Raw genomic sequence first — 104,255 nt, forward strand, 5'->3', positions numbered from 1 at the left:
ATATATAAGTATTTATTTTATAAGGAAGTGTATATTTTATGACAGGGAGCTCAAATTCTTTTAAACGAAATTTTATAATTTTTATTTCTCTTGCCATTATATTTTTATTTAAGTTGATTCCTGCTCCGACGGGTTTACCCCAGGCAGGAATGGAAGTTTTGGGAATATTTATTGGTTGCCTTATCCTGTGGCTAACTATTTCTATTGATTGGCCAAGTTTTCTTTGTATAGGATTATTGGGGCTTATGCCAATGCTTGGATTCAACAATGTATTAGCAAGTTCTTTTGGAAATTCGACCTTTGCTTTTTTAATGTTTACGTTTATATGTACTTATGCTCTTTCAGAAACGCCATTTTTACGTCGATGCGCTTTATTTTTTATTACCAGTCCTATAGCTAAAAAAGGATCTTGGCATTTTGTAATTTTATTCTTTTTTTCTGTCATATTTGTAGGTTCATTTATTTCTCCAACAGTATTATTTGTTATTTTTTTACCAATTCTTGAAGAAATCTATAATGTTTTGAAACTTAAAAAGGGAGATAAGATAGCAGAGATGTTGATGATGGGATTGGCTTTTTGTACATCTATATCTTCGGGGATGACCCCAATTGCCCATGTGTTTTCTTTAATGGCTATGGGTTATTACAAAGCAGCAACAGGAAGGTCAATTGATTATGCCTCTTATATGGCATTTGCAGTGCCTGTAGGATTAATTAGCTTAATTTTTATGATTTTAATTTTTAAGCTTATTTATCGCCCTGACATGTCATACATTCAAAATATAGATATTTCTTCATTGAAAGCAGATAATAAACCTATGGATCATAAAGAAAAAAGTATACTAACAATCTTTGCAATTGTAGTAGGTCTATGGATAATACCAGGACTTATTAAACCTATTTTCCCAAGTATTGCAGCAAAAATTGATTTTTATGGTACAGCAATGCCTCCTTTATTTGGAGCGATTGCTTTATCTGTACTTACTTTTGAAGGCAAACCATTGCTTAATTTTAAAAATGCTATGTCAAAAGGAGTACCTTGGGGAAGTTTAATTATGGCAGCAGCGACATTAACTTTCGGTACAGCAATGACTAATGAAAAAATTGGATTAACAAAATATTTGTCGAACAGCTTAGGACCGGCGGTTTCAAATATGGCGCCTTGGCTACTTGTTTTATTGTTTACATTATGGGCAGCTGTTCAAACTAATTTATCTTCCAATATGGTTACGGTTACAACGGTTTGTACTATTGGAATTCCTATTGTTTTATCAACAAATGGAGCAGTAAATACTGCAGCCGTTGCATCAATTATTGGAATGATGTCTTCCTATGCTTTTGCTACTCCACCTGCTATGCCTCATATTGCAATTGCGGGAAGTTCAGGATGGGCCCATGCTTCTCAGTTACTTAAGTATGGAACTTTATTAATGATCATTACGGTAATTATCACCGTTATTATAGGGTATCCTATTGCATCGGCATTAATGTAGATTATATATAACTTTAAGTTCTGTTTTATAAAAGTATTTTATAGTTCATAGGGAAATTCTAATTTTCCTTAATTAAAAAAAGGCTCCAACTCTATAGAAGCCTTTTTTATTTTATGCATTTTAGTGAATTAATTATGTTGTTAAGCTTATTCGGCTTAACAGCATAATTAATTCGTAAATAAAGATTAAAGCCAGCTATTAAATTTTTTAATATAAATATTTTTTGCTATTTGAATCGACATGCAATAGGATAAAAGTATTATTCCAAGCCATAGAAAATATTTTAATGGTAATGGAACAAATTCTATATAATTTCCAAAAGTAGTAAAGGGAATTGATATTCCTATAATCATTATAATAATTGTAAGAGTAAGAACCGGCTTTGTAGCTCTGCTTTGTATAAAAGGTATTTTTTTTGTTCTTATCATATGAACTATCAATGTTTGTGATAAAAGGCCTTCTATAAACCATCCGGATTGAAATAATGATTGAGATTCAACAGAATTTGTTTTAAACACATACCACATGATAATAAATGTAACTATATCAAATATAGAGCTAATAGGACCTATTCGTATCATAAATTTTCCGATGTCATTTGCGTTCCATTCACGGGGTACTTTTAGATATTCTTCGTCCATAGAGTCCCAAGGAATTGATAATTGAGATATACTGTAAAGAAGATTTTGTACTAAAAGTTGTATCGGAAGCATTGGTAAAAACGGCAAGAAAGCACTTGCTATTAATACACTAAATACATTTCCAAAGTTAGAACTGGTAGCCATTTTTATATATTTAATAATATTTCCGAATACCCTTCTTCCTTCTAATACACCTTGTTCAAGAACCATCAGATCTTTCTGAAGCAGTATTATATCTGCCGATTCTTTTGCAATATCTACTCCCGTATCAACAGATATCCCTACATCCGATTCCTTTAATGCCGCTGCATCGTTGATTCCATCGCCCATATAACCGACAACATGACCGTTTTTTTGGAGAATGTTAATTATCTTTGATTTTTGAATAGGAGACAGTTTTGCAAATACGTCGGTAGATTCTGCTTCTTTAGATAATTCCTCATCACTCATTTTATCTATATCAATGCCTAATTTAATATTCTCAGCAGGAATACCTACATCTTTACATATTTTTCTGGTGACAATTTCATTATCGCCGGTTAATATTTTTATTCTTACCCCATTGTATTGAAGGGCCTTTATAGCAGCAGATGCAGAATCTTTTGGAGGATCTAAAAATCCTATATATCCCATTAAAACCATATCTTTTTCATCTTGAACGCTGAAATTATTCTCGTCGGGAATATCGTTTTTCTGTGCTATAGCCAATACTCTCATTCCATCTTTATTAAGGTCGGAAACCATTTTTGATACTTTTATTTTTATTTCATCAGTCAAGGGAACTACTTTTTTATCCAACTCAACGAGTGTACATACGGATAGCATTTCTTCAATAGCTCCCTTAGTTACAAGCTGCCTTTTATTGTTTTCGCTGATTACTACAACAGACATTCTTCTTCTTACGAAATCAAAAGGTATTTCATCTATTTTTTTATATTTATTAATTAAATTGTTAAATCCTAATTTATCTCCATATTCAATAACAGCCAGATCCATTAAATTTTTGAGTCCTGTCTGATAATAGCTGTTCAGATAAGCATGCCTTAGAACCCTGTCGTTTTCATTTCCGGACACATCCAAATGTTTTTCTAAAACTATTTTATCTAAAGTAAGAGTACCTGTTTTATCTGTGCATAGTACATCCATGGCGCCGAAATTTTGAATGGAATTTAGCCTCTTAACTATAATTTTGTGTTTAGAAAGAGAAATAGCGCCTTTCGACAGATTAGTAGTGACAATTGTAGGAAGCATTTCAGGAGTCAGACCTACCGCTATGGATACTGAAAAAAGAAAAGCTTGTAGCCAATCTCCTTTCGTAATACCATTTATTAAAAAGACAATAGGAACCATAATAAGCATAAATTTTATAAGAAGGAGACTAACACTGTTTACTCCTCTTTCAAAACTTGTTTTTCCTCTCTGTCCTACAAGGGATTTTGACATTGAACCAAAATAAGTGTCGTTGCCTGTAGATAATACCACAGCTACAGCAGTACCACTTATTACATTTGTTCCCATTAAGCAAATATTATCAAGATCAGCAATTCCTTTATTTATATTTTTTATAGGTGATACATACTTTTCAACGGGTTCGGATTCACCGGTCAAGGCTGACTGACTGATGAACAAATCCTTACATGATATAATTCTCATATCTGCAGGAACCATATCTCCCGCAGCCAGATGGATTATATCTCCAGGAACTACTTCTGTTATATAGGTTTCTCTTTTACCCTTATCTTTTCTTACAATAGCTGTAGTTGTATTAACAGCCTGTTTCAATTTATCCGATTCGATTGCAGATTTATATTCTTGAATGAAACGAAGGGTCGCACTGATTATAATCATTGTTAATATTATAAATAATGTTATCCAGTTTTTTTGCCCTGGTTTTGCGAATAATATATCTGTAATAAAGGAGACAAAAGCAATAATGGCCAATACCAGAATAAATGGGTCTACAAAGGATTTTGCAAGGTATACAAACCATGGAGTATCTTTTTCATATGTTATTACATTTTCTCCGTATTTTTCTAATCTTTCAGCAGCTTCTTCATCAGTGATTCCATCTAAGCTGGTACCAAATTCATTTAATATGTCCTTTATTTCTTTTTGGCTGTATTTATAGAGATTTTCAGTTATAGCCGATATCTTTTTGAAATTTATATTCTTCATTTTTTTCACCCCCAAAATGACAATAATAAAACTAAGGTTAACATAAGAGATTTTTTAACCCAAAAATTTTTTCATCTTTCATATATAGTATTGATTTTTAAGAAAAAAATATTTTGAATTGGAAATACAACTAAATTCGTGGAAGGATATTGTCATTGGGATATATTAAAAGACAAGATTAAACAGCCTTATTACTTCTTTCGTGGAAGAATGGATAAGTAATTAAGTTGTTTAGTCTTTTAACTTTATATATATCTTTTATGCCCTTCCGCAGACTACTTCCGTCACCATCCAATTCTTCTCACCTCCAAATAAATAAAAAATCTTCGCAAACTTGAATAGCGAAGGTTAAAATAATCTTCTCGTTCAAGTTTTGGCTCTAAAAGGCACTGAAGTTGCATTAAGTTAAGCCTTACGACAAAACTTGCTTACCAGCTCAGAGTGTTTCCATTCTTTTACGGTAGCAACCCATATCCTTTCGGTAACCTCACCTACCGAGGTTTGTTTAATTATATTATTAGTATAATCTTATTTAAAAGGAAAGTCAACCATTAGAAATTTTTTTATTTTGAAGACATGTTGAAGACATGGGTGAACGAGTCTTTGACAGTTGAAGAATAAAAAAATCGTTAAAGTTCGGAGTTTGTCAAGTAAATTGTCATATTTATTTTTAAGTCTCAAAACACTTCAAATTCAACAGTAAATTAGATTCTTTTTTTATCATTTTAAATTCAATTTAAATCTTTTATTCCTGCCGATTTTTTATTCTTATTGATATAAATATTATATTTGAGTTCCATTGATTTCAGCATAATCCGGAGGTAGAAACGACACAAAAGAACCGTCCCCTTGTGTTGTTAACTGCATTAATAAAAATTCATTAACAGTATAAAAATAAAAAAATAAATGATATAATTATAATATAGTTATATTTATTTTGACCGGTGGGAGGATAACGTTGGATTATGGAAAATATGGCTGAAAAAATTGAAAAACTGACATTGGAATTGACTAGTATTTTAGGGGTTGCCGGTACGGCGGATGAAACAAAGGTGGCTCGATTTATTTATGAGAAGTTTAAGTCCATGAATTATTTTAAAGAGCATCCAAACTTGATTAGATTGATTGACATAAAAGGCGATAATTTGAATAGGAAAAATGTAATAGCTATAGTAAAGGGAGAGAAGAGAAGAAACAAGAATACTTTAATAATAATGGGCCATTTAGATACTGTGGGGATTTCTGATTATGGGGATTTAAGCCGATATGCAACAAACCCGAGGGAATTAAAAGAAAAACTTAAAAATGTCGTTTTGCCTGAAGATGTTTCAAAAGATTTATATTCGGGAGAATATTTATTTGGAAGAGGAATATTTGATATGAAATGTGGCATTGCCGGGGCAATGATGGTAATAGAGGATATTTCTCAAAATTTTGAGGACCTTGAAGGCAATATTGTATTTTTATCGGAAGCAGACGAGGAGGGAAATTCCACGGGGATGATTGCCGCAGTTCCCGAACTGATAAAGTTAAAAGAGGAGCAGGGTTTTGAGTATTTAGGACTTATAAATACGGACATTACCACATCTTTATATCCAAAGGATGAAAAAAAATACATATTTACAGGAACAGCAGGGAAATTGATGCCTACGTTTTATATAGTTGGAAAGGAAGCCCATGTGGGAGAGCCTTTTTCAGGCTTGGATCCCAATTTAATTGCCTCTCAGATAACCTGTGATATTGACTTGAATTGTGAATATTGCGATGAAATGGAAGGAGAGTTTACATTACCTCCTGTTACGTTAAAGCAGAAAGACCTTAAAAATGAATATTCTGTTCAAACAGCCAGAACGGCTTATCTGTATTTTAATTATTTAACAAATAACAGTACTCCTGACGGAGTAATGAAAAGAATGAAGAAAGCCGCTAAAGAATCTTTTAAAAAGGTTATAGAAAGAGTTGAAAGAAACGCAGAAAGATACTATGGGATGACGGGTTTTCCTTATAAAAGAATTTCATGGGAAGCAAGAGTAATGACTTATGAAGAGCTATATAAAACTGTTAAAGCCGAAAGAGGAGAAGAGGCAGATAATTTGATCAATAATTTAACGGAAAGATACCTTCAAAAGCCTGAAACTGATAAGCTGACTGTTACATTAGAAATAGTTAAAGAATTACATGAACTATGGTCGGATAAAAATCCGGTTATAATAATATATTTTTCTCCCATTTATTATCCTCATACCTATGTAAAGGGCAATAATATCAATGAGAAAAGATTTATAAATTCTATAGAAAAAGCTGCAATTCAAAATGGTGGGAAATATGATATTCAAATTAAAAAGTTTTTCCCTTGGATTTCGGATCTGAGCTATGTCTCTGCTCCAAAAGAAGAAAGGATAATTAGTGTCTTTAGGAACAATACTCCCGGATATGGTATATTATACAGTCTTCCGTTAAAGGAAATGCAGCAATTAAATTTACCTACAGCTAATATAGGACCTTTCGGAAAAGATGCCCACAAATTTACCGAAAGACTTCATAGGGATTATTCCTTTAATGTGTTTCCTCAAATTTTATATGATACGATTAAAAATTTACTTAATTAATAGAGGAGAATAGGTGTTAAACTAAAGGGATGTATTGGTTTTTTTCTTTTATTTGTTGGATTAAAAAATTTTCTATTGTTCTCATTCCCTTAATTATATATTCGTCGTCTACATCTCCGAAGCTTAACCTTATATAGTTCGTGTCTATATTCTTATCTATAAAGAATATATCACCCGGAACTATTATTACGTTATTTTTGGCACATTCGTTGTACATATCGATGGAATTTACTCCTGCAGGGAGTTTAAGCCAAAAACTTAATCCGCCTTTAGGATCAAAGAAGGATACTCCGTATTTTTTGAGATTGGTGATTTCTTTTAACATAAGCTTGTACTTTTTCTTATAGATCTTCATTATATTTTCCATGTGATTTTTCCATAAGCCTTTTCGTAAATAAAGGTCAAAGGATTTTTGAATAAACCCTGAAGAAGATATATCCGTAATATGCTTTGCTCTTATTATGCCCTTGGATAGTCTTTTAGGAATGGTTAAAAATCCCATTCTTATTCCGGGCATAAAAATTTTCGAGAATGTTTTTATATAAATTATCTGATCATGCTTATCTATTGCTTTTAAAGGAATTCTCTTTTCACCTTGGTAGGTAAGGTCCGAGAGAAAATCATCTTCCAGTATATAAAAGTTATATTCATAAGCACATTTTACGAGTTCTTCCTTAATCTTTTCACTATAGGAATAGGTAGTGGGGCTTTGGTAATTTGGCATTACATATAAAAGCTTTGGTCTGTATTCTTTAGCACGTTTTTTGAGAGTATCAATATCGATTCCATTTTCGTTTATTGGAATATCGAGTATGTTTGCTCCTCGCCACTTAAAATTGTCAATGGCACTTTGATAAGTCGGATTTTCTACAAAGACATAATCTCCCGGATAAATCAAAGTTTTAGTTACAATATCTATTCCCTGTTGTCCTCCGGAAGTTATCTGAATTTGATTTTTTTCCACATCTATTTTATAATTTTCTTTAAGAAATGACGATATTGATTCCCTTAAAGGTTCATATCCGTTTATTTCGGGATAGACAAAGGCATTTCCCTTTTCCCTGTCAAGTACTTCTATTATAGCCTCTTTAAATTCCTTTACTGGAAAGAGCTCAGGATTAGGAGATATATTGGCAAAATTAATGCTGTTCTTTGAGAGAGTCAGTATTCCGGAAGACATAAGATCGATTTCTTTTTCCGAATAATATTTATATTCCAAGTTTTTTCCTATACTCCTCACATAAGTACCGCTTCCCCCTTTTGAATATACATACCCTTCTTTTTCCAACAATTTATATGCATTTATTACGGTTATATTGTTTATATTTAATTCCCTTGCCAGGCTTCTTATGGAAGGAAGCTTCTCTTCTTCTTTCAGATTTTCTTTGATTATGTTTTCTTTTATTTCTTCACAAAGTTGTACGTATAATGGAGTGTTTACGCTTTTATCCAAAGATATTTTCATTGTTTACCTCCTTAAACAATTAAAATGTATCGATACATTAATTATAACATACCTATAAGCTGAAATCCACTATAGAAATATATAAATTGACCAAATAACAAAAAAGTAATTATACCAGTTGTGTTGTTTATATTAAGATTTTTTGTTAAACTTTTATATAGGGAGAATTTTGACATGCTGTTTAATAAATAGCATATCACAGGGGAAAAAGGGGATGAAAGATATTGGAAAAAGATATTGCTAAAAGGCCCAAGGGATTTAAAATTTTTATTTTGATATTATTATTATTAATTGTTTTTTTCTCAAATGAAGACATCAGATTAAAATTTGAAGATCTTATACGCAAAATAGGGGGAAATTCTAAAACTTTAGTTTTAAAAGATAGTTTTCCAATTAAAATAAATACGGAAAATATGAAGCTGTACGAAAATATGCTAATAAGATGGGAAGAAGGAAGCATTATAGCAGTGAGGACTGATGGAAATAAAGGGTGGGAGAAGAAATCGGATTTTCAAGAGCCTCTTGTTAGTTTTGGCAAAAATAATATATATTTTTCAGAGGGCAGTACAGGAGATATATATTATTTAAGCAAAGAAGGAAAAAGCATAAAAAGGGTAGAAATGAAATCTCAGATATCAAGAATGTTTGAAAAAAATAATACTCTTATAATTGTCCAGAATAATGATGTGGGAGGGAAATTAAGTATTTTAGACGGAAATGGAAAGCTTATAGCGAGTTCCATTTTTGAGGGCGGATATTTTCTTGATTTAAATGTAGATGATAAAAAAACAAAATATGATGTTTCCACTCTTAATTTAGATGAAGATAATATGAGCAGTACTCTTGTTTTATATGAAATGAACGGAAAGGAAATAAATAGATACAAATTTAATGATGAGATTTTGATCTTTACTCAGTTTGTAAATAATGATAGTCTAATTTTACTTACTGATAGTAAGATATATTTTTTAAAGAGTAATAGTATTATTTGGGAAAAGGGCATGAACAAAATTAAAAATATATATGTTCAAGACAAAAATATTTATTTGTTATATGATGATACTTTAGAGATAATTAATTTTGAGGGAAAAACAGAGGAAAAAATATCTTTGAAGGAAGAATACAATAAAATTATTTTCTTTAATGATAAATACTTCCTTTTATTTGGGGATACATATATATCGGGTTTTAGCAAAGAAGGAAAAGAAGTGCTGAAATATAAAACTGACGGAGAAATAAAAAATGTTTTTGCTAATGGCAAGGAAGTAGTAGTGATATTTCCGGAGAAGATAGAAATAATGGAGATTTCAAATAAATAAAACGGTAAGGTGAATTTTATGAATTGGTTGGATTTACTTATTTTATTTATAATAATATATAATATATTTAAAGGATTAAGTTTAGGATTTATAAAATCAGTATTTTATTTAATACAATTTATATTGGCTATTCTGCTAACAAAAAGGTATTACCCAGTTTTATATGGGTATATAATAAATAATCCACATGTATATGACATATTTAAAAATATATTGGGAATAATTATAAAAATACTATTTTTTAGTAAAATTGAAAAAGATCCGACGTTTTTAACCGATATTATTTCCAAGGGAGTAATTAACATAGTAATAAATGTAGTATCCATTTTAATTGTATATATGATAGTAAGATTTCTTTTGGGATTGGTACTTAATATAGTTTCAGGCATTTTTAAAGTTCCTGTACTTAGGCAGCTTGATAAAATAGGTGGATTTTTATTTGGAATAATTAAAGGGATGGTAATAGTGTATATTATATTTGCCCTTCTTTCTCCTATCACTTATATTTTTCCCGATGGAAAAATAAGCAAAGGAATAGATGAATCTATATTGTCTGAGTATTTTATCCATCAAAATTTTATTCGTGATTTTTTTGATTCAAATGATTTTATATAATATAGTATTTAAGGAGGAATTTTTATGGGAAAAAAAGATTATTCTTTTGGGATTATACTAATAGCCATAGGAATTATGTTTTTGCTTTTAAATTTAAACGTACTTTCCTTTAGTTGGATAATTTTTATTACATCACTGTTTTTTATAATACTATATTTTTACAGAAAACAGATGGGATATATGACTATAGGGTTAATACTTCTTGCTGTTTCTTTAGTATCCTTAATTAATGAATATATTTTTGACACCGTAAATATAAAAGGGTTTGTATATTTATGGATACTTGGGATTATATCATTAATTATGTATAAAAAATATAGTACAAAGGGTTATTTGATATTCGGCTGTATACTTCCCGTAATAGGTACCTACAGTTTAATCGAAGAGCTTGTTTATGGGGATATAAGCTGGATATTTTTCCTCCTTTTAGCTGTATCTTTTTATGTAATATATATAGTCGGATATAAAAGAATTGGAGAAAGTTGGGCCAGAAATCTTTCAGCAATATTTGTAATTCTTTCTCTACTGTTCCTTTTATCTTCAAAGAATGTAATTAAATATGGATTTTGGAAGGTAATATCTTATTTATGGCCTATACTTCTTGTAATAATCGGAGTGAGAATAATATATAATATGAAAAAAATCAATAGGTATTAATAGAAATTCCTCCTCTTTTTTAAAAAGAGGAGGAATTTCTATTAAGGGGAAATTTACATTTTTGTAATCATTCAACTGTTATTTCTACCTTTTCACCATCTTCATTTTCCAAATCTACTATTTTTCCTTCGGCGCCATTTTTAATGGCATCGAATATATCTTTGAAGTCATTGTCGTCTAAACCTGTATCCTTTAACTCGGGAGAAAATTTCTTAGCAATTTTTAATCCCAAACCTACAAAGGAAATAGGAAGATTTACATTTACTTTGGTATCGTCGTCCGGATCGTAAACCCTTATTTTAATCCATTTAGGGCTGGGGTTTTGAACAAAGTTTTCCGATGTCTTTTCTTCGAGGGCTTCAAGAAGGTTAACCCCTTCTTCTATACTTATTTTCTCGCTTTGTACCATTTTAAGTATCTGCATTCTTTCTTCCTTTAAATTTTCAGCCATTTTTTACCTCCTATTTAATTATTATTGAACCGTTTGAGGTTCTGCATAATATATCTAGATGATCTTTGCTTTCGTCAAAGTCTATGCTGTGAGCAATTATTTTTTTGGGACCTAATTTACTATTCTTATTAATTCTGTAAACCATATTTTCTAACTCTAAAGCTATAGTTCCTAGTGAAGTTTCCAAATCAAGAGAAGTTGGTTTTGAAATATGATTTAAGCTTCCTTCTATGGAATCATTAGATGTACTCAGTTCTATACTTTTCATATCGCCCGTTTTAATTTTATCAAAAGTTATCTTTCCATTAGAAGTATTTACTTTTATCGTTTTTGATTTGATATCATTTAAATTTATGCTTCCATTAGAAGTAGTACCGATTATTTTATCAGACGAAATATTATCAAAAGTTATTTTTCCATTCTTTGTACTTGAAGATGTAAGGGAAGAACTTATATTAGTAAGAGTGACACTTCCGTTTGATGTAGCTGAATCTATGGAAAAAGAATTAATATCGGTCATTTGTATTTTACTGTTATCAGTTTTACATTTTATCTTATTTGCGTCTATTTTTTCAAATATTATTGATGAATTGCTGGTTCTGCATATAAATTTATCAGCGTGTATTTTTTCTCCTTCAATTTTTCCGTTGGAAGTTGTAAGTGTTATTTTATTAAATTTCCTATTGGGAATATATGCTTCAATTTTAACGCCTACAATTGGGACGTTCTGTTTAGAAGAGGGGCTAAATATTATAGAGTTGTCTTTTTCAGTAAAGGAGTATAACTCGTCATCTCTGTTCTTACCGGAGAAATACTTTTTTAATTTAAATGTAGTTTTTAAAAGAACAGATTCTTTATCCCAAGAAGAAATTTTTATTTCTCCGTTCATACCCCACAATTCCAAAGAAGGATTTTCTAAATGAGATATATTTTTTTCCAACGTTTTATTTACAGTTTCGAAAATGGAATTATTTATATTAAAATGAGTTTTATCTACTATGTTGTTTATTATATTAAATACTTTGTTTCCTATATCAGAATTTGAATTTTCTTCTTTTTTGGTGTCCTTATCCGAGGATAAATCTTTATCGACATTTATTTTCCCTTTATCATTGTCCTTTTCTATATCGATTTTAGTATTATCTGCATTTTCAGATTCACTATCTTCTTCCCATTCTTCCCATTTTTCCAATTCTTCGTTTTCCTCTAAAGCTTCAATAAGTTTAATAGCTTCTGTACTTGTTATTTTTCCTTCTTCTAACATGGACAAAATCATCATTTTTTCTTCCTTCATTTTTTAAGCCCCCTTATTCTTCTCCCTTTAATAATTTGACAGCTTCTTCAGGAGAAATTTCTCCATTTTTTAATTTTTCCAATATAGCTTTTTTATCTATATTTACGGTAGTAACTTTAGGACTATATCCTAATGCTTGTATTACGTCTTCCAATTTATTTCTCACCGTTGGATAGGAGATTCCCAATTCCTTTTCTATTTCTTTTATATTTCCGCGGTTTTTTATAAATATTTCCGCAAATTTTTTTTGCTCATCTCCGAGTCTGCAGAATTTACAAAGAGTAAAACTTCCCTCAATAGTTGTATTGCAATAGTTACACGATAATCTGGTTACTTCCATTTCCTTTCCGCATACAGGGCATTTTCCTATAACTTCTCTATTCATATTTTCACCTTCCTTATATCACAGAAATTTTTATTTCATCTTCTCTATCTTCTACATAAACTAAATCAAATTGTCCATAATTTTTTAACTCATTTAACATTTGATGTAAGTTAATTTCTTTGAATACTTCTATTAAATATTTTTCATCTCCTTTGAAACTTTTTTTATATTTAAAAGCAATTTCAACAAATTTTATTGCTGTATTTCCAAGGATATCTAAAAGCCAAAAAGGTATAGAAGGAATTTTTATAGTCTTATTTTCGGATTTATCTTTAATTATTATTTTTAATTTTGAACATTTTTTAATTTTTTCTTTCAAGTCTAATTCCTCCTTAAACAAAACAAGAAAAAATTTCTCTTTAATGATATAATAATAGATAATAAATAGAAAGTCAATATAAATATTAAAAATATTAATGCTTATATTAATATTTTTAATTATAAACTTAAATATATAAAATTCTCTAAGATTATAACATATAAAAAAATCAGTTTTATATGTTTACATAATTGATTATATATGTAGAAAGAATGTATAATATAATTAGTTTATATAATTAAGGAGGCAGACTTATGAATAAGAAAGAAGTTAATGCAAGAGGGCTGGAATGTCCGAAACCTGTTATTATGACTAAAAAAGCATTGGATGATAAGAATAATGATGTTGTAGTTACAATTATTGATAATGAAGTAGCAAAAGAAAATGTTTCTAAATTGGCAAAGAGCTTGGGATATAAATATTCGGTGGACAAGGGAAAGGAAAATGAGTATTATATTACTATAACCAAAGGAGAAGGAGAGGAGAAAGGGAATACCTGTGCTTCTGGCAATTTCAAAGATTTAACCATTGCTTTTGGGACAAATACTATGGGAAGGGGTTCGGAAGAATTGGGGAAAATTCTTATTAAGAGTTTCATATACACTTTAACTCAATCAACTCCCTATCCATCTTGCCTTTTATTTTATAATGGAGGTATAAAACTTACATGTAAAGGTTCGGAAGTATTGGATGATTTGAAAAAATTGGAAGAAGAAGGTGTGGAAATATTATCCTGTGGAACATGCCTTGATTTTTATAAAATGAAGGATAACTTAGGTGTAGGAGAAGTTACTAATATGTATGTTATACTTGAAAAGCTGAAAAATTCTTCAAACAACATAACAATTAGTTAGGAGAGTTATAATGATTGACGAAAGTTTTGGAGTAATTGCTTTTAATTCTACCAGTCATGCTATAAAAGGTGAAAAAATATTTAAAAATCAAAATTTAAAAATAAAAACCATACCCACTCCTCAAGAAATAACCGCTAATTGTGGCCTTTCTATCCTTTTTGATTTAGGAGATAAGGAAACAATATATAGTATTATTAAGGATAATAACTTAGAGATAAAAGGCATGTACAAATTGATCAGAAAAGATAAGAAAAAATATATAGAAGAAATTTCCATGTAGGTGAGAATAAAATGCTGCATTCATTAAATAGAGTAAAAAAATTCTTGAATATATTTTTTACATCAGATGGCAGTGACTTGAATCTAATAGAAAAATTAGTAAAAATAGCAGTAATACTTGCAGTAATTAAATTAGTTATAAAAATACTCAACGGTGTAGTGGATAAAGCCTTTGAAAAAAGAGAAAAATTAAAATTCGGGATAGATGATAAAAAATCTAAAACTCTTGCGGGAGTTTTAAAAAACCTTTTTAAATATGTAATATATTTTATAGGAATAGTGTCTATATTGGATTTGTTTGGGATAGAAACCAATTCCATACTTGCTACTGCCGGTATTGGGGGACTTGCCGTAGGTTTCGGCGCTCAGAGCCTTGTTAAAGATGTAATATCCGGTTTTTTGATTCTCTTTGAAGACCAGTATTCTGTAGGTGATTATGTTAAAATAGGGGAATGGGAAGGCACAGTGGAAGAAATGGGACTTAGAATGACTAAGATTAGAGGTTCTTCTGGAGATTTATATATAATACCTAACGGAAGTATTCAATTTGTGACCAATAAAAGTAAAGGCCCAATGAGTGCTCTTGTTAAAATCAATATTGCTTATGAAGAAAATATTGAGAGGGTTACTGAAATACTCGAAAATGTATGTATAAAATTGAAATCGGAAGATAAGAGTATATTAGAAGGTCCTACAGTTCTCGGCATTACCGATATGGGAAAGGATAACATAGAAATAACCGTTACTGCCAAAACAAATCCTATGGAGCAGTGGAAGGTGGAAAGAGAATTAAGAAAAAATATAAAGGAAGCCTTTGAAAAAGAAAAAATTGCGGTCTCATACCCGAAGAAAATAATAGTGGAAGATAGCCATCAGGGGGGAGAAAATTGATTACAAAATTTAATGTAGGAGATATAGTATCTTTAAAAAAAGTTCATCCTTGCGGAGAAAATAAATGGGAAATTACAAGAACAGGAGTGGATTTTAAACTTAAATGTACTAAATGCGGCAGAGAATTATGGATTCCCAGGATTGATTTTGAAAAAAAAGTCAGAAAAATTTTGGTGGGAGAAAAATGGGAAAGTGTTAATAAAAATTAATAATTCGTATAAGTATGTAAAAATGCTAAGTTAAAGTAGAATTCCTGCTAAAAGTACTGAGAACCATTAGACAATATAAGAAAAAAGAGATAAGATTATATAGGAAAGTGTTTTCATAAAGGAAATTATTTTTAAGAATAGGGGGCGTTATTGTGAGTTTAAAATATGCAGAAAGAATGGATAATATTAAGGCTTCGGAAATCCGTGAGTTGTTAAAGCTTACACAAGACCCTAAAGTTATATCCTTTGCAGGAGGATTACCGGCAGCGGAATTGTTTCCAATTGAAGAAATGAAGAAAATATCTGTTGATGTTTTAGAGAAATACGGTAAGGTAGCTTTACAGTATGGGCCTACAGAAGGATATGAGCCTTTAAGAAAAGTTATAGCATCAAGAATGAAAAAATTGGGCGTGGAAGCATCCAAGGATAATATATTAGTAATCAGTGGTTCTCAGCAGGGTCTGGATTTTTCGGGGAAAATATTTATAAATCCGGGAGACGTAATACTTTGTGAAAGTCCCAGTTATCTGGGAGCAATAAATGCGTTCAAAGCTTATGAACCCAAATTTATAGAGGTTCCGACAGATGGAGACGGAATGATCCTTGAAGACTTAGAAGATATTTTAAAGAATAATGATAATGTAAAATTTATATATGTAATTCCGGATTTTCAAAATCCATCGGGAAGAACATGGACAGAAGAAAGAAGGAAAGGCCTAATTAAATTAGCAAATAAGTATGATATTGTAATAGTTGAGGATAATCCTTATGGCGAATTAAGATTTGAAGGGGAGTATCTTCCTGCGCTGGCTCATTATGATACTGAAGGAAGGGTAATATTCTTAGGGACATTTTCAAAGATATTCTGCCCCGGATTAAGATTAGGCTGGGTATATGCACGTTCGGATATTTTAAATAAATTTATTTTAACAAAACAAGGGGCTGATTTACAGTCAAGTACTATTTCTCAAATTCAGGTTGCCGAATTTTTTGAGGAATATGATATAGACGGACATATTGAAAAACTGCGAACTGTTTATAAAAAGAGAAGGGATGTAATGATTAAGGCTATGGAAGATGAGTTCCCTGATTGTGTTAGCTTTACCCGTCCTAATGGTGGACTTTTTACTTGGGCTGTTCTTCCGGAAAATATTAATGCGAGAGAACTGGCAGTAAAGGCGCTAAAAAAGAATGTAGCCTTTGTGCCGGGAGGGTCGTTCTTCCCCAATGGAGGGAATGAAAATACCATGAGACTTAATTATTCATGTATGAATGAAGAAAAAATAATTGAAGGAATCAAAAGACTGGCGGCTGCAATTAATGATATGCTGCTGGAGACCGAGAAAGCATAGAAATCACAATGAAAAGCAGAAATCTTTAAATTTATAAGGGTTTCTGCTTTTATTTTAATATTAATTTTACCAAAACTATTGTTAAATTTTCCTTGAAATATGTCAATAATAATGATATATTTATAAAGTGTATCCTTGCTCTATAAAAAATAGAGCCGTTAGTCCAGAAGGAGGTGAAATATATGAGAAAATATGAAGCAGTCCTTATCTTTGTTCCAGATATGGAAGAAGAAAAGAGAAATCAACTACTTGAAAGATTTAAAGGGATAATTGAAGGAGAAGGAAGCATCCTAAAAGTTGACGAATGGGGAATAAGAAAGCTTGCTTATGAAATAAATGATTATATTGAAGGATATTATATAATTATCAACTTTGAATCGACACCGGAAGTTGTGAAGGAAATGGACAGGATAGCTAAAATTTCTGATGATATAATGAGACATATGATTATTAAAGAAGATGAATAAAGCCAAGGGTGGTGTTTTATTTGAATAGTGTTATTTTGATTGGAAGATTGACCAGAGACCCAGAATTAAGGTTTCTCCCTGCAAGCGGAACTCCTGTATCTACATTTAGTTTGGCTGTAGACAAACAGCTATCGAAAGAAAAAAAACAAGAAATGGAATCGAAGGGAGCTGCCACGGCTGATTTTATAAATATAGTTGTATGGGGAAAACAAGCAGAAAATTGTGCTAACTACTTATCCAAGGGAAAACTTGTTGCTATTCAAGGAAGAATTCAGAGCAGAAGCTATGAGGGAAAAGATGGTCAAAGAAGATATGTGACAGAAGTAGTGGCAGATAGAGTTCAATTTTTAGAATGGGGCGATAATAAAGGTTCAAATTTCAGCAGTAACAGTTCAGATTTCCCAGACATTGAAGGCTTTCATCCTGTAGATGACGATAATATTCCATTCTAAAAGGAGGGGAGAGTTATGCAGAAAAGATATAAAACGAGAAAGAGAGTTTGCAGTTTTTGTGCGGACAAAGTTGATCATATTGACTATAAGGATATAAATAAACTTAAAAAATATATAACTGAAAGAGGAAAGATACTTCCGAGGAGAATTACCGGTAATTGTGCCAAACATCAAAGACAGTTGACAAAGGCTATAAAGATGGCAAGGCAAGTAGCTTTGTTACCATATAATGCAGATTAATGAGAGGAATATGTCCTCTCTTTTTTTGTTTGACATTGAACTCATTACTTTGTATTATTTTAGTAAGACTTATTTTATTAAAGGAATTTTTATTTACATATAGAATTTTAAATAAGGATGGCGGGGATATGATTAATGATAAGGATATAAATATCACTAAAAATTTAAAAACAATAGAATGGCTTAAAAGCGAGCTTTTAATGAGTATAGCATCTCTTTATGAATTGATGTCTAAAGGAGGAGAAAATGTTAAAGAAGATGCTTCAGATTTGATTTCAAATATTATATTAATTTCTTATTTATTAGGGAAAAGGCTTGGAATAAGTTATGAAAACATTGATTTAAAAGTTGAAAATAAACTAAAATTGGGTTTAGTGGAGAATCATAAGATTGAAAAATGGTATGGAGATTTCAGCGAGCTTATAGAAAACTTTAGGCTGAGAAAAGAATAGGAGTGAATAATTTGATATTTAAAAAGAACTTGGTACTTTTTATGGAAGTCATAGTTGTAGCCGCTTTAATGGCTTTGTATATGTTTTTAGGATTATATTATCTTCCGGTTATATCCATTTTTTATCCCATACCCTTTATAGTTTTAGGTGCTAAAAAAGGATTAAGATACAACATTATTGGCTTACTGTCCTCCTGTGTTTTAATAGGAGCGTTAATGGATATATATACGGGGATTTTAGTATTTGCTGTTTTTGCACCGGTAAGCATTTTTATAACATATTATATTAAACAAAGAAAATCCGCTAATGAGACAATCCTTATAGCAGCTTTGATTTCTTTAATTTCAAATTTATTTGCTATAGAACTTTTGGGGAAAGTGTCGGGAACAAGCTTAATGAATCAGTTGGAACAGATGTTTTCTCAGATCTTAAAAGCTCAAATAGAAATGCTTAAAGATACGGGAATGTCTTCTACAGAAATATACGGAGCCGAAGATCTTTTAAAAAATACATTTGAATATATGACCCTTATAATGCCTTCTATAGTAATAATTATATCTTCGATTCTTGCTTACGTTGATTATCTGATATCTGTGGTAATTTTAAGAAAATTTGGCCATGGAGTTTTTTCCGTTCCTCAATTTTCTTATTTTAGATTACCGAACAATGTGATTTTAGGAATATCGACAATATTTATAGGGGTATTTTTGTTAAAAATAATTAAAATTTTTTATTACGAAACTATATTTATAAATATCTTAGTATTATTATTCTTTTTATTCTTTATAGAAGGATTGGCTGTTGTGAGCTTTTTTATCGGAAAAATTAGAATGGGTAAACTTGGGAAAATCATATTTATATTTTTAATTATATTAAGTCTTCCTTTAAGTATAATAGTTTCTACAATAGGGTTATTGGACGTAATATTTGATTTTAGAAAAATAAAGGGGCGGGTTTAATTTTTTATAGGAGGATATATATGAAAAATAAAAAAATTTTAGATCTTATTGCTCCGGATACAAAGGTATATCTTTGGATAATAGGAGTGCTTTTAGTTATATTATCATTTTATGAACCCATAATTGCATTTTTAGGGGTAATTCTTCTGGGATATTTAATTTTCTATTATTGGAGAAATGTCCATATTAAAAAAGAAGAATGGACAAAATATATAGAAAGCTTAACTGAGGAACTTGACTCTGCTACTAAACATGCAATATTTAATATGCCGATTCCTCTGACTATTGTGGAAATAGATGGAACTATTAACTGGTATAATACTCAGTTCCTTGATATGGTTGAAGACAAGGATATCTTAAATAAGAATTTGGAGTTAATCATTCCTGGATTTAAAATAGATTATATACACGAGAAAAAGGATTTATCTCCTATTGAGATATCTTTCAGGGATAGATATTATAAGGTTTATTACAACATTGTAAATTTAAAGAAAACGACGACGGCTAAAGACGCTATAATAATGCTTTATTGGATTGACAATACAGCTTTTTCAATCCTTAGGCATAAATATATTGATGAAAAAATGTGTTTGGGAATTATTCAGGTAGATAACTATGATGAGGTAAGAAACAACACCGATGAGGGAAACAGGCCCTTGGTCTTTGCTGAGATAGATAAACGAATAAATGAATTCATGATCAGGATTAATGGCTGTGTAAGGAAATACGAAAATGATAAATATATAATAATACTTGAAAACAGATATTTGGAATCCTCGGAATTAAAAAAGTTCGATATATTAGATCAAATCAGAGAGATAAATATGGGAAATAAAATTCCGGTAACATTAAGTATAGGAGTGGGAGTGAATGGAGAGAATCCATTTCAAACCTATGAATATGCCAGGGCAGCCATAGATATTGCTCTCGGTAGAGGTGGAGACCAAGCCGTTGTTAAGAGACCAAGCAGGTTTAATTTCTACGGAGGTAAAACTCAAGCCGTAGAGAAGAGAAATAAGGTTAAAGCCAGGGTTATATCCCATGCTTTAAGACAATTAATCGATCAGTCGGAAAAGGTATTTGTTATGGGACATAAAATTGCTGATATGGATTCTTTCGGAGCAAGCATTGGCATATTGAGAGTTGCTAAAAACAGAAATAAAAAGGCTTACATGGTTCTCAGAGGAATTAATCCTTCTATTAAAAATTTATATGATAGAATGAGAGAAGAACAGCCTGAATATTTAGATCAGATAATCACACCGGAAGAGGCAAATAACATTGCAGATAAGTCTTCAATATTGATAGTAGTCGATAATCACAGACCCAGCTATACTGAAGACCCGGATTTGCTTAATATTATTGAAAAGGCAGTTCTCATAGATCATCATAGGAGAGGAGAAGAATTTATAAAAGATCCGGTATTAATGTATTTAGAACCTTACGCTTCCTCTACATGTGAACTTGTAACGGAAATACTTTATTATATGTCTGACAAATTGGAACTTACCAGATTTGAGGCTGATTCCCTCTTGGCGGGAATAAGTGTTGATACTAAAAATTTCACTTTCCAAACCGGTGTCAGAACTTTCGAAGCTGCTTCTTTTTTGAAGAGAGCAGGAGCCGACACTACAAGTGTAAGAAAATTATTTAAAGATGATTTTGACACTTATGTTTGTAAAGCCGAAGTGATAAGAGATGCAGTTATAATTCATGGAAAGATAGCAATATCAAGATTCCCGAAAGAAACGGAGGATTCTTTACTGATAGCAGCTCAAGCTGCAAATGACCTTTTAAATATAAATGGAATAGTAGCTTCCTTTGTTTTGACTTTAAGTAGTGGAAAAGTTCATATAAGCGGTAGATCTACAGGAGAGATAAGCGTACAGCTTATTTTGGAGAAATTAGGAGGAGGGGGACATTTGACTAGTGCAGGTGCTCAGCTGGAAAATACCACTATTGATGACGCAGAAATATTGCTTAAAAAGAATTTAGATGAATATTTAAGGGAGGGTGAAGATGAATGAAAGTAATATTGCTTGAAGATGTAAAAGGATTAGGTAAAAAAGGAGATTTGGTAAATGCTAAAGATGGATATGTGAGAAACTTTCTTTTTCCCAAGAATTTAGTTATAGAGGCAACAGAAGGTAATTTAAAAGTTTTAAAGGATAAGAAAAAATCGGAAGAAAATAAGAAAAAAGCTGAATACGAAAAAGCGTTAAAATTGAAAGAGACTATTGAAAAAGTAGATATTGAAATAAAGAGGAAAGCCGGAGAAGGCGGGAAGCTTTTTGGTTCAATTACTTCAAAAGATATAGCGGAAGTACTTAAAAGTAAATACAATATAGATTTAGATAAGAGAAAAATTGTTCTTCAAGATAATATTAAATCCATTGGAGCAACTACAGTGGAAGTGAAAATACATCAGGATGTTTCGGCAGTTATAAAGATAAAAGTTGAGGAAGAGTAGAGGTGATACAAAATAGAAACTCAAATATTGGGGAAAATACCTCCTCATAGCTTGGAATCGGAGCAGTCTATACTGGGAGCCATGATTATAGACAAAGAAGCAATAAATACGGCTATTGAAAATATTAAGGCTGAAGACTTTTATAAAGAAGCGAATAAGGAAATATTTGAGACAATAATTGAATTATATAATCGGAACGAACCGGTAGATCTGATTACCCTTTCAGAAGAATTAAAAAGAAGAAATACCTTAGAAAATGTAGGAGGGCTGACGTATCTCTCCAATCTTTCAAATGGAATTTCAACTACTGCAAATACAAAATATTATTGCAAAATAGTTGAGGAGAAATCTGTATTAAGGCGTCTCATAAAATCTTGCGATGAAATAATGACTAAAAGTTTTGAAGACAGCGAAGAAGTAAATAGAATTATTGAAATGGCAGAAAAAAGTATATTCGATATTACCCAAGGGCGAAACAGGAAGGGGGTTTTGCCCATAAAAGAAGTTTTGCTTGAAAGCTTTTCAAGGATTGAAGAGATGGCTTCAAAAGAAGGGGGATTAACAGGTCTTACTACAGGATTTACGGATTTGGATAATAAGCTCTCAGGATTGCAGAAATCTGATTTAATACTTTTGGCTGCCAGACCGTCTATGGGGAAAACCGCTTTAGGTTTGAATATCGGTTTGAACAGTGCTTTAAAGGGAGATGCTAATGTAGCAATATTTAGCCTTGAAATGTCAAAGGAGCAGTTGGTTCAGAGAATGCTTAGCTCAGCTTCCCATGTGAATTTGCAGAATATTATCAGCGGTAATCTAAATGAAGAGGAATGGATGAAAATAATTGAATCCATGGGCCCCCTTTCCCAGACTAAGATATATATTGACGATACAGCAGGGATTTCTTTAATGGAAATGAAAGCAAAATGCAGAAAACTAAAAATTGAGAAAGGATTGGATTTAATAATAATAGATTATCTTCAACTTATGCAGGCAGATGGCTATCATGAAAGCAGACAGCAGGAAATATCAGCTATATCCAGAGGCCTTAAAGCTCTTGCAAAGGAAATGGAATGTCCGGTATTAGCTCTTTCTCAATTATCCCGTGCTCCTGAGTTAAGGGCAGATCATAAACCTATGCTCTCTGACCTGAGAGAATCCGGTGCTATTGAGCAGGATGCGGATATAGTACTGTTCTTATACAGAGATGAATATTATAATCCGGATACTGAAAAGAAGAATACAGGTGAAATAATAATTTCAAAACATAGAAATGGGCCTACAGGATCAGTGGAACTGGTTTGGATGGGCCAATACACTAAGTTTTTAAATATGGAGAAATTTAGAGAATAATTTATAATAATTACTTCGAGATTTTTTCGAAGTAATTTCTTTAAAGAGGATGGGGAAGAGTATGGAGATAGCATCGGGAGAAAGGATAAAGATATATCATCTTACATTAGAAGATGTAATGCTTATGTCGAAATGGGGAATTCATAAAAATCCTCTTTTCAACGATTATAATTTTTCTGCAATGAATAATGATGAATTAATAGAATGGTATAGATTTAAGACATCTTTTAAATCAAAAAAATATTTTTCTGTATATAATGAAGAGGATAATTTCATTGGATATTTAGGTATTAAAAATATAAGAAATATAATGAAAGAATCAACATTAGGGGTAGCCTTTGATCCGAATTATATGAATCAAGGATACGGAACAGAGGCTATAAAGGCATTTTTGAAATATTATTTTATAAATTTAAATATGAGGATACTTTTTCTGAAAGTAGCAAAATTTAACAAGAGAGCTAAAAGATGTTATGAAAAATGTGGGTTTGTAGTTTGCAATGAATATTTAAAAATATATGACAATCAGCTTTTAGATCTAAACAATCCTTATTATTTAGAAGAGAAAGATTCCTTTGTTATTAAGAACAAAAAAATATATAATTATATATATAAGATGAAGGTAGACAAAAAAATTATTAAATAGAAAAGTTTATTAAGTGAAAGTTATTATAGAACATGGCAAGAATATAAAAATAAGGTGGAATTAATATGGACTTTTTTCTTAAACCTGAAGAGATGGATCTGGGAGATACTCCAATTGAAAATATATTTATTAATAATTTCATGCCTATGGCCGATGGAACTTGTGTAAAAGTATATATTTTAGGATATAAGTGTGCTTATGATAAGGATGAAAATATCGAGGTTAATAATGAAACCATTGCTAAACATTTAGATATCCCGTTGGCAGATGTATTAAGAGCGTGGGATTTCTGGGAAGAAAAAGGTATTATTGAAAAGATAAAAGCTGATGAAGAGGATAAATACAATTATAAGGTAAAATTTTTAAATCTAAAGGAATTATATATAAAAAATAATTATACTCAAATTACCGTTTCGTCCGTTGAAAATAAGAGGGCAGATTATTATTCCTGCGGCGTTAAGGATATACTGGAAGCTAATACATCTCCTATTATTCAAAATATGTTTAAAGAAATAGAGTATGTATTTAGGAGACCATTGTTTCCTGAAGAAAAAAGAAAGATATTGGATTGGATGTATAACTATAATTTAAATCCGGATATTGTGGTAAAGGCATTTTTTTACTCCGTTGAGATAAAAGGAAATAAAAACATATACGGAGTAGAAAGGATTATTAAAAAATGGAGCAGTATGGGCGTAATAAATGTAGAATCCCTGATGAATTATTTAGAAAAAAAAGGAGAAAGAATGTATGCCTATGAGAAAGTTCTTAAATCTTTGGGAGTGGTCGGAAGAGTAATTACAGACGGAGAAAGAAAAGTTGTTGACAGGTGGTTTGATGAGTATCATTTTACCATGGAAATGATTTTAAAGGCATGTGAAAATTCCAGCAAAACCACTAATCCGTCAGTTAATTATATTCAGGGAATACTTTCTTCATGGCATTCAAAAGGGATAAAGACTGTCGAGGATATTGAAAAGAAGGATAAACCTGCTGAGAAGAAAGAATATAAAAGGGATTATCAAAAGCAAAAAGATTATAAGGTAACAAAAACCAGATTTCATAACTTTGAACAGAGAAGCGATAAGTACACAGCCAAACAATTGGAAGAAATGGCGAGGAAAAAGAGAGAAGGATATTATTTAAAATCCAAAGGGGATTAGCTTATGAATAATCAGTTAATAAGAGAAGTTTTGAAAGAATTTGAAATAAAAAGGGATAAGGCTACGTTGGAGCAAAAATTAAGGCAGAGGGAGGTATACAAAAAAATACCTGAAGTTAAGGAAATAGATAAAGAAATATCACAAACAGGTATTTTAATTTCAAAGTCAATACTTGAAAATCCTGAAAGCTATAAAAGTAATGCAAAGAAAATCAGAGAGAGATTAGAAAAACTGAAAATGAGAAAAGCAGTTCTTTTAACAGAAAATAATATTCCTGCGGATTATATTGAAGTTAAATATGAATGTGATAAATGTAAAGACACAGGATACCTTCCTGATGGAAAGAAATGCAGCTGTTTAAGGCAATCTTTGATTAACAAGGCATATAAAATGTCCAATATAGAAGCTGTACTTGAAAAAGAAAATTTTCAGACTTTTAAGATTGACATTTTTTCAAATGATCCCTTTGAAGAAGAAAAATTAACACCAAGAGATAATATGATGGATATTTTAAGCATATGCGAGAGTTTTGTAAGTAATTTTGATATAAAAAATGATGAGAATCTTCTCTTCTATGGGACTACAGGATTGGGCAAGACTTTTATGTGCAATTGTATTGCTAAATCCCTCTTGGATAAGAATAAAATTGTAATATATCAAACGGCTTTCAAGATAATGGAAATAATTGAAGACCATAAATTCAGGAGAAATGAAGGGGATGATTCGAATTATAATTCCTTATTTGATACGGATCTGCTGATTATTGATGATCTGGGAACGGAAGTTTCAAATACCTTTACTAATGCAGAAATATTTAATATTGTAAATACCAGGCTTATAGAAAGAAAGAAAACAATTATTTCTACAAATTTAACTCCAAGGGAAATTTCAGAGATTTATACCGACAGGATATTTTCAAGAATATTTGAGAAATTTGCCCCTCTCAAATTTTATGGACCTGATTTGAGATGGGAACAATAATAAGAAAGAGGAGTTTCTTATGGATTCTAATGAAAGAAGAGAAAAAATATTAAATATACTTAAGCAGAGCAAAAAGCCTATAAAAGGAATAGGGCTTGCAGCTGAATTTAAAGTGTCAAGGCAAGTAATAGTACAAGATATTGCAATTTTAAGAGCAAAAGGAGATAACATTATCGCTACACCACAAGGATATATAATTCCTGATTCAGTAAAGACTGATACGATTGTAAAAACTATAGTATGTAAACATTCGGGAGGAGAAGAAATGGAAGACGAATTGAATACTATAGTTGATATGGGAGGAAAGGTAATTGATGTAATAGTTGAACACCCTATATATGGAGAGATAAAAGGTCTCCTTTTAATTTCCTCCAGATTGGATGTAAAAAATTTTATGAAAAATGTGAAACAGAGTAATGCAGAACCTTTGTCTTTGCTTACGGAAGGAATACATATCCATTCCATTGAAGTAAAAAATGAAGATAGTTTTAAAAACATCGTAAATGCTCTTAAAGAAAAAAAATATTTGATAAATTTTTAAATAAATAATAGACAAATAATAATTTTTTTATATAATCTGGGAATACAATAATATTGGGGTGATAAATGTGAATAGAAAAAGATGGTTGCTTTTTGTAATCATAGTAATTATTGTATCCTTTGCCTTTTTAGGCGTTATAAAGACTGAAGAAAATGATTATCCTAATATTATTGTAAGTAATTATGATGGAATTGATAAAGAGAGTGTAAACAACTATAAAATAGAAGTAGAGATAAATACTCAAGAGAAAATGTATTATGGTAAGGAATGGGTCAGTTATACTAATAATACACAAAATGTTTTAAAGGAGCTGTTTTTTCATATATATCCCAATGCTTTTAAGGATAAAAAAACAGCTCCTTTATTAAATGGATATATGTTGGAAAGAGATTTTGATCCTGGATATATTAATTTAAAAAAAATTGAGGTTGATGGGAAAGAAGCTGAGTTTATTATAGAGGGGGACAAAGACACTGCTCTTAAAGTAAAACTTCAGCATTTTTTAAAAGAAAGTGAAAAAGCAAATATATATTTGGAATTTGAAGGCAAAATACCGAGAACAGAAGATAGGTTCGGCTATGGAAATAAAAGTATTAATTTTGGGAATTGGTATCCTATACTTGCTGTATATGATGAAAGTGGGTGGAATACTGAACCATATTATAGCATTGGAGACCCTTTTTACAGCTGTGTTTCTAACTATGTGGTAAATATCACTGTTCCTGAAGATATAATTGTTGCTACCAGTGGCAAGATTGTTAAAGAAAAGAAAAGGGGAAACAAAAAAGTTTTTGAAATAGAAGGAAATTTAATAAGAGATTTTGCTTTTTCCATAAGCAATGATTATATCGTAAGGAAGAGAAATGTAGACGGTATCTTAATGAGTTCTTATTCTTTTACCGATGATGATGAAATAAATGAATATATTCTTGACACAGGACAGAAAGCATTAACTTTATTTAGTAAGGTATTCGGTAAGTACCCCTACAGCAATTTTTCTATTGTTGCATCGGACTTTTCAGGAGGAATGGAATATCCTGAATTTATAATGATAGGAGAAGATTATTATGATAATGATTATCTTCCTGCCCTTGAAAATGTAATAGTCCATGAAACAGCTCATCAATGGTGGTATGGATTGGTTGGAAACAATGAGATAGATGAGGCGTGGTTAGATGAATCTCTTGCCACTTATTCGGAAAGTATATATATAGGAGAGACATACGGAGAAAAAGAAAGAGATAGATATATGGACATTTTGAAGATAAACTATGAACATATGAAAGACGCTCTTAAGTTTGATGAAACAGTAGTGAAACCATTAAGCAAATTTAAAGATTGGGATGACTACGGATCTTTGGTGTATACAAAAGGAGCTTTATTTATTGACAGTATAAGAAAAGACTATGGAGAAAAGGCCCTTTATCGCATTTTAAATAGATATTATGAGGAGTTCAAATATTTAAATGCAACTACCGAGAACTTTAAAAGAGTATGCGAAGATGTTACAGGAGATGATTTTACCCCGAGAATGAATTTATGGCTTTATGGAATAGATTAAAGTGGAGGTATTTTCCTCCACTTTTAAGTCTACTATCTTCCGCCACCCCAGTTGCCACATCCAACACCGCCAAAGAGGACAACTAAAAGAAGAAAGAAAAATAACAAACTGGAATCGTCGCCCCAGCCTCCCGTTGTATCTGCCATAATATATAACCCTCCTTATACAAATCGTATTTTGGATTTACCTAATACATTATATAAAGAAACATTATTTTTTGTTACAACAAATTTTAATTTATAAGTTGCAGAGACTTTATCCGACAGTGGCATACTTTATGGAAATGTGGTATAATGAAATCGCCATAAATGAACGGTTGAAACCATCACCGCTGCGTATTGCTGGTTGAGTTGCGATGATGATTTACAGTGTAAAAGTAACAGCATCACGAACAGGAAGAGGAATACCATATTTCCACGGACAGGAGGAAAGATTCTCTATGAAAAATATTGTAATTACAGGTGCAGCGGATGGTATTGGATATTATTTAGTGAGGCAACTTTTACTAGAAGGTTATAATGTAACGGTTTTGGATTTAAATATCGACAATCTTAGTGAATTGTGTAAAAAGTATAGTTCTCTTTCTGCAAAAGTTTGTGATGTTCGGGATTTAAGACAAATGAAAGAGTGTGTGAGTGAAAGTGTAAAAAAATATGGGAGCATTGATTGTGCGATACATAACGCTTGTCTGTGTACGTTTGCAGGTATGGAGCAAACCGAAGAAAAAACGTATCATGATGTAATAGACGTCAATTATTTTGGTGCGCTTCATTTATCACAGATGGTTTTACCATACATGAAGGACCAAAGAAGTGGAAGGGTTATATTTACCAGTTCTGGAGTCGGTGTGATGGGTTTTGTCAATATCAGTCCTTATGCTTCGAGCAAAGGGGCGATTGAATCACTTGCTAAGTGTCTTAACATTGAATATCAAGATTACGGCATCAGTTTTCATATCTTCCATCCACCTCTTACTAGAACTAAATCCGCAGGACCTTTGCCCGTTCCTAAAGAGTTTATGGCTGATCCTGAGAAAGTTGGAACTGGACTTGCAAGGCATATACAAAATAAGTCTTTTGTTATCTGTCATAGCTTTGGGCAAAAGGTACAGACATTAGTCTGCTATTTGTTCCCCATTAAGATGGGTAAACTTATGAGTAAAATGACGGCTAAGTATGCTGCAGAAAATAACAAAAAGTAAAGGAGAATAAGCAAACAAGCTGTCATGAATAAGATATATAACATAGATATACTAAAACTCTGTCAGGGAAAATAAGAAATTGACTTTTTTTATAAAATAGTATAAAATATATAATTGTTGAATTAACCTGCACCCGTAGCTCAGTAGGATAGAGCAACGCCCTCCTAAGGCGTGTGCCGGGGGTTCGATTCCTCTCGGGTGCACCAAGATGCTTATTACAGTTATCGCATCATTGATATATATGATGCGATGATTTTTGCTTAGGTGATTTAATATGGATGAGTTTTTTATGAGATTGGCATTAGAAGAGGCACGTAAGGCATATAGCATTGGAGAAGTTCCTGTGGGAGCTGTTATAGTTCATAACGAAAAAGTTATATCCAATGGATGTAATATGAAGGAGACATTAAAGGATCCTACTGATCATGCAGAAATTATAGCTATAAGAGGCGCAAGTAAATATTTAGGGGGATGGAGGCTTTCAGGATGTATTATGTATGTAACCTTAGAACCTTGTCCTATGTGTATAGGAGCAATTTTGAACTCAAGAATTGATAGACTGGTAATAGGAACAAGAGATCCTAAAATGGGAGCCTGCGGAACTTTAATTGATCTAACCAATAATGAAAAGTTTAACCATAATGTAAATGTAAGCTTTGGAGTATTAGAGAAAGAATGTTCAGATATAATAAAAAAATTTTTTCATGAATTAAGAAAATAGACTTATTTTTATTCTTGGTTTTGCAGATGGAAAATAGTAATATGTAGGATATAGTAAATAGGGAGAAGTATCGAAGCGGTTGTAACGAGCCGCACTCGAAATGCGGTTGTCCGCAAGGACACGTGGGTTCGAATCCCACCTTCTCCGCCATATTATGCTTAAAGGGCATAGCTAAATTTTAGGTTTTATGCGACATGTAAATAAACGAGACTATATCCAAAAAGGAAAAATTCTATGGACTCAAATAAAAAGGTCATTACCATTCAAATTGTATGCGCCTTATTCGTTGGACTGCTCACAGGGATTCTGACGGTGTTTGGGCAAAAGTACCTGCCAGGTTCGTTGAATTCCTTGGCAAACTCGGGGGCGGTTTGGCTAATACCAGCGTTCTTTATAGCATCAGCTGGAAAAGGGAAATATTTATCGATTCTACTCTGTATAGAAACGCTTGTAGTTTGCGTAATTTCATACTATTGGGTAGAATCAGTTGTAAACAGCCATTCCTTTTCATTTGGAGGCTACTACTTTTATATCTGGCTTGCCTGTGCTGTCGTGGCAGGCATCATTTTCGGAGCAAGTGCTTTTTTGCAAAAAAACTCGAAATATTATTGGGCTGCAAGTCTACTGCCCTCTGTTTTTTTTGCTGAAGGCTTAAACGAATTACTCCACTTACCCGATTACATGCATATGATTCCTGCTGCTATCGGTAGGATTATCATTGGTCTTTCTCTATACTTCTTTATTTATAAGGGTGATTGTTTCCGACGCAAGACGCTGATTTCCTTTTGTGCGTTATCTGCTTTAGGATTGGCTGGGTATGAGATTCTTTTCCTGCTGACATCTGGCACAACATATTGATATACTTTCCTCTGTAAACAGTTTTTTGATAAAGGCACTTAGCCAGATTAAAATTTAAGGTTAATCTATGTTTCTTGAGTACAATGGATATATAAATTTTAATTTTGGTACGCTATTTTCTACAGTGGGATAATGGAATTACTAAGAATGAAATGCCTGCATCTATTTTGACCTAATGACATAAGTTATAAGCTGCATTTTTGTTGGTAGTAAACCAATAAAGATGCAGCTTTTTTATATAATTTTAATTTTATTCTTATGTTTCGTTTATATTACGTATGAAATAAACATATTTTTAATGTTAGTTAAAGGTTTGTTTTAATTACCAAAAAGTTGAAAATAGTATATAATAAACTTAAGCAAGATTGAAAATTATAGTAAAAGGTATAAGAAGGTATAAGAAGGGTGAAACGCATGATTTCCAACACTATTTCAATTGAAAAGATAAAAGAGATAACAATACCCATATTAAGTAATTATCCGGTAAGTAAAGCGGTATTATTTGGTCTATATGCTAAAGGTAAATCTTCTAAGAACAGCGATATAGATTTAATTGATAAATCACACATAGAACCTGATTCTGTAATAAATAAAAAGATTGAAAAAGAAGGTATGGTAATATATTGAGAAATCGAAAGATTATCCAAAAAATAATTAATTATACTGACTCTGTATTAAAGTATACAAGCAATATTACCTATAGTTAATTTCAAAATAACAGTATGATGGTAGAAGCATGCGTATTTAATTTGAGCTAAATTGGTGAGCTAACTAATAAACTTGATATAGAATATATAAATGAACATTCCGATATTCCATGGTTTAAAATGAAGAGTTTAAGAAATCATATTATTCACGACTATGAGGGCGTAAATTTGAAATTAATATGGGAAATTATAGATGAGGATATAAAAAATATTAAAAGAACAGTTATTGAAACTAATTGAATAGTTTTGATTTATGATTGTATGAACACTATGTCTGTTACAATTTCAGATGTGCATCTGTTTTGTACTAATGATACAGAAGATTAGGTCGAAAGAAGGTCGATTCTGAAAGGGGCGGGCTTCTTTTTTGGGACGAAATCTATCCGTGTGAGTTTTTTAGCGGTGATATTGAAAATGGTCGTCTTTATTTATTGGTGGAGGAGCACGATAATATAGTTGCAGCGTTTGCATTATGTGAATTGAATACTGGAGAAAGCTGTATGAAATGGGAAAATACCCATGACAAAGCATTATACCTTGACTGCTTTGGAGTCAATGTTGATTATTCAAGACGAGGCATTGGCATTATGATGCTTAAGCATGCTATTGCACTCACTAAGCAGAAAGATGCTAAATATTTAAGGCTTTTCGTTGTGAATATAAATGTACCAGCTATAAACTTATATCTAAGAAATGGATTTAGGCAGGTAGATGGAATTTATGAAGAAAAAATTGATGATAACTTTACATTGCGTGAATATGGATTTGAAATAAAGGTATCAAGGTAACACTAATTCCAATTTATAAGTAAGATTGTGAGCATAATGCAAAGTTACCTGCGGCATTTATATTCATCTAACCTGCCAGTGATATTTATCTAAATAAGTCGATTACGTTAACATAATCGACTTAAATAACACAGGGGTGAATACTAATGTTTCGGTTAGGAGTTATTGAAGAGAGCTTGGAAAGCTTAGACACATTAAACATATTGAAGCCGTTTTTTTATAGCCAAAGAATCGAAAATGTCCTGGAGGATACTTCGCCTATTTGGCATACAAACGAATACCATGTTCCTGATGATAAAATTTTTGATTTATTACCGATTCTGGAACAGCGGGTAAAACCTACGTGAAATTTTAATACCAAATGAGTTTTTAGAAAAATACAAATAGATTGTTCTAAATCATATAGGATTTCCGATGAACTGGAAGAAATTTTGGATAATGATTTTTGGGAAATTTTACCTGAGCCTATTTTGTACTAATGATTCAAAATTATTTGTCGGAAGCAGAGAAAGAATCATTTTATGATTTTATTGCGATACGGCATTACCAACTGCAGGCAACCATCGTAGAAATATGTGGTCTTGACTGTATTGATAAACAATTTATAGACAAGCAGCTCAGCTGGCTCATTAACTGGCGCAAGCAATATGTCAAGGAGCGCGGTTGATATGAAAGATATCCTGGGCTATGCGTCTTTTGCGGATATTTCAAAATACAACTATAAAAAAACAGAATTCTTAATGATGAAACGTGTGGCAGAACTTGAAGTGCTAATGTCGAAACCAGTTGGTTTTGGTGTCTGCGATGAAGGGAAAGGCGTATATACCCTTTTGACGTGGTGCGAAGGAACAGATGTAGAAACTCTTTTGCCGATGTGTTCCAAAAGAGAATAATACGTTTTAGGAGTTGACTCCGGTAGAATTTTATGCAGGGTACATTCCATTTACCCAGAGGAAAAGCTTGATGATTGGCTGTTACGGTTTTACGAGACAAACAACAGCCGGCTGACATCATATCAAAAATGCGACGTCGATTTTGAAGGAGACAGATTGATTTTTGATTATCTCATTAAGAACAAACACTTGCTGAAGGATCATCCTCAATGTTTTATGCGTGGGGATTACCATATCGGCATATGGTGAATATGGAAACATTGAGATAAAATAAAAAAATGAAGTCCGGCATGGTTTTTGATATTTTGTTAAAACAAATTTCTATTTAATTTAGGGGATTCTAATTTACACTTATAATTCGTCCTACAGTAAATTAACTCTATCCTGAATAAAACTTGATTGACAATCAAAAATGAAAACTGTATACTGTAATCAGTGTTACATGTAATACTCATTACAATAATTTTATATTAAAAACTGAAAAGAGGTATCATAAATATGGAATCCAAAAAAAGGTTCACGCCAGCCGTGACTGTCATTCTTCTGTTCGGAATCATTAGTTTGCTGGGGGATGTGGTCTATGAAAGCGCCCGCAGCGTGAACAGTCAATACTTGAATCTGCTGGGAGTCAGTGCGGCCAAGGTCGGGCTGGTCTTTGGAATTGGGGAGTTTCTGGGATACTTTCTCAGATTGATTGCCGGCGTGTGGTCAGACAAGAGCAGAAAATATTGGATGTTTATGTTTGTTGGTTATGGTATGCTACTGGTTGTACCGTTCATGGGCTTTACTATGAACTGGAATATCCTCGTTGCCCTGATTCTTATGGAGCGGATCGGAAAAGCTCTGCGCAATCCGGCAAAAGATACGGTGTTATCCTGCGTTGCGGAGAATCAGGTCGGGGTCGGGTTTGCTTTTGGCCTTCAGGAGGCACTGGATCAGATAGGTGCTTTTGCTGGCCCGCTGATTTTTACAGCGGTATTTTATTTTACGGGGAAAAACGGGATCGCCCAGTACCAGATAGGGTATAAATGGCTGTTTATTGCGGTTATTTTTCTCATGCTCTTTTTAACCTATGCTTACCGCCGAGTAAAAAGAGATGAGCTAATTCCTGCTGTGGCCAAAAGGGAGTTCCAAACGGAAAAACTAAAACCGATCTTCTGGATTTATACGGCGTTCACATTTTTTTGTACGTTGGGCTTTGTCAATTTCAGCGTCATTGGCTATCATCTGAAGGACAAGGGCCTTATGTCAGACGGAAATATCACACTGCTCTACTCGGTTGCTATGATTGTGGATGCCGTGACGGCTTTGTTCATTGGGAAGGCATATGACCGCATTAAAGCAAAAACCGGTAAGAAAACCGGAGGGTTGCTTGTTCTGGCAGCGATTCCTTTTATTACGCTGCTGCTGCCGTTTTTGACTTTGAGTGGTTCAATTCCCTTGATCATCGCTGGAATGATGATTTTCGGCATCATCATGGGGACACACGAAACTGTCATGCGCTCAGCTATAGCTGACATTACGCCGTTTCATAAACGGGGAACCAGTTACGGCGTTTTCAACACGGCTTACGGGTTGGCCCTGTTCGGCGGATCTGCACTTATGGGCTGGGTGTACGATCTGAACCAGACGGGAATAATTATAGCATTTACAGGAGTGTCAGAAGTGATCGCCGTTTTGTTCTATTTCATGATGAATCGTATGGTCAAGACGAGTCAGTTATAAAATGAAAGGAGGAAGGCTATATGAAGCATCAGGAGTGGCTGACGATCAATTACATGCTTCCCAAAGAACCGTCTCGTGTTCGGGTCAGCATATGGAGAAAACTCAAAAAAAGTGGCGCTGTTATTTTGAGCCAATCGGTCTGGGTTTTACCTATGAGTAAAGACAACGAGGTTTTTATGGAGGATATTTCAAATGAAATCCTGAAAAACGGGGGCGAAGCTTATCTGATGAAGATGGCTCCACATGATGAAGGCACCTCAGAACGCATCATAGCCACATTTGACCGAGCAAGGGATGAGGAATACAGAGAATTTCTTGAGCAATGTGACGACCTGCTCCATGAATTGGAAAAGGAATCTGAGCGGAGAAAATTTACCTTTGCGGAGCTTGAGGAAAATGAGACTGAGCTTCAAAAGCTGGTTGATTGGTATCAGAAAATTACTCAGCGTGATTTTCACGGAGCCTCCCTGCGTTCCTCCGTTGATGGAAAGCTGGAAGAGTGTAGGGCACGGCTGGATGTATTCATCGCAGAGGTATATCGGCAAAATGATGAATCTCTGAATAGTGAGGGAAAGCCATGACCATGAAAGAAAGAGCCAACAAATTAAAAACGGATATTCCCGCCGTATATATCGCGTTGAAGAAGAAAGAGACTCCGACGATTGCAAAGGTGTGTGCAGCAATTACTGTCGCCTACGCCTTATCTCCAATTGACCTTATCCCAGATTTTATTCCGGTGCTTGGATATGTGGATGATGTTGTCATCCTGCCCGCTCTGGTGACGTTAACGATCAAGCTGATTCCACGTGACATTTTTGAGCAATGTCGGAATGAATCCAAAGGACTGTGGCAGGACGGAAAATTAAAAAAATGGTATTATGCACTGCCACTTATCGCTTTTTGGTGCTTTATCCTGTATTTGATTGTGAAAGTGATATGGTTTTAATCTGTTTATTAAATATGTAGCAAAATTTTTAATAAAAAGTTACTTGGGATTTTGTTTTTGACTATGTCTCAAGCATTATATTTCCATTAGTAATATATCAAACATTAAATTGTAGGGACTGGCACTGGGAGCGGTATGGCAGTTATGTTTCTATATATTTTATTGACACTGATAATCTTATAGATATTCTACCTTACATATTGTGAATAGAATCTCCGTAAATATATGAGAATCTTTTTTATACTATTAAATCCGGAGCTGTTTTTGATAGTAGCCTCCTACCTTTTTAAACGGCAAAGATTTTTCAATAATCTTTGCTGTTTTTGTACTAAGAATACCCCGGGTTAGACCTGAGATTCAGTAGAACTTTAGCGGTGAATCTCCAAAAATAACCTTCGAGTGATAAAATAATTTGTGGTTTGCTTTTGGAGCGGTTAAAAAATAAATCAGGTGTTTAATAAATATATAGTCAAGTACTTGACAAAATAATCGTCAGGTACTATACTAATATTAAAGTCAGGTACTTGACTTAAATATTAGTATTTATGAATGAAAATAATGAGTAATATCAAAACACCAATTGTAGAATAATCCACAAACGACGACTTAGAACAACATCGCAAGATTATGGAAAAATCAAAGGATTCCATGGTGATTTAAGTGACAAAGAACTTGAAAAGTATATCCAGATAATGGAAGGCTAGTAATACGGTAATGATTTTGCAGAGGACCACGAGTGGCCTGAAGAGTATGATAAAAACTCGAAGAAGTCTTTTGCTAAATTCTTGGTATGTTCTGAAAGAATTTCATAGAATATTGAAGCCTGAAGGATTGTTGTCCATAATGGAGGAGAAAGTGTTCAATATGGTCTATCTTTCTCCAAAGGGATTAACGGAGATTGTGTCAGTGGGACTGTTTATAGAACAGGAATAATTTGAGAATGATAATGAGCACACAATAAATTTTAGGAGGAAATAACAATGAGCGAGATCAAAGTAGTAATCAATGAACAATTACAACAGCTTCAAATGTTGATGCATCGAGCGTCGTTTCACGATTTTATAAGAGGCGGTTGGGTACATAACCCATACCGGGGGCAAGGCCGGGTACTGGCGATTCTCAAAATGAAGCCGGAAATCAGCCAAAAAGAACTGACCTATTTACTGAATATGAGCAAACAGTCCCTTGCGGAACTGCTCGCAAAGCTGGAAAAGAGCGGATATATTACGCGTGAACCTTCGGAAGAAGATAAGCGCATTATGACAATCAAACTGACCGAAGAAGGTATGAAAGCCGCTGAGAACGTTGATGACAAAACATTGGAAACAGAAAAAATTCTCGACTGCCTAAATGATGAGGAACTCGCCGCTTTCAGTGATTATCTCGGCCGCATTATCAAGCGGTACGAGGAGCAATTCCCCGACGAGGATTTTGAACAGCGCCACAAGTCAATGGAAGAGTTTATGTCGCAGCACGGATACGGTCATGGATTTGGCGGTTTCGGTGGTCACAGCGTACACGACGAATTTCACGGAAATCACGATGATGATTTCTTCGGCAGACACAAGCACCACAACGATTGGAGAGGGCGCTGAACTATGGAAGCTAAACAGTATGCCGTCTTAGGTGAACAAGCATGCCCTTTGAGTCTTGAATATGAGCTATTATTACCCTTAAGGAGGTATAAAAATGACAGATATTAATTTAATAGTGTCACCTGATGTAAAAAAGATATTGCCGGATGTCCTGATTGAGTATCTTTGGAAACTTGTATTGAGTAACGAAAGGTCAACAAATGAGAGTCAGTCATTTGCCCTTGAGGTCGGAGAATTGAGTGGAAGAAATGTTCAAGATATACTTCACGCATACAATTTTGGCCGCTCGATAGGAAAACATCGGGTATTTGGGCTGGAACCTGTTTGCTGTAAGCTGCGGGTATCCAGGTCTCAAAATGGTTATCAAATGTCATTAAATTAGGATTAGGACGTTGCCGTTTTGAATGAGCAAAGATCAAGAGGTGATTTTATTGTATGAATGAATCAGCAGAAAACTACTTAAAAACTCTTTTAATTTTACAGAAAAAACTTGGTGAAGTTCGTTCGATTGATGTTGCAAATGAGCTTGGTATTTCGAAGCCGAGTGTCAGTGTCGCAATGAAGAAGCTCCGTAAAGAGGGTTTCGTCAATATGGATGCGAACCACAACCTCATTCTGACCGAGGATGGAGTAAATTACGCAAATTCCATTCTTGAACGCCATGCGGTAATTGAAAGATATCTGATAGAGATACTCAATGTCGATGAAAAGATCGCACATAGAGATTCATGCCGTATGGAGCATTTAGTGAGCGAAGAAACTTTCACTAAAATCAAGGAAAGTTACGCGAGGATAACTCATAATTGTCTTGCAGGTGATTACACCTTAGTGCCTCCAACTATACTCATTTCTGATATTGAAACTTCAGATAATGACATGAAGTAGTAAGATTTTATTTCTAATAGGCAATATTTTGAAAATCAAAAAAATCAAAAGGGAATACAGGTGGGAAATGATGGTGTCCGCTCAAGCTGTCGTAGCACATTTAGCCAAATAAGCTATCTGGTACTATAACGGTTTCATATTTTTCACACAATCCACTCTTGTTTCAGTTGCCATAATCCCGCCTGCACACTTTCTACACCAGCGGTATCGCCTGCCTTTATCTTTTCATGATGGCGAAACAGCCTTTGCCAACTATCTTGCACTTGATGCTTTAATTCTGGGTAAAAATTCGTGAGGATTATGTCACTTTCTCGCCGAATTCCATAACCAACAAGCATTTGTCGAAACCGTTTCTCATCAGATTCAGTTTCTCCGATATATTGGAGGCGTAAAATCTTATTCCAGTCGTACATATCGAAGAATATCGCTTCATCTGTCGGAATACACAACCGCAAAATTCTGCTGTCGCTTGATTGTTCGATACTATATAAATCTCTAAAAGCCCAATAAGGATATTCAGCTCCCTTCGGCTTTGGTAGATATTTTTCCGCTGCTATGGCAAACCAACCGTATACCGCTACAAAAATCGGAGCACTTTCTTCATATTTTTTTATAACATATTCCTGTTTAGAAAAACAAATACCATCTCGCTCAAGAGAGTTAACTACAACTTCTGATTGGGAGGAATAGAGCATTACCGTATTATCTGTGTTACCCATTTTTTTCTAACCTCCCATATAATACCATATTTTTCGTTGCTGCCGAGAATGATAGAATCGTCAAACAATCGGCTCCAACTGTCAATTATTTTTCTTTTTATTTGAGGATAAAACTGTGACATATATGCTTTAGTATCGCTTACACCATATTGTTCCAGAAGTTGTCGGTGATGTTTGGCATCTTGTTCGTCTGCCGGAATATAGGAATAATTTAGGATTGTACCCCATTTGTCGATATTCACCATTGTGATTAAGGACGGGTCTAATGTAAGTTCCAGTATGATAGTTCCCTTACTTGGTAGCATGGTTGCCTCCTTTGTGAGAGATACCCATATAGGATATCCTGTATCATCTGGCTTTTGGGAAGCGCTGGGGATATTTCTTACCAGCCAATCATACGCCTCCAACACCAAATATGCATGTTCATCTAAATCTTTGAAAATATATTCCCTTTTAGCAATATATCTACCAGTTTCGTTAAGTTCTTTGGCGACATTTTCATTCTGTTTTGTCCAGACTATAATGTTGTCCATCAGCTTTAACCTCCTCTCCTGTAGCATAACGTTTTACAACGAATGACATTTGTTTAATTTATAATTATAACATCAATTTCTGTTGCTCCGCAATGAGTAATAAGTAATTTTTTATACTGTGATGCAATTAAATCGAATTCATGGTTGCCCGAAAAGGAATAAACCACGCTTGAAACTCGATGTATACCAGGAGTAATCATTGCCCTACGGCTGTCACTGGTCGGATTTCCAAAGGCTCCTTTTTCATCATATAGTGTGGGGAGATGCTCAATATTCAGAACATCTTTGCCAATTCCTCGATAGCTCTCACCGTCTGGCGCACGTCTCCATTCCACCGTGCCGGATAAACAATCTGTATCGTAAGAACCTACCGAATATCCTGTTGAGATAGAAATTAAATTATTTATATCCACCACATTGTTGATATGATATAAATCGTTTCCTTTTACAATACGTCGGAGCATTGCTTCCGCCGCATTGCGGTATGATGTGGGAGATTTACCAAGATTATGATAGGCAGCACGGGTATCTTTGATATGTGTAAGTTTAGGCAAATCCGTCATTGTATAACGGGTGTGCAGATTGTTTATTGTTTTATCCAATAAAGCAATAAGCTCCTTAGGGCTTTCTTTAACATCGGCTTCATAGCTAAATACCATCAAAGCTGCTCCCGGACATAACTCAGATAATTCTTTTGAGATTTTTATATTCATTTTTTATGCTCCTTTTCCATGATGTCTGATAGAACCCACGCTAAATGTTTCATGCTACGTAAATCTATTTTCCCTTGTTCACTTGTTAAAGTTGAAGTTCAACTTTAACAACAATTCTGTCTTTCATGTTTTTGTGACTACTTTCTTTTCTGTTGTACCCTTTATCAATTTTAGTATATAATGAAAGTTATATTAAGTAAAGCGACACTTTTTGAATTTTAAGTTGAGAATATCTCACATATTGGAGGTGTATTATTGAGGACTGACATAAGAGTAATACGATCGGTCACTCTTATATTGTGGAATACTTTGCACGAAAACCTAATTGCTGATACAATTGTTTTTTTGTTTTATATGATAAAATGAATATATTTATGTTATACTAAAAATAGATTATTTATATATTAAGCGAGTTAATGCTTCAATAAATAATGAGCACGGAACAGTAAATAGCATAGCTTAATTTAATTTATCAAAGCTACGGCAGTAGATAAATTGGCCGCAATAGTTATATTATATTTACCAATAAATAAATTTGTATTACAAAACTACTGTTAACAGTATGCAAAGATATGCTATATAATGATTCAGTGTTCATTTTTCATTGTTAAATAAAGGTTTTAATTTTTATTTCATAAAGAAGGAGGAAATTGCTTTGACTTTAGATAAGCTACAGGTAGGGCAGAGTAGAAGAATTTCCGCAGTAGGTGGACAAGGTGCTTTGAGAAGAAGACTGCTTGATATGGGATTGACACCGGGTACTTTGGTAACTGTGTGTAAAATGGCACCTATGGGTGATCCCATTGAATTGGAATTAAGGGGCTATTCCCTTTCGCTTCGCCTGGAAGACGCAGCTAATATTGAACTTGAGGAGGAGAGTGAAGGACATGCATGATGAATTGGTATTTGCATTGGCAGGCAACCAAAATAGTGGTAAGACTACTTTGTTTAATCAACTGACGGGTTCTAATCAGCATGTAGGTAATTTTCCCGGAGTCACAGTTGACCGTAAAGACGGAAAGATTAGGGATCATGAATTTGCAACGGTTGTCGATCTGCCGGGAATTTATTCTCTCTCTCCTTATACCAGTGAAGAGATTGTGACTCGTGATTTTCTGATAGAAAATAAACCTGATGGAATTATTAATATCGTTGATGCTACTAATATCGAACGTAATTTATATTTGTCTTTGCAATTAATTGAATTAGGTATTCCTATGGTGCTGGCGTTGAATATGATGGATGAGATGAGGGCAAGCGGACGGAGTGTTGATGTTGCAGCTTTGTCAAAGGGACTCGGTATTCCTGTAATTCCTATATCTGCCAGCAAGGGAGAAGGAATTCATGAACTTGTAGATACTGCTATTGCTACGGCTCAGGCAAAACTGGTACCTACTATTGAAGATTTTTGCTCCGGAACGGTTCACCGCTGTATCCACAGTATTGCTCATTTAATTGAAGATCATGCTCAAAGACTTAATGTTCCGATGCGTTTTGCGGCTACTAAGTTGATCGAAGGGGACCCTCCTATGACTAAAAAATTAGGTCTTTCACAAAATGAGCTGGATGCTATTGAGCATATGATTCAGGAGATGGAGAATGAATTAGGGACGGATCGGGAAGCTGCTTTAGCAGATATGCGTTATAATTTTATTGAAAATGTATGCCGAGATACTGTGAATAAAGGTGGAATCAATGTTGGGAGACAACGAAGCATTAAAATTGACTCAATTTTAACTCATAAGTTTTTTGCTTTACCCATTTTTGTTGGTATCATGCTTTTAGTATTTTTCTTAACCTTTGGAGTAATCGGACAACCCTTAAGTGATCTGTTAAGCAGCGGCATTGATTGGTTAAACGGAGAAATAGCGCAAAGCTTAAAAGCGCTGAATGTCAATCCGGTTATGCGTTCATTGATTGTTAAAGGTATTCTCACAGGTGTAGGAAGTGTGATTTCATTTTTGCCTATAATAGTCACATTGTTTTTATTTCTTTCAATATTAGAGGATTCTGGATATATGGCGAGGGTAGCTTTTGTTATGGATAAACCTTTGCGTAAACTGGGCCTTTCGGGACGCAGCATAGTTCCAATGCTGATCGGTTTTGGATGTACAGTGCCTGCAACGATGTCGACACGTACCCTTGCCAGTGAGAGAGACCGAAAGATGACAATAATGCTGACTCCTTATATGAGTTGTTCGGCTAAATTGCCAATCTATGCAGCCTTCACTGCTGCTTTTTTTCCAAGACATGCACCTTTGGTAATGATTACACTTTATATAATCGGAATTTTAATTGGTCTTCTGATGGTTATAATTGTTAAACAGATTCCATATTTTAAAGGTAAACCAGTACCTTTTGTGATGGAGTTGCCTAATTATCGTATGCCCAGCTTTAAAAGCGTAATTTTGCTCATGTGGGAAAAAGCAAAAGATTTTCTTACTCGTGCTTTTACAATTATTTTTATTGCTACAATTGTAGTCTGGTTTTTACAGACTTTTGATATGAGATTTAATATGGTGGACAATCAGCAGACAAGTTTGTTGGCAACTGCCGGGAAATTTATAGCTCCGATTTTTAAATTTACCGGTTTTGGGTTCTGGCAAGCTGCTGTAGCGCTTATTACCGGTTTCATGGCAAAAGAATCCGTTATTAGTACATTAGCTGTTTTATCAGGAACATCCGTTGATGCACTTCCTACTGTCCTAACCGGTATGTTCAACCCTGTTTCTGCTTTTAGTTTTCTGGTATTTACTTTATTATATACACCATGTGTTGCTGCTATTGCAACTATTAAAAGAGAATTTAATAATGGAATTCTTGCTTTTGTGATAGTAGTGGGACAATGTGTGGTTGCTTGGCTGTGGGCAGTTGCTTTTTATCAAGTAGGTTCGTGGATTTTTTAGAGGGATGGTCTAATAACAGCAATTGTTATTTAACTGTAGTTACGAAACTGAATGTATATCTATATTTTACTAAATGTACTATTCGGATATAACAAAAGTATGGTATTATTAAATAGAATAAAATTTTGGAGGGTATGGAGTATGGGAAAATCAAAAGTGTATTTTACAAACATGCATGCAACTATTAAGGAAAACTTACCGCAAAAGCTTAGGCGTCTTATCAAAACAGCAGGAATTGGACAGATAGATTTTGATAGAAAATTTACAGCAATAAAAATTCATTTTGGAGAACCGGGGAATTTGGCGTATTTACGTCCTAATTATGCAAAAACTGTAGCAGATGTTGTGAAAGAATTGGGTGGAAAGCCATTTTTAACTGACTGTAATACCTTGTATGTAGGCGGAAGGAAAAATGCTTTGGATCATTTGAGTTCTGCTTATGTTAATGGTTTTTCTTTACTTTCAACGGGCTGTCATATAATAATAGCTGATGGGTTGAAAGGTACTGATGAAGCCTTGGTGCCTGTGAAGAACGGAGAATATGTAAAAGAGGCAAAAATAGGCCAAGCTGTCATGGATGCAGATGTATTTATTTCCCTTAGCCATTTTAAAGGGCATGAATCGACAGGCTTTGGAGGTACATTAAAAAATATTGGGATGGGTTGCGGATCTCGCGCAGGGAAAATGGAGATGCACAGTAGTGGAAAGCCTCATGTTTCCCATAGTAAATGTGTAGGTTGCGGGACATGTATTAAAAACTGTGCCCATGATGCAATTACATTAAAAGACCATAAGGCTACAATAGACCATAATAAATGTGTGGGCTGCGGCAGATGCATAGGGGTCTGTCCTATGGATGCGGTTCAACCTGCATCAGATGAATCTAATGACATTTTAAATAAAAAAATTGCAGAATATTCAGCAGCGGTACTTTATGGACGTCCCAATTTCCATATCAGTTTAGTAATAGATGTTTCTCCTTATTGTGACTGCCATAGTGAAAATGATATTCCAATTGTTCCCGATGTAGGAATGTTTGCTTCCTTTGATCCCGTTGCTCTGGATGTGGCCTGTGCAGATGCTGTAAATCGTCAGTCTGTTATAAAGGGGAGTATTCTTGAAAAAAACGGTCATAAACATCAGGATTACTTTACAGATGTCAGTCCAGAAACCAATTGGAGGGTGGCAATAGATCACGCTGTTAAGCTGAATCTTGGAAATAAGGAATATGAATTGATAACGATATAGAACAGCACGAGGGGACGGTTCTTTTGTGTTGTTTTCACCTCTAATTTATGTTAGAATGAATATAAATTGGAGGTGATTTTTATGTCAAGAAAGGCAAGAGAAAAAAGCAGTACCGGAATATATCATGTGATTCTTAGAGGAATAAATGGACAGATAATATTTAAAGATAATGAAGATTATAAAAAATTAATTCAGACAATTAACGAATATAAGGAAATATCGGGATATGAAATATATGCTTTTTGTCTTATGAACAACCACATACATTTACTAATGAAAGAGGGAAAAGAAGATTTAGGAATAGTTTTTCGAAGGATAGGAGCTAGTTATGTATATTGGTATAATAGGAAATATAAAAGAAGAGGACATTTATTTCAAGACAGATATAAAAGTGAGCCGGTAGAAGACGATAAATATTTTTTGACGGTATTGAGATATATACATCAAAATCCGATCAAAGCAGGTATTGAGACCAATATATCAAAATATCCATGGAGCAGCTATAATGAGTATTTGGGAAAAGAAAATATTTGTGATATAAAGTTTGCATTAGATTTTTTTGCAGACGAAAAGAAAAGAGCAGTGGATTTGTTTAAAAAATTTAATAGTGAGGAAAATGATGATAAATGTTTTGAATATGAGAAAGACGGCAGGATTGATGATATAGAAGCTGCAAAGTTAATAGAGAAAACAGCAAAAGTAGAAAATCCAAATCAAGTTCAAAATTGTGAAAAAGAAAAAAGAGATAAAATAATTAAAGAGTTAAAGAATGGTGGATTATCAATAAGGCAAATAGAAAGATTAACAGGAATTAGTTTTGCTGTAATAAGGAGGATATAGCACAGAAGAACCGTCCCCTTGTGTTGTTGACAGGAAAAAAGAATTTTGATATAATATGAATGAATAATAATATTATTCATTCTGGAAAGGCGGGAAGATAAATTGTTGGATAAAAAGGCAGAGATTTTTAAAGCTGGTAGAGAACTATTTTTTTTGAAGGGCTTTAAGGATGTTAATGTTTCAGCTATAACGAAACGAGCAGGCGTTGGAGTCGGAACTTTTTATAATTATTACCCATCAAAAGAGGAGCTTTTTTTCGATATTTATTTCAAGGAAAACGAAGCGGTCAAAAAGTCTATTGTGAAATCCCTTAATTTAAATGATGACCCAATCGCATTGGTTACAAAATTCTTATCGCTAAGTACAGACACTATAAGTAAAAATCGAATTTTACAGGAATGGTATAACAAAGATATTTTTGGTGATTTAGAGCAACGATATCATGATAAATACGGTTGTTTTTTGTTTGATTCTTACATGGATTTGTTAAAGAAATGGAAACTGGAAAATAAAATAAGAAATGATATCGACGACGGACTCCTTTTTGCACTTATGAAATCCGTAGTCTACCTTGATACGCACAAAGAGGGAATAGGGATTCAATATTTCCCACAAGTTATTCAGGTGCTTGTAGAATTCATTATGAAGGGTTTAACGGATTGCTAAAAAGAAGAAACAATTTTTTTATCGCATGGTGAATGAATATTTTTTATATTCATTCACCATGCGATAAAATGTACTGATATTCGATATTATTATGGTTGAAAATTATTTAGGAATGGAGGTAGTACAAAGTGATTAAAAATATTTTAGTAAATATACTAACATTATTACGAATTCCGCTCTCGTTGATATTCTATAATGTGGTACAGCATGATGCCAACCCGTTTTTACCTTGCACTGTGCTATTCATATTAGTAGCGGCATCGGATTATTTTGATGGAAAACTGGCGCGTAAGTATGGTGTGCAGAGCGGCATTGGCGCAATACTGGATGTAATGGCGGATTTTTTCTTTATTATAATGGCCAGCTTATCGCTGTCTTTCCGAGGTATGTTTCCTCACTGGATGCTGGGGGTCATTATATTCAAATTTTTAGAATTCTGGGTTACTTCCGTTATCTTTAACAGAGGAAGCAAAAATACATCTGTGTTTCTATTTGATCCTTTGGGAAGAATCGTGGCAGTATTATTTTATCTGCTGCCTATATTAATGTTACTGTTTACTCTTTGTTTATCTGCTGATATACACCAAATTGCTCTTGCAATAATTTATGGGGGAATAACAAGCCTTGCCCTTTTATCTTCAACTTTGAGAATTTCATCGTTTATAAAGCTTATAAAAGGATAACTGCTTTCTTGTAAAGGATGGTTTTGATAAACGGTTCAGACTGTTTCATTTCATAGCGGTAGATGTTGGTTTGTAATAGATGAAACGGCAAAAGACAGGATCACAATCAGCCAGCGGATATCTCTGACTGATTGTGACAGGTGCTTTCCTCCCTCTTTGATGTTGATGTTTTATTCTTTACATTCGTCGGCATGCTTGTGTTCATGACAGGCAGAACCAGTGGATTTTAATTTACCTTGTAAATAATTATTCACGGCTGTTTCGGATTCTCCTGATGCTCCGGTGATAACCTTAATTCCTTTTTCATTGAAAATATCAATTGCACCGCCGCCCATACCGCCTGATATGATGACATTTATTCCTTTATCATATAGGAATACCGGCAAAAATCCGGGTTTATGTCCGGGGTTTTGGATAAACTCCTTATTTTTAATTTGATTATTTTCAACTTCAAAGATTGTAAAACCTTCACAATGACCGAAATGTTCCGTTACCATTTTACCTTCACTTGCAACTGCGATTTTCATAATAACTTTCTCCTTTCAAATTTTATTTGAGCTGATAACTTATTTTATTAATTAATGCTATATATTATTTTTCAGGTAATTTTGATAGAAATTGGCCCACATTGATGTTCGGATTTTCATACAAAACTGTGCATATCAGTATCTTTAACAAGCATGTTTTCAATTTTGTCAGCAGCTTTGTCTAAATAATCATTATTGAAACGTTCAAATTCTCCTTTATCAACAAGCTGTGCCATGAGGGGATCAACAGGTATTTCACCGAGAACGTTAAGATTTAAATTTTTTGCTGTTTCCCTTAGATTGCTTTTGCCAAATAGATATATTTTTTCTCCACAGTTTGGACATTTGATATAGCTCATATTTTCTATAATTCCTAAAACTGGTATATTCATATGTTTTGCCATATTGTAAGCTTTTTTTACAATCATGGAGACAAGTTCCTGCGGCGAAGTCACAATGATGATACCATCCAACGGAATAGACTGAAAGACGGTCAATGGCACATCTCCTGTTCCGGGAGGCATATCGATGAACAAAAAATCCAAATCTCCCCAAATGACATCAGTCCAAAATTGTTTAACGGTACCTGCAAGTAAAGGGCCTCTCCAAATGACAGGTGCATCTGCTTGATCAAGCAACAAATTAATTGACATAATGCTGATGTTATTATGGGTTTTTTCCGGCAAAATTCCCATTTCATTTACTTGGGCTTTTTTATTAATGCCGAACATTTTAGGAATAGAAGGCCCGGTAATATCGGCATCCAGTATACCTGTGTTATATCCTTTTCTGTTAATCAAAATAGACAGCATGGCTGCAACAAGTGATTTTCCTACACCTCCTTTACCGCTGACCACTCCGATTACTTTTTTGATAGAATTAAAATTATTTGTTTTTTCCAAAAAACTTTGAGGGTTTCCCTCGCATCCCTCACAAGATTCTTTTTTTTCTGACATTATTTCTCAACTCCTAAATAAGTTATTTTAATTTTTTATCTAAAACCTTTGAGATTATACTCAAAAGTTTTTAGCTGAGTTATGTATTTTATAAAGTGAGAAACTCTTAATTTTTAATTGATTTTATTTTAAACATTAAATTATATATTTGTTAGGTAAGTTTCTTAATAAACATTATGAGCATAAGTTCATAATGTTTATTTTAATATAGTTATGAGCATATGTCAATATTATTAAAGAAAAAATAAAAATAAGACTAAAAAATTTTAAAATTTTTAGTCTTATTTTTATTTTAATTTATTATATTATTCAATATTTCTACCATGTCGACAACAATTTCTTTGACAAAACTTACCTTTACAGTTTTTTCTGCAGATAATTTTTTCCGAACCGCAGTTGGGACATGTATAATTTCCACTTTTAATGGATTCAAGATTTTCATAACTTTCCATCCATTCCTTTCCGCAATCCATACATTTTACCGGACAAATATTGCAGGTAAAATTTCCTCCTTCTATATGAATAATTTTTCCGTTTACCAAACTATCGGCAATTTTTTCCCTTGCGGACAAAAGGATGCGTTGAAAAGTTGGACGGGATACCTCCATTTTTTTGGCACATTCGCTTTGCTCAAATCCTTCTAAGTCCTTTAAACGGATAGCCTCAAGTTCTTCAAGTTTCAATATATTTTCCGGAAGTTCTGCGACATCTTTTTCCGATGGAATGAAATAAGGAATAGCAGGAACGTTTTCGATTTTTCTCCACTTCGTTGGTCTCGCCATTTTATCAACTCCATTTTTAGGTTTGACTTTTTTAAATTTTAAACAGAAGCATTTATAATTAATTATATAAACAGTATTAAGCTATGTCAAATAATTGAAACCCATAGATTTACCATCTTTAAAACAATCATAAGCATATGCTTATGATTGTTTTAAAGCTATTTTGGCCATATCCCAATAACTTTTATTTAATCTCATGTTTTGCTTTTATATATTAATTGTCAGACATTATTTTATTAAATCAATTCCATTTTTCAAAGTCTTTGCATCAATAGCGCCTTCTGCCCCCGTTATAATATAACCGTCTTTGTCAATAAATATTGTTGTGGGTAGAGATACTATACCATATGTATCTGCGGCATCCTGCTTTATATCAAAATATACAGGAAAGGAAAAATCCTGTTTTTTTATATATTGTTCGCCTTTTTCTTTTGTTTCTTGTTGTCCGTCTACAAGATCTATCATCATGAATGTTACATCGTCTCCGGTCTCTTTATATACCTTATTAAATTCTGGCATTTCACTTTTACATGCAAGACACCAACTTGCCCAAAAGTTTAGCACAATGGGTTTACCAAACATATCTGATAACTTTACAGTATTTCCATCCGCATCTAAAACTGTAAAATCAGGCGCTTTTGTTTTTTCTTTTTCCACATCTTGGTCGGATTGAGATATCTCATCTTTGTTTTGAGTAATATCCATATCGTTTTGAGTAGATATTTTTTTGCTGAGTATGTTATACATAAAAATGGCTATAACAATAAACAAAGCAAATGCAAAAATTGATACTATTGTTTTTATTTTCTTATTCATATATACCTCCTAAAAAGTTAAAAGTGAGAAGAAATAACCTATGTATCCGGTGGCCATCAATATACCGACGATAATGAGCAATCCGCCTGATATGAAATTGATGATTTTGTAATTTTTTTCAATAAAATCAAATGCACCTTTTAGTTGGTCAATTAACAATGCGCTTATGATAAAGGGTATTCCTAATCCTAATGAAAAGGCAAACAACATAGAAATTCCTTTTAATAATGACCCTTCGAGGGATGCCATTAATAAAGCGGACCCTAAAAAAGTCCCTACACACGGTGTCCAATTAATTGAAAACACGATTCCAAAGACCATAGATGAAAAAAATTCAAGGTTCTTGATAACCATATTTTTCTTACCTATGCGGTTTAAAAATCCTATTTTTAATATTCCCAGAAAGTTCAGGCCAATTATAATCACAATAGAACCCGTTACAATATTGAGAATTGTTTTGTAATTACGTATTAGTTTTCCAACAGTCCCCATAAAAGCCCCCATTATAACAAAAACAATGGTAAACCCTAAAACAAAACCGATTGAGTTTGTGAGAGCTTTCTTTTTATTCGCTTCATTTGCTGCAAAATAAGATATATATATGGGCAGCATAGACAAAAGACAAGGTGATATAAATGTAATGATTCCTTCTAAAAACATCAGAATATATTGCATATCATCCTCCCATGTTTATTTAAAGCTAAACATTAAAAAACTTTTTATAGCTCAAACCAATTAATTTTTGTAAATCCGTTTTCTATTAATACCCCAAACAGAGTAATGTTCCTACCCCTTATCTTTCTCGCTGTTACAGTAATATTTTTTAAGTACGAAAATGACTTCTTCTACCCTGTGGTCGGAAATGTAATAGGTAACACTCTGTCCTGATTTTGAAAAATCCAGGATTCCATGGGATTTTAGAAGTGCAAGATGTTGAGATAGTGCTGATTGGGTGATATTCGGTATTTTTTCTCCGAGACTACTTACGTTTTTCGGACCTTTGATAAGTTCACACAAAATTAACAAGCGGTTCTCATTGGCGAGAACTTTTAATAGTTCAGCGATTTGTTTTGCTTTGTTTTCCATTTGAAGTTTCCTTTCTATATTTAGGTTGATAGGTTTTTGTGCCAGATATATTAGTAATTAATAATATACTAATATTCGTAAACTTTGTCAATTATTCATGAAATTAATACGCGACTTATGCATGAAAAAATATCGTCCACTTTTATTGCAGCTATACTTATAGGTAAAACAACAAATATTTATGAGACCAAGATTATTTCTTCAAGTGGTATTCAAGAGTCAATATAAAAGGAAATCTGTTAAACAATAAATGTTATATCAGATTTCCTTAAGTTTATAACCCATGGGAAAATTCTATTTTCATTGATTTAAATTTTCCGCAAAGTGGGTTTCAATAAAACTCTTTTTATAAATTAATTAATTTCTCTCTTTAAAGTATTATATATACAATTTGTATCTTTACACTTTTTTAATGAAGTTAATACGTCTTCTTTTTCAAACATATTAATTAATTTTTGTAAAACTTTAACTTGATGGGAAGGATTTTTTACAGCTAACATAAATACCATCTCTACATCTAAGACAGTGGTACCATTTCCCATTTCAATAAATTTTACCGGTTTTTCCAATGTTGAAACCAAAATAGCCGGTTTTATCACATGTTCCGTGTCCGTATGAGGCAGTGCAACTTTGGCGCCTAAAGTCGGAAGGCCTGTAGGATAGATCTTTTCCCTATCTATTATTGCTTGTTTGAAACTTTCCTTTACATAGCCTTTTTCATACAGAATATCTGAAAGTTTAGACAGTAACTCTTCTTTATTCTTTGCTTTTGTATCCAAGTATATTAGTTCCTTTTTTATCATATCTGTATCTTTCAAGTTAACAGACCTCCTGCTATTGATAATTAACAACTAAGCTATCATGCACTAATTAAAAGATAAAAATAATTCTATCTTAACTTATAATTATAGATAATCTTTAACGTAGGACCTTTGATAAGAAGCCAATAATTATATTCCCGATATTAAATCCAAAATGTCCGTCAGTGATCATCCCGGAAACTTTTACTCCCGTAACTTTCATCATTTCTGTTGCTTCAGGGGCAAAATAATTGGACAATAATACAACGAAAAACAAGTTGATTACTGAAGAAATAAAGGTTCTTAATACATTCCCGTCACTGGCCATTGCACACATAGGAATTACATAACAAACGGCTCCCAATAATCCTACAGGGAAATAAGTCATATTTGGAATAATAAATGCAAATAGTATTACAATGGGGATGCAAAGTACAGTAACAGTAATTACAGCCGGATCTCCTAAACTTAAAGCAATATCCATACCTATATTTAATTTAGTTTCATTCCCCATTTTCCTTTTCATATATTCCTGTACGGAATTTCCTACGGAAGATAATCCTTCCATCATTACACTTACCATTCTAGGGAGTAAATTTAATACTGCAGCTATTCCTATAGCCATAGTTAAACATACGGCCCATGGTTGTTTAGTTAAAATTCCTAAAAATATACCCACAAACAGACCTACTACCGCCGGGTCTCCGAAAAATCCAAGTTTGTTAGCTATTTTATCCATACTGATATCAACCTTATTTAGTCCTGGAATAAAATCAATTATTTTATTTATTAGCAATGATGCCGGATAAGTCAAAGTGATAAATGAAAATGTGGAACAGGTTGTCCCCTCCAGTCCAAAGTATTCTTGCCATCTGGGAGCCACTTTTTGTGCGGCATATAATGTCAAAACACCAAATACGACCGTAACCCCTAAGCCTAAAAGTATGTTACCGAATAAAGCATATGCCAGAGCTCCCGGAATTAGAAAATGTATAAAGTTCCATATATCGATATTCATCACATTAGTTACTTTTAATCTAAGCAAAATTATGTTAATTGCAACTATAATTAAGACTGCAATAGCAGCAAATGGGACTCCCCAGGAAGCCCCGCCGATAGCGGCAAATCCTATATCTACAGTAGTGAATCCTTTGCCCATGGCTTTGTAATACTCCGTTGCAGGGGAGATACTTGACATCAAGAGATTCACAACTAAATTTAATCCTTGAAACCCAATGCCAACGAGCAATCCCGCTTTTAAAGCCGCTCCTATTTTCATCCTGAAAAAAAGGCCTAAAAGAAATATCATTATAGGCAGCATCACAACAGGCCCTAAATCGAGTATTTTTTGAATAATTACCATAATATTCTCCCTCCTATTTTACTCAAAATTTTTATTTACCTAAAATTTTATTGCACTCATCGACTATCTGTTTTTTTATATTTTCTTGATTGATTCCCGAAATCAAACCGAATACACTAATAACCGGTTTGTTAAGGGGTTTGTTGTACTTTGATGTTGTCAGAATTAAATCGACATCATTTTGTTTACTTGGGATTTCGCTAAGGGTTGATTTTGTAATCTTTGCAGGTACATGTGCATCTTTTAAAATCACCTTTACTTTTTCTTGAGCAACTGTAGAAGTTGCAACACCGCTTCCGCATGCTACTAAAATATTTACTTCTTTTGACATTTTATATCCTCCCTAAAAAACATATTCTACGGTTTTAAAACTACTTTAATTGCTTGTCCCGATTGGGCTAATTTTATGGCATCATTGATTTTTTCTAAGGGCATTATATGTGTTATTATTTTTTCTGCTGGGAATCTATCGGATATGGATAATTCAAACGCTTTCTGTACTTGGATACTGTTGCTGGCATAATGTCCGTAAATCTTAATATTTTGATAATGTATTTGATTAGTATCTAACTCTGTTAATGCTCCTTTCTTAACTCCTCCGAAAAATACAACTATTCCTCCTTTTTTAACCATAAAAATCGACTGCTGTTGGGATATTGTTGAAGGGTTTGCTGATATTACTTTATCTGCACCTTTTCCATTTGTAATCCTTTTTACAGCTTCAATAGGATCTTCATTTTTACTGTTAATTGTATAATCTACATTGAAATTCTTGGCCATTTCGAGACGATTATCATTAATCTCGATCATAATCACCTTTTCGGCACCTCGAAGTTTGGCTAATAAAGAATGGAATATGCCTATTGGACCGGCTCCGATAATTACAACAGTATCTCCTAAGGTAATGTTTATATTTTCTTGACATGCATATACGGAAGATAATGGTTCAGCTAAAGTAGCCGCTTCAATATTTATTCCATCAGGTACACGATAAATTGCTCCTCTTTCTACCCTTTTAGCCGTATAGGAAATATATTCGGCAAATCCACCCGGCCTTTTGGTATAATCTTCCGCATCAATACAGTTTTCGCTGTGACCGCTTCTGCAATATTCGCATTTTAGACAATGGGCCATAGGATATATATATACTCTTTCTCCGACTTTATATTTTTCAACGATAGGATCAACTTCGTCAATTGTCCCTACAATTTCGTGGCCGTATATATAAGGGTAATTCCCATTTCTTGAATCCGTTGTTAAATTTCTGATGTCTGAGCCGCATAATCCTACTGCCTCAACTTTTAAAACAAATCCCCCTTTAGGACAATCCGGCTTATCTACCTCTTCAATTCGAATATCATTTGGTCCGTACATAACTGCTGCTTTCATTTTTTTACTCATAGTAATAATTCTCCTCTCGATAATATTGTTGGTTTTAATACATTTGAACCTTCGACGGTATTTATTTCTTCTCTCTATTCCCATGATATTTAACATTTAATGATTCTATTTCGGCTTCCGATATATTATATGGAGTACCGATCTTTGTAGCTATAAAATATGTTTTCATGACCTCTTCTGCAGTTTCAAGTAATGCAACACAGGATTCCATATCTTTTCCTACACATACGACACCATGATTGGCAAGCAAAGCAATATTGGATTCTTTCAAAGCATCATCTATTCCATGGTAAATATCCGGTGTTCCCGGTTGTCCGTAGGAGAGACATGGGATCTTTTTAATTGCTATTAAAAAAGTAGTTGAACACTTAATTTCCACTGGTTTATTGCAAAAAGCGTATGCGGTAAGAAAGGGCACATGAGAGTGGACTACCGCATTACAATCCGGCCTTGCCTTAAGGGCTGCTTCATGAAGCAGATATTCACTGGATCTCTTCAAATTTCCTCCTATTTGTACACCATTTTTGAGAACAGCTACTGTTTCTTCTTCAAGATATCCTTTTCGTTTGGTTGTCGGCGTAATGTATAATAAACCTTCTTCACGGTCATATATTGAAATGTTACCTTCCAACGTGCCTACAAATCCCTTTTTGTCTAATAATTTTGCATACTTTACTAATTCTTGTTTCAATTCAGGTTTCATTATAAATACCTCCTAATATTATTAAATAGCATTTTCATAATTTACGATGATATTGAAAAGTTCTTCTGCAGTTCTTGCTTTTTTAATTTCCATATGAAATTCTTTTAATTCAAGAAGATTGACTAATGTAAAAAACGCTTTCAAATGCGACTTATCATCAATAGGACTCATTGCACAAACAAAGTCGATAGGGTCAAGTTCTTTTACTCCAAATTTTACAGGCTTGTCCAATTTTATTAAGCTCATGGCCAGATTATTGACTCCTTTTTTGTAACTTCCGTGGGGCAATGCAAATCCCTTTGATATGACAATATAAGGTCCGTTTTTTTCTACATTTTCAATCATGGATTGAGTATAGCTGTGATTGATATCTCCCCTTTCTTCCAATATTTCAGCCGATTTTCTGATTGCATCCCTCCAATCCGCTGCTATGACATTCGTTTTTATTTTATCTATCTGTAACAAATCAGATAAGCTACTATAATGTGTATCATTTTTGTATCTTTTTTTCATATCTTCATTCTTATCATCCCTTTTTTTATCATTTACATTTAATTTGTTAAGCCTCCTTATCTTATTCATCTTTATATCATCTAATTTTTTATCGATGTTTATAATATCGGTAATTGACAATATCGGCGGAACATGAATATATTCGGTTCCGTAATCATCCAATAGGATGGTTGAAATAATTAAATCGGCATTATCTAAATCTGTACTTTCAAATTGTTGAGATGGCAGAACTTCTATAACAATAAAATCAAAATATTTAATAAGCTGCTCTTTTAATAATTGAGAAGTACTCGTTCCGCTGTTACATACGATTATTACGGATAAATTTCTCACCTCATTTTTTTTCTTCTCAATTGCTGCACATATATAAACAACTATAAAAGCTATATCTATATAACTTATTTTTCTTTCTGCGTAATCTTCCAATATTTTTAAATTTTCTTTTACTGCGTTTAAAACAAATTTGTTATTTCTGACTGTTTCATCGATTCCGAAATATTCGGGATATTTAATATTGGAATCACTAAACAAACTCTCTAAATGATTAGATAAATTTTTAAAGAAAATATAGTCATTATTTAAATTGATATCTAATGATTTAGAAACGGATTCAATAAATTTTCTTGTAAGCATTTGAATTTTTAAAATTTCAGAATTATCTACCTCTTTTTTTATATAATTCAATTTTGCCAATATATTTTGGAGAAACATAATCTCCGTTTCTCTGATATTCAATTTAAAATATTGTCCTATCATATCAATCAGTCTGTCCGCTATTTTTTCTATCATAGGAGAATTTGTTTCTTTATTTTCCATAAGGATTGTTTTTCCGTATAGTATCCTATGAATCATAAAGTATAAATAATAAGATAATCTTTTTAAAGAAGTATCTGTAAAATATGCTTTGTTTTCATTTTCAACTTCTCTGATAATTTTATTAATGATTTCTAATTCATCTCTAATATCTGTATTTTTATAATCAATAAATTCTTTTAGATCCTTTTGCCATAACAACATATTTACAAGATAGGTATTCTCTGTAATAATATTAAGGATAACTTTGCGGATATTTACTTCTTCACCTTTAATTTTCAGGCCTTTATTGGATAAAGAAAAAATTATTAAATTAAATTTTTTTAAAAAAAGGTTAACATCAGGGGAATCTTTTATTACCGTAAATTTGGATACATACATAAATTCTCCAATTTCTTGATAAGTCACATATCTATTTGTCAATATTAATATACAAATATTAATTAAAACTCTCTCTTCCTTTGACAAGGAATAATCATAAAAGTTCATTTTTTGTAGGGAATCTTTTACTTTATTTAAATTTCCATTTAAATATACTGTTCCGCTATTATCCAAACTTATCATGTTAATGCCCTGGTCATTAAAGAACTCGTTAATTTCTGCGATATCATTTCTGATTGTTCTTTCGGAAACTGAAAAATCGTTTGCTAATTGGCATAAAGAAATTTCTTTACAATTGTTATTGATTATTTGACGAACAATATTTACTTTTCTTTTATCCATCACAAATCATACCTTCTTCTTTATTTATTTTTAGCGTACCATGTTTAATAAGTAAAAAACAGTTATAAAGTTTACAACGATATTGAAAGGTTTTATATGATTATAGGGGAAATAAATATTTATTGCAAAATTTTTATCGGATAGATGTTATTATCGGATAAATATATTGCTGATATACGCACATAGGGATAAAGAAGTCTGGTTATACTATAAAAAATGAAAAATTCCATAAGAGGAAGTGAACTTATTGTTTTTTGAATTTTTTGTGAGAAAAATAAAATTTTTAAATCATTATAGGAATTATCAACAGAATAATACTGAGAATACCATAAAGGAACGCCCAATCAAAATAAAAAAACAGCTTCGGGAAAACCTGGATAGTCTGAAAACTATATTAGGAAACAGCAGTGATTTAAAAATACATCCGTTCCGATTTGGAGCGAACAGCAGCATAGCAGGAGTATTGGTGTTTATCGATGGACTGGTAGACAATGCTACTTTGACTAATGCAATACTGCGTCCTGTACAAAGTTGGCAGTTTAAGGACAATAGTTTTCCCTTGGAGGACGAACTAATAAGTGTGCTTGAGCAGGAGGCATTGTGTGCCGGAGATGTAGAGATTGTTAAGTCATTGTCGGATGTCATATCAAATTGTCTTTCAGGTAATACGGCATTACTTGTTGATGGCTGTGTGTCGGGACTTATTGTTAATACCAAAGGCTGGGATAAACGTAACGTTACGGAACCTAATTCAGAGACTGTAGTACGGGGACCACGGGAAGGATTCACCGAAAATTTGCGTACAAATACGGCACTAATTAGACGTAAGATTTCCAATAAACAACTACGTGTAGAGAACATGATTTTAGGCCAAAAAACCAGAACAAATGTGTGTTTAATGTATCTTAGTGGTGTGGTTAATATGAAAGTGGTAGAGGCTGTTAAATATCGCATAAAACATATGGATGTGGATTCAATCTTAGAGTCGGGCTACATAGAGGAATATATCGAAGATGCACCATTTTCTCCATTTGGGACGGTAGGTTATAGTGAAAAACCTGATGTAGTTGCAGCACGGATATTGGAGGGACGTACAGCCATCGTGGTGGATGGAACACCTTTTGTATTGACTGCACCTATGTTGTTTATTGAAAGTTTCCAAACTGCCGAGGACTACTACATGCGTCCGTTATATGCCAGTATAACACGGATACTGCGCTTCATTGCTTACTTTATTACAGTATTCGGACCTTCCATTTACATTGCATTGACAGCTTTCCATCAGGAATTGCTTCCTACCACGTTACTTTTTACTATTGCAAATGCACGGGAAGGGACGCCATTTCCGGTTTTTATTGAAGCGATGATCATGATATTTGCTTTCGAGATACTGAGAGAAGGCGGAATCCGATTGCCACGTCCGGTTGGTCAGGCTGTAAGTATTGTAGGTGCACTTATCATGGGGGATGCAGCCGTATCAGCTGGATTGGTCGGTGCACCCGTAGTTATTACTGTTGCAATTACGGCAGTAGCTGGATTTCTTGTACCTATGCAAAATGAATCAGGTTCTATCTTGCGAGTGGTTATGATGGTACTGGCCTCGTTTTTGGGATGGTACGGCATTTCCATGGGATTTTTAGCGCTGCTGATTCATCTGGGATCTTTGACGTCCTTCGGTGTACCATACTTTGACGGTTTCGCTTGGAACAGGAATTTACAGGATTCGGTAGTCCGCATGCCACTTTGGACTATGGTCAAACGTCCCAAAGATATTGCACAGGGAGATACTACACGTACTCATTTCTTTATCCCTCCCCTCAGGCCCTATGAGACTCAGGACGAAGACGACCCAGAAGGAGAAAGGCAATGATTCCACGACGATTTCGTTTATTAGCTGTTTTTTTATTATCCCTGTTGCTGATGATATTTTTATCAGGTTGCTGGGATGAACACGAACTTCATACTCTGTTCATTGTCACCGGTGTGGCATTGGATGAATCCGATGATCCCGAGAAAATGGATATCACGGTACAAATAGCTAAGTCTCAATCGAAATCCTCAAGATCCGGGGATACAGAACCTCAGGAGAATTACATAATACTACTAAAAAACAAAAGCGGTACTATGATGGAAGGATTGATGGAATTCAATAGGGACAGTAGTCGTACACTGATGCTGAACCACAATCAGGTTTTGCTGTTTGGTTCCTCTTTGGCTAAACAAGGAATCAAGGACCACATAGATTTATTTATGCGCGACCAGGATTCACGCATGGAGGTGCTGATGATAGTAGTTGATGGACGTGGAGAAGAGGCTCTTGCAGCCAAACTGAGTCAGGACAGGATCTCAGGTATGTTCCTATCCCGTGTAATAAGAACTATGTCTTCCGTATCCTCATACTATCAGGTACGAATGCTGGATTTTGTATCTCGATTATTGGAAGAAACCACTTCACCTGTGGTACCTATAGTTACAGTGACTAAAAAAGGCAAGATGGAGGAAATCAAGATTACCGGTATGGCAGTGTTTAAGGGAGACAAAATGATTGACCGATTAAGTAATGACGAGACATTAGGATATATATGGGCAATGGGAGATGTAAAGCATTGTAACGTTGTAACCAGCACTGAGGTGGGTAAAGCGGTGTTTCAGATTATAAAGTTGGATTGTAAAAGGGATGTAAAAATACGGCATGACGGTGGAATAGGAGTAACGCTGTCAGTAAATACTACTCTTAGCGTTGGTGAGATCAGCGGTTTTAGTGAAACGACATCAGAAGAATTAATGCCTTATCTTGTCAAGATAGCTCAAGAAGAAATAAAACGGAAAATAATGAACAGTTTTGAAACAGCACGCAGACTAAATGCGGACATTTATGGGTTTGGAACGTCTGTATATCGTAAATATCCTAAAGAGTGGAAAAGCATGAAGGATTCCTGGGATGAAATATTTTCTGATATCGAATTAAATGTTCAGGTCAAGGCGCATATTCCAGTGACTGGTCAAATCACACAGCCTTTGGGAATGAAGGGGGAATAGAATATGAGAATTGATAGGACACAGATTTCAGGTGTTCAGTTCATGTTCACGGTAACTTGTTTCATTCAATCCTCATCACTGTTGACAGCTTTTCTTTCCGAAATTACGAAACAAGATTCGTGGTTGGCAGTGCTGTTTGGTGTTGTGGTTTGTCTTCCACTTATATGGCTGTACAGGACTTTGATGGTTATGTTTCCCGATTATAATTTGATACAAATTTTGGAAGAAGTATATGGCCCGGTTGTGGGTAAAACCATTGGAATATCTTATGCATGGTTTTTTATTACACTAACCGCATTGAATTTAAGTGATATGGGAAGCTTTTCAAAACTTACTCTAATGAAAAGAACACCAGATGTGGTTTTGATAGTCACGTGCATGCTGGTAATGGCTTGGGCCGTAAAATATGGAATCAGATTAATTACCCAGTATAGTGCTTTGTTTGTGTTTGTTGCTTTTTCTATATTGATTGCTTCTGTCCTGCTGGTACTTAACCAAATCAACCTGCAGAATTTTCTGCCCATGTTCGACCTTCCGGCTATCAAATATGTACAGGGTACCCATATCATTAGTACAATACCATTTGGTGAGTTGGTAACACTTTTAATGATCACACCAAACGTGAGACTAACTCGTCGTGATACTACGAAATACCTTTTCGGAGGTTTTACATTAGGCTGGATTACTGTGCTGGTAGTAATATCACGCGACATCGCAGTACTGGGCAATACACTTCCTATATTTACACTGCCAACACTGGTAACGCTGCGTTTGGTTAACCTGGGAGAGGCCCTCAGCCGCGTGGAGATATTATTTGCGATTATGCTGATTATGTTACTGTTTTTTAAAATTACATTTTTGTATTATGTATCGGTGATTACCGTTGCGCAGATCATGAAGACCAAATCATATCGGCATCTCATATTGACAGCAGGTGCACTGATTACTGCTTACAGTTTCACGCTGTATCCATCTCCTTTACACCATGCCGCATCTGCTAAGGAAATTACACCTATTCTCTGGACGTTTTTTGAAATTTTGATGCCGCTTTTAACTTTTGTTATAGCTAAACTGAGGAAGCTACCTAGAGGAAAGGAGGTATAGTAATGGTTCTGGTATTGATCGGTTTTACGCTGATTGTGCTGATAGATTTAGTACCATTAATTCGGAAGCATTTAGGACATGACATAATTGCATTTCTTCTATTGTTTATTTTAGGATTGACCATATCTATCTTGGAGGTAAGCGGTGTAGAAGTACCTAGTATTATGCTTCTATTGGGAGATGTACTCAAATCCCTGGGAATGAGCTACTGATGTTAAATATTACCCGCAATATATCCTCTTCATTAATTGCATTTATTGACCAATTTTGTATAAAACATGATAGCAATGGAATACTATTGTTGTAATTTTTATGAAAGAAGGGGTAATGTGAAAGAAGATATTGAAAAAATGAAACAAATGGAAAAACACCAAGTAGATAACAAAGACCAAAAAATGACTACAAATATGGGATTGAAAATTTCCAATACTGATGATTCACTTAAAGCTGGCTTGCGAGGACCTACATTACTTGAAGATTTTCACTTTCGTGAAAAGATTACACACTTTGATCATGAACGTATCCCCGAACGGGTGGTACATGCCAGAGGGTTTGGAGCCCATGGTTTTTTTCAGGTTTATGAATCAATGACAGAATATACAAAAGCAAAATTTTTGCAGGACCCAAATATTAAGACTCCGGTTTTCGTTAGGTTTTCTACAGTGGTCGGATCCCGTGGTTCTGCAGATACAGTGCGTGATGTACGGGGATTTGCGACTAAATTTTATACTGAGGAAGGTAATTTCGATATTGTAGGTAACAATATTCCTGTTTTTTTTATTCAGGATGCAATTAAATTTCCAGATGTTATTCATGCGGTTAAGCCTGAACCCAATAATGAAATACCACAAGCGACTTCAGCTCATGATACGTTTTGGGATTTTGTGGTGAGTACGCCTGAAACAGCTCATATGGTGATGTGGCTGATGTCGGATCGGGCTATTCCTCGCAGCTTTCGTATGATGGAAGGGTTCGGAGTCAATACATTCCGCTTTGTCAATGCTCAGGGGAAAAGCCGATTTGTGAAATTTCATTGGAAACCGTTGCTTGGTGTCCATTCCTTGCTACGGGACGAAGCACAAAAGCTTTGTGGCAAAGATCCTGATTTTCATCGTCGGGATCTTTGGAATGCAATTGAGCAGGGACAGTATCCGGAATATGAATTTGGAGTTCAAATGATCGAGGAGGATCAGGAATTCAATTTTGACTTTGACATTCTTGATCCGACTAAACTTTGGCCTGAAGAGATGGTACCGGTAAAAATTATTGGGAAGATGACCCTTAACAGAAATGTGGATAATTTTTTTGCGGAAACGGAACAGGTAGCATTTTGTCCTGCAAATATTGTACCAGGGATTGATTTCAGTAATGATCCGTTGTTGCAGGGAAGGTTATTTTCCTATGAAGATACTCAGTTGACACGCCTTGGCGGACCAAATTTTCACGAAATTCCGATAAACCGTCCTATAGTGCCTATCCATAACAACCAACGTGACGGAATGCACCGTATGACCATTAATCCGGGAGTTACAAGCTATTTTCCCAATACCCTTGCGCAGAATACTCCGATGCCGGTTACTGAGGAAGAAGGCGGATTTACTCATTATACGGAAAAAATAGATGGCCGTAAAATTCGAGGACGAAGTGAGAGCTTCCGTGATTTTTACAGTCAAGCCACGATGTTTTGGAATAGCATGTCAATTCCCGAAAAAGAACATATTGTCGATGCATTTCATTATGAAGTGGGAAGCGTCAAGGATAAAAATATTAAACAACGGGTAGTAGATATGTTCGGGAATGTTGCACCTGACCTTGCGGAACAGGTTGCTCATAGAATCGGGGTAAATGCGCCGGCTAATACAGATGAAAATAAAGTAGGTGCTGTTTCACCGGCCCTTAGTCAGGAGAACACAATAAAAACTGCCATGACGAGAAAGGTAGCCATTTTTATTGAAAACGGGTTTTGTACTAAATCCGTTATGCAGATGATGGATGCCCTAAATAGTGCAGGAGTGTCATCGGAGTTAATAAGTTCTCATCTTGGTATGGTAACCGGAAAAGACGGAAATCAACTGGAAGCAACAAAGGATTTTACTACTGCTGATGCTGTTTTCTATGATGCAGTTTATATACCTGGAGGAAGGGATAGCATCACAGAATTGTCGAAACATTTTTGCACACGAAATTTTATTAATGAAGCATTTCATCATGCCAAAAGCATTGCAGCTTCCGATGAAGGCGTAGATTTTCTTGGTTCGACAGATGTTTCCTTTTTATCTCCGTCTCAAAGCAAAATTGAAGGAGAATTGGAAACGCAACTCGGAGTTGTGAAAGTTAAAAATACACAGGATATGACTAAATTTTTTGAGGAGTTCATTAAACTGATCTCTATGGACCGTCACTGGGGAAGAAATTGCTAAAAATAGATTTATTGAAAGCTGCCATATGATTTTTAATATGGCAGCTTTGTCTTATGATATAATAAAAGAAATCTCAGATTATTTATATTAAGTTAAAGTTAAGTATAAAATGAAAATCAAAAAACGTGGAAATTTCTATTTTTTTATAATATATAAGAGAGTTAGCTATAAATGTATTTATAAATACCATTATTTAGGAGGGGGTATGGAAATGAATAATATATTATTGGTTGAGGATGACTTAAATTTAATTGACGGTTTAGAATATTCCATACAAAAAAACGGGTTTCATGTTCATGTGGCAAGAACTGTTGAAGAAGCCCTTACTCTATATGAAAATCGTAAATATGACCTGCTGATTTTAGATCTGACATTACCTGATGGGACCGGCTTTGATATTTGTAAAAGGGTGAGGCAGTCATCCGTAGTACCGATTATATTTCTTACCGCTTCCGATGAAGAAGTGAATGTGGTCATGGGACTTGATATGGGCGGGGACGATTATATTACCAAGCCTTTCAAACTTAACGAATTGATTTCCCGTATAAAAGCTCTGCTCCGCAGGACAAATACTTTTCAAGAAGAGACTTATAAGTTGAATTCCAATGGTATCAGAATTGAACTATTAAACAACCGGGTTATAAAAAATGGGCGGATTCTGGAATTAACTGCGGTAGAATACAAGCTCCTTTGTCTGCTGATGAAAAATCCAAATATCGTTTTAACGCGGGAAAAGATACTCAGCAAACTGTGGGACGATAACGGGGATTTTGTAGATAATAATACCCTTTCCGTTTATATCCGCAGGCTGCGCAGCAAAATAGAGGAAGATCCAAATCATCCCCGCTTACTTCTTACCATACGTGGTATTGGCTATAAGTGGAATGTGATAGGGGGAAATAATATATGAAATTATTTGTAAATAAAGATATTCGTTATTTTTTTTGGAAAATTTCCATTGCCTTAATAATTGCTTTACTGTCTGGACTAATTTTTTCCCAGGTAATTATTCATGATTTTAAAGCTCAGCTCCTTACTAATAATTATGAGATCGCAGGGTATATGTTGAAACATGGAGTTAGCCCTTCTGATGTTTCAACTATTTTTGCAACCCAAAAGACGGAACAGGAGCTTTCATTAGGGCAAGAATTTTTAAAAAAATTGGGATATGAAGTAGGAATCAGTAATCGGCTTTTTCCCGATGTAAATATACTCCTACTAAGATATCGTTTAATTTTAGCAATGCTTGTAGTTATAGTCAGTATACTTATTTTAACTGCTTTTTTTCTGTATTTCAGACGTCAGCAAAATGATATTGAGAAAGCAAATGATTCTATTAACAGCTTTATGAACGGTAACACCGTTATACAAATCAATGGCTATGAAGAAGGTAGCCTGTCTAAACTCTTTGCTTCTGTCAATGAAATGGCAACCTCATTAAATGCTCATATTGAAAGAGAAAAATATACAAAGGAGTTCTTAAAGGAAACTATTTCAGACATTTCTCATCAACTGAAAACACCACTGACCGCCCTAAGAATGTACAATGAAATCATTCAGGAAGAAAGCGGAAATGAAGAAACAGTAGAGAAATTTACAGGCAATATAGAAAAGGCATTGACTCGTATGGAAATTTTAATTCAGAACCTCTTAAAGATTGCAAAATTTGATTCGGGAACGATCATAATGAATAAAAAAGAAAAAAATATTCGGGTACTCATGGAAAAGATTATATCTGATTTTGAAACACGCAGGGAACAGGAACATAAAAATATCACATTAAATGGATCAAATAATGTCGCCCTCTATTGTGATGAGGTTTGGATAACGGAAGCCATCGGAAACCTTGTTAAGAATTCCCTGGATCATATGGAAAGAGGAGGGGAAGTTAAAATCACATGGGAAGAAACGCCGGCCATTACAAGAATTATAATAAAAGATAATGGTGCGGGCATTCATCCCGAGGACATCCACCATATCTTTAAACGTTTTTACAGAAGCCGGTTTTCTCAGGATACACAAGGGATCGGGTTAGGACTGTCTTTGGCAAAATCCATCGTGGAAGCTCATAACGGTACTATTACTGTGGAAAGCACATTAGGGGAGGGCAGCATCTTTACACTGGATTTTTTGAAGCTTACAAATATGTAAGATAAAATTCACCTGAGAGTAAGGTTAATGTGATAGTCTAACCGTAAAGAAAGGTGGAATAAAAAATGGAACTGTTAGAAGTGAAAAATCTTTGTAAAACATATGGAAAGGGAGATACAAAAGTTGAAGCACTGAAAGACATGTCCTTTTCTGTTTCCAAGGGTGAATTTGTTGCTGTGGTCGGAGAATCGGGATCCGGAAAAAGTACCCTTTTAAATGCGATTGGTGCATTGGATACTCCTACATCCGGTAAAGTTTTTATTGATGGTAAGGATATTTTTTCCATGGGAGAGGAAAAACTGACGATTTTTCGCCGCCGAAACATTGGGTTCATATTTCAATCTTATAATTTAATCCCGGAACTTAATGTAGAACAGAATATTATTTTCCCTCTGCTTCTTGACTATCAAAAACCAAATCGGAAATATGTAGAAGAGATTTTAGAGGTATTGGGATTGCGGGATAGAAAAAATTATCTTCCGCGGCAGCTTTCGGGCGGTCAGCAGCAAAGGGTTGCTATCGGGAGAGCATTGATTACCCATCCAATGTTGATTCTTGCTGATGAACCGACGGGAAACCTTGACAGCAAAAACAGCAATGATGTTGTTACTCTTTTGAAAGCTGCCTCCAGACGATATCAGCAGACAATTCTTATGATTACCCACAATAAGAATATTGCTTCTATGGCTGACCGTGTATTGCAGATTTCCGACGGCATACTGACTGATTTGGGAGGTAGGGCTGAATGAAAAGTTATTTAGATTTGATTGGGCAATACGGAAGAGTTCATAAGAAGAAAAATAGAATTACGGTATGGTGTATTGCGATTGCCGTATGTCTGGTTACGGCTATTTTCGGCTTAGCGGATATGGCAGTCCGTGCCCAAACTATATATCAGATCAATTCCCAGGGAAATTGGCATCTTATTATTAAGAATATTGATGAGGAAAAAGCAAAGTTAATCGGCAATAGGGTAGACGTAGCAGTTTCCGGATGGGTTCTACAGGGCAGCAATGGCATTTTACGGGATAAACCCCTTGCCTTTGTTGGGATGAATGAAGCTCTTGCCCCGGAAATGACTCTTGTTTTGCAGGATGGTTTTTATCCCCAAAAATCGAATGAAGCCTTGCTGAATAATCTGGCAATGAAGCAAAAAAATATTTCTGTCGGTGATACGGCTACGGTTACACTTCCAAACGGTGAACAGAAGGAATATAAGATTGTTGGTTCCTTTAAAGACATGAGTATGTTACTTAAAGCTGATACTTATGGATTGGTTCTCTCTGAAAGTGGAATCAGGGCTATTGCGGACAAAAATTTCATAGCTCGTTACTATATCCAGTTTAAACATGGTGCCAATATGAGAAAGGCTATTGATGAAATTAAAGATAACTATCATCTTTCAGAGGATCAGGTTTCTGAAAATGCTGTACTTCTTGGATTGACCGGACAAAGCCGTAACAGCTATGTGATGTATCTTTATAGAACGGCTGCAGTATTTTTCGTGATGGTGCTGACTGCAGGAGTATTGATGATTGCAAGCAGCTTTAATATGAGTGTTCTTGAACGTATTCAGTTTTTTGGACTGTTGCGCTGCCTTGGAGCATCTAAAAAACAGGTTAAAAAATTTGTTCTTACGGAAGGAATTCATTTCAGCTTAAATGGTATTCCAATAGGTTTGTTGTTGGGAACTCTTATTCTTTGGGGATCTTGTGCTTTTTTAAAATATGTCAATCCTGCATTTTTCGGCGATATGCCCCTATTCGGTATCAGCTGGATTAGCTTGATTTCAGGAGTGGTGGTTGGGTTCTTAACAGTTATTTTAGCCTCTCTTTCTCCCTGTAAAAGGGCAGCAAAAGTATCTCCTCTCAGTGCGGTAACCGGTAATGTCGGACAAAGCAATGTACTTCAATCCAAAAGAGCGGTAAAAACTATGCATAAACGGGTGGAAATTGCCATGGGTATTCATCATGCTTTTGTCAGCAAAAAAAATATCTTGTTAATGACCGGTTCTTTTGCTATGAGTATCATCCTATTTTTAACCTTTCATGTAACGGTGGATTTTATGCATCAGGCAATACAGCCTTTGAAACCATATGCTCCTGATATTTCAGTTATCAGTGGAGATAATACCACTTCCTTAAGTGAAGATCTTTTTGAACAGATTAAAAATAACCCGGGAGTAAACCGTGCTTATGGCCGTATGTTTGCTTATGATATACCGGCTACAAGTACACAAGGGGATGGAAAAATCAATTTAATTTCATATGAGAAAAACCAGTTTGAATGGGCGAAAAAACAGCTTACAGAAGGAAGCGTTGATGAGGTAGTAAAAGAAGAGGATAAAGTCCTGATCGTATATTCCGATGACCTTAAATGGAAAAAAGGCGATAGAATTGATTTGGAGTTTCCATCAGGAGAAAAAAATGTTGAAATTGCCGGGATACTATCGTCAAGCCCATTTGACAGTGCTCCGGGAACTCAAACCGTAATTTGTTCCGAAAAGACATTTAAAAAATTGACCGGAAAACGGGGTTACACTATTATTGATATGCAAATGAAAAAGGATGCAAGTGACGAAACAGTTTCTCAGATAAGAAACATGACCACATCCCAAATGAGATTTTCCGACAGGCGACAAGGTAATAAAGAAGCCAAAACTGCTTTTTATACCTACGCAATCTTTATTTATGGATTTTTAGTGATTATCGGGTCCATCACGGTATTTAACATTATCAACAGCATGAATGTCAGTGTTTCCAGCAGGATGAATCAGTATGGAATGATGCGGGCAGTAGGAATGTCAGGCAAACAGCTTCACCGTATGGTGACAACGGAAGCCGTTACTTATGCGGTCTGCGGATGTCTAACAGGTTGTATTTTGGGTATGCCCTTGCACAGATTTATTTTTCATTCTATGATTACTTCCCACTGGGGACTTAAATGGCAGCCTCCATTTGTTGTCCTTGTCTTTATTATTGGCGTTACGTTTTTGGCTACTTTCTTATCTGTCATTGGGCCGGTGAAGAAAATCAGTAAGATGGATATTGTAAATGTAGTAAATGCACAATAATTTTTTAGAAAGCTATCATACCGTTTCCGAGTGTGGTAGCTTTTACTTTATGATATAATAAAATATACATTAAATTAAGAACGGAAAATAAGATAATTAAAGGAGGGGCATGTCATGAATATTGAAATTAAAAAACTTACACCTGAATTAGTGGATGATTTCTTTCGGTTTTTTGAACACATTGCATTCCCAGATCACCCTGAATGGGGATGCGGATGTTATTGCTGTTTTTTTCATGCAAACAATATTGAAGAATGGGAAAATCAGACGGCGGAAGAAAACAGGGAAATTGCAAGGAAGATGATTTTGTCTGATAAGATGAAGGGCCTGTTGGCATATGCAGATGGCAAACCTGTGGGATGGTGTCATTTTGATGATAAATCCAAACTTCCCGGATTGAAAGTATTCTATCCTCAAGTGATAGGTAATGAAGAAAATATTGGTGCTATTGTGTGTTTTACAATAGCTCAGCAGTATCGAAATAAAGGCATAGCTAAGAAACTATTGTCCCAAGCATGTGGGGAATTAGAAAAGCAGGGTTTTTTAATTGCAGAAGCCTATCCTCAGCGGGAATGTGCTTCCGATGAGGAAAACTATCATGGCCCTCTCTCGATGTACCTTTCCCAAGGGTTTTCGGTTCATAAGGAATTGGAAAAAGAAGTGATTGTACGTAAATACTTAAGAAACTAAAAATATTTGGTGATATGAGTGACAATAAATTGTACTGAAATAAGAGGTGAGAATAGATGAAAATTGAAGCTTTAAAAGATGAAAAAACGGAAGATTTTATAATGTACTGTAAGAAGCACAGAATGGAGATCGATGATTCTTTTTTATACGATGAAGATTTAAAAGATTTTAAGATTGGAGAGGAAAATCCCACTTATATCGTTACCGATTATCAGGGAAAGCTGATAGCAGCTATCTCACTTATTGTTGATGATTATGCCAGAAGAGATAAAAAGGCACGTTTCAGAATATTTCATTCGGAAATTGAAGATATTTCAATTTATAATATGCTTATGAAAGCTATTTTAAATCATACAAAGGGATTAGACAAGGTTTCTTTGTTTGTCCCGGCAGTAAATAAAAAATTAATCGGATTTATTGAAAGATTAAATTTTGCCATAGAGAGATATTCCTTCATTCTGGTGAGAGATGATATGAAAATACCGGAACTCAATTTGCCTCAAGATTATGAAATCAGACCATTTCAACCTGGGAAAGATGAAAAAACTTGGTGTGATGTCAGAAATGCAGGATTTGCAAAACTTCAGGGAAGCGAGGCGCCCATTAATTCGGAAACGGTTACAAAGATGATTTCAAGTGATGACAATATAGAAGGTGGGATGATGATACTATATCATAAGGATAAACCCGTAGGTATAGTCAGGGGAAGTGCGGATGAATATGAAGATTTACCAATCATGAATATAGGCCCTCTTGCCGTTATACCGGAATATCAGGGAAAAGGCTTGGGAAGAATTCTCTTAAGAGCTTCGCTGAATTTTGCAAAGGAAAGGGCTTATAACAGGACAATACTTTGTGTAAATGCAGAAAATGAAAGAGCAAGGGCTTTATATCTCCAAGAGGGATTTAAACAAGTTGAAAAGGCCATATGTTATAAATATGATTTGAGAACAAAAATGAAGTAGATTTTATCTGTTCAGAGTATAATTTGATTAAATAATTATATTTTTTGCAGTATTTTTAATATTTATTTCGTTTTAATTAAAAGATGATAATAATCGGATTTCATTATTTAAACGAATTGCAGAAGTCAAAAGGAGGAACGAAATTTGAAAAACTATGGTGAACTTCAAAAATTATTGTTTTCAATAGATGGAAGAGGATATTCCGCTTATAAAGAAATAAAGGGAGAATATGACTTTGGGAAATACATACTTTCTATTGACCATGTCCAGGCAGATCCCTTTGCCCCTCCGTCTAAATGCCGTATCATTATATCTCGGAAAGAAGCTAATTTTCCTGATGAATTGTTAGATACCAAGGATAAAATAATAGCCTCCTCAGATTTTTTAACACGAGCTTTTTCAGACAGTATTTATCGTTTCAATAAAGGAGAAAGAGGAACAGGGAAAAGCGGTCTTTTAACTATTGACCGTTGCGGACAGGAGATGCTTGAAAGAACGTCGGTATTGATAAACAAGAATCACATTGAAGTGAGGTTTGAAATTGGATTGCCTGCCAACGGAAGAAGAGTCTTAGGTAAGGCGGCCAATCATATTTTTTCTGATATTCTTCCTCAGATTGTGGAAGATGGAGTTCTCTATAAGAATATTGATCAAAAGACTATGAAAAAACAGGTAGATTTAATTTTAGATCAGGAATATATTAGAAGGCAATTAGATAAAAAAGGGCTGATTGCATTTATTGCCAACGGTTCTGTCTTACCGAGAGAAAGCGGTATATCGGATAGACCTTTACTTAAAGGAGCAATTCCATTTAAAAGTCCTGATAGTTTTGAGATTGAATTTTTATTGCCAAATCATGGGTTGATAAAAGGAATGGGAATTCCCCGGGGAATAACTTTAATTGTAGGAGGAGGATATCATGGGAAATCCACATTGCTGAAAGCCCTTGAAATGGGAGTTTACAACCACATATCAGGTGACGGAAGGGAATTTGTTATTACCAGAAAAGATGCGGTGAAAATACGTGCTGAAGATGGCCGCAGTGTTGAAAAGGTCAATATCAGCCCCTTTATCAATAACCTTCCCAATAATAAGGATACAGTTAAATTTTCTACAGACAATGCCAGTGGAAGCACTTCTCAGGCAACTAATGTTATGGAAGCCTTGGAAGCAGGTACCAAACTTTTATTGATAGATGAGGACACTTCGGCGACTAATTTTATGATAAGAGATGGAAGAATGCAGAAATTGGTTTCAAAAGATAAGGAACCCATTACTCCTTTTATTGACAAAGTGAGACCTCTATATAAAGAATATGAAGTTTCTACCATATTGATTGTAGGAGGATCAGGTGATTATTTTGATGTAGCTGATCAGGTTATTATGATGGATGAATATGTTCCGAAGGATGTTACTGTAACAGCTAAGAATATTGCAAATACCGTTGGATATGAAAGAGAGAAGGCAGAAGAGAATAATTTCGGGAGCATTACATCTCGGGTTCCTCTTAAATCAGCATTTATCAAAAGTGGGAAGGAAGGAAGAATTAAACCTAAAGGACATTACACTATTTTATATGGAAGATCAGCTATTGATCTGTCAAGTTTGGAACAGCTTACAGATGAGAGCCAGACAAATTGTATTGCTGCAATGATTGATTTTTTGGGGAAACGAGTATTTGATGATAATATATCGATTTCCGAGGCGGCGGATAAACTGTTCAAACAAATAGAAAATTCGGGATTGGACAGTATTTCACCTTATACAGGGCATCCGGGGAATTTAGCATTACCCAGAAAACATGAACTATGCGGAGCAATAAACCGTTATAGAGAACTGAGAATAAAAGCCTGAGTTACGGATAAATATTGTCATCTGATGTTTTGTTATGAAAAAACACATAGAAGATGAAATAAACAGCTAAAATGTATCCGGCAAATAATAAGGAAAATTTAATAGAAAATGGGGTTATATTGTTTATGAGTTTTGATAATAGTGAAAGAGGCCTTAAAATATCCCAAGAATTTAATCGTAGAAATCTTCCTATATAAATAGCATATCCACTCAATAGGCAAATAATTACCATTATAATATTAGCAGCTGTTTTGCTTTTTCTTCTCAGAAGGGATTGATGTATTATATATAAAGAAAGCAGCCCTATTAAAGTTCCTAAAAATACTCCAAGCCCTATATGCACAAGCTTTATCCAGGCTATTATATCGGAAGAATAGAAAAAAGGTGCATAGGAATTTTCCTTTGAATAAAATTTTATTTTATTGATATGAATAAAATCCGTTATCAAGTATAAGGCATTGGGAAAGAAGAACAGCCACAATAACCTAAACGCTGTTACTTTTAGTTTTTTAAACTTTTTAAAATTTTTTTCAGAGAGTTTTGCGAAAAGCAGAGGAAGGAAAGCTAAAAATAAATTCCAAGCCATCATAATATGTATAAAATCAAAGGTAGCCGCAAAAACACATATACTCATAAAAAAATACGCTAAACAACATAAAAGAATTAACTTAAATGCCATAACATGTTCTCCTTTTTGGTCGATTTTAACTTAGTATATCATAAAATAATATTATAAAAAAATAATTTCACTCTAATATAATAGAAATTAATGGTCTGTTAATTAGGAAAAGTGTTTGTAGGATTATGATTATATATGATAAATTAAAGGTATGGATTTACAGAAAGTATATTTTTAATAAAAGGTTTAAACAATTAATATATTTTAAGGAGAGGTGATAAATAATGGATACAATATTTTTAATAATAAAATCTATAATATTGGGAATTGTGGAAGGAATAACAGAATTTTTGCCTATATCTTCAACAGGGCATATGATTATTTTCGAACATTTAATGAAGTTTAAAGGTATCAGTCCCAATTATGTTGAGATGTATACATATGTAATACAGCTTGGAGCAATATTATCTATTGTTGTACTCTATTGGAAAAAGATAAAAGATACACTTATAAATTTTTTCCCTCAAAAAGTCGGATATAAAAACTCGGGGTTTAGATTTTGGTTTATGATATTCATCGCTTGTATTCCCGGAGGCATTTGCCAACTGTTATTAGATGATTTATCCGATAAGTATTTATTTAATACGGTCACTGTAGCTATAGCTTTATTTTTAGGCGGCATATGGATGATATATGCTGAAAATAAATTCAGAAGCAGAAATTCAACAAAAAAGGGGTTAAATGTTACAACAAGGCAGGCATGGATTATCGGGATATTTCAGTGCTTAGCCATAATTCCGGGTATGTCACGGTCAGCTTCAACTATTATAGGAGGATGGGTATCAGGGCTTTCTACTGTTCAAGCCGCAGAATTTTCCTTCTTTTTAGCAATTCCTGTTATGCTTGGAATGAGTCTTTTAAAAATTATAAAAATTGGAGGAATATCTGCTCTTGCATTTTCCGAAATAATTTCCCTTGCTGTTGGATTTATAGTTTCCTTTATAGTAGCATTGATAGTGGTCGATAAGTTTATTTCATATTTAAAGAGAAAACCTATGAGAATATTTGCAATATATAGAATGATATTTGCGGTTATAGTGTTAGTTGCAGGATTTAGGGGAATATTTTAAAAGCTGCCACCCGTGCTGGGCAGACCAAAAATGGAGATGACTAACGAAACCATCTTCATTTTTGATTATCTATCTATTTTTCGACAGTCCCCAAACATAACGATACTTTATTCAACTTGTTTTTCTATTCATATTTTTTTCACCCATCAGAAACTTAGAAGATAACGAAAGATTATATTGTATATGAAGTTTAATAATGCTAAATTGGAGATAAGCATTTTAGAAGATGATGTCATAATAAAAGTACCTCTAAAAAATCAGTTTAAATATTCATAAATATATAGTTAATAGAATAATATTCCAATGTACAGATAGATATTTAATTATAGGGGGGAATATTGGTGGGATATTATGTTAATGTAGAATCAGATGTAAAAATTTTTGTAGAAGATCTTAATCCAGAGGGTAAGAAAACAATAGTTTTTTTACATGGATGGCCTGGAAGTCATGAGTTATTTGAATATCAATTTGATCAACTTCCCAAATGGGGATACAGATGTATAGGAATAGATCAAAGAGGATTTGGCAAGTCAGATAAACCGTGGAGAGGATATGATTATAATCGATTGGCCGATGATGTTAAGTGTATAGTTGAAACACTTAGATTACAAGATTTTATACTTGCAGGCCATTCAACAGGCGGGGCAATAGCTATTAGGTATATGTCTAGGCACAATGGATATGGAGTATCTAAACTTGCTTTATTTGCAGCGGCAGCTCCTAGTTTAATAAAGCTTCCTAACTTTCCTTATGGAATAGACGTTGAAGTAGTAAATCAAATAATTGAAGGAACATATACGGACCGACCTAAAATGCTTAGTAATTTTGGTGATATATTTTTCTTTCAATATATAACTCAACCATTTTCCTATTGGTTTCTACAATTAGGATTACAAGCAGCAGGATGGTCGACTGCTGCTATTGCAAATACCTGGATAAATGAGCAATTATTTAGTGATTTAGGGAAAATAAATGTTCCGACATTAATTATTCATGGTATCCATGATAAGGTTGTCCCATTTCAACTAGGCGAAGTACAGGAAAAATACATTAAAAATTCTAAACTTATACCGTTTAATTATAGCGGTCACGGATCATTTTATGATCAAAAAGACTTATTTAATAAAGAATTAATGAATTTTATTGAAGAATAATTTTTAAAAGATAGAGGTTCCGGAAGTCCAAAGGAAATAAAATCCTTAGACTTTTCTTTTTTTAAAAAAAGCAATGTAAAAAATGTTTGAAATGCACTTAAGAAGATGGGCTTAGGTATTTTTCATTTTGTTATAAAGCGTATCATAAATTGTATATTAATGATATCTGTATTTGACGAAACATTTTCATAGATTTATAATTTAATGGAGATCTGAAAATTGACGAAGGGAAGAGATATACAATGGAATTATTGAAGAATACATTGGCATCTATAAAACCTGCAGACGAAGATGCAAAGAAAAAAGCAAAGGAAAGGCTTGATAATCTCACTAAGCCTATAGGAAGCCTGGGGGTATTGGAAGAGATAGTAATTAAAATGGCAGGAATTACAGGAAATATACACAATAAAATTGATAAAAGAAATATAATAGTAATGTGCGCTGACAATGGAGTAGTGGAGGAAGGAGTAAGCGCATGTCCTCAATACTTTACCAAGATACTTACAGAAAATTTAATTAAAGGATATACAGGTGTTTCAGTATTGTCCAAGCTTACAGGGACAGATGTAACTACAGTTGATATCGGAGTCAACGGAGATATAACTTTAAAGGGAGTATTAAATAAAAAGATAAATTATGGTACAAAAAATATTACAAAAGGACCGGCTATGACTCGTGATGAGGCGATAAGAGCTATAGAAGCGGGAATTGAAGTAGCGGATTCTTCGTGCAAAAAAGGATATGATATTTTAGGAACAGGAGAAATGGGAATAGGAAATACGACTACCAGCGGAGCAGTATTAAGTATTTTTTCAGGACTTAATCCCGATGCTACTTGTGGAAAAGGGGCTGGGCTTACCGACGAACAGTTTGAGCATAAGAAAGAGGCTGTGGAAAAAGCAATAGAAATAAATAAGCCGGATAAAAACGATCCTATAGATGTTATATCAAAGGTAGGAGGTTTTGATATCGCGGGGATGTGCGGATGTTTTTTGTCGGCGGCCAAAAACAGAAAACCTATAGTTATAGACGGATTAATTTCTTCTGCGGCAGCTCTTTGTGCGGTACGGCTGAATTCTTTAGCCAAAGAGTATATTTTCCCGTCCCATCTGTCAAAAGAACCTGGAGCAATATATATGATGAAGGAAATAGGTCTTAAACCTATGCTTGATTTGGAAATGAGACTGGGAGAAGGTTCCGGATGTCCTCTGGTATTTCAGGTAATAGAAGCTGCATTATACGTTATGGACCATATGGCAACATTTGAAGAATCAACTTTGGATAAAGATGTATTAATAGATATAAGGTGATGACTATGATAATTTTGGTGACAGGAGGAGCAAGGAGTGGGAAAAGTTCCTTTTCAGAATCCCTATATGAAAATAAAGAAGATGTGGTATATATAGCCACGTCAAAAATTTATGACAAAGAAATGGAAGAAAGAGTTATTCTTCACCGACAGAGCAGGCCTCTTTCCTGGAGAACCTACGAGGGAAATTATGATTTAAAAAAAGCAGTGGGAGAAGAAAAAAATTACATATTGGATTGTGTTACCGTATTATTATCGAATAGGATGTTTGACATTACTAAAGATGAAGAGTTTATTTCTTTTCAGCTTCAAGGGCAGGTAGAGAATACCGTTTTTAACGAATTAAAATGTCTTATAGATGAAATAAGAAGAAGAAATTACAATTTAATAATGGTCACTAATGAAGTGGGAGATTCTTTAGTTCCAGAAAGTCATATAGAAAGAGTTTTTAGAGATATTCAGGGTAGAATAAATCAAAGGATAGCTTCGGTTTCCGATGAAGTCTATTTGGTATGCTGTGGAATACCGGTGAAACTGAAATGATGAAGGGTTTTATATTGGCAATTCAGTTTTTATCTCGACTTCCCATAAACATTTCTGTTGATTTTAACGATAAAAATTTATCTCGGAGCACTCTTTTTTTCCCATTTGTAGGGATGATTATAGGTACGGGAGCAGGGCTTGTCTATTGTTTGGTTTCTTGGGTAAATATGGATATAGCATCTTTTTTGGCTGTATTGACCTTGGTTATACTTACCGGAGGCCTTCACTTAGACGGCTTAGGGGATACCTTTGACGGATTTTTTTCTGCGAGGACAAGAGAAAGAATACTTGAAATAATGAAGGACAGCAGAGCGGGAACTTACGGAGTGGTGGCTATAGTTTTGGACATACTTTTAAAGTATGTTATTATATCCAATATGAAAGAAAACGTATTGCCGGCATTGGTATTTTCCTGTGGGAACGGAAGGCTTATAGCGGTCATATTCATGTCCTTCGGCAAAATAGCGAGACCCGGGGGATTGGGAGATATGTTTAAAAAAAGTAATCCTAAAAAATATGCCTTTATAGGTGGGATTATATATGTTTTAATTACCTTTTTAGTAAATCCCTTGTATTTGATTCCTTTGGGGATTTCCATATTTGCAGCTTTTCTGTTGGCTTTAAAAACATATAGAGTTATTGGAGGCTTTACAGGAGATGTATATGGGGCAGGTATTGAAATTACAGAAATAGTATCGTTACTGTCCTTTATGTATATATAATGTCTCTGTTCTTTTTCTGATTTGGGAGTGTGATTATGGATATAATATTTGTTCGCCATGGAAGTACTGAAGAAAACAGAAAGAAAGTATACGGAAGTTCTGATATACATTTATCCGAAAAGGGAAAAACCGAGGTATTGAATATTAAAAATTCGGTAAATAATATGTCCTTCGGAAAAGTATATATAAGTCCATTGAAGAGAACAATGGAAACTTCGAAAATTTTGGGAGTAAAGGGAATACATGATGATAGAATCAAAGAAATAAATTTTTCCATATTCGGCGGAAAAACTTATGAGGAAATAAAAAAGATATATCCTGAAGAGGTTTCTCTGTGGACAAAGGATTATATAAACTATAGGATACCCGGTGGGGAAAGCCTTAAAGATATATACGAAAGAACTAAGGATTTTTTAGAAAATATTATATCGGAAAATAAAAATGTACTCGTTATTACCCATGAAGGAGTAATAAGATGTGCTTTATGCTGGGTATTCGATAATGTGGAATATTTTTATAGGTTTAGAGCAGATAACGGAAGTATCACGGTTATATCGGCAGATGATGGATATAAATATATAAAATGCATTAATAAAAGGTGATATACTATTATTTATGTTTAATATTTAAATTTTATATTTTTAAAGATTCCCTATGAGTGGTATAATAAAAGATAGTTTAATTGAAGGGAGTTTTTTTATGGAAAAAATAAGAGTTCGATTTGCTCCGAGTCCTACAGGATATTTACATATAGGGGGAGCAAGGACAGCATTATTTAATTATTTTTTTGCAAAAAGATATAACGGGAAATTCATTCTCAGAATAGAGGATACAGATAGAGAAAGATTAAAAGAGGATTCGGTGTCTCAAATAGTTTCAAGCATGAAGTGGCTCGGTATTAATTGGGATGAAGGTCCCGAGAAGGGAGGAGAATACGGGCCTTATTTTCAATCGGAAAGGCTGGATATTTACAGGAGAGAGGCAAAGAGGCTATTAGATGAAGGAAAAGCATATTACTGTTTTTGTACGGAAGAGGATATTGAAAAAGAGAGAGAAGAACAGAAAAGATTAAAGGTTTCCTACAGGTATTCGGGCAAATGTTCTTTATTATCTAAGGAAGAAGTTGAAGAAAATCTTAGGGCAGGAAAGCCCTATGTAATAAGAATAAAAATTCCGAGGGAAGGTACTACTGAAATAGAGGATTTGATAAGGGGCAGGGTTTCTTTTGACAATTCTCAGTTAGATGATTATATAATTCTTAAATCAAATAACATGCCCACATATAACTTTGCTTGTGTGGTAGATGATCATTTTATGGAAATAAGTCACGTAATAAGGGCTGAAGAACATCTTTCAAATACTCCGAAGCAGGTTTTAATATATAAGGCTTTAGGGTATGAAGTACCTAAATTTGCTCACTTATCCATGATATTGGCTCCGGACCGAAGTAAATTGAGCAAGAGGCATGGAGCTACTTCCGTGGAGGAATTTAGGGAAAAAGGTTATATAAAAGAGGCATTAGTTAATTATCTTACTCTTTTAGGCTGGTCTCCGGGAGAGGACAGGGAAATCTTCGGGATGGAAGATACCATAAAGAATTTTTCTTTGGAAAAGGTATCGAAAACAGCAGCAATATATGATATAAACAAACTGACATGGCTGAACGGAAATTATTTAAGAGAATTGGACTTGGATTATATAACAAAAGAAACAATCCCTTTTTTGATAGAAAAAGGATTTATAAAGGAATATGAAGCAGAAGAAAAATATGATTATATCAAAAGAGTTGTCGCTGCCGTGAGAGAAAAGGTAAAGCTTCTGACAGAACTGGCAGACGGAAGCGAATACTTTTTTAAAGATATATCCGAGTACGATCCTAAGGGAGTAGCAAAGAGATTTGAAAAAGACGGTACCGTAAGGCTGTTGGAGTCTGGAAGGAAAGCTTTAGAGGATGCCGAGGACTTTAAAGTGGAAACGGTAGAAAAAATTTATAGGGATTTAATTGATAAATTAGGAATTAAGGGAGGAGATATAATTCATCCTACCAGACTTGCGTTATCAGGAAAAACTGTGGGGCCGGGATTATTTGATATAATATCCATTCTCGGAAAAGAGGAATGCTTGAAAAGGATGGATAAAGCTATTGAGTTCATAAAAAAAATGTAAAAGGGTTCTATCTATGAATTTTAAAGAATTGATAAATTTTTGGTTGATATATATGCTAAATAGGTGTATAATAAAAAATGTCACTGAAATTCCGAGATGGTGTAACTGGTAGCACCTATGACTCTGGATCATATTGCCTAGGTTCGAATCCTAGTCTCGGAGCCATGGCCTCATGGTCAAGCGGTTAAGACGTCGCCCTCTCACGGCGAAAACAGGAGTTCGATTCTCCTTGAGGCTATTAAATTAATTATATTAAGAAAAAATATTGAAACCAATAAACTGTACTGATGACTATGCAGTTTCCGGAAGGGACTGATATAAAGTCACAAAGGGATATGAAGATTTTAGAGACAGAAAAAATGAAAAATATGCTGAATGAGTCGAAATAAATGTTTCGGCTCATTTTTTTAAGCATAATATTAAAAAATAAAAGGGGGACAAGAGATTGAATGTGGAAATGATTTTAGAATATAGTATACCATACATAACTACTTTTCTGGAATGTATAGGAGTATTTATAATAACTTTAGCTTCTTTAAAAACCTTTGTTAATTTTATTAAATCCAAGTTTAATTTTACTGATGATAGTCTGAAATTGGAATTTGGAAAAGCGTTATCATTAAGTTTGGAATTTAAATTGGCGGCAGAAATACTTAAAACGGTAATAGTGCGTACTCTTGATGAATTTATTATTCTTGCGGCAGTAGTTGTTCTTAGAGCAATAATTGTATTCGTAATTCACTGGGAAATGACTGTCTCATTGAAAAATGGCAGTAAAATGGTTCAAAAATCTAATAATTGATTCAAAAATTGTATTTAAAATAAAATATTATGAAAAATAGAGAAATAAAGATATAAAATTAGAAAAACATAAATAATTTACACTAATAGCCATTATATCCCACAAATAATTTATAACATATAAATATGGATATTGCGTATAATATGTGTGTGTGATATAAAATAAGTGTAGGTCAAAGAAAGTCAAAGTTAAAGTCAGCATAAGTCAAATAATATAATATTATACGGAGGTGTTTATTATGTTTGGACTTACACCATATGACAAATGGCAAAGAGGAATTGAAAGGAAAAGGAGTGACTGGGATATAGAAAGAATGTTTGATAATATGTTAGAATCATTTTATAATAATACGCCTTTCCCAAATTTGTTGAATTCAAAGGAAATGAATATGAAGGTAGATATAAAAGAAAATGATAAGGAATATACCTTGGAAGCAGAAATGCCCGGAGCTAAAAAAGGCGAAATAAATTTGGATTTAAAGGACGATATCTTGACTATTTCATGGGAAAGAAAAAATGAAGTTAATGAAGAAAAAGAAAACTACATTAGAAAAGAAAGAAGCTATGGTTCAACTTCAAGAAGTTTTTATGTAGATGACGTAGATATAGAAAAATCAACTGCTAAATTTGAAGACGGTGTTCTTGTTGTAAATTTGCCAAAGAAAGAACCAAGTTCACCAAAGAATAGTACAATAAAAATTCAATAACATGTTATAAAAAAATGAAGTGCAAGTTCCCTTCAGGTGTAAGAGAACTTGCACTTCATTTTTATAACAATATTGTTAAGTATTTTTCATATCTTTTCATAATATTCTTTCATCTGATATAATATATTATGAATTAGAGTATATTAGGGAGGATGAGGAAATGAAGGAAATATTAACAGGAAATGAAGCAATTGCACGGGGTGCATATGAAGCCGGTTGTCATATAGCCTGTGCTTATCCGGGGACTCCTAGCACGGAAATACTTGAAAACGTTTCTAAATATAAAGAAATATATTCGGAATGGTCTACAAATGAGAAAGTAGCATTGGAAGTTGCCAGTGGGGCTTCTATAGCCGGTTCAAGGTCTCTTGTGGCAATGAAACATGTAGGACTTAACGTAGCTTCAGATCCGATGTTTACCATGGCCTATGAAGGAGTCAACGGAGGATTAGTAATTGTTACAGCAGATGAACCGGGGATGCATAGTTCACAGAACGAACAGGATAACAGATTATATGCTCCTCATGCTAAAGTAGCTCTTATTGAACCGTCGGACAGCCAAGAATGTAAAGATTTTATTAAATATGCTTTTGAAATAAGTGAAACTTTTGATACTCCTGTATTGTTTAGGGTTACGACCAGGGTTTGTCACAGCAAAGGTTTGGTAGAGCTGGGGGAGAGAAAAGAAATAGGAATTAGAGAGTATACAAAGAACCCTAAAAAATATATTATGGTTCCCGCCAATTCAAAAATGAAGCATGTGGAAATTGAAGAAGAAAGACTGCCAAAACTTAAAAAATATTCAAATAGCACTCCTCTTAATAGAATCGAGTGGGGAAGTAAAAAAATAGGAATTATAACAAGCGGAATTTCCTACCTTCATGCAAAAGAGGTCTTTGGAGAAAATGCATCTTATTTAAAAATTGGGTTCAGTTATCCTCTTCCTGATGAATTAATAATTAAATTTTCAAAAGTTGTGGACAAAGTATATATTATAGAAGAAAATGAACCTTATATTGAAAACTTCGTGAAATTTCTTGGAATTCCATGTATAGGAAAGGAATTCGTACCTATATGCGGAGAACTGAATCCTCAAATTTTAAGGAATGCACTTATTGAAAACCAAAAAGTAGAAGAATATAAACTGAATGTGGAAGCACCTTCCAGACCGCCGGCTCTTTGTGCTGGATGTCCTCACAGAGGGATATTTTATGCCGTAGGGAAGCTTAAGAATGTAATAGCTACCAGTGATATAGGATGTTATACTCTTGGAATGTCGGCGCCTTTAAATGTAGGAGATTCGGTTATATGTATGGGGGCCGGAATATCAGCCGGAATGGGTTTTGAAAAAGCGTTAAGACTTGCGGGAAAGGATAATAAGGTATTTGGATTTGTCGGAGATTCTACTTTTTTTCATTCAGGAATGACAGGACTTGTAAATGCGGTTTATAATAAGAGCAAAATGGTCATAGTTATTTTAGACAACAGGATTACGGCGATGACGGGACATCAAGAAAATCCAGGTACCGGAAAAACTTTAATGGGAGAGGAAACTCAAATAGTTGACGTTGAAAAGATAATAAAAGCCGTGGGAGTAAAAGAAGAAAATATAAGAGTTGTAGATCCCTATAACCTGAAAGAAACGAGTGAGGCTGTAAAGGATGCTTATGAAGCGGATGAACTGTTTGTAATAATTACAAAGCAGCCTTGTGCTTTAATTAAAAAAGTTCAAAAAGAAAGAAAAGGAATGTACTGTGAGATAAATCAAGAGAAATGTAGAAAATGTAAAACTTGCTTGAAAATAGGATGCCCTGCCATATCGGTTAAAAACAATGTAGTTATGATTGATGATGTTCAATGTAATGGATGTACTATTTGTATGCAGGTTTGTCCGTTTACTGCAATAGAAAGGATGGGTGAGTAGTTATGACTAAAAACTTACTTTTGGTAGGAGTAGGAGGACAAGGAACTATTCTTGTATCAAAGATACTTTCTCAAGGGCTTGTGGAAGAGGGATATGATGTGAAAATGTCCGAAATTCATGGAATGGCCCAAAGAGGGGGAAGTGTAACTACTCAAATAAGATTTGGAGATAAAGTATATTCTCCTAATATATGCGAAGGAGAAGCAGACGTATTGGTTGCTTTTGAGAAAGTAGAAGCAGTTCGATATATCAGACAACTTAGAAAAGGCGGAATTTTAATAGTTAACGATGTGGAGATTTACCCTCTCCCTGTTTTGACCGGAAAAGAAAAATATCCTGAAGGAGTTATTGAAGAGCTTAAGAAAAATATAGAAAACATTAATGTGGTTAACGGCAGAAAAATAGCAGAAGATGTGGGAGAAGTAAAGACTCAGAATATAGTATTGCTGGGATGTATCATTAAGGCTTTAAAACTTGAAGATATTAACTGGTCGGATTTAATCAGAAGGAATGTTCCTGAAAGGTTTCAAGAAGTTAACATAAAGGCTTTTAATGAAGGATTAAAATTATTATAATATTAAGATAAAAAGCGCTATCAAAAGTTGTAATCTTTGATAGCGCTTTTTATCTTAATGTTAATTTTCTGCTAAATGGGTTTCAAAAAGGGTTTTTCATTGTAAAAAAAGACGAAAATTAACGATTTAGCAAAAGAAATTTGAGATATATGGGAAATATATATTGACAAATTGAATTTAATTGGCTATAAGCAATAAACTATCCAATTTGCATTTTGTTTTTGAGTGATATATAATAGAAAATAATGAGGTGAGAATATATGGAAGAAGAGATTAAGAAAATAATAGAAATTGATAAAAACACTTTTGAATTAAAAAAGAAAACTGAAGATATAATCAATGAAAATGATAAAAATTTGGGGAAAATATTATTGAATTTAGAGAAGGACAGTATGGAGGAAGGAAAAGCAGAAGGAGATTGTGTATATAATAAACTGTTGGATGAAGGAAATAACAAGGCAAAGGAATTAGAAGCCAAAGGGAAGGAAATAGAAAATAATATTAAAAATATTTATAAAACATATAAAGAGGAAATTTTAAAAGGGATTTTTGATTCAATAGTTCAGAATTGTTAAGGGGCTGAGAACGTGGGAAATCCAAAACGATTTGCTGCAGTAAATACTAAAATAAGGTCCTTGGAAAGAAAATTTATGACAGAAGAGGATTTTATTAATATTATGAATAAAAAAAATACGGAAGAAATCTTTTTATATTTAAGAGATAATACTGAATACAGAGATGTTCTTGAAAATTTGGATGGCAGTAAAATCCATAGGCCGGATTTGGAAAGAGAAATTAAAGTTCATATATTTGTTCAATTCAGGAAGATAGTAAAATATTTTGATGAGAGTTACAAGAAATTGTTTCAGATTTTATTGATGAAGTATGAAATTGAAGATTTAAAATTCTATTTGAGGAAGCTTTTGCGAAACGAAAAATTAACCTTTCGGGTAAATGAATATGGGGATCTTGATTATGAAAAACTTTCCAATGCAAAAGATATAAATAAATTTGTGGAAGAACTAAGAGATACGGAATATTACAAGGCATTGAAACCATATTTAGGTGAAAAAAATAAAAAGCTTCTTTTTTATATGGTAATAAGTTTAGATAAATTATATTTTTCGAAGATAAAGGAACAAGGGCTGAAACTGAGCAAAGAAGACAGTAAAAATCTGTTTGAAACGATAGGCAGAAATATTGATCTTTTAAATATTGAGTGGATTTACAGAGGGCTGAAATATTATGATTTATTTCCTGAAGAGTTGATAAACTACACTTTGCCGGAAGGATATAGGTTAAAATACAATGATATAAAAAAACTTTGCTATGCAGATGACCTTAAAGAATTTCAGCAGATAATATTAAATACGGAGTATTCATTCTTATTTGATACAAAAAAAGATGTGGATTTATTTATGGAGAGAAGGATAGAAAGATATCTTTATTTTAAGTTTATTTCTTTGATTAAAGCATCAAGAATGGATATTACAGTTTCTTTGGCTTATTTTTATCTTCTTGAATATGAAGTTAAGGATATTTTTTCAATCGTTGAAGGAATAGAATATAATTTAAGTTTTGATGAAATGAAGGAGTACCTTATTAGAAGGATTAAAGGAAGTGGTAAATAATGGCAGTTGAAAAAATGGCTATGATGGATATGGTTATTCCTATAGGCATAACCCATGAAGTATTAAAGAAAATTATACTTCTTGGCAAGGTAAATTTAACCAATGCTATCGATCAAATAGAAGATAGTGAGTTTGTTCTTAATGTAGAAGGGAAAAATATGGATAAGATAGTAAACTTGAGTTTTATTTCTCCTTATCCTACCGATAATAGATTGGGAAAATATTCGGATAAAATAAATGCGATAAAGACTGCTTTTCATCTTGATTTTTCATTAGATAAAAATTGTCTTAAAACTTCATATAGCTTTGATGAAACTGCGGATATTATTGACATTGCATATGAAGAAATAATTAAATTAACCCAAAAAAAGGATGATTTGGAAAAAGAACTAAAAAAAATTGATAATCTTATTGGAAAGTTTTCTTATATTCATGATATGGATATTTCCATCGATGATTTAAGAAATTTGAATTATTTCCAATATCAGTTTGGGGTTTTATCTAAAGAAAACAGAATAAAACTGAAAAAAAATTATGAAAATATTTCAGCTTTGGCATTTCACTTGGGAAGCGGAGACAAAGAAGAAATTTATCTTATGATCTATCCCAAAAGTGTAGAAGATGAAATAAAAAGAATTTTTAGATCTTTGAACTTTAGCGGTATTGATGTGCCAAAGGAATTTTCGGGAACCCCAAGAAAAGTAATTCAGGAATTGAAAAATAAAAAGAAGGTTTTGCTTGACAATATTAAAGAGATAGATGAGAAATTGCAAGAAATAGAGGAGAAAAATATTGATAGCTTAAAATGTGCTTTTTCGAGATTTCAAATGGAGAAAAAAATCGAGGAAGCAGAAAAATACTTGGCATCTTCAAAAAAATTTGCATACCTTTCAGCTTGGGTTTCGGTTAAAGACAAACAGCAGATTAGAGATGAATTTAAGGAGTTTGAAAATTTATTGATTGAGTTTAAGGATGAAAAAGAAGTACAGACTGTTAAACCTCCTACAAAATTGAAGAACAACAGGCTTTTTTCTCCTTTTGAATCATTGGTAAAAATGTATGGGACACCTTCGTATAATGAACTGGATCCAACACCATTTTTGAGTGTTACTTATATGTTTTTGTTTGGAGCCATGTTTGGAGATTTAGGTCAAGGATTTATATTTTTACTGGCTGGCATTTTTCTTTCTAAAAAAAAGAAAAACAGTGTTTTTGGTCCTCTTATTATGAGAATAGGAGCAAGTTCTATGATATTTGGTACTTTATACGGAGGTTTCTTTGGATTTGAGAATGTCATACCTGCCCTTTTGCTGAGGCCCTTTGATAATATAAATTTGGTGCTGGAAGCTGCAGTATTTATAGGAATTTTTCTCATATTTATGAGCTATGGGTATAGCATTATAAATGCTGTTAAAGTTAATGATATAGAAAATGGAGTATTTGGGAAAAATGGAATAGCGGGTTTGATATTTTATATATCTCTGCTTCTTCTTATAGGAGGAAAATTTTTAAACAGAGTCCTTATTCCTACCGGTTTCGCTGTTGTTCTTTTACTGTTGACGATGGCTGCGATGGTGGTTAAGCAGCCTTTAGGGAACTTAATAAAAAAGAAGCCTTTATATAATGAAAGCGTATCAGATTATTATATTGAAAGTGGTTTTTCTATAATAGAAACTCTCTTAAGTATGTTAAGCGGTACTTTATCTTTTATAAGAGTTGGTGCCTTTGCCCTTACCCATGTAGGATTGTTTATAGCTTTTCAAACTATAGGAAGACTTATTGGCTCGGGAATAGGAGATGTTGTTGTCTTAATAATAGGAAATGTAGTAATTATATGCCTTGAAGGGCTTATAGTTTTTATTCAGGGATTAAGACTTGAGTATTATGAGTTATTCAGCAGATATTATAAAGGGGAAGGTGTTGAATTTTCCCCAATAAAGATTAATTAATGGAGGGAATTTAAATGACATTTATTCTTATAGCTACAACTATAATGGTTTTGATGACAATAGGAGCAGGAATTTTCTTAATGTATAAAAAAGCAGAAGTCAGTCAAAAGAAGCTTAAAAAGATTTTGCGATACAATCTTTTTGTATTTTTACCTATCCTTATCTTTTCAATCATACTGATAGTGCCTAACATAACTAACGCACAAAATACAGCCGCCTCTTCTCCCTCGGGATTGGGATTTATAGGTGCCGCATTATCAACGGGAATGGCTACTATTGGAGCAGGGTATGCAGTAGGAGTTGTAGGAGCATCTGCTTTGGGAGCTGTTTCCGAGGACCCGGGAATACTGGGAAAAACTTTGATATTTGTTGGGTTGGCCGAGGGTATCGCTATATATGGGCTGATAGTTTCCATATTGATATTGGGGAGCTTATAGTATGAAATCTTTTTTGATAAGTGACAACAGGGATAGCCTTATAGGAATTAGAATTGCTGGTATAGAAGGAGTGGTGCCTCAGAATAAAGAAGAGGCAGTTAAAATTCTTAATGAAAAATTAAAAGATAAGGATATAGGAATAATACTTTTATCTGAAAAGATTTTTAAATCGGTGGAAAGAACAGTTACGGAAATCAAGTTAAGGCAGTCTGTTCCTCTTATCGTTGTTATTCCTGACAGAAATGGACTTTCGAATAAGGATTTTATTACTAAGTATATAAAAGAGTCGGTAGGCGTGAAACTTTAAGGCGGTGATAAGGTGATTACAGTAGAGGAAAAATTAGATATTTTTTACAAATTGATTCTTGGCGAGGAAAGAGATAGAAGTGAAGAAATTCTTGAAAAAATTCAGATGAAAAACGAAGAGTTGATTCGTGAAAAAAAAGAAGAGGCTTTAAAGAAAAAAGAAGAAATTGTCAGCAAAAAAAGAAAAATGGGAGAATTGAAAAAGAATGAGATTATATCCAAAACTTTTTCTCAGGAGAAAAACAAAATATTAAAAGTTAAAAAGGAACTTTTGGAAGATCTGATGATTGAAATTGAAGATAAGGCCGAGAAATTTGCAGCAAGCCCAGAATATAAGAATTACCTTTTAGATGAATTAAAAAAAATTGCTGGTTCAGCGAAAGACCGGGAGATTTATATATATGTCAGCAAAAGAGATAAAGATATTTATGGTGACATCATTATGGATATTTTCCGTAAGAATAACAAAGAGGTTCTGATATCCCCATGGACTGAAAATAAAATAGGCGGATTTTTGCTGTTTAATAAAGAAAGAACATATTTGTTGGATTTTACCTTAAAAACTAAGATAGAGGGAAAAAAATATGAAATAGGAGAATTACTCTATGAAAAGTTTAAAGAAGCTGGTGATCTAATTGAGTAACTTGATGGGAAATATCATAATGATTAACGGTCCTGTCATTAAGGGAGAGAATATGACAGGGTTTAAAATAATGGAAATGGTACTGGTTGGTGAAAAAAAACTTTTAGGAGAGGTAATCTCTATAGAAGGAGATATAGGAACTATACAAGTTTATGAAGAAACAGAGGGACTGAAAAAGGGAGAAAAAATTGTATCTACAGGAAGGCCTCTTTCTTTGAAGTTAGGTCCCGGAATGATTGGAAATATATTTGATGGTATTGAAAGACCTCTTAAGCAAATTAATGATAATTTTGGAAGTTTTATTCCTGAAGGAATTGGACTTATAAATTTGGATGAAAATAAAATCTGGGATGTAGAGATTCTTGTTAATGCAGGGGATGAAATAGAAGAAGGGCAGATATTCGGGACAGTGGAGGAAACTTCCTTAATAGTTAATAAATTAATGATTCCCGTAGGTATAAAAGGAAAAATAGTTGAAGCGAAAAATAGCGGAAAATATAAATTAGAAGATGTATTGCTTAAGGTAGAAGATAAAAATGGAAGAGTTCATGAAATAAAAATGTATCAAGAATGGCCTGTAAGAATTCCGAGACCTATTAAAGAGAGAATTCCTATAAATAAACTGCTTGTTACGGGACAAAGAGTATTGGATGTATTTTTTCCCATAGCAAAAGGCGGAACAGCAGCTTTGCCGGGAGGATTCGGTACGGGGAAAACTATGACTCAACATCAGTTGGCAAAATGGTCTGATGCAGATATTATTGTATACGTAGGCTGTGGAGAAAGAGGAAATGAGATGACGGAGGTTTTAGAGGATTTTCCGAAGCTTATTGATCCTAAGACGGAAAAGCCTATAATGATGAGAACAATCCTTATAGCCAATACTTCCAATATGCCTGTTGCGGCAAGAGAAGCAAGTATATATACGGGAATTACTATAGCCGAGTACTATAGGGATATGGGTTATCATGTAGCTGTGATGGCGGATTCTACTTCAAGATGGGCGGAAGCTTTGAGAGAAATATCTGGAAGGCTGGAAGAGATGCCTGCTGAAGAAGGATTTCCTGCTTATCTTCCGTCAAGGCTGGCTCAATTTTATGAAAGAGCGGGATACGTGAATACACTAAATGATAAAGAAGGTTCTGTAACTATAATAGGAGCGGTTTCTCCTGCCGGAGGAGATTTTTCCGAACCTGTTACTGAGAATACTAAGAGGTTTGTAAACGTGTTTTTAGCATTGGATAAAGAGCTTGCTTATTCAAGACATTATCCTGCAATTAATTGGCTCACAAGCTATAGCGGATATTTAGATATGTTAAGGGATTATTATGAAGAAAATTTAGGCGAGGACTTACTTGCCCTCAGAGCAAAGATGATGAAAATACTGTTTGAGGAGAATAAACTTCAAGAGATTGTTTTGCTTGTAGGAGAAGATGTTCTTCCTGATGATCAAAGGCTTTTATTGGAGATTGCAAAAGTTATTAGGATAGGTTTCTTGCAGCAAAATGCTTTTCATAAAGAAGATACATTTGTTCCGTTAAAAAAACAGTTAGAAATGTTAAAAACAATAGATTATCTATATGAAAAAAGTTTTAAAGCCGTAAAAATGGGAATTCCCATTTCTCAGGTAAAAAATGATGAAATATTTGAAGATGTAATAAAGATGAAATACACTATTCCGAATAATGATTTGAGCGGAATAGAAGACATTAAGAAAAAAATAGATAATTATTACTTAAAGCTTTGCAATAAATATACGGAGTAGGAAGGTAGATATTTATGAGAAAAGAGTATTTACTCCTTGATAGAATAGAAGGACCCCTTATAGAACTTTCCGATGTAGACGAAGTAGGATATGGAGAAGTTGTAGAGGTGAAGACTTCTGGAAATGAGAAAAAGTTGGGAAAAGTAGTAAAAATTGAAGGAAATAAAGTAATAGTACAGGTTTTTGGTGATACTTCCGGTATCTCTATTGAAAATTCAACAGTAAATTTTAAAGGAGAACCTTTAGAGCTTCCTCTTTCGAGGGATATATTGGGTAGAACTTTTAATGGGTTGGGAAGGCCTATTGATGGGGGCGGAAATATATATTCTAAGAAAAAATATAATGTAAATGGGAGGCCTATAAATCCTGTAGCAAGAAGATATCCGAGAAATTATATACAAACAGGGATATCTTCAATTGATGGACTTATGACTTTAATAAGAGGTCAGAAACTACCTGTTTTTTCAGGGAATGGCCTTCCTCATAATGAATTGGCCGCTCAAATAGTAAGGCAGGCCAAATTACAATCGGAAGATGGTAAAGAAGAGGAATTTGCCATAATATTTGCAGCAATAGGAGTTAAGCATGATGAAGCTAATTTTTTCAGAGAAAGTTTTAGCAAATCCCAGGTTCTTGAAAGAGTTGTTATGTATATAAATTATGCGGATGATCCTATTATGGAAAGGATTATTGTTCCCCGTTGTGCTTTAACTGCAGCGGAATATTTGGCTTTTGAAGAAGAAATAAATGTCCTTGTAATTATGACGGATATGACAAGTTATGGCGAGGCCCTGAGGGAGATTTCATCATTGAGGGAAGAGGTCCCCAGCAGAAGAGGATACCCGGGTTATTTGTATTCTGATTTGGCAAGTTTATATGAAAGGGCAGGAATGCTTAAAGGCAGTAAAGGTTCTATAACATTGATTCCGATTCTTACTATGCCTAATGATGATATTACTCATCCTATTCCGGATTTGACAGGCTATATAACAGAGGGGCAGATAGTTCTTTCAAGAGAATTATATCAGAAAGACATATATCCTCCCATTAATGTGTTGCCGTCTTTGTCAAGGCTTATGAAGGATGGGATCGGGAAGGGCTATACAAGAGAAGATCATCCTGATTTAGCTAATCAGTTGTTTTCATCTTATTCAAAAGTTCAGGAAGTGAGATCTTTGTCACAAATTATAGGAGAAGACGATCTGACTGAAAGAGATAGGAAATATCTTCAGTTTGGTAAGGAATTTGAAGAGAAATTTGTTAAGCAAGGATTTAACGAAAATAGAGATATTAGTGAGACCTTCGATATATCCTGGGGCTTGTTATCAATTTTGCCTGTAGAAGAGCTGGATAGAATAGATCCCAGTCTTATAGATAAATATTTGAAAATAAGGTGAGAATATGGCTGTTTATAAAATGACTCCCACAAAAGCTAATTTAATAAAATCAAAGTCTGCTCTTCAGTTTTCAAAAAAAGGGTATGAACTTTTAGATAAAAAAAGGACTGTCCTTATTAAAGAGATGATGTCTTTAATAGAAAAAGGAGTAAGAGTCCAGGAAGAAATACAAAAGAATTTTGAGGAGGCATACAGAGCACTTCAGTATGCAAATATTACTATGGGAGTTAATGAGGTTGAAGAATTAAGTATGTCCCTAAAGAAGGAAGAGGGGTTTGACATACTTTTAAAAAGCGTTATGGGAGTAGAAATACCATATATAAAATATGAAAAAGAACCTATTTCTCCTGAATACGGTTTGTTGAAAACCAACCCTGCTTTTGATGAAGCTGTGTTAAAGTTTATAAGTATCAGATATTTGATATATGATTTTGCACAAATAGAAAATTCTATTTATAAATTGGCTATGGAAATAAAGAAGACGCAGAAGAGAACAAATGCATTGGAAAAAATTCAGATGCCAAGATATGAAAGGGAGATAAAATATATACAGGAAGTACTGGAGGAGAAAGAAAGAGAGGACTTTTTTAGACTTAAAAAGGTGAAAAAAAAGAAGAAATAAATATACGCATCCGTATGGGATGCGTTATTGTTTTTTTTGAATTTGTCATTGAAATATTATCTCATACTGCATGTACAATTTACCGAAATTTTGTTAACATAATAGTATAAGATAAAAAGTATGCAGGAGAAGGAGAAAATAAAATGGATGTAAAACCTTTTGTTACTTTTAGAGAGAATGTTTTAAAAAATGTTTCCCAAGCAATAGTGGGGAAAAGAGAAATTGTAGATCTTCTTATAATTTCTTTTATAGCAGGAGGTCACATATTATTGGAAGATGTTTCCGGTCTTGGAAAGACAACGATTGCTAAAACTTTTGCTAAAACAATAGGAGTCCCATTTAAAAAAATACAGTTTACTCCGGATTTGCTTCCGGCTGATCTTGTAGGTATAAATTATTATAATGAAAAAACCGGGAAATTTGATTTTAAAAAAGGTCCATTTTTTTCAAATATAATTCTTGCCGATGAGGTAAACAGAGCAACCCCCAGAACTCAATCAAGTCTTCTTGAAGCCATGGAAGAGAAGCAAATAACCGTAGACGGAGAGACTAAGACTCTTAACCCCACTTTTATGGTTTTAGCTACTCAGAATCCTGTAGAAAGTTATGGAATATTTCCTCTTACTGAATCTCAAATGGATAGATTTCTCATGAGGATAAACATAGGCTACCCTACGAAAGATGAAGAAAGAGAAATAATACTTAGAAATGAAACAAATATTATAGAGAATGTACATTGTATAATAAAGGAAGAGGAAATAAAATATTTGTCTGAGAATTATGGAAAAGTTTACGGAAGCGAAGATATCATGAATTATATAATAGATATAATAGAAAATACAAGAAAAAATGATAAGATAGAATTGGGTGTAAGTCCGAGGGGAAGTATTGCATTATTTAAGGCAAGCCAGGTTTATGCGGCAATCAACGGAAGAGACCATATAATACCTGAAGATATAAAAAAGGTTGCTGTTCATGTTCTCAACCACAGGATAGTATTAAAAAAGAAAGGCAAGATGGAAGGAGCAGTAAAAGTAATAAAGGAGTTAATTGATAAAACAAAGGAGCCAACGGAGAAGAACTAAATAAGAAAAATAAGTAAAAAAAAACTTCGATATTGAAAACGAATTTATCCTTGATATCGAAGCTCCCTTATTTTATTCGTATTTTCTTAATAAGTCAGTTTTTATATTCCATAAAATATCTGACAAGTCCACAAAATATTCATGTGGGTTTTCAAAACGAAGAACTTCATCCCACAGAGTACTTATTTGTTCTTTGCAATATTTTTGTATATCTTTAATATTTGGGCTTTCATAAACACAATTACCTTTATCAAATATCTTTATTAATAATTTTCTGGCAGTGAAATTGGTTAAGGTCTTCTTCTTCCAGGTATATAGAGGATGGAATATTTGATAAGGCTTTGATTCATCTATTATTTCGTCATGAAGGGAAATAACATCGGCAGTCGCCTTTCCGCTTGTTTTATCATATAACCTATATACTTGTTTAAATCCTGGGATAGTAATTTTATCTACATTTTCACTTATTTTTATTTTAGGTATAATTTTTCCTTCCGATTCTATTGCCACTAATTTGTAAACTCCCCCGAATACGGGTTCTGATCTGGCAGTTATAAGTCTTTCACCAACGCCGAGAGAGTTAATTGCTGCTCCTTGGTTTATTAGATCCTCAATTACATACTCATCTAAACTGCTTGATACAACTATAGGACAATCTTCAAATCCGGCCTTGTCTAACATTTTTCTTGATTCTTTTGAAAGATATGCAATATCACCGCTGTCTATTCTTACTCCCTTAGGTCTGAAGCCTCTGGGAATTACTTCTTCCTGAAATGTTTTAATAGCATTGGGAATTCCCGATTTAAGTACATTATAAGTATCTACTAATAAAACGCAATCATCAGGATATAATCTTGCATATGCTCTGAAAGAATCCAATTCTGAAGGAAATATCTGAACCCAGCTATGAGCCATTGTGCCTAAAGCGGGAACTTCAAAATCTCTGTCGGTTATAGTGCAGGCGGTTCCAACGCAGCCTCCGATGTAAGCGGCTCTTGCCCCCAATATAGCTCCTTCATATCCTTGAGCTCTTCTGGAACCGAATTCCATAATAGGTCTTCCTTGAGCAGCTCTGACGATTCTATTTGATTTTGTGGCTATTAAACTTTGATGATTAATAGTAAGGAGTATCATAGTTTCTAATATTTGAGCTTGAATTACCGGACCTCTAACCGTAACTATAGGTTCTTTTGGAAAAATAGGAGTTCCCTCGGGTATGGCCCATACATCACATTCAAATTTGAAATTTTTTAAATAATTAAGGAATTTTTCGCTGAAAATATTTTTATTTCTGAAATATTCTATATCATCATCATAAAACTTTAAATTTTTCATGTATTGAATTAGCTGTTCTACTCCTGCCATAATGGCGAATCCGCCATTATCAGGTATTTCTCTGAAAAACATATCAAAATAAGCAATAGTATTTTCCATTCCATATTCCATATAACCATTTGCCATAGTGAATTCATAGAAATCAGTAAGCATGGTTAAATTATTTTTATCTTTCCAATCTATATTGGCCATTTTAAAGTCTCCTTTATTGCATATTATTGCCATCATTCTATTCCATTATAGACTTTATAATGTGAAAATTCAATACTTTAATATTATTATATATTTTAACGGGTCTATTAATTTGCATATATACTTTAAATCATTACTATTTTATAAACGTATTTTTTGACCTATAAATCTTGAAAAACCATTTAATTTTTGTTAACATAAAATCATAGTACCTATAATATTTATTGAAAAGAGGCTTTGATATGAAGATACAAGAGTCAGCCGAAAATTATTTAGAGACTATTCTGATATTACAGCAAAGAAACGGCCAAGTTCGCTCAATAGATATTGTCAATGAGATGAATTTTAAAAAATCCAGTATCAGCGTTGCTATGAAACATTTTAGGGAAAACGGTTATATTTGTATGGATGAAGATGGATATATTACCCTTACGGAAAGTGGATTGGCAATTGCCGAACATATCTATGAGCGTCATCGGACACTTACGAAGTACTTTATGGCTCTTGGTGTCAGTGAAAAAAATGCAAAAAAAGATGCCTGTAAGATCGAACATGATATCAGCGAAGAAAGCTTTAATAAAATTCGAGAACATTTGTCAAAATTACAACAATAATATCAGAGATGGAGTTATAATATGGGTTAGTTTATGATAAGAAAAGGGATGGATATAAAAATCCATCTCTCTTTTTTTTAAAACATTTATTTGCAATGACTTTTATCTGTAATGGGACAACTACTGCATCCGCAGTTACAGCCGCCGTTTTTAGTTGTTTTAAAAGATTTATAGCCAGCAAATATCATTGCTCCGATGACAATAGCTCCGATAATCCATGTTGCCATAAGATCACCTCCCTTTTTATGCTGCTACTTTCTTATTTAAAGTATCATGGCTTGCTTTATCAGGGTCGTACCTTCTGAACAGCATGTATAGGATGAAAATTATTATAAGCACAGATAAAATTGCCCCTATACCGAAAGGTCGACCAAGAATCCAAACACTTCCGAGTTGATTTACGATAAAAGCTAATACATATCCTACAAGGAATTGATAGCCTATTGCAATCCATGTCCATTTTCCTCCGCCCATTTCACGCTTTGTAGCGCCGATTGCTGCAAAGCAAGGTGGACAAAAGAGGTTAAATACCATAAATGAAAGTCCGCTGACAACAGTAAACATTGATGCAACATTGGCAATAAATGAAGGGTCACTTTCACTTATGTCACTGCCTAAACCAAACAATACACCAAAGGTACCAACTGCATTTTCTTTGGCTACAAGGGCACTTACTGAAGCAACTGCACCTTGCCAAGTTCCAAAACCGAGAGGAGCAAAGATTGGTGCTATAACATTTCCAATGGAAGCAAGTATACTCTTGTCTGCATCTTCAACCAATTGAAAACTCCAGCTGAAATTGGAGAAGAACCAGATAATGCCGCATGCTACGAAAATAACAGTACCGGCTTTTTTAATAAATAATTTGCCGCGTTCCCACATATGAATGAGGACCCCCTTAAAACTTGGAAGATGATATTGAGGAAGTTCCATTACAAATGGTGCAGGATCACCTGCAAATATTCTTGTCTTTTTTAAGATGATACCTGAAATAATAATTATTGCAATTCCAAGAAAATACATGGAAGGACCTACCCAAGTAGAATGTGGGAAAAATGTTGCGGTCATCATAGCAATGATTGCTAATTTTGCACCGCAAGGCATAAAAGTTGTAAGTATAATAGTCATTTTGCGGTCCTTTTCGTTTTCAATGGTTCTTGTTGCCATGATACCCGGTACACCACATCCAGAGCTTATAAGGATTGGTATGAAAGATTTACCCGAAAGACCAAACTTACGGAAAATTCTATCCATGATGAAAGCTATACGTGCCATATAACCTGAATCTTCCAAAATAGACAGGAAGAAAAACAGAATAAACATTTGAGGCACAAATCCAAGCACAGCACCGACACCACCGATAATACCATCAACAATAAGTCCGATAAGCCATTTTGCAGCGCCTACAGCTTCAAGTCCTGACGTAGCCCAATTTGTTATCCAAGTGCCGAACAATACGTCGTTTGTCCAGTCCGTTACGATAGAACCGAGAGAAGAAACGGATACATAGTAGATGAGCCATATAATTGCAGCAAAAATCGGAAGTGCCAGCCAACGGTTTGTTACTATTTTATCAATTTTATCAGAAGTAGTCAATTTAGTTTTATTTTTCTTAGATACACATTTGTCAATGACCTTAGCAATATAGGCATACCTTTCATTTGTAATAATACTTTCAGCATCATCATCTAATTCATCTTCACAAGAAGCAACAATGCTCTCGATTTGGTTCCTGATGTCGGCCGAAAGGCTTACTTGTTCCATGATTTTTTCATCTCGTTCAAAGAACTTAATGGAAAACCAGCGTTTGGATTCATCATCTACTTTTCCTGATATTACTTTTTCAATTTGAGATAATGCATTTTCTATCTTCTCAGAAAACGGATGTAGCGGAGAATTTTTTTTATTTGCCTTTACAATTTCAATGGCTTTATCGATTACTTCTTTGGAACCAATACCCTTTAAAGCAGAAGTTTCGACTACCTCACAGCCAAGGGTCTTGCTCAGCTTGCCGGTATCGATAACATCGCCATTTTTGTGAACTATATCTATCATATTAAGGGCCATAACAACAGGAACACCAATTTCGGTAAGCTGCGTAGTTAAATAAAGATTTCTTTCAATGTTGGAAGCATCGACAATATCAATAATAACATCAGGTTTTTCGTTAACAAGATAATTTCGAGAAACAACTTCCTCCAAAGAATAAGGCGAAAGAGAGTATATACCAGGTAAATCCTGAATAATAATATCATGATTGCCTTTGAGCTTTCCCTCTTTTTTTTCAACAGTTACACCAGGCCAGTTACCTACATATTGAGAGCTACCCGTCAGGTCGTTAAACATGGTTGTCTTACCACTGTTAGGATTACCTGCAAGAGCAATTTTAATAGACATTTTGATTCCTCCTTAATTCATAATAAGTTAGTTAGAGCTAACTCTCGTACTTAATATTACTAAATATAATATAATTACTATAAATATTTTGATTAGCTTACCTCGATTTTTTCGGCTTCTGCCTTACGTAGGCTAAGTTCATAGTTTCTTACCTTAATTTCAATCGGATCGCCTAAAGGAGCTACCTTACGAACAAAGATTTTACATCCATTGGTAATACCCATATCCATAATTCTACGCCTAACAGCGCCCTCACCATGCAACTTTACTACACTTACAGTTTCACCGCATTTCACATCTCTTAATGTTTTCATTATTTATTCCTCCTTAAATCATAATTCTATTCGCCATACTTTTATCTAAGGCTACACGAGTGTCCTTAACTATTAAAATCACATTTCCGGACATCTCAGATACAACAGTGACATTTTCACCAACTACAAAACCAAGACTTCCTAAAAAACGTCTCGTTTTATCTTTTCCGGTGATTCTTTTAATACAATTTGGTTCTCCTATTCTTGCCATTGTAAGGGGCATAATACAATCCCTCCTTTTTAAGATTATGACTGTCTAACCACAATTCAATATATCTGAATAATCAAAGTTAGTCATAACTAACTTTGATGCTGATAAAATTTATTGTAACTAATTATACTGTCCCACAGCTATATTAAAACTTTTGCTTAATGTTTCTTCTATATTTGCCCAACTTCTGCGAGAAAAGAAAATCTTTGCATTGCTGTTTTTTAACTGCTTCTTAATTATTTTTGTAGTTTGATGGTTTATATAATCGGTCAATACCAAAATGACATCAGTGTTCTTAGGTATTTTTAAAGATTTTTGCTTATTATTTCTTCCCGAAATATGGGTAACAGTAGAGAATCCTCTCTTTTTTAGATTGTCTTCAATACCGCCTAAATAATCGCCTCCTATCACTAAAAGACTCATATACCATTTCCTCCTATTATAGTTTTATATTTTTAACTCAATCTTAATTACTTTTATGTGGTGGATCAATATTGTATTTACATTAGTATATGTATGCATTCAATAATACTAATGATAATCATTTTCATATCTAATATTATAGTATTATAAATTATCAACAAAGTCAAATGTTTTTTAGATAATATAGCGTTTGCCCATAAAAATTTTATTAGATTTTAACTTTTTTGTAACTACTTCGTATATATATAATGGTAGAATAAAAAAAGTGAAAGAAGTTTTTAATATTCTGCAGAGGTTATAAATAAATGGGTAATATATTTATAACAAGAAAAATAATCGAAAGGGGATTGTAAGTGTGAAAAAAAAGGTTATGTTTTTATTCTTAGTTGTAATTATGGGCATATTTTCTTTTAGTTATTCTTATGCTGATGAAATTCAACAATCAGGAATAAATAAAATTGTTCTTTCAGAAGGTGAAAGAATAATTCAGTTGAAAAAAGAAGATGTAAACGGAGACGGGGTGAAAGATTCCGTTTATATGATAGGCAAGAATTTATTTGCAGATAGTATATATAGTTCTATACAGGTAAAGGTACTTGACGGGAAGACTAATGATATATTTGATATAGATTTTGGGGATTTTGCAGGATATGGAGGGAAGATGGAAGTAGTAGATTTCACAGGAGATAAAATTCCCGAAATAATGATTTCCGCAGATACAGGAGGAAGCGGAGGCATAGTAGATACAAGAATAGCTTCATTTAAAGATAACAAGACCAATATAATATATGGTGAAGAAGAAAATAAAGGATTTAATTTCACTGGAAAGTTTATTGACGGATTTAAAGTTGAGTTAAGAAGTGATTTTTTAAAAAATCCATTAACGTTAGATGTAAGCAGAAATTCTTCTTCATATATAGAAGGTGATATATATTCAAAAGACGGGAAATTTATCGGTAAAAATACAGAGCCCTGGTCTGATTCCTTTGGAAAGATTGATGCAATAGATTATGACGGAGACGGAACATATAATATTGAAGGAGTACAACGTATATCGGGAGCTTGGCATGCCGACGGGATATCTACGGTAACATCCGAATGGAATTATAAAGATGGAAAATGGAGCCCCATTTCAGCAGAATATACTGTACCTTTAAATTTAGAGTAAATAATGGATAAATAAAATTTTAGATACTTTGTATAAATAATTTATACAAAGTATCTTTTTTGTACTTAATTGTTGTATAATATCTTATGAATATAATTATCTGAAGGGAGAATATAATATGTACGAATTTATTCCAAGGGGGGTTTGCTCCAGAAGAATTTTTTTTAACATAGAAGACGGGAAGATTAAAGATTTAAATTTTGTCGGAGGCTGTAATGGAAACCTTCAAGGGATATCAAGATTAGTCGAAGGCATGACTCCTGAAGAAGTGATAAAAAAGTTTTCTGGAATTAAGTGTGGAGGGAAGAAAACGTCATGTCCGGATCAGCTATCGAGAGCATTAACCGAATATTTGAAAACAAGGGATGAAAAAGCGGCAAGTAATTAGTTGGATTATAAAAGGTTGGTATTTTAATAATACCAGCCTTTTATTTTAAAAAAATAAAAAATATCTTTACAAATGTTTTATTCGGGGTATAATAATATTGACAGGCCCCATATGGGGAGGGGTACCTAAAGGAGATGATATTTATGGATAAAATTAAAACTACCATTGGTGTTCATGGGATGACTTGTGCCGCGTGTGCTTCAAGAATCGAGAAGGCACTTTTAAAACAGGAAGGCGTGGATAGAGCCTCTGTAAACTTATTGGCCGAAAAGGCTGTTATAGAATATGACAAGGGCAAAACCGATATGGAAAATTTGATTAAGACTATAGAGAGAACAGGGTACGAGGCAGTTTTTGATAGAGCAACTTTTTTGATAGGAGGCATGACCTGCGCTGCATGTGCTGCAAGGGTAGAGAAAAGTTTAAAGAAGGTAAACGGGGTAGTAAATGCTAATGTAAACCTTGCTACAAATAAAGCATCGGTGGAGTATTCAAAGGATGATACAGATATTAAAAGTTTAATAAAAGCAGTTGAGAAAGCAGGATACAAGGCTGAATTAGAGGAAAAATCAAATCCGGACAAAGAAAAGGAAGCGAGAGAAAAAGAAATTAAATCTTTAAAAACATCTTTTATAATATCTGCAATATTCAGTATACCTTTATTTTCAGCAATGTTTTTCCATATGGCCGGTATTCATACTATACTTTCTAACGGATATTTTCAGCTGATATTGGCTACTGTGGTACAGTTCGGAGTAGGCTACAGATTTTATAAAGGGGCCTTTGTTTCTTTGAGAGGCGGAGGAGCCAATATGGATGTACTTGTAGCAATGGGAACATCAGCCGCTTATTTCTTCAGTCTGTACAATTTGATTATGGGGATGGAAATGTATTATTTTGAAGCATCTGCTATGATTATTACTTTAATATTGCTGGGAAAAACTTTTGAAGCTGTGGCCAAAGGAAAGACATCGGAAGCCATTAAAAAATTGATGGGTCTTCAACCTAAAACTGCTAAAATAATAGTAGACGGTTCAGAAAAAGATATACCTATAGAAGAAGTTCAGGTAGGGGACATAATAGTGGTTCGTCCCGGAGAAAGAATACCTGTAGATGGAGAGATAATAAAGGGGAATTCCTCCGTAGATGAGTCCATGATTACGGGAGAAAGCATCCCTGTAGATAAAAAAGAAGGGGATGAGGTAATAGGGGCCACTATTAATAAGTATGGTACTTTTAATTTTAAGGCAACAAAGGTTGGAAAAGATACGGCTTTGTCTCAAATTATAAAATTAGTAGAAGATGCCCAAGGTTCCAAGGCTCCTGTTCAGAGGCTGGCAGATAAAATATCGTCAATATTCGTTCCCACGGTTATATTAGTGGCTGTAGCTACATTTCTTCTTTGGTATTTTGTAAAGGGTGACTTTACTTCGGGACTTATTAATGCCGTATCCGTATTGGTTATTGCCTGCCCCTGTGCTTTAGGGCTGGCTACTCCTACAGCTATAATGGTAGGAACCGGTAAAGGAGCAGAAAACGGCATCTTGATCAAAAGCGGTGAACATTTGGAAAAAACTCATGAATTGGATACTCTGATATTTGATAAGACAGGAACCATTACAAAAGGTGAACCCGAAATCACGGATATAGTTGTCTTTGACGGCAATGAAGAAGAAGTATTAAGACTTGCCGCCATAGCGGAAAAAACTTCTGAGCACCCCCTTGCCAAAGCTATTGTGCAAAAGGCTGAGGAAAGAAACATGGATATTGAAATTTCCGAAAAATTTGCTGCTATTCCCGGGAGAGGGATTCATGCAACTATTGAAGGGAAAGAAGTATATATAGGTAACAGAAGGCTTATGGAAGAAACGGGAGTTGAAATGGATGATGTGAAAGACGAACTGTTTCGACTTGAAGGAGAAGGGAAAACCTCTATGATATTGGCTGTGAATGGGAAAATTTCAGGAATAATAGCTGTTGCCGACAGTGTTAAGGATAATTCAGAAGAAGCTATCAGAGAATTAAAAAATGCCGGATTAAATATATATATGATCACGGGAGATAATGAAAGAACGGCTAAGGCGATTGCCAATGAAGTAGGGATAGATAATGTTTTGGCTGATGTCCTTCCCGAGAATAAAGCCAAAGTAGTAGAAAAATTAAGAGGAGAAGGTAAATTTGTAGGAATGATAGGAGACGGCATAAATGATGCTCCCGCATTGGCAGCATCTGATGTAGGCTTTGCCATAGGTACAGGTACGGATGTGGCTATGGAGGCTGCCGATATTACCCTTATGAGAGGGGATTTAAGGGGGATAGTTACGGCTATCAGGTTAAGCCGTAGAACCATGAAAACTATAAAGCAAAATCTGTTTTGGGCGTTTGCCTATAATACGGTTGGAATACCTATTGCGGCTTTGGGATTTCTAAATCCCATGATAGCCGGAGCGGCAATGGCTTTTAGTTCAGTTTCGGTTGTAACAAATTCATTAAGGCTAAAAAAATTTAAATAAATTAAGGAGAGGATATTTATGAAAAAAACAGTATTTATAGAAGGAATGTCTTGTTCTCATTGTGCAAATGCAGTGAGAGAATCATTGGAAGCATTAGACGGAATTGATAAAGTAAAAGTTGACTTAAAAGGCAAAAAGGCTGTAGTCAAAGGAGAAAATTTGGATGATGGAGAGATAAAAAAAGCGGTTAGTGATGCTGGATATGAAGTGGTAAATATTACAGAATAGTTGGTGATGTAAATGATGAATGAAGAAAAACAGGCTGCCATGAATCTTTTGAAAACTGCAAGAGGGCAGATTGACGGAATTGTTAAAATGATTGAAGATGACAGATATTGTGTGGATATTTCCAAGCAGATTCTTTCCGCTATGGCGTTATTAAAGAAGGCAAATATAGATATATTGGATCAGCATATCAGGCACTGTGTCAGAACAGCGATTTTGGAAGGAGAGGAACAAGGGGATCAGAAAATAGACGAGATAATAAATATAATAGAGAAGTATATGAAATAAGAAAAA

At 33.8% G+C, this 104,255-nt stretch carries 111 protein-coding genes, 4 tRNA genes and 1 riboswitch; of the genes, 87 read left to right on the forward strand and 28 right to left on the reverse strand.

Annotated features, from left to right (window positions below; genetic code table 11):
* The first annotated feature begins 38 nt into the window (after nucleotides 1–38).
* Nucleotides 39–1,493: an SLC13 family permease gene (locus tag PP176A_RS11080; RefSeq protein ID WP_071140546.1), complete on the forward strand. Its 1,455-nt coding sequence runs from the start codon at nucleotides 39–41 to the stop codon at nucleotides 1,491–1,493.
* Nucleotides 1,494–1,678: 185 nt separating this feature from the next.
* On the opposite strand, the gene mgtA is transcribed toward PP176A_RS11080, so the two are convergent.
* The gene (mgtA, locus tag PP176A_RS11085) at nucleotides 1,679–4,309 is read right to left on the reverse strand and encodes a magnesium-translocating P-type ATPase (RefSeq protein ID WP_071140547.1); all 2,631 of its coding nucleotides are present in this window, start codon (nucleotides 4,307–4,309) and stop codon (nucleotides 1,679–1,681) included.
* A gap of 351 nt (nucleotides 4,310–4,660) precedes the next feature.
* Nucleotides 4,661–4,815, reverse strand: a riboswitch (M-box (ykoK) riboswitch).
* 459 nt (nucleotides 4,816–5,274) lie between these two features.
* Here mgtA and PP176A_RS11090 point away from each other — a divergent pair.
* Entirely contained in the window at nucleotides 5,275–6,918 is a 1,644-nt protein-coding gene (locus PP176A_RS11090) for a M20/M25/M40 family metallo-hydrolase (RefSeq protein ID WP_071140548.1), read from the forward strand.
* 16 nt (nucleotides 6,919–6,934) lie between these two features.
* Here PP176A_RS11090 and pdxR read toward each other — a convergent pair whose 3' ends face one another.
* Nucleotides 6,935–8,383, reverse strand: a complete 1,449-nt coding sequence (gene pdxR / locus PP176A_RS11095) for a MocR-like pyridoxine biosynthesis transcription factor PdxR (RefSeq protein WP_071140549.1) — start codon at nucleotides 8,381–8,383, stop codon at nucleotides 6,935–6,937.
* 224 nt (nucleotides 8,384–8,607) lie between these two features.
* Here pdxR and PP176A_RS11100 point away from each other — a divergent pair, with 224 nt between their 5' ends.
* Genes PP176A_RS11100 through PP176A_RS11110 form a run of 3 tightly spaced genes read left to right on the forward strand, consistent with a single transcriptional unit; the run spans nucleotide 8,608 to nucleotide 10,974 of the window.
* Entirely contained in the window at nucleotides 8,608–9,702 is a 1,095-nt protein-coding gene (locus PP176A_RS11100) for a DUF5711 family protein (protein WP_071140550.1), read from the forward strand.
* 18 nt (nucleotides 9,703–9,720) lie between these two features.
* Nucleotides 9,721–10,317, forward strand: a complete 597-nt coding sequence (locus PP176A_RS11105) for a CvpA family protein (RefSeq protein ID WP_071140551.1) — start codon at nucleotides 9,721–9,723, stop codon at nucleotides 10,315–10,317.
* A 24-nt stretch (nucleotides 10,318–10,341) separates the two neighbouring features.
* Entirely contained in the window at nucleotides 10,342–10,974 is a 633-nt protein-coding gene (locus PP176A_RS11110; protein ID WP_071140552.1) for a hypothetical protein, read from the forward strand.
* A gap of 67 nt (nucleotides 10,975–11,041) precedes the next feature.
* On the opposite strand, the gene PP176A_RS11115 is transcribed toward PP176A_RS11110, so the two are convergent.
* Genes PP176A_RS11115 through PP176A_RS11130 form a run of 4 tightly spaced genes read right to left on the reverse strand, consistent with a single transcriptional unit; the run spans nucleotide 11,042 to nucleotide 13,423 of the window.
* The gene (locus PP176A_RS11115; protein ID WP_071140553.1) at nucleotides 11,042–11,425 is read right to left on the reverse strand and encodes an SHOCT-like domain-containing protein; all 384 of its coding nucleotides are present in this window, start codon (nucleotides 11,423–11,425) and stop codon (nucleotides 11,042–11,044) included.
* Between the two features lie 10 nt (nucleotides 11,426–11,435).
* Nucleotides 11,436–12,719 carry an SHOCT-like domain-containing protein gene (locus tag PP176A_RS11120; RefSeq protein WP_071140554.1) on the reverse strand — a complete coding sequence of 428 codons (1,284 nt, stop codon included), beginning with the start codon at nucleotides 12,717–12,719 and terminating at the stop codon, nucleotides 11,436–11,438.
* Nucleotides 12,720–12,732: 13 nt separating this feature from the next.
* Nucleotides 12,733–13,104 (reverse strand): DUF2089 domain-containing protein, encoded by a 372-nt coding sequence (locus PP176A_RS11125; protein WP_071140555.1) that lies wholly within the window; start codon nucleotides 13,102–13,104, stop codon nucleotides 12,733–12,735.
* Nucleotides 13,105–13,117: 13 nt separating this feature from the next.
* Nucleotides 13,118–13,423, reverse strand: a complete 306-nt coding sequence (locus PP176A_RS11130) for a hypothetical protein (RefSeq protein ID WP_071140556.1) — start codon at nucleotides 13,421–13,423, stop codon at nucleotides 13,118–13,120.
* Nucleotides 13,424–13,677: 254 nt separating this feature from the next.
* Between PP176A_RS11130 and yedF the strand changes: the two genes are divergently transcribed.
* The 35 genes from yedF (at nucleotide 13,678) to PP176A_RS11305 (ending at nucleotide 38,609) form a co-directional block, all read left to right on the forward strand.
* The gene (gene yedF, locus PP176A_RS11135) at nucleotides 13,678–14,277 is read left to right on the forward strand and encodes a sulfurtransferase-like selenium metabolism protein YedF (protein WP_071140557.1); all 600 of its coding nucleotides are present in this window, start codon (nucleotides 13,678–13,680) and stop codon (nucleotides 14,275–14,277) included.
* 10 nt (nucleotides 14,278–14,287) lie between these two features.
* A complete protein-coding gene (locus PP176A_RS11140) occupies nucleotides 14,288–14,557 on the forward strand; it encodes a DUF3343 domain-containing protein (RefSeq protein ID WP_071140558.1) in 270 nt (89 codons plus the stop codon).
* Nucleotides 14,558–14,568: 11 nt separating this feature from the next.
* Nucleotides 14,569–15,447: a mechanosensitive ion channel family protein gene (locus PP176A_RS11145; protein ID WP_071140559.1), complete on the forward strand. Its 879-nt coding sequence runs from the start codon at nucleotides 14,569–14,571 to the stop codon at nucleotides 15,445–15,447.
* On the forward strand, nucleotides 15,444–15,656 hold the full coding sequence (locus PP176A_RS11150) for a DUF951 domain-containing protein (RefSeq protein WP_083381923.1): 213 nt from the start codon (nucleotides 15,444–15,446) through the stop codon (nucleotides 15,654–15,656). The genes PP176A_RS11145 and PP176A_RS11150 overlap by 4 nt, the downstream gene beginning before the upstream one ends.
* Nucleotides 15,657–15,808: 152 nt before the next feature.
* On the forward strand, nucleotides 15,809–17,008 hold the full coding sequence (locus PP176A_RS11155) for an aminotransferase-like domain-containing protein (RefSeq protein ID WP_071140560.1): 1,200 nt from the start codon (nucleotides 15,809–15,811) through the stop codon (nucleotides 17,006–17,008).
* 182 nt (nucleotides 17,009–17,190) lie between these two features.
* Nucleotides 17,191–17,475: a 30S ribosomal protein S6 gene (rpsF, locus tag PP176A_RS11160; RefSeq protein ID WP_071140561.1), complete on the forward strand. Its 285-nt coding sequence runs from the start codon at nucleotides 17,191–17,193 to the stop codon at nucleotides 17,473–17,475.
* 20 nt (nucleotides 17,476–17,495) lie between these two features.
* On the forward strand, nucleotides 17,496–17,927 hold the full coding sequence (locus PP176A_RS11165) for a single-stranded DNA-binding protein (protein WP_071140562.1): 432 nt from the start codon (nucleotides 17,496–17,498) through the stop codon (nucleotides 17,925–17,927).
* A 15-nt stretch (nucleotides 17,928–17,942) separates the two neighbouring features.
* The gene (gene rpsR / locus PP176A_RS11170) at nucleotides 17,943–18,167 is read left to right on the forward strand and encodes a 30S ribosomal protein S18 (RefSeq protein ID WP_071140563.1); all 225 of its coding nucleotides are present in this window, start codon (nucleotides 17,943–17,945) and stop codon (nucleotides 18,165–18,167) included.
* 128 nt (nucleotides 18,168–18,295) lie between these two features.
* Nucleotides 18,296–18,619, forward strand: coding sequence for a MazG-like family protein (locus PP176A_RS11175; protein ID WP_071140647.1), 324 nt, complete (start codon nucleotides 18,296–18,298; stop codon nucleotides 18,617–18,619).
* An 11-nt stretch (nucleotides 18,620–18,630) separates the two neighbouring features.
* Nucleotides 18,631–19,578, forward strand: coding sequence for a DUF2232 domain-containing protein (locus PP176A_RS11180; protein WP_071140564.1), 948 nt, complete (start codon nucleotides 18,631–18,633; stop codon nucleotides 19,576–19,578).
* Nucleotides 19,579–19,598: 20 nt separating this feature from the next.
* Nucleotides 19,599–21,605, forward strand: a complete 2,007-nt coding sequence (locus PP176A_RS11185; RefSeq protein WP_071140565.1) for a DHH family phosphoesterase — start codon at nucleotides 19,599–19,601, stop codon at nucleotides 21,603–21,605.
* Nucleotides 21,602–22,048: a 50S ribosomal protein L9 gene (gene rplI, locus PP176A_RS11190; protein ID WP_071140566.1), complete on the forward strand. Its 447-nt coding sequence runs from the start codon at nucleotides 21,602–21,604 to the stop codon at nucleotides 22,046–22,048. Before PP176A_RS11185 ends, rplI begins: the two co-directional genes overlap by 4 nt.
* 27 nt (nucleotides 22,049–22,075) lie before the next feature.
* Complete coding sequence (gene dnaB / locus PP176A_RS11195; protein WP_083381924.1) at nucleotides 22,076–23,398, forward strand: replicative DNA helicase; 1,323 nt, start codon at nucleotides 22,076–22,078, stop codon at nucleotides 23,396–23,398.
* Nucleotides 23,399–23,459: 61 nt separating this feature from the next.
* A complete protein-coding gene (locus PP176A_RS11200) occupies nucleotides 23,460–24,044 on the forward strand; it encodes a GNAT family N-acetyltransferase (protein WP_071140568.1) in 585 nt (194 codons plus the stop codon).
* Between the two features lie 65 nt (nucleotides 24,045–24,109).
* The gene (locus PP176A_RS11205; RefSeq protein WP_071140569.1) at nucleotides 24,110–25,207 is read left to right on the forward strand and encodes a DnaD domain protein; all 1,098 of its coding nucleotides are present in this window, start codon (nucleotides 24,110–24,112) and stop codon (nucleotides 25,205–25,207) included.
* A gap of 3 nt (nucleotides 25,208–25,210) precedes the next feature.
* Nucleotides 25,211–26,188, forward strand: coding sequence for an ATP-binding protein (locus tag PP176A_RS11210; protein WP_071140570.1), 978 nt, complete (start codon nucleotides 25,211–25,213; stop codon nucleotides 26,186–26,188).
* Nucleotides 26,189–26,207: 19 nt separating this feature from the next.
* Nucleotides 26,208–26,729: a transcription repressor NadR gene (locus PP176A_RS11215; RefSeq protein WP_071140571.1), complete on the forward strand. Its 522-nt coding sequence runs from the start codon at nucleotides 26,208–26,210 to the stop codon at nucleotides 26,727–26,729.
* A 67-nt stretch (nucleotides 26,730–26,796) separates the two neighbouring features.
* Nucleotides 26,797–28,290, forward strand: coding sequence for a M1 family metallopeptidase (locus tag PP176A_RS11220; protein WP_083381926.1), 1,494 nt, complete (start codon nucleotides 26,797–26,799; stop codon nucleotides 28,288–28,290).
* A gap of 439 nt (nucleotides 28,291–28,729) precedes the next feature.
* Entirely contained in the window at nucleotides 28,730–29,491 is a 762-nt protein-coding gene (locus PP176A_RS11225) for an SDR family NAD(P)-dependent oxidoreductase (RefSeq protein WP_071140572.1), read from the forward strand.
* A gap of 129 nt (nucleotides 29,492–29,620) precedes the next feature.
* Nucleotides 29,621–29,697: transfer RNA gene (locus PP176A_RS11230), tRNA-Arg, on the forward strand.
* 68 nt (nucleotides 29,698–29,765) lie between these two features.
* A complete protein-coding gene (gene tadA / locus PP176A_RS11235; protein ID WP_071140573.1) occupies nucleotides 29,766–30,212 on the forward strand; it encodes a tRNA adenosine(34) deaminase TadA in 447 nt (148 codons plus the stop codon).
* 61 nt (nucleotides 30,213–30,273) lie between these two features.
* Nucleotides 30,274–30,362, forward strand: a tRNA-Ser gene (locus tag PP176A_RS11240).
* An 84-nt stretch (nucleotides 30,363–30,446) separates the two neighbouring features.
* Entirely contained in the window at nucleotides 30,447–31,070 is a 624-nt protein-coding gene (locus PP176A_RS11245; protein ID WP_071140574.1) for a DUF6518 family protein, read from the forward strand.
* A 414-nt stretch (nucleotides 31,071–31,484) separates the two neighbouring features.
* The gene (locus PP176A_RS11250) at nucleotides 31,485–31,697 is read left to right on the forward strand and encodes a nucleotidyltransferase domain-containing protein (protein ID WP_071140575.1); all 213 of its coding nucleotides are present in this window, start codon (nucleotides 31,485–31,487) and stop codon (nucleotides 31,695–31,697) included.
* A 167-nt stretch (nucleotides 31,698–31,864) separates the two neighbouring features.
* Nucleotides 31,865–32,017, forward strand: a complete 153-nt coding sequence (locus PP176A_RS16760; RefSeq protein WP_255417556.1) for a HepT-like ribonuclease domain-containing protein — start codon at nucleotides 31,865–31,867, stop codon at nucleotides 32,015–32,017.
* A 167-nt stretch (nucleotides 32,018–32,184) separates the two neighbouring features.
* Nucleotides 32,185–32,565 (forward strand): GNAT family N-acetyltransferase, encoded by a 381-nt coding sequence (locus PP176A_RS11255; protein ID WP_255401679.1) that lies wholly within the window; start codon nucleotides 32,185–32,187, stop codon nucleotides 32,563–32,565.
* A 146-nt stretch (nucleotides 32,566–32,711) separates the two neighbouring features.
* Nucleotides 32,712–32,912 carry a hypothetical protein gene (locus PP176A_RS11260; RefSeq protein ID WP_071140576.1) on the forward strand — a complete coding sequence of 67 codons (201 nt, stop codon included), beginning with the start codon at nucleotides 32,712–32,714 and terminating at the stop codon, nucleotides 32,910–32,912.
* Nucleotides 32,913–33,212: 300 nt separating this feature from the next.
* Entirely contained in the window at nucleotides 33,213–33,458 is a 246-nt protein-coding gene (locus PP176A_RS11270) for a hypothetical protein (protein WP_128751640.1), read from the forward strand.
* 498 nt (nucleotides 33,459–33,956) lie between these two features.
* Nucleotides 33,957–35,183, forward strand: coding sequence for an MFS transporter (locus tag PP176A_RS11275; protein WP_071140579.1), 1,227 nt, complete (start codon nucleotides 33,957–33,959; stop codon nucleotides 35,181–35,183).
* A gap of 20 nt (nucleotides 35,184–35,203) precedes the next feature.
* Entirely contained in the window at nucleotides 35,204–35,764 is a 561-nt protein-coding gene (locus PP176A_RS11280; RefSeq protein WP_071140580.1) for a Chromate resistance protein ChrB, read from the forward strand.
* Complete coding sequence (locus tag PP176A_RS11285) at nucleotides 35,761–36,129, forward strand: YkvA family protein (RefSeq protein WP_071140581.1); 369 nt, start codon at nucleotides 35,761–35,763, stop codon at nucleotides 36,127–36,129. Before PP176A_RS11280 ends, PP176A_RS11285 begins: the two co-directional genes overlap by 4 nt.
* 750 nt (nucleotides 36,130–36,879) lie before the next feature.
* Nucleotides 36,880–37,062, forward strand: coding sequence for a hypothetical protein (locus PP176A_RS11290; RefSeq protein ID WP_071140582.1), 183 nt, complete (start codon nucleotides 36,880–36,882; stop codon nucleotides 37,060–37,062).
* A 47-nt stretch (nucleotides 37,063–37,109) separates the two neighbouring features.
* On the forward strand, nucleotides 37,110–37,724 hold the full coding sequence (locus PP176A_RS11295; RefSeq protein ID WP_071140583.1) for a MarR family winged helix-turn-helix transcriptional regulator: 615 nt from the start codon (nucleotides 37,110–37,112) through the stop codon (nucleotides 37,722–37,724).
* Nucleotides 37,725–37,818: 94 nt separating this feature from the next.
* Nucleotides 37,819–38,106, forward strand: coding sequence for a hypothetical protein (locus tag PP176A_RS11300; RefSeq protein ID WP_071140584.1), 288 nt, complete (start codon nucleotides 37,819–37,821; stop codon nucleotides 38,104–38,106).
* Nucleotides 38,107–38,159: 53 nt separating this feature from the next.
* Nucleotides 38,160–38,609 (forward strand): metal-dependent transcriptional regulator, encoded by a 450-nt coding sequence (locus PP176A_RS11305; protein ID WP_071140585.1) that lies wholly within the window; start codon nucleotides 38,160–38,162, stop codon nucleotides 38,607–38,609.
* Between the two features lie 143 nt (nucleotides 38,610–38,752).
* Here the strand turns inward: PP176A_RS11305 and PP176A_RS11310 are convergent, their stop codons facing one another.
* From PP176A_RS11310 to PP176A_RS11320, 3 genes are read right to left on the reverse strand one after another with little or no spacing between them, the layout of a single operon-like run.
* Nucleotides 38,753–39,328, reverse strand: a complete 576-nt coding sequence (locus PP176A_RS11310; RefSeq protein ID WP_071140586.1) for a DUF3841 domain-containing protein — start codon at nucleotides 39,326–39,328, stop codon at nucleotides 38,753–38,755.
* A complete protein-coding gene (locus PP176A_RS11315; RefSeq protein ID WP_071140587.1) occupies nucleotides 39,304–39,861 on the reverse strand; it encodes a DUF3841 domain-containing protein in 558 nt (185 codons plus the stop codon). The genes PP176A_RS11310 and PP176A_RS11315 overlap by 25 nt, the downstream gene beginning before the upstream one ends.
* A gap of 53 nt (nucleotides 39,862–39,914) precedes the next feature.
* A complete protein-coding gene (locus PP176A_RS11320; RefSeq protein WP_071140588.1) occupies nucleotides 39,915–40,574 on the reverse strand; it encodes a B3/B4 domain-containing protein in 660 nt (219 codons plus the stop codon).
* Between the two features lie 655 nt (nucleotides 40,575–41,229).
* Between PP176A_RS11320 and PP176A_RS16080 the strand changes: the two genes are divergently transcribed.
* From PP176A_RS16080 to PP176A_RS11350, 6 genes are all read left to right on the forward strand, one after another.
* Nucleotides 41,230–41,469 (forward strand): FeoA family protein, encoded by a 240-nt coding sequence (locus PP176A_RS16080; protein ID WP_071140589.1) that lies wholly within the window; start codon nucleotides 41,230–41,232, stop codon nucleotides 41,467–41,469.
* On the forward strand, nucleotides 41,462–43,480 hold the full coding sequence (gene feoB, locus PP176A_RS11330; RefSeq protein ID WP_200796142.1) for a ferrous iron transport protein B: 2,019 nt from the start codon (nucleotides 41,462–41,464) through the stop codon (nucleotides 43,478–43,480). Before PP176A_RS16080 ends, feoB (PP176A_RS11330) begins: the two co-directional genes overlap by 8 nt.
* Nucleotides 43,481–43,621: 141 nt before the next feature.
* Nucleotides 43,622–44,728, forward strand: coding sequence for a DUF362 domain-containing protein (locus PP176A_RS11335; protein ID WP_071140590.1), 1,107 nt, complete (start codon nucleotides 43,622–43,624; stop codon nucleotides 44,726–44,728).
* A gap of 81 nt (nucleotides 44,729–44,809) precedes the next feature.
* Nucleotides 44,810–45,568 (forward strand): transposase, encoded by a 759-nt coding sequence (locus PP176A_RS11340; RefSeq protein WP_071140591.1) that lies wholly within the window; start codon nucleotides 44,810–44,812, stop codon nucleotides 45,566–45,568.
* A 105-nt stretch (nucleotides 45,569–45,673) separates the two neighbouring features.
* Complete coding sequence (locus PP176A_RS11345) at nucleotides 45,674–46,234, forward strand: TetR/AcrR family transcriptional regulator (protein ID WP_200796138.1); 561 nt, start codon at nucleotides 45,674–45,676, stop codon at nucleotides 46,232–46,234.
* 128 nt (nucleotides 46,235–46,362) lie between these two features.
* Nucleotides 46,363–46,917 (forward strand): CDP-alcohol phosphatidyltransferase family protein, encoded by a 555-nt coding sequence (locus PP176A_RS11350; protein WP_071140593.1) that lies wholly within the window; start codon nucleotides 46,363–46,365, stop codon nucleotides 46,915–46,917.
* Between the two features lie 170 nt (nucleotides 46,918–47,087).
* Here PP176A_RS11350 and PP176A_RS11355 read toward each other — a convergent pair whose 3' ends face one another.
* From PP176A_RS11355 to PP176A_RS11410, 12 genes are all read right to left on the reverse strand, one after another.
* Nucleotides 47,088–47,444 (reverse strand): NifB/NifX family molybdenum-iron cluster-binding protein, encoded by a 357-nt coding sequence (locus tag PP176A_RS11355; RefSeq protein WP_200796139.1) that lies wholly within the window; start codon nucleotides 47,442–47,444, stop codon nucleotides 47,088–47,090.
* Between the two features lie 116 nt (nucleotides 47,445–47,560).
* On the reverse strand, nucleotides 47,561–48,400 hold the full coding sequence (locus PP176A_RS11360; RefSeq protein WP_071140595.1) for an Mrp/NBP35 family ATP-binding protein: 840 nt from the start codon (nucleotides 48,398–48,400) through the stop codon (nucleotides 47,561–47,563).
* Nucleotides 48,401–48,705: 305 nt separating this feature from the next.
* The gene (locus PP176A_RS11365; RefSeq protein WP_071140596.1) at nucleotides 48,706–49,182 is read right to left on the reverse strand and encodes a DUF134 domain-containing protein; all 477 of its coding nucleotides are present in this window, start codon (nucleotides 49,180–49,182) and stop codon (nucleotides 48,706–48,708) included.
* Nucleotides 49,183–49,410: 228 nt separating this feature from the next.
* Nucleotides 49,411–49,998 (reverse strand): TlpA family protein disulfide reductase, encoded by a 588-nt coding sequence (locus PP176A_RS11370; protein WP_071140597.1) that lies wholly within the window; start codon nucleotides 49,996–49,998, stop codon nucleotides 49,411–49,413.
* 9 nt (nucleotides 49,999–50,007) lie between these two features.
* On the reverse strand, nucleotides 50,008–50,673 hold the full coding sequence (locus tag PP176A_RS11375; protein ID WP_071140598.1) for a cytochrome c biogenesis CcdA family protein: 666 nt from the start codon (nucleotides 50,671–50,673) through the stop codon (nucleotides 50,008–50,010).
* A gap of 111 nt (nucleotides 50,674–50,784) precedes the next feature.
* Nucleotides 50,785–51,084: an ArsR/SmtB family transcription factor gene (locus PP176A_RS11380; RefSeq protein ID WP_071140599.1), complete on the reverse strand. Its 300-nt coding sequence runs from the start codon at nucleotides 51,082–51,084 to the stop codon at nucleotides 50,785–50,787.
* Between the two features lie 353 nt (nucleotides 51,085–51,437).
* Nucleotides 51,438–51,902 (reverse strand): PTS sugar transporter subunit IIA, encoded by a 465-nt coding sequence (locus PP176A_RS11385; RefSeq protein WP_083381930.1) that lies wholly within the window; start codon nucleotides 51,900–51,902, stop codon nucleotides 51,438–51,440.
* Nucleotides 51,903–52,002: 100 nt separating this feature from the next.
* Entirely contained in the window at nucleotides 52,003–53,247 is a 1,245-nt protein-coding gene (locus PP176A_RS11390; RefSeq protein WP_071140600.1) for a PTS transporter subunit IIC, read from the reverse strand.
* A 31-nt stretch (nucleotides 53,248–53,278) separates the two neighbouring features.
* Nucleotides 53,279–53,578 (reverse strand): PTS sugar transporter subunit IIB, encoded by a 300-nt coding sequence (locus PP176A_RS11395; RefSeq protein ID WP_071140601.1) that lies wholly within the window; start codon nucleotides 53,576–53,578, stop codon nucleotides 53,279–53,281.
* Nucleotides 53,579–53,604: 26 nt separating this feature from the next.
* Nucleotides 53,605–54,648 carry a zinc-binding dehydrogenase gene (locus PP176A_RS11400; RefSeq protein ID WP_200796140.1) on the reverse strand — a complete coding sequence of 348 codons (1,044 nt, stop codon included), beginning with the start codon at nucleotides 54,646–54,648 and terminating at the stop codon, nucleotides 53,605–53,607.
* Between the two features lie 61 nt (nucleotides 54,649–54,709).
* Nucleotides 54,710–55,351, reverse strand: coding sequence for a class II aldolase/adducin family protein (locus PP176A_RS11405; RefSeq protein WP_071140602.1), 642 nt, complete (start codon nucleotides 55,349–55,351; stop codon nucleotides 54,710–54,712).
* 21 nt (nucleotides 55,352–55,372) lie between these two features.
* Complete coding sequence (locus PP176A_RS11410) at nucleotides 55,373–57,400, reverse strand: BglG family transcription antiterminator (RefSeq protein WP_161567134.1); 2,028 nt, start codon at nucleotides 57,398–57,400, stop codon at nucleotides 55,373–55,375.
* Between the two features lie 247 nt (nucleotides 57,401–57,647).
* Between PP176A_RS11410 and PP176A_RS11415 the strand changes: the two genes are divergently transcribed.
* From PP176A_RS11415 to PP176A_RS11470, 12 genes are all read left to right on the forward strand, one after another.
* A complete protein-coding gene (locus tag PP176A_RS11415; RefSeq protein WP_071140604.1) occupies nucleotides 57,648–59,270 on the forward strand; it encodes a spore germination protein in 1,623 nt (540 codons plus the stop codon).
* A complete protein-coding gene (locus PP176A_RS11420) occupies nucleotides 59,267–60,439 on the forward strand; it encodes a Ger(x)C family spore germination protein (protein ID WP_071140605.1) in 1,173 nt (390 codons plus the stop codon). The genes PP176A_RS11415 and PP176A_RS11420 overlap by 4 nt, the downstream gene beginning before the upstream one ends.
* 3 nt (nucleotides 60,440–60,442) lie before the next feature.
* A complete protein-coding gene (locus PP176A_RS11425; protein WP_071140606.1) occupies nucleotides 60,443–61,543 on the forward strand; it encodes a GerAB/ArcD/ProY family transporter in 1,101 nt (366 codons plus the stop codon).
* Between the two features lie 2 nt (nucleotides 61,544–61,545).
* Nucleotides 61,546–61,755, forward strand: a complete 210-nt coding sequence (locus tag PP176A_RS11430; RefSeq protein WP_071140607.1) for a hypothetical protein — start codon at nucleotides 61,546–61,548, stop codon at nucleotides 61,753–61,755.
* A 195-nt stretch (nucleotides 61,756–61,950) separates the two neighbouring features.
* On the forward strand, nucleotides 61,951–63,963 hold the full coding sequence (locus PP176A_RS11435) for a catalase (protein ID WP_255401680.1): 2,013 nt from the start codon (nucleotides 61,951–61,953) through the stop codon (nucleotides 63,961–63,963).
* Between the two features lie 211 nt (nucleotides 63,964–64,174).
* Complete coding sequence (locus tag PP176A_RS11440) at nucleotides 64,175–64,873, forward strand: response regulator transcription factor (RefSeq protein ID WP_071140652.1); 699 nt, start codon at nucleotides 64,175–64,177, stop codon at nucleotides 64,871–64,873.
* Nucleotides 64,870–66,114 carry a sensor histidine kinase gene (locus tag PP176A_RS11445; RefSeq protein ID WP_071140609.1) on the forward strand — a complete coding sequence of 415 codons (1,245 nt, stop codon included), beginning with the start codon at nucleotides 64,870–64,872 and terminating at the stop codon, nucleotides 66,112–66,114. The genes PP176A_RS11440 and PP176A_RS11445 overlap by 4 nt, the downstream gene beginning before the upstream one ends.
* Nucleotides 66,115–66,179: 65 nt before the next feature.
* Nucleotides 66,180–66,863, forward strand: coding sequence for an ABC transporter ATP-binding protein (locus PP176A_RS11450; RefSeq protein WP_071140610.1), 684 nt, complete (start codon nucleotides 66,180–66,182; stop codon nucleotides 66,861–66,863).
* Complete coding sequence (locus tag PP176A_RS11455; protein WP_071140611.1) at nucleotides 66,860–69,187, forward strand: ABC transporter permease; 2,328 nt, start codon at nucleotides 66,860–66,862, stop codon at nucleotides 69,185–69,187. The genes PP176A_RS11450 and PP176A_RS11455 overlap by 4 nt, the downstream gene beginning before the upstream one ends.
* Nucleotides 69,188–69,301: 114 nt before the next feature.
* The gene (locus tag PP176A_RS11460; RefSeq protein ID WP_071140612.1) at nucleotides 69,302–69,877 is read left to right on the forward strand and encodes a GNAT family N-acetyltransferase; all 576 of its coding nucleotides are present in this window, start codon (nucleotides 69,302–69,304) and stop codon (nucleotides 69,875–69,877) included.
* A 56-nt stretch (nucleotides 69,878–69,933) separates the two neighbouring features.
* Nucleotides 69,934–70,842, forward strand: coding sequence for a GNAT family N-acetyltransferase (locus tag PP176A_RS11465; protein ID WP_071140613.1), 909 nt, complete (start codon nucleotides 69,934–69,936; stop codon nucleotides 70,840–70,842).
* A 144-nt stretch (nucleotides 70,843–70,986) separates the two neighbouring features.
* Nucleotides 70,987–72,696: an ABC-ATPase domain-containing protein gene (locus PP176A_RS11470; RefSeq protein WP_071140614.1), complete on the forward strand. Its 1,710-nt coding sequence runs from the start codon at nucleotides 70,987–70,989 to the stop codon at nucleotides 72,694–72,696.
* Nucleotide 72,697: 1 nt separating this feature from the next.
* Here PP176A_RS11470 and PP176A_RS11475 read toward each other — a convergent pair whose 3' ends face one another.
* Nucleotides 72,698–73,375, reverse strand: coding sequence for a DUF1361 domain-containing protein (locus PP176A_RS11475; protein ID WP_071140615.1), 678 nt, complete (start codon nucleotides 73,373–73,375; stop codon nucleotides 72,698–72,700).
* A 224-nt stretch (nucleotides 73,376–73,599) separates the two neighbouring features.
* Here PP176A_RS11475 and PP176A_RS11480 point away from each other — a divergent pair, with 224 nt between their 5' ends.
* The 23 genes from PP176A_RS11480 (at nucleotide 73,600) to PP176A_RS11590 (ending at nucleotide 94,181) form a co-directional block, all read left to right on the forward strand.
* Entirely contained in the window at nucleotides 73,600–74,445 is an 846-nt protein-coding gene (locus PP176A_RS11480; protein WP_071140616.1) for an undecaprenyl-diphosphate phosphatase, read from the forward strand.
* Nucleotides 74,446–74,786: 341 nt separating this feature from the next.
* The gene (locus tag PP176A_RS11485) at nucleotides 74,787–75,599 is read left to right on the forward strand and encodes an alpha/beta fold hydrolase (protein ID WP_071140617.1); all 813 of its coding nucleotides are present in this window, start codon (nucleotides 74,787–74,789) and stop codon (nucleotides 75,597–75,599) included.
* 242 nt (nucleotides 75,600–75,841) lie between these two features.
* On the forward strand, nucleotides 75,842–76,909 hold the full coding sequence (gene cobT, locus PP176A_RS11490; RefSeq protein WP_071140618.1) for a nicotinate-nucleotide--dimethylbenzimidazole phosphoribosyltransferase: 1,068 nt from the start codon (nucleotides 75,842–75,844) through the stop codon (nucleotides 76,907–76,909).
* Between the two features lie 5 nt (nucleotides 76,910–76,914).
* Nucleotides 76,915–77,451 (forward strand): bifunctional adenosylcobinamide kinase/adenosylcobinamide-phosphate guanylyltransferase, encoded by a 537-nt coding sequence (gene cobU, locus PP176A_RS11495; RefSeq protein WP_083381931.1) that lies wholly within the window; start codon nucleotides 76,915–76,917, stop codon nucleotides 77,449–77,451.
* The gene (gene cobS / locus PP176A_RS11500) at nucleotides 77,448–78,173 is read left to right on the forward strand and encodes an adenosylcobinamide-GDP ribazoletransferase (protein WP_071140620.1); all 726 of its coding nucleotides are present in this window, start codon (nucleotides 77,448–77,450) and stop codon (nucleotides 78,171–78,173) included. Before cobU ends, cobS begins: the two co-directional genes overlap by 4 nt.
* 35 nt (nucleotides 78,174–78,208) lie before the next feature.
* Nucleotides 78,209–78,775, forward strand: a complete 567-nt coding sequence (locus PP176A_RS11505) for a histidine phosphatase family protein (protein ID WP_071140621.1) — start codon at nucleotides 78,209–78,211, stop codon at nucleotides 78,773–78,775.
* Nucleotides 78,776–78,872: 97 nt separating this feature from the next.
* Entirely contained in the window at nucleotides 78,873–80,339 is a 1,467-nt protein-coding gene (gene gltX / locus PP176A_RS11510) for a glutamate--tRNA ligase (RefSeq protein WP_071140622.1), read from the forward strand.
* A 90-nt stretch (nucleotides 80,340–80,429) separates the two neighbouring features.
* Nucleotides 80,430–80,504 (forward strand) — tRNA-Gln (locus PP176A_RS11515).
* Between the two features lies 1 nt (nucleotide 80,505).
* Nucleotides 80,506–80,577, forward strand: a tRNA-Glu gene (locus tag PP176A_RS11520).
* 213 nt (nucleotides 80,578–80,790) lie between these two features.
* Entirely contained in the window at nucleotides 80,791–81,141 is a 351-nt protein-coding gene (locus PP176A_RS11525; RefSeq protein WP_234958921.1) for a DUF1622 domain-containing protein, read from the forward strand.
* Between the two features lie 238 nt (nucleotides 81,142–81,379).
* The gene (locus tag PP176A_RS11530) at nucleotides 81,380–81,847 is read left to right on the forward strand and encodes an Hsp20/alpha crystallin family protein (protein WP_071140623.1); all 468 of its coding nucleotides are present in this window, start codon (nucleotides 81,380–81,382) and stop codon (nucleotides 81,845–81,847) included.
* 160 nt (nucleotides 81,848–82,007) lie between these two features.
* Nucleotides 82,008–83,771 (forward strand): indolepyruvate ferredoxin oxidoreductase subunit alpha, encoded by a 1,764-nt coding sequence (gene iorA / locus PP176A_RS11535; RefSeq protein WP_071140624.1) that lies wholly within the window; start codon nucleotides 82,008–82,010, stop codon nucleotides 83,769–83,771.
* A gap of 2 nt (nucleotides 83,772–83,773) precedes the next feature.
* Entirely contained in the window at nucleotides 83,774–84,346 is a 573-nt protein-coding gene (locus tag PP176A_RS11540) for an indolepyruvate oxidoreductase subunit beta (protein WP_071140625.1), read from the forward strand.
* 260 nt (nucleotides 84,347–84,606) lie between these two features.
* Nucleotides 84,607–84,921 carry a hypothetical protein gene (locus PP176A_RS11545; RefSeq protein WP_071140626.1) on the forward strand — a complete coding sequence of 105 codons (315 nt, stop codon included), beginning with the start codon at nucleotides 84,607–84,609 and terminating at the stop codon, nucleotides 84,919–84,921.
* Between the two features lie 12 nt (nucleotides 84,922–84,933).
* The gene (locus tag PP176A_RS11550) at nucleotides 84,934–85,977 is read left to right on the forward strand and encodes a V-type ATPase subunit (protein ID WP_071140627.1); all 1,044 of its coding nucleotides are present in this window, start codon (nucleotides 84,934–84,936) and stop codon (nucleotides 85,975–85,977) included.
* Complete coding sequence (locus PP176A_RS11555; RefSeq protein ID WP_071140628.1) at nucleotides 85,977–87,926, forward strand: V-type ATP synthase subunit I; 1,950 nt, start codon at nucleotides 85,977–85,979, stop codon at nucleotides 87,924–87,926. Before PP176A_RS11550 ends, PP176A_RS11555 begins: the two co-directional genes overlap by 1 nt.
* 14 nt (nucleotides 87,927–87,940) lie before the next feature.
* Nucleotides 87,941–88,363 (forward strand): ATP synthase subunit C, encoded by a 423-nt coding sequence (locus PP176A_RS11560; protein WP_071140629.1) that lies wholly within the window; start codon nucleotides 87,941–87,943, stop codon nucleotides 88,361–88,363.
* Between the two features lies 1 nt (nucleotide 88,364).
* Nucleotides 88,365–88,670 carry a V-type ATP synthase subunit F gene (locus PP176A_RS11565; protein WP_071140630.1) on the forward strand — a complete coding sequence of 102 codons (306 nt, stop codon included), beginning with the start codon at nucleotides 88,365–88,367 and terminating at the stop codon, nucleotides 88,668–88,670.
* 12 nt (nucleotides 88,671–88,682) lie between these two features.
* Entirely contained in the window at nucleotides 88,683–89,312 is a 630-nt protein-coding gene (locus tag PP176A_RS11570; RefSeq protein WP_071140631.1) for a V-type ATP synthase subunit E, read from the forward strand.
* 4 nt (nucleotides 89,313–89,316) lie between these two features.
* Entirely contained in the window at nucleotides 89,317–91,077 is a 1,761-nt protein-coding gene (locus PP176A_RS11575) for a V-type ATP synthase subunit A (RefSeq protein WP_071140654.1), read from the forward strand.
* Nucleotides 91,078–91,091: 14 nt separating this feature from the next.
* On the forward strand, nucleotides 91,092–92,474 hold the full coding sequence (locus PP176A_RS11580; protein WP_071140632.1) for a V-type ATP synthase subunit B: 1,383 nt from the start codon (nucleotides 91,092–91,094) through the stop codon (nucleotides 92,472–92,474).
* Between the two features lie 4 nt (nucleotides 92,475–92,478).
* Complete coding sequence (locus PP176A_RS11585) at nucleotides 92,479–93,096, forward strand: V-type ATP synthase subunit D (RefSeq protein ID WP_071140633.1); 618 nt, start codon at nucleotides 92,479–92,481, stop codon at nucleotides 93,094–93,096.
* 143 nt (nucleotides 93,097–93,239) lie between these two features.
* A complete protein-coding gene (locus PP176A_RS11590; RefSeq protein ID WP_071140634.1) occupies nucleotides 93,240–94,181 on the forward strand; it encodes an AAA family ATPase in 942 nt (313 codons plus the stop codon).
* A 72-nt stretch (nucleotides 94,182–94,253) separates the two neighbouring features.
* Here PP176A_RS11590 and PP176A_RS11595 read toward each other — a convergent pair whose 3' ends face one another.
* Nucleotides 94,254–95,708: a nicotinate phosphoribosyltransferase gene (locus PP176A_RS11595; protein ID WP_071140635.1), complete on the reverse strand. Its 1,455-nt coding sequence runs from the start codon at nucleotides 95,706–95,708 to the stop codon at nucleotides 94,254–94,256.
* 242 nt (nucleotides 95,709–95,950) lie between these two features.
* On the opposite strand from PP176A_RS11595, the gene PP176A_RS11600 reads away from it, so the two are divergent.
* Nucleotides 95,951–96,322 carry a metal-dependent transcriptional regulator gene (locus tag PP176A_RS11600; RefSeq protein WP_071140636.1) on the forward strand — a complete coding sequence of 124 codons (372 nt, stop codon included), beginning with the start codon at nucleotides 95,951–95,953 and terminating at the stop codon, nucleotides 96,320–96,322.
* A gap of 86 nt (nucleotides 96,323–96,408) precedes the next feature.
* Here the strand turns inward: PP176A_RS11600 and PP176A_RS15910 are convergent, their stop codons facing one another.
* From PP176A_RS15910 to PP176A_RS11620, 5 genes are all read right to left on the reverse strand, one after another.
* Nucleotides 96,409–96,549, reverse strand: a complete 141-nt coding sequence (locus tag PP176A_RS15910; RefSeq protein WP_083381933.1) for a FeoB-associated Cys-rich membrane protein — start codon at nucleotides 96,547–96,549, stop codon at nucleotides 96,409–96,411.
* 16 nt (nucleotides 96,550–96,565) lie between these two features.
* Nucleotides 96,566–98,719 carry a ferrous iron transport protein B gene (feoB, locus tag PP176A_RS11605; RefSeq protein ID WP_071140637.1) on the reverse strand — a complete coding sequence of 718 codons (2,154 nt, stop codon included), beginning with the start codon at nucleotides 98,717–98,719 and terminating at the stop codon, nucleotides 96,566–96,568.
* Between the two features lie 92 nt (nucleotides 98,720–98,811).
* Nucleotides 98,812–99,033, reverse strand: coding sequence for a FeoA family protein (locus PP176A_RS11610; protein ID WP_071140638.1), 222 nt, complete (start codon nucleotides 99,031–99,033; stop codon nucleotides 98,812–98,814).
* 13 nt (nucleotides 99,034–99,046) lie between these two features.
* Nucleotides 99,047–99,256 carry a FeoA family protein gene (locus PP176A_RS11615; protein ID WP_071140639.1) on the reverse strand — a complete coding sequence of 70 codons (210 nt, stop codon included), beginning with the start codon at nucleotides 99,254–99,256 and terminating at the stop codon, nucleotides 99,047–99,049.
* Nucleotides 99,257–99,364: 108 nt separating this feature from the next.
* Complete coding sequence (locus PP176A_RS11620) at nucleotides 99,365–99,667, reverse strand: DUF2325 domain-containing protein (RefSeq protein ID WP_071140640.1); 303 nt, start codon at nucleotides 99,665–99,667, stop codon at nucleotides 99,365–99,367.
* 355 nt (nucleotides 99,668–100,022) lie between these two features.
* Between PP176A_RS11620 and PP176A_RS11625 the strand changes: the two genes are divergently transcribed.
* From PP176A_RS11625 to PP176A_RS11645, 5 genes are all read left to right on the forward strand, one after another.
* Entirely contained in the window at nucleotides 100,023–100,835 is an 813-nt protein-coding gene (locus PP176A_RS11625) for a hypothetical protein (protein WP_071140641.1), read from the forward strand.
* Nucleotides 100,836–100,953: 118 nt separating this feature from the next.
* Complete coding sequence (locus PP176A_RS11630; protein ID WP_071140642.1) at nucleotides 100,954–101,223, forward strand: TIGR03905 family TSCPD domain-containing protein; 270 nt, start codon at nucleotides 100,954–100,956, stop codon at nucleotides 101,221–101,223.
* Nucleotides 101,224–101,366: 143 nt separating this feature from the next.
* Nucleotides 101,367–103,736 (forward strand): heavy metal translocating P-type ATPase, encoded by a 2,370-nt coding sequence (locus PP176A_RS11635; protein ID WP_071140643.1) that lies wholly within the window; start codon nucleotides 101,367–101,369, stop codon nucleotides 103,734–103,736.
* A gap of 18 nt (nucleotides 103,737–103,754) precedes the next feature.
* Nucleotides 103,755–103,964 carry a heavy-metal-associated domain-containing protein gene (locus PP176A_RS11640; protein ID WP_071140644.1) on the forward strand — a complete coding sequence of 70 codons (210 nt, stop codon included), beginning with the start codon at nucleotides 103,755–103,757 and terminating at the stop codon, nucleotides 103,962–103,964.
* A gap of 15 nt (nucleotides 103,965–103,979) precedes the next feature.
* Nucleotides 103,980–104,249: a metal-sensing transcriptional repressor gene (locus PP176A_RS11645; protein ID WP_071140645.1), complete on the forward strand. Its 270-nt coding sequence runs from the start codon at nucleotides 103,980–103,982 to the stop codon at nucleotides 104,247–104,249.
* Nucleotides 104,250–104,255: the final 6 nt, after the last annotated feature.

Source organism: Sporanaerobacter sp. PP17-6a (genome assembly GCF_900095615.1).
GTDB lineage: Bacteria > Bacillota > Clostridia > Tissierellales > Acidilutibacteraceae > Acidilutibacter > Acidilutibacter cellobiosedens.

Coding starts and splice junctions, on each gene's coding strand:
- PP176A_RS11080 (WP_071140546.1), top strand. CDS start 39: ATGACAGGGAGCTCAAATTCTTTTAAACGAAATTTTATAATTTTTATT.
- mgtA (WP_071140547.1), bottom strand. CDS start 4,309: ATGAAGAATATAAATTTCAAAAAGATATCGGCTATAACTGAAAATCTC.
- PP176A_RS11090 (WP_071140548.1), top strand. CDS start 5,275: ATGGAAAATATGGCTGAAAAAATTGAAAAACTGACATTGGAATTGACT.
- pdxR (WP_071140549.1), bottom strand. CDS start 8,383: ATGAAAATATCTTTGGATAAAAGCGTAAACACTCCATTATACGTACAA.
- PP176A_RS11105 (WP_071140551.1), top strand. CDS start 9,721: ATGAATTGGTTGGATTTACTTATTTTATTTATAATAATATATAATATA.
- PP176A_RS11110 (WP_071140552.1), top strand. CDS start 10,342: ATGGGAAAAAAAGATTATTCTTTTGGGATTATACTAATAGCCATAGGA.
- PP176A_RS11115 (WP_071140553.1), bottom strand. CDS start 11,425: ATGGCTGAAAATTTAAAGGAAGAAAGAATGCAGATACTTAAAATGGTA.
- PP176A_RS11120 (WP_071140554.1), bottom strand. CDS start 12,719: ATGAAGGAAGAAAAAATGATGATTTTGTCCATGTTAGAAGAAGGAAAA.
- PP176A_RS11125 (WP_071140555.1), bottom strand. CDS start 13,104: ATGAATAGAGAAGTTATAGGAAAATGCCCTGTATGCGGAAAGGAAATG.
- yedF (WP_071140557.1), top strand. CDS start 13,678: ATGAATAAGAAAGAAGTTAATGCAAGAGGGCTGGAATGTCCGAAACCT.
- PP176A_RS11140 (WP_071140558.1), top strand. CDS start 14,288: ATGATTGACGAAAGTTTTGGAGTAATTGCTTTTAATTCTACCAGTCAT.
- PP176A_RS11145 (WP_071140559.1), top strand. CDS start 14,569: ATGCTGCATTCATTAAATAGAGTAAAAAAATTCTTGAATATATTTTTT.
- rpsF (WP_071140561.1), top strand. CDS start 17,191: ATGAGAAAATATGAAGCAGTCCTTATCTTTGTTCCAGATATGGAAGAA.
- rpsR (WP_071140563.1), top strand. CDS start 17,943: ATGCAGAAAAGATATAAAACGAGAAAGAGAGTTTGCAGTTTTTGTGCG.
- PP176A_RS11175 (WP_071140647.1), top strand. CDS start 18,296: ATGATTAATGATAAGGATATAAATATCACTAAAAATTTAAAAACAATA.
- PP176A_RS11185 (WP_071140565.1), top strand. CDS start 19,599: ATGAAAAATAAAAAAATTTTAGATCTTATTGCTCCGGATACAAAGGTA.
- rplI (WP_071140566.1), top strand. CDS start 21,602: ATGAAAGTAATATTGCTTGAAGATGTAAAAGGATTAGGTAAAAAAGGA.
- PP176A_RS11200 (WP_071140568.1), top strand. CDS start 23,460: ATGGAGATAGCATCGGGAGAAAGGATAAAGATATATCATCTTACATTA.
- PP176A_RS11205 (WP_071140569.1), top strand. CDS start 24,110: ATGGACTTTTTTCTTAAACCTGAAGAGATGGATCTGGGAGATACTCCA.
- PP176A_RS11210 (WP_071140570.1), top strand. CDS start 25,211: ATGAATAATCAGTTAATAAGAGAAGTTTTGAAAGAATTTGAAATAAAA.
- PP176A_RS11215 (WP_071140571.1), top strand. CDS start 26,208: ATGGATTCTAATGAAAGAAGAGAAAAAATATTAAATATACTTAAGCAG.
- PP176A_RS11225 (WP_071140572.1), top strand. CDS start 28,730: ATGAAAAATATTGTAATTACAGGTGCAGCGGATGGTATTGGATATTAT.
- tadA (WP_071140573.1), top strand. CDS start 29,766: ATGGATGAGTTTTTTATGAGATTGGCATTAGAAGAGGCACGTAAGGCA.
- PP176A_RS11245 (WP_071140574.1), top strand. CDS start 30,447: ATGGACTCAAATAAAAAGGTCATTACCATTCAAATTGTATGCGCCTTA.
- PP176A_RS11250 (WP_071140575.1), top strand. CDS start 31,485: ATGATTTCCAACACTATTTCAATTGAAAAGATAAAAGAGATAACAATA.
- PP176A_RS11260 (WP_071140576.1), top strand. CDS start 32,712: ATGTTTCGGTTAGGAGTTATTGAAGAGAGCTTGGAAAGCTTAGACACA.
- PP176A_RS11270 (WP_128751640.1), top strand. CDS start 33,213: ATGTCAAGGAGCGCGGTTGATATGAAAGATATCCTGGGCTATGCGTCT.
- PP176A_RS11275 (WP_071140579.1), top strand. CDS start 33,957: ATGGAATCCAAAAAAAGGTTCACGCCAGCCGTGACTGTCATTCTTCTG.
- PP176A_RS11280 (WP_071140580.1), top strand. CDS start 35,204: ATGAAGCATCAGGAGTGGCTGACGATCAATTACATGCTTCCCAAAGAA.
- PP176A_RS11285 (WP_071140581.1), top strand. CDS start 35,761: ATGACCATGAAAGAAAGAGCCAACAAATTAAAAACGGATATTCCCGCC.
- PP176A_RS11290 (WP_071140582.1), top strand. CDS start 36,880: ATGATAAAAACTCGAAGAAGTCTTTTGCTAAATTCTTGGTATGTTCTG.
- PP176A_RS11295 (WP_071140583.1), top strand. CDS start 37,110: ATGAGCGAGATCAAAGTAGTAATCAATGAACAATTACAACAGCTTCAA.
- PP176A_RS11300 (WP_071140584.1), top strand. CDS start 37,819: ATGACAGATATTAATTTAATAGTGTCACCTGATGTAAAAAAGATATTG.
- PP176A_RS11305 (WP_071140585.1), top strand. CDS start 38,160: ATGAATGAATCAGCAGAAAACTACTTAAAAACTCTTTTAATTTTACAG.
- PP176A_RS11310 (WP_071140586.1), bottom strand. CDS start 39,328: ATGGGTAACACAGATAATACGGTAATGCTCTATTCCTCCCAATCAGAA.
- PP176A_RS11315 (WP_071140587.1), bottom strand. CDS start 39,861: ATGGACAACATTATAGTCTGGACAAAACAGAATGAAAATGTCGCCAAA.
- PP176A_RS11320 (WP_071140588.1), bottom strand. CDS start 40,574: ATGAATATAAAAATCTCAAAAGAATTATCTGAGTTATGTCCGGGAGCA.
- feoB (WP_200796142.1), top strand. CDS start 41,462: ATGCATGATGAATTGGTATTTGCATTGGCAGGCAACCAAAATAGTGGT.
- PP176A_RS11335 (WP_071140590.1), top strand. CDS start 43,622: ATGGGAAAATCAAAAGTGTATTTTACAAACATGCATGCAACTATTAAG.
- PP176A_RS11340 (WP_071140591.1), top strand. CDS start 44,810: ATGTCAAGAAAGGCAAGAGAAAAAAGCAGTACCGGAATATATCATGTG.
- PP176A_RS11355 (WP_200796139.1), bottom strand. CDS start 47,444: ATGAAAATCGCAGTTGCAAGTGAAGGTAAAATGGTAACGGAACATTTC.
- PP176A_RS11360 (WP_071140595.1), bottom strand. CDS start 48,400: ATGTCAGAAAAAAAAGAATCTTGTGAGGGATGCGAGGGAAACCCTCAA.
- PP176A_RS11365 (WP_071140596.1), bottom strand. CDS start 49,182: ATGGCGAGACCAACGAAGTGGAGAAAAATCGAAAACGTTCCTGCTATT.
- PP176A_RS11370 (WP_071140597.1), bottom strand. CDS start 49,998: ATGAATAAGAAAATAAAAACAATAGTATCAATTTTTGCATTTGCTTTG.
- PP176A_RS11375 (WP_071140598.1), bottom strand. CDS start 50,673: ATGCAATATATTCTGATGTTTTTAGAAGGAATCATTACATTTATATCA.
- PP176A_RS11380 (WP_071140599.1), bottom strand. CDS start 51,084: ATGGAAAACAAAGCAAAACAAATCGCTGAACTATTAAAAGTTCTCGCC.
- PP176A_RS11390 (WP_071140600.1), bottom strand. CDS start 53,247: ATGGTAATTATTCAAAAAATACTCGATTTAGGGCCTGTTGTGATGCTG.
- PP176A_RS11395 (WP_071140601.1), bottom strand. CDS start 53,578: ATGTCAAAAGAAGTAAATATTTTAGTAGCATGCGGAAGCGGTGTTGCA.
- PP176A_RS11400 (WP_200796140.1), bottom strand. CDS start 54,648: ATGAGTAAAAAAATGAAAGCAGCAGTTATGTACGGACCAAATGATATT.
- PP176A_RS11405 (WP_071140602.1), bottom strand. CDS start 55,351: ATGAAACCTGAATTGAAACAAGAATTAGTAAAGTATGCAAAATTATTA.
- PP176A_RS11410 (WP_161567134.1), bottom strand. CDS start 57,400: ATGGATAAAAGAAAAGTAAATATTGTTCGTCAAATAATCAATAACAAT.
- PP176A_RS11420 (WP_071140605.1), top strand. CDS start 59,267: ATGATTCCACGACGATTTCGTTTATTAGCTGTTTTTTTATTATCCCTG.
- PP176A_RS11425 (WP_071140606.1), top strand. CDS start 60,443: ATGAGAATTGATAGGACACAGATTTCAGGTGTTCAGTTCATGTTCACG.
- PP176A_RS11430 (WP_071140607.1), top strand. CDS start 61,546: ATGGTTCTGGTATTGATCGGTTTTACGCTGATTGTGCTGATAGATTTA.
- PP176A_RS11435 (WP_255401680.1), top strand. CDS start 61,951: ATGGGATTGAAAATTTCCAATACTGATGATTCACTTAAAGCTGGCTTG.
- PP176A_RS11440 (WP_071140652.1), top strand. CDS start 64,175: ATGAATAATATATTATTGGTTGAGGATGACTTAAATTTAATTGACGGT.
- PP176A_RS11445 (WP_071140609.1), top strand. CDS start 64,870: ATGAAATTATTTGTAAATAAAGATATTCGTTATTTTTTTTGGAAAATT.
- PP176A_RS11450 (WP_071140610.1), top strand. CDS start 66,180: ATGGAACTGTTAGAAGTGAAAAATCTTTGTAAAACATATGGAAAGGGA.
- PP176A_RS11455 (WP_071140611.1), top strand. CDS start 66,860: ATGAAAAGTTATTTAGATTTGATTGGGCAATACGGAAGAGTTCATAAG.
- PP176A_RS11460 (WP_071140612.1), top strand. CDS start 69,302: ATGAATATTGAAATTAAAAAACTTACACCTGAATTAGTGGATGATTTC.
- PP176A_RS11465 (WP_071140613.1), top strand. CDS start 69,934: ATGAAAATTGAAGCTTTAAAAGATGAAAAAACGGAAGATTTTATAATG.
- PP176A_RS11475 (WP_071140615.1), bottom strand. CDS start 73,375: ATGGCATTTAAGTTAATTCTTTTATGTTGTTTAGCGTATTTTTTTATG.
- PP176A_RS11480 (WP_071140616.1), top strand. CDS start 73,600: ATGGATACAATATTTTTAATAATAAAATCTATAATATTGGGAATTGTG.
- cobT (WP_071140618.1), top strand. CDS start 75,842: ATGGAATTATTGAAGAATACATTGGCATCTATAAAACCTGCAGACGAA.
- cobU (WP_083381931.1), top strand. CDS start 76,915: ATGATAATTTTGGTGACAGGAGGAGCAAGGAGTGGGAAAAGTTCCTTT.
- cobS (WP_071140620.1), top strand. CDS start 77,448: ATGATGAAGGGTTTTATATTGGCAATTCAGTTTTTATCTCGACTTCCC.
- PP176A_RS11505 (WP_071140621.1), top strand. CDS start 78,209: ATGGATATAATATTTGTTCGCCATGGAAGTACTGAAGAAAACAGAAAG.
- gltX (WP_071140622.1), top strand. CDS start 78,873: ATGGAAAAAATAAGAGTTCGATTTGCTCCGAGTCCTACAGGATATTTA.
- PP176A_RS11530 (WP_071140623.1), top strand. CDS start 81,380: ATGTTTGGACTTACACCATATGACAAATGGCAAAGAGGAATTGAAAGG.
- iorA (WP_071140624.1), top strand. CDS start 82,008: ATGAAGGAAATATTAACAGGAAATGAAGCAATTGCACGGGGTGCATAT.
- PP176A_RS11540 (WP_071140625.1), top strand. CDS start 83,774: ATGACTAAAAACTTACTTTTGGTAGGAGTAGGAGGACAAGGAACTATT.
- PP176A_RS11545 (WP_071140626.1), top strand. CDS start 84,607: ATGGAAGAAGAGATTAAGAAAATAATAGAAATTGATAAAAACACTTTT.
- PP176A_RS11555 (WP_071140628.1), top strand. CDS start 85,977: ATGGCAGTTGAAAAAATGGCTATGATGGATATGGTTATTCCTATAGGC.
- PP176A_RS11560 (WP_071140629.1), top strand. CDS start 87,941: ATGACATTTATTCTTATAGCTACAACTATAATGGTTTTGATGACAATA.
- PP176A_RS11565 (WP_071140630.1), top strand. CDS start 88,365: ATGAAATCTTTTTTGATAAGTGACAACAGGGATAGCCTTATAGGAATT.
- PP176A_RS11575 (WP_071140654.1), top strand. CDS start 89,317: ATGGGAAATATCATAATGATTAACGGTCCTGTCATTAAGGGAGAGAAT.
- PP176A_RS11580 (WP_071140632.1), top strand. CDS start 91,092: ATGAGAAAAGAGTATTTACTCCTTGATAGAATAGAAGGACCCCTTATA.
- PP176A_RS11585 (WP_071140633.1), top strand. CDS start 92,479: ATGGCTGTTTATAAAATGACTCCCACAAAAGCTAATTTAATAAAATCA.
- PP176A_RS11590 (WP_071140634.1), top strand. CDS start 93,240: ATGGATGTAAAACCTTTTGTTACTTTTAGAGAGAATGTTTTAAAAAAT.
- PP176A_RS11595 (WP_071140635.1), bottom strand. CDS start 95,708: ATGGCCAATATAGATTGGAAAGATAAAAATAATTTAACCATGCTTACT.
- PP176A_RS11600 (WP_071140636.1), top strand. CDS start 95,951: ATGAAGATACAAGAGTCAGCCGAAAATTATTTAGAGACTATTCTGATA.
- PP176A_RS15910 (WP_083381933.1), bottom strand. CDS start 96,549: ATGGCAACATGGATTATCGGAGCTATTGTCATCGGAGCAATGATATTT.
- feoB (WP_071140637.1), bottom strand. CDS start 98,719: ATGTCTATTAAAATTGCTCTTGCAGGTAATCCTAACAGTGGTAAGACA.
- PP176A_RS11610 (WP_071140638.1), bottom strand. CDS start 99,033: ATGAAAACATTAAGAGATGTGAAATGCGGTGAAACTGTAAGTGTAGTA.
- PP176A_RS11615 (WP_071140639.1), bottom strand. CDS start 99,256: ATGCCCCTTACAATGGCAAGAATAGGAGAACCAAATTGTATTAAAAGA.
- PP176A_RS11620 (WP_071140640.1), bottom strand. CDS start 99,667: ATGAGTCTTTTAGTGATAGGAGGCGATTATTTAGGCGGTATTGAAGAC.
- PP176A_RS11630 (WP_071140642.1), top strand. CDS start 100,954: ATGTACGAATTTATTCCAAGGGGGGTTTGCTCCAGAAGAATTTTTTTT.
- PP176A_RS11635 (WP_071140643.1), top strand. CDS start 101,367: ATGGATAAAATTAAAACTACCATTGGTGTTCATGGGATGACTTGTGCC.
- PP176A_RS11640 (WP_071140644.1), top strand. CDS start 103,755: ATGAAAAAAACAGTATTTATAGAAGGAATGTCTTGTTCTCATTGTGCA.
- PP176A_RS11645 (WP_071140645.1), top strand. CDS start 103,980: ATGAATGAAGAAAAACAGGCTGCCATGAATCTTTTGAAAACTGCAAGA.